Annotated in this window: 110 protein-coding genes and 1 pseudogene (2 of these 111 running past the window's edge); 25 read left to right on the forward strand and 86 right to left on the reverse strand. The window is 68.4% G+C overall.

The window, feature by feature from the left end; genetic code table 11:
* The 11 genes and pseudogenes from EDF39_RS00590 to rpoB form a co-directional block, all read right to left on the reverse strand.
* Nucleotides 1-1,251, reverse strand: partial view of a pilus assembly PilX N-terminal domain-containing protein gene (locus EDF39_RS00590; protein ID WP_233572917.1) — the 5' portion only. It extends 519 nt beyond the left edge of the window; 1,251 of the gene's 1,770 nt are visible here — the first part of the coding sequence; the start codon lies at nt 1,249-1,251; the stop codon falls past the left edge of the window.
* Nucleotides 1,248-1,937, reverse strand: a complete 690-nt coding sequence (locus EDF39_RS00595) for a prepilin-type N-terminal cleavage/methylation domain-containing protein (RefSeq protein WP_123939609.1) — start codon at nt 1,935-1,937, stop codon at nt 1,248-1,250. The genes EDF39_RS00590 and EDF39_RS00595 overlap by 4 nt, the downstream gene beginning before the upstream one ends.
* Entirely contained in the window at nt 1,937-3,202 is a 1,266-nt protein-coding gene (locus tag EDF39_RS00600; RefSeq protein ID WP_233572918.1) for a hypothetical protein, read from the reverse strand. The genes EDF39_RS00595 and EDF39_RS00600 overlap by 1 nt, the downstream gene beginning before the upstream one ends.
* 30 nt (nt 3,203-3,232) lie before the next feature.
* Nucleotides 3,233-3,343: pseudogene (locus EDF39_RS17855) on the reverse strand (prepilin-type N-terminal cleavage/methylation domain-containing protein); the annotation flags it as partial.
* A gap of 108 nt (nt 3,344-3,451) precedes the next feature.
* Entirely contained in the window at nt 3,452-3,928 is a 477-nt protein-coding gene (locus tag EDF39_RS17860; protein ID WP_123939613.1) for a prepilin-type N-terminal cleavage/methylation domain-containing protein, read from the reverse strand.
* A 278-nt stretch (nt 3,929-4,206) separates the two neighbouring features.
* Complete coding sequence (locus EDF39_RS00610; protein ID WP_158613102.1) at nt 4,207-5,433, reverse strand: type II secretion system F family protein; 1,227 nt, start codon at nt 5,431-5,433, stop codon at nt 4,207-4,209.
* Complete coding sequence (locus EDF39_RS00615) at nt 5,433-7,046, reverse strand: type IV pilus twitching motility protein PilT (RefSeq protein WP_304999867.1); 1,614 nt, start codon at nt 7,044-7,046, stop codon at nt 5,433-5,435. Before EDF39_RS00615 ends, EDF39_RS00610 begins: the two co-directional genes overlap by 1 nt.
* A gap of 92 nt (nt 7,047-7,138) precedes the next feature.
* On the reverse strand, nt 7,139-8,806 hold the full coding sequence (locus EDF39_RS00620; RefSeq protein ID WP_123939615.1) for a GspE/PulE family protein: 1,668 nt from the start codon (nt 8,804-8,806) through the stop codon (nt 7,139-7,141).
* Between the two features lie 185 nt (nt 8,807-8,991).
* Nucleotides 8,992-10,029, reverse strand: coding sequence for a GNAT family N-acetyltransferase (locus EDF39_RS00625; RefSeq protein ID WP_123939617.1), 1,038 nt, complete (start codon nt 10,027-10,029; stop codon nt 8,992-8,994).
* Between the two features lie 237 nt (nt 10,030-10,266).
* Complete coding sequence (locus tag EDF39_RS00630) at nt 10,267-14,148, reverse strand: DNA-directed RNA polymerase subunit beta' (RefSeq protein ID WP_123939619.1); 3,882 nt, start codon at nt 14,146-14,148, stop codon at nt 10,267-10,269.
* Nucleotides 14,149-14,190: 42 nt separating this feature from the next.
* Nucleotides 14,191-17,682 (reverse strand): DNA-directed RNA polymerase subunit beta, encoded by a 3,492-nt coding sequence (rpoB, locus tag EDF39_RS00635; RefSeq protein ID WP_055964899.1) that lies wholly within the window; start codon nt 17,680-17,682, stop codon nt 14,191-14,193.
* Between the two features lie 551 nt (nt 17,683-18,233).
* On the opposite strand from rpoB, the gene EDF39_RS00640 reads away from it, so the two are divergent.
* Nucleotides 18,234-19,097: a type IV toxin-antitoxin system AbiEi family antitoxin domain-containing protein gene (locus tag EDF39_RS00640; protein ID WP_123939621.1), complete on the forward strand. Its 864-nt coding sequence runs from the start codon at nt 18,234-18,236 to the stop codon at nt 19,095-19,097.
* A 188-nt stretch (nt 19,098-19,285) separates the two neighbouring features.
* On the opposite strand, the gene EDF39_RS00645 is transcribed toward EDF39_RS00640, so the two are convergent.
* On the reverse strand, nt 19,286-19,912 hold the full coding sequence (locus tag EDF39_RS00645) for a LysE/ArgO family amino acid transporter (protein ID WP_123939623.1): 627 nt from the start codon (nt 19,910-19,912) through the stop codon (nt 19,286-19,288).
* 69 nt (nt 19,913-19,981) lie between these two features.
* Between EDF39_RS00645 and EDF39_RS00650 the strand changes: the two genes are divergently transcribed.
* The gene (locus EDF39_RS00650) at nt 19,982-20,905 is read left to right on the forward strand and encodes a LysR family transcriptional regulator ArgP (protein ID WP_123939625.1); all 924 of its coding nucleotides are present in this window, start codon (nt 19,982-19,984) and stop codon (nt 20,903-20,905) included.
* A 43-nt stretch (nt 20,906-20,948) separates the two neighbouring features.
* On the opposite strand, the gene EDF39_RS00655 is transcribed toward EDF39_RS00650, so the two are convergent.
* The 5 genes from EDF39_RS00655 to EDF39_RS00675 all read right to left on the reverse strand — a co-directional run bounded on the left by EDF39_RS00655 (nt 20,949) and on the right by EDF39_RS00675 (nt 25,817).
* Complete coding sequence (locus EDF39_RS00655) at nt 20,949-21,776, reverse strand: SDR family oxidoreductase (protein ID WP_123939627.1); 828 nt, start codon at nt 21,774-21,776, stop codon at nt 20,949-20,951.
* Nucleotides 21,777-21,932: 156 nt separating this feature from the next.
* Nucleotides 21,933-23,219, reverse strand: coding sequence for a sensor histidine kinase (locus EDF39_RS00660; RefSeq protein ID WP_123939629.1), 1,287 nt, complete (start codon nt 23,217-23,219; stop codon nt 21,933-21,935).
* A gap of 216 nt (nt 23,220-23,435) precedes the next feature.
* The gene (locus EDF39_RS00665) at nt 23,436-24,125 is read right to left on the reverse strand and encodes a response regulator transcription factor (RefSeq protein ID WP_123939632.1); all 690 of its coding nucleotides are present in this window, start codon (nt 24,123-24,125) and stop codon (nt 23,436-23,438) included.
* Nucleotides 24,122-25,312 carry a sensor histidine kinase gene (locus tag EDF39_RS00670; protein WP_123939634.1) on the reverse strand — a complete coding sequence of 397 codons (1,191 nt, stop codon included), beginning with the start codon at nt 25,310-25,312 and terminating at the stop codon, nt 24,122-24,124. The genes EDF39_RS00665 and EDF39_RS00670 overlap by 4 nt, the downstream gene beginning before the upstream one ends.
* 7 nt (nt 25,313-25,319) lie before the next feature.
* On the reverse strand, nt 25,320-25,817 hold the full coding sequence (locus EDF39_RS00675) for a hypothetical protein (protein WP_123939636.1): 498 nt from the start codon (nt 25,815-25,817) through the stop codon (nt 25,320-25,322).
* A 132-nt stretch (nt 25,818-25,949) separates the two neighbouring features.
* Between EDF39_RS00675 and EDF39_RS00680 the strand changes: the two genes are divergently transcribed.
* On the forward strand, nt 25,950-26,816 hold the full coding sequence (locus tag EDF39_RS00680) for a spermidine synthase (RefSeq protein ID WP_123939637.1): 867 nt from the start codon (nt 25,950-25,952) through the stop codon (nt 26,814-26,816).
* A gap of 111 nt (nt 26,817-26,927) precedes the next feature.
* Here the strand turns inward: EDF39_RS00680 and csrA are convergent, their stop codons facing one another.
* From csrA to EDF39_RS00805, 25 genes are all read right to left on the reverse strand, one after another.
* On the reverse strand, nt 26,928-27,194 hold the full coding sequence (gene csrA / locus EDF39_RS00685; RefSeq protein ID WP_123939639.1) for a carbon storage regulator CsrA: 267 nt from the start codon (nt 27,192-27,194) through the stop codon (nt 26,928-26,930).
* A 128-nt stretch (nt 27,195-27,322) separates the two neighbouring features.
* Nucleotides 27,323-28,381: a hypothetical protein gene (locus EDF39_RS00690; RefSeq protein ID WP_123939641.1), complete on the reverse strand. Its 1,059-nt coding sequence runs from the start codon at nt 28,379-28,381 to the stop codon at nt 27,323-27,325.
* A 44-nt stretch (nt 28,382-28,425) separates the two neighbouring features.
* The gene (locus EDF39_RS00695; protein WP_233573023.1) at nt 28,426-30,420 is read right to left on the reverse strand and encodes a flagellar biosynthesis protein FlhA; all 1,995 of its coding nucleotides are present in this window, start codon (nt 30,418-30,420) and stop codon (nt 28,426-28,428) included.
* A gap of 47 nt (nt 30,421-30,467) precedes the next feature.
* Entirely contained in the window at nt 30,468-31,613 is a 1,146-nt protein-coding gene (locus tag EDF39_RS00700) for a flagellar biosynthesis protein FlhB (protein WP_055964874.1), read from the reverse strand.
* On the reverse strand, nt 31,613-32,374 hold the full coding sequence (locus tag EDF39_RS00705) for a flagellar biosynthetic protein FliR (protein ID WP_123939643.1): 762 nt from the start codon (nt 32,372-32,374) through the stop codon (nt 31,613-31,615). Before EDF39_RS00705 ends, EDF39_RS00700 begins: the two co-directional genes overlap by 1 nt.
* Nucleotides 32,374-32,649: a flagellar biosynthesis protein FliQ gene (fliQ, locus tag EDF39_RS00710; RefSeq protein WP_055964871.1), complete on the reverse strand. Its 276-nt coding sequence runs from the start codon at nt 32,647-32,649 to the stop codon at nt 32,374-32,376. Before fliQ ends, EDF39_RS00705 begins: the two co-directional genes overlap by 1 nt.
* A complete protein-coding gene (gene fliP, locus EDF39_RS00715) occupies nt 32,649-33,647 on the reverse strand; it encodes a flagellar type III secretion system pore protein FliP (protein WP_228513890.1) in 999 nt (332 codons plus the stop codon). The genes fliQ and fliP overlap by 1 nt, the downstream gene beginning before the upstream one ends.
* Nucleotides 33,644-34,144, reverse strand: coding sequence for a flagellar biosynthetic protein FliO (locus EDF39_RS00720; protein WP_055964869.1), 501 nt, complete (start codon nt 34,142-34,144; stop codon nt 33,644-33,646). The genes fliP and EDF39_RS00720 overlap by 4 nt, the downstream gene beginning before the upstream one ends.
* Before the next feature lie 3 nt (nt 34,145-34,147).
* Nucleotides 34,148-34,846 carry a flagellar motor switch protein FliN gene (fliN, locus tag EDF39_RS00725; RefSeq protein ID WP_123939645.1) on the reverse strand — a complete coding sequence of 233 codons (699 nt, stop codon included), beginning with the start codon at nt 34,844-34,846 and terminating at the stop codon, nt 34,148-34,150.
* Complete coding sequence (locus EDF39_RS00730; protein WP_233572919.1) at nt 34,843-35,775, reverse strand: flagellar motor switch protein FliM; 933 nt, start codon at nt 35,773-35,775, stop codon at nt 34,843-34,845. Before EDF39_RS00730 ends, fliN begins: the two co-directional genes overlap by 4 nt.
* A gap of 66 nt (nt 35,776-35,841) precedes the next feature.
* A complete protein-coding gene (locus EDF39_RS00735) occupies nt 35,842-36,867 on the reverse strand; it encodes a flagellar motor protein MotB (RefSeq protein ID WP_123939647.1) in 1,026 nt (341 codons plus the stop codon).
* Nucleotides 36,864-37,676 (reverse strand): motility protein A, encoded by an 813-nt coding sequence (locus EDF39_RS00740; RefSeq protein ID WP_123939649.1) that lies wholly within the window; start codon nt 37,674-37,676, stop codon nt 36,864-36,866. Before EDF39_RS00740 ends, EDF39_RS00735 begins: the two co-directional genes overlap by 4 nt.
* 1 nt (nt 37,677) lies before the next feature.
* A complete protein-coding gene (locus EDF39_RS00745) occupies nt 37,678-38,019 on the reverse strand; it encodes a flagellar FlbD family protein (protein ID WP_123939650.1) in 342 nt (113 codons plus the stop codon).
* A gap of 211 nt (nt 38,020-38,230) precedes the next feature.
* A complete protein-coding gene (locus EDF39_RS00750) occupies nt 38,231-39,403 on the reverse strand; it encodes a flagellar hook protein FlgE (protein ID WP_055964861.1) in 1,173 nt (390 codons plus the stop codon).
* 182 nt (nt 39,404-39,585) lie between these two features.
* Nucleotides 39,586-40,032, reverse strand: a complete 447-nt coding sequence (locus EDF39_RS00755; RefSeq protein WP_055964859.1) for a flagellar hook assembly protein FlgD — start codon at nt 40,030-40,032, stop codon at nt 39,586-39,588.
* Nucleotides 40,033-40,045: 13 nt separating this feature from the next.
* The gene (locus tag EDF39_RS00760) at nt 40,046-41,716 is read right to left on the reverse strand and encodes a flagellar hook-length control protein FliK (RefSeq protein ID WP_123939652.1); all 1,671 of its coding nucleotides are present in this window, start codon (nt 41,714-41,716) and stop codon (nt 40,046-40,048) included.
* Nucleotides 41,713-42,456: a C40 family peptidase gene (locus tag EDF39_RS17825; protein WP_123939654.1), complete on the reverse strand. Its 744-nt coding sequence runs from the start codon at nt 42,454-42,456 to the stop codon at nt 41,713-41,715. Before EDF39_RS17825 ends, EDF39_RS00760 begins: the two co-directional genes overlap by 4 nt.
* Nucleotides 42,453-42,905, reverse strand: a complete 453-nt coding sequence (locus EDF39_RS00770) for a flagellar FliJ family protein (protein WP_158613103.1) — start codon at nt 42,903-42,905, stop codon at nt 42,453-42,455. The genes EDF39_RS17825 and EDF39_RS00770 overlap by 4 nt, the downstream gene beginning before the upstream one ends.
* On the reverse strand, nt 42,902-44,275 hold the full coding sequence (locus EDF39_RS00775; RefSeq protein ID WP_370275140.1) for a FliI/YscN family ATPase: 1,374 nt from the start codon (nt 44,273-44,275) through the stop codon (nt 42,902-42,904). Before EDF39_RS00775 ends, EDF39_RS00770 begins: the two co-directional genes overlap by 4 nt.
* Nucleotides 44,272-44,880: a FliH/SctL family protein gene (locus EDF39_RS00780; protein ID WP_123939658.1), complete on the reverse strand. Its 609-nt coding sequence runs from the start codon at nt 44,878-44,880 to the stop codon at nt 44,272-44,274. Before EDF39_RS00780 ends, EDF39_RS00775 begins: the two co-directional genes overlap by 4 nt.
* Complete coding sequence (gene fliG / locus EDF39_RS00785) at nt 44,873-45,898, reverse strand: flagellar motor switch protein FliG (RefSeq protein WP_123939660.1); 1,026 nt, start codon at nt 45,896-45,898, stop codon at nt 44,873-44,875. The genes EDF39_RS00780 and fliG overlap by 8 nt, the downstream gene beginning before the upstream one ends.
* The gene (fliF, locus tag EDF39_RS00790; protein ID WP_123939662.1) at nt 45,895-47,559 is read right to left on the reverse strand and encodes a flagellar basal-body MS-ring/collar protein FliF; all 1,665 of its coding nucleotides are present in this window, start codon (nt 47,557-47,559) and stop codon (nt 45,895-45,897) included. Before fliF ends, fliG begins: the two co-directional genes overlap by 4 nt.
* Entirely contained in the window at nt 47,559-47,897 is a 339-nt protein-coding gene (fliE, locus tag EDF39_RS00795) for a flagellar hook-basal body complex protein FliE (protein ID WP_055964842.1), read from the reverse strand. Before fliE ends, fliF begins: the two co-directional genes overlap by 1 nt.
* A complete protein-coding gene (locus tag EDF39_RS00800) occupies nt 47,897-48,292 on the reverse strand; it encodes a flagellar basal body rod protein FlgC (protein ID WP_123939664.1) in 396 nt (131 codons plus the stop codon). The genes fliE and EDF39_RS00800 overlap by 1 nt, the downstream gene beginning before the upstream one ends.
* Complete coding sequence (locus EDF39_RS00805) at nt 48,292-48,633, reverse strand: flagellar basal body protein (protein WP_055964838.1); 342 nt, start codon at nt 48,631-48,633, stop codon at nt 48,292-48,294. Before EDF39_RS00805 ends, EDF39_RS00800 begins: the two co-directional genes overlap by 1 nt.
* A 259-nt stretch (nt 48,634-48,892) precedes the next feature.
* Here EDF39_RS00805 and EDF39_RS00810 point away from each other — a divergent pair, with 259 nt between their 5' ends.
* Together EDF39_RS00810 and EDF39_RS00815 are read left to right on the forward strand one after the other, a co-directional pair.
* The gene (locus EDF39_RS00810) at nt 48,893-49,279 is read left to right on the forward strand and encodes a hypothetical protein (protein WP_055964834.1); all 387 of its coding nucleotides are present in this window, start codon (nt 48,893-48,895) and stop codon (nt 49,277-49,279) included.
* A 312-nt stretch (nt 49,280-49,591) separates the two neighbouring features.
* On the forward strand, nt 49,592-50,071 hold the full coding sequence (locus EDF39_RS00815; RefSeq protein WP_123939666.1) for a hypothetical protein: 480 nt from the start codon (nt 49,592-49,594) through the stop codon (nt 50,069-50,071).
* Between the two features lie 45 nt (nt 50,072-50,116).
* On the opposite strand, the gene EDF39_RS00820 is transcribed toward EDF39_RS00815, so the two are convergent.
* The 6 genes from EDF39_RS00820 to EDF39_RS00845 all read right to left on the reverse strand — a co-directional run bounded on the left by EDF39_RS00820 (nt 50,117) and on the right by EDF39_RS00845 (nt 54,671).
* Complete coding sequence (locus EDF39_RS00820) at nt 50,117-50,332, reverse strand: hypothetical protein (protein ID WP_199726113.1); 216 nt, start codon at nt 50,330-50,332, stop codon at nt 50,117-50,119.
* Between the two features lie 295 nt (nt 50,333-50,627).
* The gene (locus tag EDF39_RS00825; protein WP_123939668.1) at nt 50,628-50,933 is read right to left on the reverse strand and encodes a hypothetical protein; all 306 of its coding nucleotides are present in this window, start codon (nt 50,931-50,933) and stop codon (nt 50,628-50,630) included.
* Nucleotides 50,926-51,354, reverse strand: a complete 429-nt coding sequence (fliS, locus tag EDF39_RS00830; RefSeq protein WP_055964824.1) for a flagellar export chaperone FliS — start codon at nt 51,352-51,354, stop codon at nt 50,926-50,928. The genes EDF39_RS00825 and fliS overlap by 8 nt, the downstream gene beginning before the upstream one ends.
* Before the next feature lie 7 nt (nt 51,355-51,361).
* Complete coding sequence (gene fliD, locus EDF39_RS00835; RefSeq protein ID WP_123939670.1) at nt 51,362-52,744, reverse strand: flagellar filament capping protein FliD; 1,383 nt, start codon at nt 52,742-52,744, stop codon at nt 51,362-51,364.
* A gap of 128 nt (nt 52,745-52,872) precedes the next feature.
* Nucleotides 52,873-53,721, reverse strand: coding sequence for a flagellin (locus tag EDF39_RS00840; RefSeq protein WP_055964817.1), 849 nt, complete (start codon nt 53,719-53,721; stop codon nt 52,873-52,875).
* A gap of 116 nt (nt 53,722-53,837) precedes the next feature.
* Nucleotides 53,838-54,671: a sigma-70 family RNA polymerase sigma factor gene (locus EDF39_RS00845; RefSeq protein ID WP_123939671.1), complete on the reverse strand. Its 834-nt coding sequence runs from the start codon at nt 54,669-54,671 to the stop codon at nt 53,838-53,840.
* A 539-nt stretch (nt 54,672-55,210) separates the two neighbouring features.
* Between EDF39_RS00845 and EDF39_RS00850 the strand changes: the two genes are divergently transcribed.
* The 7 genes from EDF39_RS00850 to EDF39_RS00880 all read left to right on the forward strand — a co-directional run bounded on the left by EDF39_RS00850 (nt 55,211) and on the right by EDF39_RS00880 (nt 60,830).
* Nucleotides 55,211-55,699, forward strand: a complete 489-nt coding sequence (locus EDF39_RS00850) for a flagellar protein FlgN (protein ID WP_123939673.1) — start codon at nt 55,211-55,213, stop codon at nt 55,697-55,699.
* Complete coding sequence (gene flgK, locus EDF39_RS00855; RefSeq protein WP_123939675.1) at nt 55,699-57,117, forward strand: flagellar hook-associated protein FlgK; 1,419 nt, start codon at nt 55,699-55,701, stop codon at nt 57,115-57,117. Before EDF39_RS00850 ends, flgK begins: the two co-directional genes overlap by 1 nt.
* Nucleotides 57,117-58,007, forward strand: a complete 891-nt coding sequence (flgL, locus tag EDF39_RS00860) for a flagellar hook-associated protein FlgL (protein ID WP_055964804.1) — start codon at nt 57,117-57,119, stop codon at nt 58,005-58,007. The genes flgK and flgL overlap by 1 nt, the downstream gene beginning before the upstream one ends.
* Nucleotides 58,004-58,435 carry a flagellar assembly protein FliW gene (locus EDF39_RS00865; RefSeq protein WP_123939677.1) on the forward strand — a complete coding sequence of 144 codons (432 nt, stop codon included), beginning with the start codon at nt 58,004-58,006 and terminating at the stop codon, nt 58,433-58,435. Before flgL ends, EDF39_RS00865 begins: the two co-directional genes overlap by 4 nt.
* Before the next feature lie 61 nt (nt 58,436-58,496).
* A complete protein-coding gene (locus EDF39_RS00870) occupies nt 58,497-59,672 on the forward strand; it encodes a tetratricopeptide repeat protein (RefSeq protein WP_123939679.1) in 1,176 nt (391 codons plus the stop codon).
* 3 nt (nt 59,673-59,675) lie between these two features.
* The gene (locus EDF39_RS00875) at nt 59,676-60,131 is read left to right on the forward strand and encodes a SprT-like domain-containing protein (RefSeq protein ID WP_123939681.1); all 456 of its coding nucleotides are present in this window, start codon (nt 59,676-59,678) and stop codon (nt 60,129-60,131) included.
* A gap of 45 nt (nt 60,132-60,176) precedes the next feature.
* Nucleotides 60,177-60,830, forward strand: coding sequence for a CGNR zinc finger domain-containing protein (locus EDF39_RS00880; RefSeq protein WP_123939683.1), 654 nt, complete (start codon nt 60,177-60,179; stop codon nt 60,828-60,830).
* Nucleotides 60,831-60,892: 62 nt separating this feature from the next.
* On the opposite strand, the gene EDF39_RS00885 is transcribed toward EDF39_RS00880, so the two are convergent.
* The 4 genes from EDF39_RS00885 to EDF39_RS00900 all read right to left on the reverse strand — a co-directional run bounded on the left by EDF39_RS00885 (nt 60,893) and on the right by EDF39_RS00900 (nt 63,052).
* A complete protein-coding gene (locus EDF39_RS00885) occupies nt 60,893-61,186 on the reverse strand; it encodes a DUF427 domain-containing protein (RefSeq protein ID WP_123939685.1) in 294 nt (97 codons plus the stop codon).
* A 38-nt stretch (nt 61,187-61,224) separates the two neighbouring features.
* The gene (locus tag EDF39_RS00890; protein WP_123939687.1) at nt 61,225-61,770 is read right to left on the reverse strand and encodes a hypothetical protein; all 546 of its coding nucleotides are present in this window, start codon (nt 61,768-61,770) and stop codon (nt 61,225-61,227) included.
* A 110-nt stretch (nt 61,771-61,880) separates the two neighbouring features.
* Complete coding sequence (locus EDF39_RS00895) at nt 61,881-62,528, reverse strand: DUF1684 domain-containing protein (RefSeq protein WP_123939689.1); 648 nt, start codon at nt 62,526-62,528, stop codon at nt 61,881-61,883.
* The gene (locus EDF39_RS00900; RefSeq protein WP_123939691.1) at nt 62,525-63,052 is read right to left on the reverse strand and encodes a hypothetical protein; all 528 of its coding nucleotides are present in this window, start codon (nt 63,050-63,052) and stop codon (nt 62,525-62,527) included. The genes EDF39_RS00895 and EDF39_RS00900 overlap by 4 nt, the downstream gene beginning before the upstream one ends.
* 332 nt (nt 63,053-63,384) lie before the next feature.
* Here EDF39_RS00900 and EDF39_RS00905 point away from each other — a divergent pair, with 332 nt between their 5' ends.
* The gene (locus tag EDF39_RS00905) at nt 63,385-65,217 is read left to right on the forward strand and encodes a DEAD/DEAH box helicase (protein WP_370275146.1); all 1,833 of its coding nucleotides are present in this window, start codon (nt 63,385-63,387) and stop codon (nt 65,215-65,217) included.
* 176 nt (nt 65,218-65,393) lie between these two features.
* Entirely contained in the window at nt 65,394-66,332 is a 939-nt protein-coding gene (locus EDF39_RS00910; protein ID WP_123939695.1) for an alpha/beta fold hydrolase, read from the forward strand.
* Between the two features lie 143 nt (nt 66,333-66,475).
* On the opposite strand, the gene EDF39_RS00915 is transcribed toward EDF39_RS00910, so the two are convergent.
* Complete coding sequence (locus EDF39_RS00915) at nt 66,476-67,237, reverse strand: GDSL-type esterase/lipase family protein (protein ID WP_123939697.1); 762 nt, start codon at nt 67,235-67,237, stop codon at nt 66,476-66,478.
* A gap of 264 nt (nt 67,238-67,501) precedes the next feature.
* Here EDF39_RS00915 and EDF39_RS00920 point away from each other — a divergent pair, with 264 nt between their 5' ends.
* Nucleotides 67,502-67,684 (forward strand): hypothetical protein, encoded by a 183-nt coding sequence (locus EDF39_RS00920; RefSeq protein WP_123939699.1) that lies wholly within the window; start codon nt 67,502-67,504, stop codon nt 67,682-67,684.
* A 30-nt stretch (nt 67,685-67,714) separates the two neighbouring features.
* Here EDF39_RS00920 and EDF39_RS00925 read toward each other — a convergent pair whose 3' ends face one another.
* Nucleotides 67,715-68,362, reverse strand: coding sequence for a TetR/AcrR family transcriptional regulator (locus EDF39_RS00925; protein ID WP_158613104.1), 648 nt, complete (start codon nt 68,360-68,362; stop codon nt 67,715-67,717).
* A gap of 73 nt (nt 68,363-68,435) precedes the next feature.
* Here EDF39_RS00925 and EDF39_RS00930 point away from each other — a divergent pair, with 73 nt between their 5' ends.
* Nucleotides 68,436-68,621 carry a multidrug transporter gene (locus tag EDF39_RS00930; protein WP_123939703.1) on the forward strand — a complete coding sequence of 62 codons (186 nt, stop codon included), beginning with the start codon at nt 68,436-68,438 and terminating at the stop codon, nt 68,619-68,621.
* Nucleotides 68,622-68,751: 130 nt separating this feature from the next.
* On the opposite strand, the gene EDF39_RS00935 is transcribed toward EDF39_RS00930, so the two are convergent.
* The 4 genes from EDF39_RS00935 to EDF39_RS00950 form a co-directional block, all read right to left on the reverse strand.
* Nucleotides 68,752-70,674: a hypothetical protein gene (locus tag EDF39_RS00935; RefSeq protein WP_123939705.1), complete on the reverse strand. Its 1,923-nt coding sequence runs from the start codon at nt 70,672-70,674 to the stop codon at nt 68,752-68,754.
* A gap of 211 nt (nt 70,675-70,885) precedes the next feature.
* Nucleotides 70,886-72,436 (reverse strand): GMC family oxidoreductase, encoded by a 1,551-nt coding sequence (locus EDF39_RS00940; RefSeq protein ID WP_123939707.1) that lies wholly within the window; start codon nt 72,434-72,436, stop codon nt 70,886-70,888.
* The gene (locus EDF39_RS00945; protein ID WP_158613105.1) at nt 72,433-73,893 is read right to left on the reverse strand and encodes an alpha/beta hydrolase; all 1,461 of its coding nucleotides are present in this window, start codon (nt 73,891-73,893) and stop codon (nt 72,433-72,435) included. The genes EDF39_RS00940 and EDF39_RS00945 overlap by 4 nt, the downstream gene beginning before the upstream one ends.
* Before the next feature lie 226 nt (nt 73,894-74,119).
* On the reverse strand, nt 74,120-74,662 hold the full coding sequence (locus EDF39_RS00950) for an NUDIX hydrolase family protein (protein ID WP_055964762.1): 543 nt from the start codon (nt 74,660-74,662) through the stop codon (nt 74,120-74,122).
* A 145-nt stretch (nt 74,663-74,807) separates the two neighbouring features.
* Between EDF39_RS00950 and EDF39_RS00955 the strand changes: the two genes are divergently transcribed.
* Both EDF39_RS00955 and EDF39_RS00960 read left to right on the forward strand, forming a co-directional pair.
* Nucleotides 74,808-75,461, forward strand: a complete 654-nt coding sequence (locus EDF39_RS00955) for an alpha/beta hydrolase (RefSeq protein WP_055964759.1) — start codon at nt 74,808-74,810, stop codon at nt 75,459-75,461.
* Between the two features lie 63 nt (nt 75,462-75,524).
* A complete protein-coding gene (locus tag EDF39_RS00960) occupies nt 75,525-76,190 on the forward strand; it encodes an SIMPL domain-containing protein (RefSeq protein WP_123939713.1) in 666 nt (221 codons plus the stop codon).
* Nucleotides 76,191-76,303: 113 nt separating this feature from the next.
* Here the strand turns inward: EDF39_RS00960 and EDF39_RS00965 are convergent, their stop codons facing one another.
* From EDF39_RS00965 to EDF39_RS00985, 5 genes are all read right to left on the reverse strand, one after another.
* Complete coding sequence (locus EDF39_RS00965) at nt 76,304-77,224, reverse strand: NADP-dependent oxidoreductase (protein ID WP_123939715.1); 921 nt, start codon at nt 77,222-77,224, stop codon at nt 76,304-76,306.
* 48 nt (nt 77,225-77,272) lie between these two features.
* Nucleotides 77,273-77,803, reverse strand: coding sequence for a gluconokinase (locus EDF39_RS00970; protein ID WP_123939717.1), 531 nt, complete (start codon nt 77,801-77,803; stop codon nt 77,273-77,275).
* Between the two features lie 153 nt (nt 77,804-77,956).
* Nucleotides 77,957-79,231 (reverse strand): MFS transporter, encoded by a 1,275-nt coding sequence (locus EDF39_RS00975; protein ID WP_158613106.1) that lies wholly within the window; start codon nt 79,229-79,231, stop codon nt 77,957-77,959.
* Complete coding sequence (locus EDF39_RS00980; RefSeq protein ID WP_123939723.1) at nt 79,228-80,211, reverse strand: aldo/keto reductase; 984 nt, start codon at nt 80,209-80,211, stop codon at nt 79,228-79,230. Before EDF39_RS00980 ends, EDF39_RS00975 begins: the two co-directional genes overlap by 4 nt.
* Nucleotides 80,212-80,277: 66 nt before the next feature.
* Nucleotides 80,278-80,922: an FMN-dependent NADH-azoreductase gene (locus EDF39_RS00985; RefSeq protein WP_158613107.1), complete on the reverse strand. Its 645-nt coding sequence runs from the start codon at nt 80,920-80,922 to the stop codon at nt 80,278-80,280.
* Between the two features lie 157 nt (nt 80,923-81,079).
* On the opposite strand from EDF39_RS00985, the gene EDF39_RS00990 reads away from it, so the two are divergent.
* Both EDF39_RS00990 and EDF39_RS00995 read left to right on the forward strand, forming a co-directional pair.
* Nucleotides 81,080-85,873: a DEAD/DEAH box helicase gene (locus EDF39_RS00990; RefSeq protein WP_123939725.1), complete on the forward strand. Its 4,794-nt coding sequence runs from the start codon at nt 81,080-81,082 to the stop codon at nt 85,871-85,873.
* Nucleotides 85,874-86,038: 165 nt separating this feature from the next.
* A complete protein-coding gene (locus EDF39_RS00995) occupies nt 86,039-86,815 on the forward strand; it encodes an Fpg/Nei family DNA glycosylase (RefSeq protein ID WP_123939726.1) in 777 nt (258 codons plus the stop codon).
* 119 nt (nt 86,816-86,934) lie between these two features.
* On the opposite strand, the gene EDF39_RS01000 is transcribed toward EDF39_RS00995, so the two are convergent.
* From EDF39_RS01000 to EDF39_RS01045, 11 genes are all read right to left on the reverse strand, one after another.
* Nucleotides 86,935-88,974, reverse strand: a complete 2,040-nt coding sequence (locus EDF39_RS01000) for a glycosyl hydrolase (protein ID WP_123939727.1) — start codon at nt 88,972-88,974, stop codon at nt 86,935-86,937.
* 62 nt (nt 88,975-89,036) lie between these two features.
* Nucleotides 89,037-89,768, reverse strand: a complete 732-nt coding sequence (locus EDF39_RS01005; protein WP_123939728.1) for an HlyD family efflux transporter periplasmic adaptor subunit — start codon at nt 89,766-89,768, stop codon at nt 89,037-89,039.
* Nucleotides 89,769-89,817: 49 nt separating this feature from the next.
* Nucleotides 89,818-89,994 carry a hypothetical protein gene (locus tag EDF39_RS17395; protein WP_158613108.1) on the reverse strand — a complete coding sequence of 59 codons (177 nt, stop codon included), beginning with the start codon at nt 89,992-89,994 and terminating at the stop codon, nt 89,818-89,820.
* 1 nt (nt 89,995) lies between these two features.
* On the reverse strand, nt 89,996-90,727 hold the full coding sequence (locus EDF39_RS01010) for an HlyD family secretion protein (protein ID WP_123939730.1): 732 nt from the start codon (nt 90,725-90,727) through the stop codon (nt 89,996-89,998).
* Complete coding sequence (locus EDF39_RS01015) at nt 90,724-92,583, reverse strand: glycosyltransferase (protein WP_123939732.1); 1,860 nt, start codon at nt 92,581-92,583, stop codon at nt 90,724-90,726. Before EDF39_RS01015 ends, EDF39_RS01010 begins: the two co-directional genes overlap by 4 nt.
* A 331-nt stretch (nt 92,584-92,914) precedes the next feature.
* Nucleotides 92,915-93,799, reverse strand: coding sequence for a hypothetical protein (locus tag EDF39_RS01020; protein ID WP_123939734.1), 885 nt, complete (start codon nt 93,797-93,799; stop codon nt 92,915-92,917).
* A gap of 24 nt (nt 93,800-93,823) precedes the next feature.
* A complete protein-coding gene (locus EDF39_RS01025) occupies nt 93,824-94,126 on the reverse strand; it encodes a hypothetical protein (protein ID WP_055964728.1) in 303 nt (100 codons plus the stop codon).
* A 188-nt stretch (nt 94,127-94,314) separates the two neighbouring features.
* Nucleotides 94,315-94,638, reverse strand: coding sequence for a hypothetical protein (locus EDF39_RS01030; RefSeq protein ID WP_123939736.1), 324 nt, complete (start codon nt 94,636-94,638; stop codon nt 94,315-94,317).
* Nucleotides 94,639-94,774: 136 nt separating this feature from the next.
* Nucleotides 94,775-95,884 (reverse strand): DUF2510 domain-containing protein, encoded by a 1,110-nt coding sequence (locus EDF39_RS01035; RefSeq protein WP_123939738.1) that lies wholly within the window; start codon nt 95,882-95,884, stop codon nt 94,775-94,777.
* A 137-nt stretch (nt 95,885-96,021) separates the two neighbouring features.
* Nucleotides 96,022-96,873 carry a helix-turn-helix transcriptional regulator gene (locus EDF39_RS01040; RefSeq protein ID WP_055965427.1) on the reverse strand — a complete coding sequence of 284 codons (852 nt, stop codon included), beginning with the start codon at nt 96,871-96,873 and terminating at the stop codon, nt 96,022-96,024.
* 203 nt (nt 96,874-97,076) lie between these two features.
* Complete coding sequence (locus tag EDF39_RS01045) at nt 97,077-97,916, reverse strand: glycosyltransferase family 2 protein (RefSeq protein WP_123939740.1); 840 nt, start codon at nt 97,914-97,916, stop codon at nt 97,077-97,079.
* 519 nt (nt 97,917-98,435) lie between these two features.
* On the opposite strand from EDF39_RS01045, the gene EDF39_RS01050 reads away from it, so the two are divergent.
* A complete protein-coding gene (locus tag EDF39_RS01050) occupies nt 98,436-99,461 on the forward strand; it encodes a glycosyl hydrolase family 18 protein (protein WP_123939742.1) in 1,026 nt (341 codons plus the stop codon).
* Between the two features lie 112 nt (nt 99,462-99,573).
* Nucleotides 99,574-99,864 carry a hypothetical protein gene (locus EDF39_RS01055; protein ID WP_123939743.1) on the forward strand — a complete coding sequence of 97 codons (291 nt, stop codon included), beginning with the start codon at nt 99,574-99,576 and terminating at the stop codon, nt 99,862-99,864.
* A 145-nt stretch (nt 99,865-100,009) separates the two neighbouring features.
* On the opposite strand, the gene EDF39_RS01060 is transcribed toward EDF39_RS01055, so the two are convergent.
* The 3 genes from EDF39_RS01060 to EDF39_RS01070 all read right to left on the reverse strand — a co-directional run bounded on the left by EDF39_RS01060 (nt 100,010) and on the right by EDF39_RS01070 (nt 101,848).
* On the reverse strand, nt 100,010-100,306 hold the full coding sequence (locus tag EDF39_RS01060; protein ID WP_123939745.1) for a hypothetical protein: 297 nt from the start codon (nt 100,304-100,306) through the stop codon (nt 100,010-100,012).
* Nucleotides 100,306-100,902 (reverse strand): GNAT family N-acetyltransferase, encoded by a 597-nt coding sequence (locus tag EDF39_RS01065; protein ID WP_123939747.1) that lies wholly within the window; start codon nt 100,900-100,902, stop codon nt 100,306-100,308. Before EDF39_RS01065 ends, EDF39_RS01060 begins: the two co-directional genes overlap by 1 nt.
* Before the next feature lie 241 nt (nt 100,903-101,143).
* A complete protein-coding gene (locus EDF39_RS01070; protein ID WP_158613109.1) occupies nt 101,144-101,848 on the reverse strand; it encodes a ScbR family autoregulator-binding transcription factor in 705 nt (234 codons plus the stop codon).
* 479 nt (nt 101,849-102,327) lie between these two features.
* Between EDF39_RS01070 and EDF39_RS01075 the strand changes: the two genes are divergently transcribed.
* Nucleotides 102,328-103,431, forward strand: coding sequence for a glycerate kinase (locus EDF39_RS01075; RefSeq protein WP_123939751.1), 1,104 nt, complete (start codon nt 102,328-102,330; stop codon nt 103,429-103,431).
* A gap of 92 nt (nt 103,432-103,523) precedes the next feature.
* On the opposite strand, the gene EDF39_RS01080 is transcribed toward EDF39_RS01075, so the two are convergent.
* Together EDF39_RS01080 and EDF39_RS01085 are read right to left on the reverse strand one after the other, a co-directional pair.
* Entirely contained in the window at nt 103,524-104,609 is a 1,086-nt protein-coding gene (locus tag EDF39_RS01080; protein ID WP_123939753.1) for an alkene reductase, read from the reverse strand.
* 30 nt (nt 104,610-104,639) lie between these two features.
* Entirely contained in the window at nt 104,640-105,629 is a 990-nt protein-coding gene (locus tag EDF39_RS01085) for an MBL fold metallo-hydrolase (protein WP_233572920.1), read from the reverse strand.
* A gap of 157 nt (nt 105,630-105,786) precedes the next feature.
* On the opposite strand from EDF39_RS01085, the gene EDF39_RS01090 reads away from it, so the two are divergent.
* Nucleotides 105,787-106,680, forward strand: a complete 894-nt coding sequence (locus EDF39_RS01090; protein WP_055964699.1) for a glucose 1-dehydrogenase — start codon at nt 105,787-105,789, stop codon at nt 106,678-106,680.
* Between the two features lie 39 nt (nt 106,681-106,719).
* Here the strand turns inward: EDF39_RS01090 and EDF39_RS01095 are convergent, their stop codons facing one another.
* The 3 genes from EDF39_RS01095 to EDF39_RS17400 all read right to left on the reverse strand — a co-directional run bounded on the left by EDF39_RS01095 (nt 106,720) and on the right by EDF39_RS17400 (nt 109,113).
* The gene (locus tag EDF39_RS01095) at nt 106,720-107,934 is read right to left on the reverse strand and encodes a GAF domain-containing protein (RefSeq protein ID WP_123939755.1); all 1,215 of its coding nucleotides are present in this window, start codon (nt 107,932-107,934) and stop codon (nt 106,720-106,722) included.
* 76 nt (nt 107,935-108,010) lie between these two features.
* Nucleotides 108,011-108,925 carry a GH25 family lysozyme gene (locus EDF39_RS01100; RefSeq protein WP_158613110.1) on the reverse strand — a complete coding sequence of 305 codons (915 nt, stop codon included), beginning with the start codon at nt 108,923-108,925 and terminating at the stop codon, nt 108,011-108,013.
* Nucleotides 108,926-108,927: 2 nt separating this feature from the next.
* Nucleotides 108,928-109,113, reverse strand: a complete 186-nt coding sequence (locus tag EDF39_RS17400; RefSeq protein ID WP_055964692.1) for a PspC domain-containing protein — start codon at nt 109,111-109,113, stop codon at nt 108,928-108,930.
* Between the two features lie 80 nt (nt 109,114-109,193).
* Between EDF39_RS17400 and EDF39_RS01105 the strand changes: the two genes are divergently transcribed.
* On the forward strand, nt 109,194-109,691 hold the full coding sequence (locus EDF39_RS01105; RefSeq protein ID WP_123939759.1) for an SRPBCC family protein: 498 nt from the start codon (nt 109,194-109,196) through the stop codon (nt 109,689-109,691).
* Between the two features lie 193 nt (nt 109,692-109,884).
* On the opposite strand, the gene EDF39_RS01110 is transcribed toward EDF39_RS01105, so the two are convergent.
* The 4 genes from EDF39_RS01110 to EDF39_RS01125 all read right to left on the reverse strand — a co-directional run.
* Nucleotides 109,885-110,391, reverse strand: a complete 507-nt coding sequence (locus EDF39_RS01110; protein ID WP_233572921.1) for a hypothetical protein — start codon at nt 110,389-110,391, stop codon at nt 109,885-109,887.
* Nucleotides 110,392-110,523: 132 nt separating this feature from the next.
* Nucleotides 110,524-111,060 (reverse strand): hypothetical protein, encoded by a 537-nt coding sequence (locus EDF39_RS01115; protein ID WP_123939761.1) that lies wholly within the window; start codon nt 111,058-111,060, stop codon nt 110,524-110,526.
* Nucleotides 111,061-111,174: 114 nt separating this feature from the next.
* Nucleotides 111,175-112,455, reverse strand: coding sequence for a type II toxin-antitoxin system HipA family toxin (locus EDF39_RS01120; RefSeq protein WP_123939763.1), 1,281 nt, complete (start codon nt 112,453-112,455; stop codon nt 111,175-111,177).
* Nucleotides 112,452-112,636 carry the 3' portion of a helix-turn-helix domain-containing protein gene (locus tag EDF39_RS01125; protein ID WP_158613111.1) on the reverse strand. 112 nt of this gene lie beyond the right edge of the window, so only the last 185 of its 297 coding nucleotides appear in the window; its start codon lies off the right edge, out of view; it ends in the stop codon at nt 112,452-112,454. Before EDF39_RS01125 ends, EDF39_RS01120 begins: the two co-directional genes overlap by 4 nt.

The raw sequence follows: 112,636 nt of genomic DNA on the forward strand, positions 1-112,636 counted from the left end.
CCGATAGCCGCCCGTATCAGTGGGCACGGCTTCGTTCGTCAGCGGGTACCCGACGTGGTTATTCGAGCAGCTCGTCGCGGTGAGGTCCCCTGTAGCGCTGGCTGTGTTGACGTTGCCGGAGGCAGTTGGGATGTTCTGCACGTAGATGAGGTTGTTGGCAGGAACCGGGAAGGTGGCACCGGCGGAGCTGCCGAGCTGACCAACACTCGTTCCAGGTATGCCGCAATCGGAAAGCTGGGTTCCCTTCGTTCCGTCTGCGTTCGTGCGAGTCATGACGGTGTACGGCGACTTGACAGTCATCGTGCCGCCACTGTTGAAAGTGATGTCGGTCGGGCCGGTGTAGAGGCACCCGGGTTCAGGAACATCGGAGGCTATGTCGTTCTGCGTCTCGCGCTTTGAGGCGGAGAGCGAACTGGGGATATCGATGCTTGATTGTTTGTCAGGCTGAACGGTCGGCACGGGAAAGTTTTGCCCGGTGCAGACGTTGCCGAGAGAATCTCTGGGCAAGTAGCGCAGACCTGATGTTCCTGGATCTGCCGTCGTGACCTTCTTCGTGAAGGTGGCATCGCACACGCGCATGGTGTCATTCGAGTGAGCCGGTCCCGCAACCTTGTCCCCGCCTGCAAAAGCAATGTCGCCGCATCCCGACGGCCTCCCCTGGTAGGCGTACTTCAAGCAACTCGACGCACCTGAGGTCGGCTTGCCCGTCTGCTGTGGATCCTGGAATTCATAATTCGTGAAATAGAGGTAGTTGATGAATCCCTCCTGACGCAGATCGGCGACGACGGAACGCGTCGAGGCACCCACGCGGCCGGTGGAACGAATGCGGAGGGTTCCACTCTCGAGATATTTCGAGCTGTCTACCTCGTACCGGAAGGTCGCTGTCCCTCCGCTTCCTGCGACGGTCGCCCACGTGCCCGCGCCTATGCCGAAGGCGGGGTTGGTCTGCGACCCGGTAGGCAGTGTCAAGGAGCTTGTACGACTAAACGGGGCATCTTTGTTGCCGTAGTTCTGGTAGGTGTTGTCATTCGACAGACGAGACTGGTACTCCTCAATGCCCGCATAGGCTGCTGCCAGTGCGCCATTCCAGTCTTGGTCTCCATCGGCCTTGCGGAGCCCCCCGGTAGCGACGGTCAGCGCCGAGGCCGCCATCAGCATGATCACCATGCCGAAGATCAAAGCTATGGCTAGGGCCATACCCTTTTCGTCGGCGGACCGGTCAAGCGTGAGGATCCGACGCATTCGCTTCATGAGACAGGTCCTGTCGCGGTGATGTTGGGGAGACCAACGGTGTTGACCAGGGTTACTCCGTTGTCATAGGCCGAGGTGCTCTTGACTGAGAGGGTCACAGTGACCGAAGCGATCTGCGCGAGCTGGGTAGCCGCCAGCTTTCCGGTGGCACCGGGCGCGATGAGAGCGCCACTAGAGTCGGCGTACTGAAACAGAACGGGCACCTTGGCGGACGCGTTAGATACCGGACCAGTCAAAGTCCGAGTCGTCACGGCCCCGGTGAACGCCCAGTACGTCGACTGAATCGGAACAGAGGCCGTTTTGTTCTCCACGAGACTGCGGTCGGCCGCAAGAGAGAACCGGACGAGTTGTGGTTGATTCGTCGAGCCGGTCTGGTTGACCGCCGTTGTGAAAGTGACGCCCTCTGTCGAGGCCTCAATGAAGGCGGGGGCATTCGTCGTGACACCCGGCACCGGCACAATTACCGCGCTACGAATTTGGCGAGTCACCTCGTTCATCCCGTTGGAGGCGGTTCGAACGTTGGAATCGGTCCGGTTAGCGAGTGACGTGGTGCGCGTCAGCGAGACGAATGTGCCCGTAACGACCGTCAGGACGATTCCGAAAATCATGATGGTTACGAGGAGCTCCGCAAGGGACAGTCCTTGATCGTCGCGATGGCCACCTCGGAGGCGTGCGCGGATGCTCATTAGTTGACCCGCGGATCGAGCGTGACAACGCTCGACGTCGATGCACCCGGGCTCAGGACGCCGAGAATGCTCCCGATGAGCGATCCGATTGATACGGTCGAGAGGGAAGTCGATGAGGATCCGCTCTTGATCGACCAGGTGCCGTAGGGGAGCGCGATGGTCGCTGTCGTGGCGCCGGCGACGCGGGTGAAGTTGTAGGTCATGCCTGCCGCGCAGCCCGGGTCCCCACCGGCAGCCGTTGTGGTGGTCGCCTGAATCACAGTGTCACCAGCTTTCACGTTGATCGTCGCAACTCCCATGGGCACCTGCGCGGCAGCTCGTTTCGAGGTCACATCGGCCGACACAGGAGTGGGACGCTTGCCCTTCTTGTTGGTCGTTGTCTTGGGCCACGACTCTGGGTCGGGAGACAGGCAACTCGCCATCGTGCCTCCGGCCGGAACAAAAGCGCCCGCCAAGAAGGTGTAGCCGGACGCGCTCGGATAGAGAAACTGATCAAGGGCCGGAGTAGAAGCCGTGTATTGACGTCCAGTGCTAAGAACAGTCGTTTTCAAGTCAGTCGGCACGAGGGCGTTGCCGGTGTAGTTGGATGCGAAGTTCGCATAGGTCATGGAGAAGTCGTCGCCAGCGTCGTAACTGAACGAGACACCAGTCGAATCGCCCGCAGCGACGGTCACCGGTTTCGTAGGTGTGGGATCTTGATCAGGATCGACGTCATTTTTTCCGGCGGCCGTGCCAAGGGTGACGGCGTAGGTGCCTGGCACGACCTTGACGGCGACCGCGCAGCCGTCGGTGTTGGTGACTTTGGGCTGGGCTTCAGCTTTGGGCGTCACAGCCGTGTTGCCAGCCACGGTGGTGTCTTTATCGACCGATGCAGTCACATTGGGAGTTCCGAGGCCTGTAGCCCCCGTCACTGCGATCAGGATCGTCCCTGTCGCGGGGTCATTGATCTTGCTCGAGGGGGCGATGATCGTGTCGGCGCGAACGGCCTGCGTCGTGGATTTCTGGGCAGACCATGTCACTGTCACGTTCACGTGCTTGTAGAGCAGTGCACCATTGCCCTTGGTCGCTGGTGATGTGCACAGGGAGTCAACGCCCGTGTCCGTGAGCCAACTCACCTTCTGAGTCACCGTGTAGGTTGCGCCGCCTACCGGTGTTGTGGTGGTCGTGTTTGCAAGATCAAAGATGTCGTCCTCGGACCGGACGGCGTCGATCGCCTGCGAGGCCAGGTTGGTTGCGACCTCACGGCTGCGGTTGTCGCGGGTCATCACGAGTACCGTGCCGACGGAGGTGATTGCCCCAACAGTGATGATCGAGAAGATGACCAGAGCGATGATCACTTCGACCAGAGTGAGGCCAGTATCGCCAGCGACGCGAGTGCGTCGTAGTCGTTCGAGCAACTGGATCATGGTGGTCACCTCCTGGAAGTCGTGAGCGCGCGTGTGATGGGGCGATGGTCGAGCGTGCAGGAGCGGGGCGGCACGGATCAGGCCGTGACGCCCCAGCTCATTTGATGCCTACTTGCAGAACTTTGCGTCGCCTTTGGGGAGAGCTGCAGAGCTAACCCCGTTGGTCTCGGTGACCCAGTAGAACTTGTTGGGGTCGCTCTTGGCCGCGGCATAGAGGCAGAAGGCCGCCGAACTGGCAGTGAGAGCAGTGTTGGTGTTGATGGTCCCGGCCGACGCGAGCGTGAGACCGTAGTCCCGATTGTTGAGAGTCGAAGCGGTCAACGCATCGCCAGCGGCCATGGTCGGGAACCCGGCGTTGTCGGTCTGGTAGGCGGTGAGAGCGGTTTTCGCGTTGCCGAGGTCCGACTTGACGCCGGCGTCCTTCGAAGAGTTCTGCACACCCAGGTACACCGGGATAGCGATCGCGGCGAGGATGCCGATGATGATGACGACGACGAGGAGCTCGATGAGCGTGAAGCCCTTGTCGCCATCCTGCGTGAGGTTCTTGCGGCGAGCGTTGAGCTTGCCCATGAGCACTGCGTACATGTGATCTTCCGTTTCAAAGGTGAAGGAATTGGGAGGGTTCGGAGGCAAGCTCTGCCTGCCAAGAGAGACGTTATGCGTCTCAGAAGGGGTACAGAATCCCTTGTCCGGGGGGTTTGGCCCTTATTCGTGACCCCAGTCCGGGGAGAGGACGACGTCTCTTATCCCCTGGTCAGGGGCCATATCAACGCGGGAGCCGCGCACCCCCGGACGGGTACGCGAAAGCCCACCGGACGGGTGGCCGGTGGGCGACGCGCGATGCGTGGGATCCTGCGGTGGCGCTACTTGATCAGCGACGTGATCTGGAAGATCGGCAAGTAGAGGGCGACGATCATGCCGCCGACCACGACGCCGAGGAAGGCGATCAGGAGCGGCTCGATGAGGGAGGTGAGCGCCTCGGTGGTCGCCTGCACTTCGGCGTCGTAGAAGAGCGCGATCTTCTCGAGCATGGTTTCGAGGGATCCTGCGTCTTCTCCGACCGAGATCATCTGCGTGACCATGGCTGGGAACACCCCGGCCTCCGACAGCGGCACGGCGATCGACTCGCCCTGGCGCACCGACTCGGCGACCGTGACGAGGGCCTTCTGCAGCACGTAGTTGCCCGAGACCTCCCCCACGATGCGGAGGGCGGTCAGGATCGGCACACCGGCGCCGATCATGTTCGAGAAGTTGCGGCTGAAACGTGCGATGGCAATCTTGCGGATTAGAGGACCGAAGACCGGCAGCTTGAGCTTGAGCGGGTCGACGACACTGCGGACCTTCTCGGTGTTCTTGTTGACGCGCCACCAGGCCGAGAAGGCGAGGAGAACGACAGCCCCGATGGGAACGACGTAGACCATCGCGTGCGAGGCGTAGACGAGCAGCTGAGTCGGCAGGGGAAGTTTGCCCCCGAGCGACGCGAACATGCTGCTGAAGATCGGCACGATGAACGTCAGCATGACGATGACGGCGATGATCGACATCGCCAGCACGACGACCGGGTAGGTCATCGCCGACTTGATGGTGCCGGTCAGCTTGACCTCCTTCTCGAAGTTCGTCGCGAGCGAGTCGAGGGCCGAGTCGAGGAACCCGCCCGTCTCACCGGCGCGGACCATGTTGATCATGATCGGCGGGAGGTACTGCGCGTGCTTGCCGATGGCGTCGGAGAACGACACACCGGTCTCGACGTCCTCGCGTACCTCGGTGAGGATCTTGGCGAGCTTCTCGTTCTCGGTCTGCTCGGAGAGGATTGAGAGGGTGCGCAGCAGCGACAGACCCGACGAGATCATTGTCGACATCTGGCGGCTCATGATCGCGAGGTCTTTGAGCTTGACGCCCTTCGAGAAGCCGGGGATCGAGATCTCGCGCTGGAGACCCGTGCTGCTCGACTCCGAGATCGCGATCGGCGCGACGCCCATGGTGCGGAGGCGCGAGACGACCGCGCCCTCGCTCGAGGCCTCGACCTTCCCCTTGACGACCTTGCCGGCGGAATCGCGCCCCCGGTAGGCGTAGGTCAGACTGGCGGCCATCAGTGCTCACTCCTCGAGAAGGCGTCACCGAAATCGATGCCGCCGGCGTCCATGCCCGTGCCGGCGCCGGTGTCGGTGCGCGTGACGAGGCGGTGGAAGCCCTCTTCGTCGTGCACCTTCTCCATGGCCGCCTTGAGCGTGATCTTTCCGGTGTTGACCAGGTCGGCGAGATCCTGGTCCATGGTGTGCATTCCGAGTTCGCGGCCGGCCTGCATCGACGACGAGATCTGGTACGTCTTGCCCTCGCGGATGAGGTTGCCGACGGCCGGGGTCATCATCATGATCTCGGTCGCCACGATGCGCCCGCGACCCGTGGCACGCGGAACGAGCGTCTGGCAGACGACACCGCGCAGGGTGGCGGCGAGCTGCGTGCGCACCTGATCCTGCTGGTGCGGCGGGAACACGTCGATGACACGGTCGATGGTCTGCGCGGCATCCTGCGTGTGCAGGGTCGCGAAGACGAGGTGGCCGGTCTCGGCGGCGGTCAACGCGACCGAGATGGTCTCGAGGTCGCGGAGCTCGCCGATGAGGATGACATCAGGATCCTGGCGCAGCACGTGCTTGAGCGCATTGGCGAAACTGTGCGTATCTGCGCCCACCTCCCGCTGATTGACCAGGGCCTTCTTGTGGGTGTGCATGAATTCGATCGGGTCTTCGACGGTGACGATGTGGTCGGCACGCGTCTCGTTGACCAGGTCGATCAGGGCCGCGAGAGTCGTCGACTTTCCGGATCCGGTCGGTCCGGTCACGAGGACGAGCCCTCGGGGCAGACCGGCGAACTTGCCGATCACCGGGTCCATGCCGAGCTGGTCGAGCGTCTTGATCTCGGTGGGGATGAGACGGAACACGGCGCCGAGCACGCCGCGCTGCTGGTAGAAGTTCACGCGGAACCGCGACTCGGGCGAGAGCGTGTAGGCGAAGTCGAGCTCGAGCTCGGTGTCGAATTGATCCTGACGGTCGGCCGTCAGGAGGCTGGCCAGAGCCTGCTGCACTTTCACGCGATCCCACGGCTCCGGCGACATGGCCGGCTGGAGGTGCCCGTCGACCCGGATGGTGGGAGCGGCGTCGACCGTGATGTGGAGGTCGGACGCGCCCTGGTGCACGACCTGGCAGAGAGCCTCGATGAGCTCCTTGTCGGCGTCGGTGCGAGCGTGGTGGCTGAGCTCGATGCCGGCGGTAGCGCCCAGGGGGTCGAATGCTGCGGTGGCTGGCGCGGATCCTGCGCTCTCGATGCGGTGGACCGGAGCGGCGGGAGCCGGGGTGAACGGCGTCGTCGCGGGGACGGCCGCCGGCGCCGGGAACGACGACGTGGGCCACACCGGAGCGTCGGTGGGAGCGGGGAGGTCGAACACCCGGGGCGAGTCGGGCGCCGGCGGGAGGCCGGCGGAGCGGGAGTCGAGCATCGCGGCGGACGCCGGAACGACCAGGTCGGGGAACGCAGTCACGCCCGGCGACAGCGGCGACGACGGCTGCTCGCGAGCCCAGCGCCGGCTGCCGACGGGGGCGGGCGTCCAGCCACCGGCGGGAGTCGTATCGGCGGCGTCGTCGAGGGAGTACACGGGACGCGAAGTGCCGTTCGGCGGCGTCTGCGGATCGTAGAGCGAGTCACTCATCGTGGGTGTCCGTTCGTGGGGGTGATCGTGATCGTGCGTGGCCCAGCGCCACGTCGGGGTCGCCCTGGCTCGCGCCACGGCGGTGTCGGGGTCTAGGCCACGACGCGGAGGATCTCTTCGACGCTGGTGAGGCCCTGCTTGGCCTTCTCCCAGCCGTCCTGGCGGAGCGTGAGCATGCCCTGCTCCTGAGCGAGTCGCGCGATTTCGGCGCTGGAGGCGCGTTTGACGGCGAGGCGCTCGATGTCTTCGGAGACCGCCATGACCTCGTGAAGGGCGACGCGGCCGCGGTAGCCGGTGTTGGAGCACGACTGGCAGCCGACGGGCTCGAACACGACCGGCGGCGCGAGATCGGGGTCGATGTGGAACTTGAGCGCGTTCAGGTGCATCGGCGTGTACTCGGCGGGGCGCTTGCACCGGTCGCAGAGCCGACGCGCGAGTCGCTGGGCGACTACGCAGTCGAGTGCGGAGCCGACGAGGAACGGCTCGATGTCCATCTCAGTCAATCGGACGATAGCGCTCGGGGCGTCGTTCGTGTGAAGCGTGGAGAGCACGAGGTGACCGGTGAGCGACGCCTCGATGGCGATCTGCGCCGTCTCGTGATCACGGATCTCGCCGAGGAGGACGACGTCGGGGTCGGAGCGGAGAATGCTGCGCAGTGCACTTGCGAACGTGAGGCCGGCCTTCGGGTTGACCTGCACCTGGTTGATTCCGGGCATGCGGTACTCGACCGGGTCTTCGACCGTGATCACATTGATCTCGGGCCGCGCGACCGCGTTCAGCGTCGTGTACAGCGTCGTCGACTTGCCCGAGCCGGTCGGGCCGGTCACGAGGATCATGCCGTACGGCTTCGAATACGACTCGGCGAAGACATCGAAGTTGCGCTCGAGCATGTTGAGGTCGCGCAGGCTCATCGACGTGTTCGAGTTGTCGAGGATTCGCATGACGACCTTCTCGCCCCACACCGTGGGGAGGGTCGCCACGCGGAGGTCGATCTGCCGGTTGCCGTGGCGAACCGACATGCGGCCGTCCTGCGGGCGGCGACGCTCGGCGATGTCGATCTCGCTCATGATCTTGAGGCGCGAGATGACGCCGTTCTGGATGCTCTTGGGGGCCGGCTGCATCTCGTGGAGCACGCCGTCGATGCGGTAGCGGACCCGCACCTCGTTCTCGCCGGGCTCGATGTGGATGTCGGAGGCCTGGTCGGTGATCGCCTGGCTGACCAGCAGGTTGACGAACCGGACGATCGGCACGTCGTCGTCGGGACTGCCCGCGATGTCCATCGCGCTCTGATCCTGGACGGTGTTCTCCTCCTCCAGCGTGGAGGTGAGGTCGTTCAGCTCGTCGTCGGCACGGATGTAGCGGTCGATGGCGGTCTTGAGATCGCCCTTCTCCGCCATCACCCATTCGATGGGCATCCGCGAGGCGGCGCGCACGTCGTCGAGGGCGAAGACGTTGCCGGCATCGCTGACGGCGACGAGCAGTAGCCCGCCCTGGATGGAGATCGGCAGCGCGCCGTGGCGCCGGGCGATCGCGGCGGAGACCATCGTGACGGCGTTGCGGTCGACCGGGTAGTCGACGAGCTCGACGAACGACATGCCCGCCGCCTGAGCGCGCGCCTTCGCGATCTGCAGCTCGGAGACGACACCACGCGCCAGGAGGTCGCGAACGCTCGCCTCTTCGTCGGCCGGATTGCTCATCAGGTCGAGCTGCTCGATCGGCAGAAGACCGTGCAAGATCAGGATCTCGGTCATCGACGCCATGCGGAACCTCCTAGGACAGGGGGCCGCGAACGGTGCACGCGACCGAGCCCGCCATGGGGAGCGGACCAGGCAAGTGTCACCCGATCGCCGTGCGGGGTACACGTCCCAATCGGAGTGGCACCCGTTGGGGGCGCGTGCTGTTTTCGGTGTCTGGACGGCGGATCCTGGGGTGGTTCGCCCCGCTGCTAGAGCTCTTTGAGCAGAGTGACCGATCGGTTGGTGGGCGTAAACCCGAGGCCGGCGTAGAGCCCTGTCGCACCGGTCGGGCTCTCGGAATCGACGTCGAGGGTCGCGTGCGAGAGCCCGGCGCCGCGAAAGGAGCGCATCGTGTGGTTGAGCAGCGCCTGCGCGACCTTGCGGCCTCGCCACCCGCGGCGCACCCCCACGTAGTCGATGTAGCCGAAGGAGTGCCCGGCTGCGGCCCACTCCTCCTCGTTGACGCTCGACAGCACGAATGCCACGACCTCGTCGGTTGCCGGGTCGACGGCGACGAACGAGAGATCGGGTCGGGCGGTCGGCAATGCCCGAGCGACCTCCCAGTCAGCCGCCGGCGTGGCCTGCGACCCCCAGTGATCGCGGAAGACGTCGTTGCGAGCGAGGCGCGTGCGCTCCGACAGCGCGGCGGTGAAAGGCTCGAGACGAAGCGCAGGATCCAGCGGCACGTCACCGATCTCGTCGTCGAGGGCGCGGGTCAGCTCGAACCACCACCGCCGCAGCTCGTAGCCCCACTGCTCATGCAGGCCGATCTTGTCCGTCGCCGCCTCGTCGGCGAAGGTGATGAGCCAGCCGGGGTGTGCCCCCTCGACACTCGCGAGCTGCTGACGCCCCCGCGCCTCGTGCCACCGCATCAGTGCCTGCCCGATACCCTCGCCGCGTCGGTCGAGACGGACGCTCCCATCGACCACGACTTTGACGACCCCTGTCACCTCGTCGAATGGGAGGAGGGTCGAGAGCGCGTATGCGACGAGCGCGCCGTTTTCATCGAGCCCGACGAGAGAATCGCGGTCGAGGTCGACCCCATCGCGCGTGAGATCGTGCTGCATTTCTTCCAGCGTCACGACGTAGCGGGGGTGGTCGACGGCACCGGCCTCGCGCTCGAGGGCGGTGATCGCCGCGGCGTCGTGGGCCGTAGCCGGTCGCCAGGCGACGCTCGGCGTGTGCGGCCGGTCGACGGTGGCGGGGGCAGCTGCCCGATCGCGGAGGGATTTCGGTGCCTGATCCATGCCGTCCATCCTGCCGCGTGAGGGGCGCCCACCCGAATTCGAAGGAGAAACCGGGGAGCGACCCCGCCGGATCCTGATGTTCTCGTTGCCGGGCGGGGGTTTTTCCTTCGAATTTGCATCAGGGGCGCAGAGCATCAGGGCGCGGGGCGGAGGGAGCCCGGCGGGGGACGCGGAAAGGCCCCGCCGCACCGAAGTGCAGCGGGGCCGTGCCTGGATCCTTGGACCCGATGTTCGGATTTAGTTGTAAGTACCCGGCGTGAAGTCGTCGCTCGAGAACGAGTCGAAGTCGACGAAGCTGAGGTCAGCCTCGTTGAACGACGCGTCGTCGGTGAAGACACGGTTCGGGTAGCGCTCGGCCTTTGCCTCTTCGGTGGCCTCGACGGCCACGTCGCGGTAGCGGCTGAGGCCGGTACCGGCCGGGATCAGCTTTCCGATGATGACGTTCTCTTTCAAGCCCATCAGCGGGTCGGACTTGCCCTCCATGGCGGCCTGCGTGAGCACACGCGTGGTCTCCTGGAAGGAAGCGGCCGACAGCCACGACTCGGTCGCGAGCGAGGCCTTGGTGATTCCGAGGACCTCCTGACGAGCCGAAGCCGTCTTCTTGCCCTCGGTCAGAGCCGCACGGTTGATCTCGTTGTAGCGCATCCGGTCGACGAGCTCACCGGGGAGCAGGTCGGTGTCGGCGTGGTCGACGACGGTGACCTTGCGGAGCATCTGACGAACGATGACCTCGATGTGCTTGTCGTGGATCGGCACACCCTGCGAACGGTAGACGTCTTGGACGCCACCGACGAGGTGCTGCTGAACCGCACGGACGCCCTTGACTCGCAGGACCTCCTTCGGGTCGACCGCACCGGCGATGATCTGCTGACCGAGCTCGACGTGCTGACCGTCTTCGATGAGGAGGGTCGAACGCTTGAGCACCGGGTAGATCACCGGCTCGTCGCCGTTGTCGGGCGTGAGGATCACGCGACGTGCACGATCGGTGTCTTCGATCTGCACACGGCCAGCGCTGTCGGCGATCGGCGACGCACCCTTGGGGGTACGGGCCTCGAAGAGCTCCGTCACGCGGGGAAGACCCTGCGTGATGTCGTCAGCCGAAGCCGAACCACCGGTGTGGAAGGTACGCATGGTCAGCTGCGTGCCGGGCTCACCGATCGACTGGGCCGCGATGATGCCGACGGCCTCTCCGATGTCGACGAGGTTGCCGGTGGCGAGCGAACGGCCGTAGCACTTCGCGCAGACACCGACGGCCGACTCACATGTGAGGACCGAGCGCACCTTGATGGTCTCGACACCCGCGGCGACCAGCTGGTCGATCAGGACGTCTCCGACATCGGCGCCAGCCTCGGCGACGACCGTGCCCTTGGGGTCGACCGCGTCGGCCGACAGGGTGCGGGCGTAGACGGTGTTCTCGACCGTTGCATCGCGGACCAGGACACCGTCGGCGCCAGGAGCAGCGATGGGCATCTCGAGACCGCGCGAGGTACCACAGTCGTCTTCACGGATGATGACGTCCTGCGACACGTCGACGAGACGACGAGTCAGGTAACCCGAGTCGGCCGTACGGAGAGCCGTGTCGGCCAGACCCTTACGAGCACCGTGCGTCGCGATGAAGTACTCGGCGACCGACAAGCCCTCGCGGTACGAGGAGATGATCGGACGAGGGATGATGTCACCCTTCGGGTTGTTCACCAGACCACGCATACCCGCGATGTTGCGGACCTGCAGCCAGTTACCACGAGCACCCGACGTCACCATGCGGTTGATGGTGTTGTTCTTCGGGAAGTTCGCGCGCATCGCAGCGGCGACCTCGTTGGTCGCCTCCGTCCAGATCTTGATCAGGTCGGCGCGACGCTCGGCATCGGAGATGAGGCCCTTGTCGAACTCGCCCTGCACAGCCGCAGCCTGCTTCTCGTAACCCGCGACGATCTCCGGCTTGCCGGGAGGCGTGAGGATGTCGGAGAGAGCAACGGTGACACCGGAACGCGAGGCCCAGTAGAAGCCCGCGTCTTTGATGTTGTCGAGAGCTGCCGCGACGGCGACCTTCGGGTACCGCTCGGCGAGGTCGTTGACGATCGTCGAGAGGACGCCCTTGTCGGTGACCTCCTGGACGAACGGGTAGTCCTCGGGGAGAGCCTCGTTGAAGATGGCGCGACCCAGAGTGGTCTCGACCAGGGTGGTGTCACCCTCGACGTAACCGGCGGGAGCGTCGCCCTCCGCGAAGGTCAGACCCGGGATGCGGATCTTCACGACGGCGTTGAGGTCGAGCGAGTGCTGATCCTTGGCCAGGATGGCCTCGGAGACGGACGAGAACGCGCGGCCCTCACCCGTGGCACCCTCGGTGACCGTCGTCAGGTGGTGCAGACCGATGATCATGTCCTGTGCGGGCAGGGTCACCGGACGACCGTCGGACGGCTTCAGGATGTTGTTCGACGCCAGCATCAGGATGCGGGCCTCGGCCTGGGCCTCGACGCTCAGCGGGAGGTGGACAGCCATCTGGTCGCCGTCGAAGTCGGCGTTGAACGCCGCGCAGACGAGCGGGTGCAGCTGGATGGCCTTGCCCTCGACGAGGAGAGGCTCGAAGGCCTGGATGCCGAGACGGTGCAGCGTGGGCGCGCGGTTCAGCAGAACCGGACGCTCGCGGATGATCTCTTCGAGGACATCCCACACCTGCGGGCGCGAACGCTCGACCATGCGCTTGGCGCTCTTGATGTTCTGAGCGTGGCTGAGGTCGATGAGGCGCTTGATGACGAACGGCTTGAAGAGCTCGAGAGCCATCTGCTTGGGCAGACCGCACTGGTGCAGCTTCAGCGTCGGTCCGACGATGATGACGGAACGACCCGAGTAGTCGACGCGCTTTCCGAGGAGGTTCTGGCGGAAACGACCCTGCTTTCCCTTGAGCATGTCGCTCAGGGACTTCAGGGCGCGGTTGCCAGTACCCGTGACGGGGCGACCACGGCGACCGTTGTCGAACAGTGCGTCGACGGCCTCCTGCAGCATCCGCTTCTCGTTGTTGACGATGATCTCGGGGGCACCGAGGTCGAGCAGACGACGAAGACGGTTGTTGCGGTTGATCACACGACGGTAGAGGTCGTTGAGGTCGGAGGTCGCGAAACGGCCACCGTCGAGCTGCACCATGGGACGGAGCTCGGGCGGGATGACCGGGACGACCTCGAGAACCATGGCGGCCGGCGAGTTGCCGGTCGACAGGAACGACGACACGACACGGAGACGCTTGATGGCGCGGATCTTCTTCTGACCCTTGCCGTTCGCGATCTGGTCGTGGAGGATCTCGGCCTCGGCCTCGAGATCGAACGACTGGAGACGCTTCTGGATCGCCTCGGCGCCCATGTGGGCCTCGAAGTAGATGCCGAAGCGGTCCTGGAGCTCGTGGAAGACAGCGTCTTCCGGCTTCAGGTCGCCTACCTTGAGGGTGCGGAAGTCTTCCCAGACGCGCTCGAGACGGTTGATGTCTTCGTCGAACGCCTTGCGCGTCTGCGACATCTCCTTCTCGGCACCGTCTTTTGCACGACGCTTCTGGTCGCTCTTGGCGCCTTCCGCCTCCAGGGCGGCCAGGTCGTCTTCGAGCTTCTTCAGACGGTCGGCGATGCGGGTGTCGCGCTGCGACTCGAGCTGCTTGATCTCGAGACGGAGCTCGTTCTCAAGACCCGGCATGTCAGCGTGACGACCCTCGTCGTCGATCGAGATGACCATGTAGGCGGCGAAGTAGATGACCTTCTCGAGGTCTTTCGGCGCCATGTCGAGCAGGTAGCCGAGACGCGACGGAACACCCTTGAAGTACCAGATGTGCGTGACGGGTGCGGCGAGCTCGATGTGGCCCATGCGCTCGCGTCGGACCGAGGACTTGGTGACCTCGACGCCGCAGCGCTCGCAGACGATTCCTTTGAATCGGACTCGCTTGTACTTACCGCAGGCGCACTCCCAGTCGCGGCTGGGCCCGAAGATCTGCTCTCCGAAGAGGCCGTCTTTCTCGGGCTTGAGCGTGCGGTAGTTGATGGTTTCCGGCTTCTTGACCTCACCGTGCGACCAGGCGCGGATGTTCTCAGCCGTAGCGAGACCGATCCGCAGCTCATCGAAAGTTGTTGCTTCGAGCAATGTTTATCCCTTTTTCGAAAAGTGTCTTTGAGAGGGTGAGGCTTAGATCTCGTCGATGTTCGACGATTCGAAGCGAGAAGAGATGTTGATGCCGAGCTCTTCCGCAGCGCGGAACACCTCGTCGTCGTTGTCGCGCAGGCTGACCGTCTGACCGTCGGCCGAGAGGACCTCGACGTTCAGGCAGAGCGACTGCATCTCTTTGATGAGGACCTTGAAGCTCTCGGGGATGCCGGGCTCCTGGATGTTCTCACCCTTGACGATTGCCTCGTAGACCTTGACGCGGCCGAGGATGTCGTCGGACTTGATGGTCAGGAGCTCCTGGAGCGCGTAGGCGGCTCCATAGGCCTCGAGGGCCCAGACCTCCATCTCACCGAATCGCTGACCACCGAACTGCGCCTTACCACCCAGCGGCTGCTGCGTGATCATCGAGTACGGACCGGTCGAACGAGCGTGGATCTTGTCGTCGACCAGGTGGTGCAGCTTCAGGATGTACATGTAGCCGACCGAGACGGGCTCGGGGAAGGGCTCGCCGGAACGGCCGTCGAACAGCTGGGCCTTGCCGGACGAGCCGATGAGGCGCTCGCCGTCGCGGTTGACCAGCGTGGAGTCGAGCAGACCGGCGATCTCGTCTTCGGATGCACCGTCGAACACCGGGGTGGCGACCTTCGTGCCGGGCGCCGCCTGGAGGGCGTGCTCGGGAAGGTTGTTGGCCCACTCCTGGATTCCGTCGACGTTCCAGCCCTGCTTGGCGATCCACCCGAGGTGGATCTCGAGCACCTGGCCGAAGTTCATTCGACCGGGAACACCCAGCGGGTTGAGGACGATGTCGACGGGGGTTCCGTCGGCGAGGAACGGCATGTCTTCGATCGGGAGGATCGTGGAGATGACGCCCTTGTTGCCGTGACGACCCGCGAGCTTGTCGCCCGCGGTGATCTTGCGCTTCTGGGCGATGAAGACGACAACGCGCTGGTTGACGCCCGAGCCGAGCTCGTCGTCGCCATCCTGCGAGTCGAAGACCTTGACGCCGATGATCGTGCCCTGCTCGCCGTGAGGCACCTTCAAGGACGTGTCGCGGACCTCGCGGCTCTTCTCGTTGAAGATTGCACGGAGCAGGCGCTCCTCGGCGCTGAGCTCGGTCTCGCCCTTCGGCGTGACCTTGCCGACGAGGATGTCGCCGGGGCGAACCTCGGCACCGATGCGGATGATGCCACGCTCGTCGAGGTCGGCCAGCAGATCCGGGCTGACGTTGGGGAGGTCACGGGTGATCTCCTCCTTGCCGAGCTTGGTGTCGCGGGCGTCGACCTCGTACTCCTCGATGTGGATCGAGGAGAGCGTGTCGTCTTTCACCAGGTTCTGGCTCAAGATCATCGCGTCTTCGTAGTTGTAGCCCTCCCACGGCATGAACGCCACGAGGAGGTTCTTGCCGAGTGCGAGCTCGCCGTTCTCGGTCGCGGGACCATCGGCGAGGACTTCGCCGACCTCGACACGCTGGCCGGCTTCGACGATGACGCGGTGGTTGTACGACGCGCCCTGGTTGGAGCGGTCGAACTTACGCAGGTAGTAATCCTGCGTGCCACCCTCGTCGAGCTGCACGGTGACGACGTCGGCCGAGACCTCGAGGACCACACCGGCCTTGTCGGTCGTGACCACGTCGCCGGCGTCGATGGCGGTGTAGCCCTCCATGCCGGTACCGACGAGCGGCGACTCGCTGCGGACGAGCGGGACAGCCTGACGCTGCATGTTGGCACCCATGAGGGCGCGGTTCGCGTCGTCGTGCTCGAGGAACGGGATGAGCGACGTAGCGACCGACACCATCTGGCGCGGCGAGACGTCCATGTAGTCGACCTCGTCTTTGTCGACGAGCTCGACCTCGCCGCCCTTTTTACGGACGAGCACCTTGTCGTCGACGAAGTCGAACTTGTCGTTGAGGGGTGCGTTCGCCTGGGCGACGACGTAGTCGTCTTCTTCGCTGGCGGTCAGGTAGTCGATCGTCGTGGTGACGTTGCCCTTGCTGACACGACGGTACGGCGTCTCGATGAAGCCGAACGAGTTGATGCGGGCGAAGGACGCCAGCGAGCCGATCAGACCGATGTTCGGGCCTTCCGGGGTCTCGATGGGGCACATGCGGCCGTAGTGCGACGGGTGGACGTCGCGAACCTCGACACCGGCGCGCTCACGGCTCAGACCACCGGGGCCGAGAGCCGAAAGACGACGCTTGTGGGTCAGACCCGAGAGCGGGTTGTTCTGGTCCATGAACTGCGACAGCTGCGAGGTTCCGAAGAACTCCTTGATCGCGGCGACGACGGGGCGCACGTTGATCAGGGTCTGCGGGGTGATCGCTTCGATGTCTTGCGTGGTCATGCGCTCGCGGACGACGCGCTCCATGCGGGAGAGGCCGGTGCGGACCTGGTTCTGGATGAGCTCGCCTACGGCGCGGATACGACGGTTGCCGAAGTGGTCGATGTCGTCGATGTCGAGACGGATCTCGACCGGGTTGCCGTCGCGGGTGCCGCTGATCGTCTTCTGCTCGGCGTGGAGCGAGACCAGGTACTTGATCGTGGCGACGATGTCGTCGACGGTCAGCACCGAGTCGGTCAGCGGGGCGTCCATGCCCAGCTTGCGGTTGATCTTGTAACGACCCACCTTGGCCAGGTCGTAGCGCTTCGGGTTGAAGTAGAAGTTGTCGAGGAGCGCACGCGCGGCCTCGGCAGCGACCTGCTCGCCCGGGCGGAGCTTGCGGTAGATGTCTTTGAGGGCCTCTTCTTTGGTGAGGACCGTGTCTTTTTCGAGAGTGGCCTCGATCGAGGCGAAGCCCTTGAACTGCTCGGCGATGTCTTCGCTCGTGAGGCCGAGGGCCTTGAGGAACACGGTGACGCTCTGCTTGCGCTTGCGGTCGATGCGGACGCCGACCTGGTCGCGCTTGTCGATCTCGAACTCGAGCCAGGCACCGCGGCTCGGGATGATGCGCGACGAGTAGACGTCTTTATCGGAGGTCTTCTCGGGGGTGCGGTCGAAGTAGACGCCGGGCGAACGGACGAGTTGCGACACGACGACACGCTCGGTGCCGTTGATGATGAAGGTGCCTCGCTCGGTCATGAGCGGGAAGTCGCCCATGAACACGGTCTGCGTCTTGATCTCACCGGTGAGGTGGTTCATGAACTCGGCGTTGACGTAGAGAGGAGCCGCGTAGGTCTTGCCGCGCTCCTTGCACTCGTCGATGGAGTACTTGGGCTCTTCGAGCTCGGGAGCCGTGAACGAGAGCTGCATCGTCTCGCCGAGGTCTTCGATCGGCGAGATCTCTTCGAAGATCTCTTCAAGGCCGGAGTTGACGGCGAGGTCGGTGCGGCCGGCAGCCTGGCCATCGGCCAGTCGCCCCTTCCACACGTCGTTGCCGACCAGCCAGTCGAAGCTCTCCGTCTGAAGCGCCAGCAGGTCGGGGACCGTGAGCGTGTCGGTGATCTTCGCGAACGAAAGCCGTGATGCGGCGCGGCCGTTCTTGGGTGAGTTGGTTTGTGCGTTGGGCGCAGCAGCCAAGGAAACTACCTCCGTGGACCCAAAGGGCCCTGTCGTCTGTTGGGACGTGTCGTCTGTTGGGACAGTACGTTGTGGTTGTGTGGAGTGGAGCTCGCCAGGTGTCGGGAGGCCGAGACCTCAGACAAAACATCCACCTCGGTGGCGGCGTGAACCGACACAGCGACCGTGTCAGCTAACACAGTCTCGAAGCACCTCAGTCGACCGCAATATGACGTCTGAAAGCATGGGGAGCGCAAAGGTCAACTATATGTGGGTGTGACGCGCCCTGTCCAGTGGGGTCGTTGACCTTTTTCTCATCGACCGGTATAAGCGTCGCGCGGTGGGGTGGTCTGGGGGCCGGGGTGTCGGATCCTTGGGTGGTTCTTTCTCCGAATTTGAAGGAGAAACCGGCGGGCGCGGGCGGAAACATCAGGATCCGGCGGGGTCGGGTTGCGGTTTCTCCTTCGAATTTGCAAGTGCGCCTGGTCTGCACAGGGCGGGCGTGGCACCGCTGACGGGCCGACCTGTGGAGACGGCCGACGCGGTCTGCGGCGACTCCGCATGCTCGATGCATGGACGAACGACTCGCGCACGCACTCTCGACACTCTCCGGTCTGGCCACCCGGGCCGAGCTGCTGGTGGCGGGCCATCCTGAGTCGCTTGCTCCCGCGTGGGCAGACGGCGAGATCATCCGGGTTCGGCACGGCCTCTATGCGCTGCCCGGCCTTCCCGACGACGTCATGCGTGCCGCTCGGGTCGGCGGGGTGCTCGCCTCGCTGTCGGCGATACCGCTGCTGGGGCTGTGGCAGCCGCCGAATAACGTTTTGCACGTGAGTGTCCGGGGCAACTCGAAGGGGCTCCGCGATCCCGACTATCCGACGGTTCCGCTCGACCGGCAGAGACCCGACCTGCGACTCCTTCACGACGGGCACCGGCTCGGGCGGCGAGAGCGTCTTCACGTCAACGTCGCAAACTGCCTGCGGCAGACGCTTCGCCAGGTGACTCCGCGACTCGGACTCGCCGTACTCGACTCCACCCTGCGGCGATTCGGACCACGGGCAGTCCCGCTGGACTGGCTTCGAGAACAGCTCCCCGCTCGCTGCGCACCTGTGCTCGTGGCCGGGGATCCGCGGGCTGAGGCGGGCTCTGAATCCGTCATGCGGTGGGAGTTGATCCGCCTCCGCATTCCCTTCGAGCCGCAAAAAGAGCTCGCGGGCGGAATCCGGGTCGATTTTTTGGTCGCGGGCCGGCTCGTCGTCGAATGCGTCAGCTACCAGTTCCATTCGTCGCCGGCCGACTACGCCAAAGACCGCAAACGGATAGCCGCGATAGCCAGGCAGGGGTACCGCGTTCTGGAGTTCACGAGCAACCAGGTGCTCCGCGAGTGGGAGATGGTGGAAGCGACGATCGCGGCATCGCTGGCGCAGGTGGCCTGACGCGCGGGCTATGGCGGATGCGGGCTGTTGCGGATGCGGGCTGCCACCCATGCAAGCTGTTGCGGATGCGGGCTGCAAAACGAAGGAGAAACGCTCGTGGGCGAACGAGGATATGCGGATGCCGCCGGGTCGAGGTGCAGTTTTTCCTTCAAATTCGGAGAGGCGGCCGGGCCGAGCGGGCCTAGGCGTCAGGCGCCGAGGGCCAGCCGCAGACCCAGCGCGATCATGACGACGGCGATCAGGGCGTCGAGCACCCGCCAGGCCGACGGGCGGGCGAAGACGGGGCGAAGGATCCGCGCACCGAACCCGAGCCCGGCGAACCAGAGGCAGCTCGCCAGTACTGCTCCCGCGGCCCACCACCAGCGCTCGTCGGGGCCCTGGCGATTGGCGACCGACCCCAGAAACACGATCGTGTCGAGGTACACGTGCGGGTTTAGCCAGGTGAGCGCGAGGGCGGTCAGCACGGCCCGTCGCGCCGACAGCCCGGTCGATGCGTCGGACGCGTCGGACGCCAGGAGGACAGCCGGGCGGAACACTCGCCGCGCGGCGAGGAGCCCGTAGCCGAGGAGGAAGGCCGCCCCGACAACTCGGATCACGACCAGTGCGACCGGCGCAGCCTCGACGAGCGCGCCGACCCCGACGACGCCCGCGACGATGAGCACCGCATCCGACACGGCGCAGATCACGACGACCGGGGCGACGACGCCGAACCGACCATCGATGCCGACGCGCAGCACGAACGCGTTCTGCGCGCCGATGGCCACGATGAGTGAGAGACCGGTGAGGAGTCCGAAGAGCGCGGGAAGGAGGTGCACGGAGTCACCGTAGAGCCGATCGGGGAATGCAGGCCAGCTAAAGTTTCTTAGGATCCTTAAGCTTGCCTTATGCAGAGGGATCAACTCGAGACACTCGCCGCGCTGATCGACAGCGGCACGTTCGAGGCCGCGGCGAGCCGGCTGCACATCAGCGCCTCGGCGGTCTCGCAACGGGTGAAGGCGATGGAGAAGGGTGCCGGCCAGATCTTCGTGCGCCGGACGACACCCGTAACGCTGACCGAGGCCGGCACGGTGGTGCTGCGGTATGCGCGCCAGGTCGAACTCCTCGAGACGGAGACCGCCGCGGCTCTCGCCCGCATCTCGGGCTCCCCCGGCAGCAGCGGAGCGACGCTCATCCCCCTGGCCGTCAACGCCGACAGCCTCGCTACCTGGTTCCTCGAAGCGCTCGCAGGGCTCGACCGCCACCTCACGTTCGACCTCCACCGCGAAGACCAGCAGCTCACCACCGACCTGCTGCGCGCCGGAACCGTGATGGCGGCGGTGACCTCGACGAGAGACGCCGTCCAGGGCTGCACCACCGAGGCGCTGGGCGCGATGAGGTACCGAGCGGTGTGCTCGCCGGCATTCGCTGAGCGGTGGGGCGTTGCGCCGGATCCTTCGGTTCTGGACGGGACCCAGGATCCTTCGGGTCGACGACTCGAGACGGCCCCGGTCGTTCACTTCGACCGGAACGACGATCTGCAGCTCGCCTTTCTCCGGCGGCTCGGGCTCCGGACGGATGCCGGGCCGCGACACTACATTCCGACGTCGGACGACTTCGCGCGGGCGGTGACGCTCGGATTCGGGTGGGGTGTGCTGCCGGAGCAGCAATGCACCGGGCCGCTGGCCGACGGAATGCTCGTGGAACTCGCGCCGACGCAGCCAGTCGACGTACCGCTCTACTGGCAGCGGTGGAACCTGACCTCGGTGACGCTCGATGCGGTGTCGGAAGCAGTGCGGGTGGCGGCGCGGGCGGCATTGCGGCAAGCGTGAGCCGGAAGCCGACGGGGCGGCGCTTCAGGAGAACGCTCTCGGGCTAGGAGCGGGAGCCCACCGTCTTCGCCGCAGCCCAGAGCGCGACCCGCTTCGGCAGGAAGCGCACGCCGACCCGGGCGAGGAGAGCGTTGTAGGTGCCGTCGACGACGCTCGGCCGGCCGTCGGCCAGAGCGCGCTTGGCGGTGTCGATCAGCTGGGCGGTGGTGCGCTTGGTGCGGGCGAAATCCTCTCCCGCGATAGCGAAGAAGGGTGTCTCGGTCGGCCCCGGGCAGAGCGCGAGTACTCGGACCCCGGTGCTCTGCGTCTCGTGCCAGAGCGCCTCGGTGAACGAGAGCACATAGGCCTTCGTCGCTCCGTACACGGCCATCTGCGGCAACGGCTGGAACGCCGCGTTGCTCGCGACGTTGACGATGGTGCCGCGGCGGCGAGACGTCATGCCGGGCAGGAAGCGCTGGCTGAGCTCGGTCAGCACCTCGCAGTTGAGGCGGATCTCGTCGCTCAGCCGGTCGGGGTCGGCCAGGGCGACCGGTCCGTGGGTGCCGAATCCGGCGTTGTTGAGCAGGAAGTCGACCTCGATGCCGAGCGCGTCGACCTCGTCGATAAGGGAGGCGGCGGCTCCCGGCCGACCCAGGTCGCGGGCGAGAACGGTGACGTGACGCCCCGAGTCTGCGCGGATGGATTCGGCGAGCGCCTCCAGTTTGTCGGCACTGCGAGCGACGAGCACCAGGTCGAGGCCGTCGCTCGCGAGACGGCGCGCGAAGTCGGCGCCGATGCCGGTGGAAGCGCCGGTGACAAGGGCCGTGCGGGCGGTCGTCAGGCGGCGGGCCGCGCTGGGGCGATCGGCAGAAGAGCTGCGGTGGGAGGCCATTCGCCGATGGTACCGAGTCGGGCGGCTCGGGGGTGCGTTCCCGAATTCGAAGGAGAAACGGCCGCGTGACCCCGTCGGATCCTTGAGTTTTCGTTGCCGACCGCGCGTTTTTCCTTCAAATTCGGACGTGACGGGGCAGGGCGGGCAGGGACGGGGTCAGGACGGGAGGGCGCCCGCCGGCACCGGAAAGCGGAGCGTCACGCGGGTGCCCGAGCCGGGAGCGCTGCGGATCGAGGCCTCGGCCCCGACGTTGCGCGCGCGCTCCAGGATGGAGACCCGGACGCCGAGCCGCTCCGACGGGATCGAGGTGTCGAATCCCACTCCATCGTCGATGACCGTGATCTGCGCCGCACCGTTCATCACCCGGATGTCGACGAGCCGGGACGCCCCGGGGCCTGCGTGCTGGCAGCTGTTGACGAGGGCCTGGCTCGCCGCGTCGGCGAGGGTCTCGACGACATCGGCCGGAAGCAGCACGGCGGGGATCTCGTCGACGGGCGTGAGCTCCGCCGTCGGGTCGAGCGTCATCAGTGTGGCGGCGAGGCGATTGCGCACCTCGGCGAGGAGGACGGGCCGATCCCCGGTGGGCGTCTCGGCGGTGAGCGACGTCAGCCGGGCCATGCTCGCTCGCGCCATCGAGGCAGCGAGCCCGCGCGCGGCGGTCGTGTCGGCCTTGGCCGCGGACAGCAGCGTCGTGAGCACCCCGTCGTGCACGATCGCGTCGACCTCGACGCGCTCCACCTCGGTCGCATGCTGCCGGACGGCATCGCCGTATCGGAGAACGGCCGCGGACTGGGCGGAATCGACGGCAGCCGCTGCACGCCGGAGCAGGGTGACGAGGATCAGGATGGCCGCACCGAGCAGGAACGCATAGAAGCTCTCGAGGAGGGCGTGGTTGGCGGCGCCGTTGCCCCCCGACGGCGTCTGCCGCACGACGAAGAAGATGGCCGGCACCACGACCACATAGACCGCGGCGATCCACGTCACGAATGCCGACACAGCGGCGGCCATGACCAGGTTGCAGACGTACCAGAGCCATGGCACGGAACTCTGCACCACGTTGTGATCGAGAGTCGCGAACGGCCAGGTGATGAGAGCGGCGAGATAGGCGAGCGACACGAAGGTCGAGGCGAGGACGATGCTCCGGCCCAGAAGTCCGATCACGGCCATCACGGCGAACGAACCGTACAGCGCGACGACGAGCACGATCGTCCACACCGGTTCGAGCTCGTCTCGCTGCTCAAGCACGAAGGGGATCGCCTGCCCACCGAACACGAGACAGAAGATCGCGAGGCTGCGACTCAGGATGCGCTCGATCAGCAGGCCCGTAACAGGCTTGGGTCCGCGGCGCGCGGACGGGCGCTCGAGCGTCGGCTCGCCGAGCGCAAGCGCGGTCGGAGGCGCGGTCGGCGGCGCAGTCACAGGCGCGGACACGGGGACGGTCATGCGGTTCTCACGGGAATCGGTGGCGGGGAGCGGGTCGAGCTGACTGGCCGGTCAGATTACCGGACGGTTCGAACACTAATCGGCGAGAGGTCTGGTGAGGAGCCCGAGGCGCAAAACGCACGTCTATTGGGGGTACGTGGGGCGTGTCGTCTCGGCGATCGGCGCGCAGGCGAGCGCGATCACAAGCACGAACACGAACACGAACACGAACGACCCTCAGGCGAGAGCGAGCGCGATCGCCTGTGCCCGGGTCGAGACGCCGAGCTTCGCGAAGATCGTGTTGACGTGGGCCTTCACGGTGGCGACGCTCACGAACAGGCGTGTCGCGATCTCTGGATTCGAGGCTCCCTCGGCGATCAGGGCGAAGACCTCTGCCTCTCGGGCGGTGAGAGCAGGGTGCCGGGTGCGGAGCGCGTCGGCAGAAGCACGCGGGGTCGCTGCGGGCGCCGAGGCGGCGACCGGGGTGGGCGCGTCGGATCCTCGAGTCAGCTTCTCGACCAGAAGAGCCCCGACCGACGCGTCGAACGTCGCCTGCCCGGCCGCGACCGCGCGAATCGCACTGCTGAGCTCGACTCGACCCGCGTCTTTCGTGAGGTAGCCGCGGGCACCGGCGCGGAGGGCTCCGACGATCGACTCGTCGTCGGCGAAGGTCGTGAGCACGAGCACGGCGATCTCGGGGTGGGAGCGCACGATGAGCGCGGTGGCCTCGGCACCCGAGAGTCCGGGCATGCGGAGGTCCATCAGCAGGACGTCGGGGCGCACCGTGTCGGCGAGGCCGACCGCCGCAGACCCGTCGGCGGCCTCCCCCACGATCTCGAAGCCCTCGACGAGCGACAGCAGCGTGACGAGGCCGTCGCGGACGATTGCCTGGTCGTCGGCGACGAGGATCCGGATGGCGGCGCTCACCGACCGACCCCCGCGGGCAGTTCGGCCACGACGACGAACGAGTCGCCCTGTCGGCCCGCCTCGAGGTGAGAGCCGTCGCCCAGCTCGGCGAGGCGGGAGCGCATGCCGGGGAGTCCGGCACCGCCACCCGGGCTCGCGGAGGCGCCGTGGCTCCCGTCCACGGTGTTCTCGATAACCGCGCGCAGGATCCCACCGCCTGCCTCGACCGAGAACGTCACCTGCACGGCGCGACCCGGCGCATGCCGACGCGCATTGCTGAGGGCCTCCCGCAGCACCCCGGCCAGCGCCCTCCGGTGGGTCTCGTCGAGGAGGTCGAGGTGGCCCTCCCCCGCGACGGCAATGTGGCCACCGAGCTCGACATGGATTTCGAGCAGTCGATCGATCGCCTTCGGATCGGCGGCGGCGGCCGCGGCACCCGCGTCGGTGGCGCCCCCGTCGGCGCCGGGGTCGCGCAGGGTGGCGACGGCGCGACGGGCCTCTCCGAGCCCTTCCGCCGCGAGAGTGCGGGCGGCTGCGACCCGGGTTGCGGCCTCGTCGGTGCGGCCCTTCTCGAGGAGCGCCTCGACGGCGTCGAGCTGGATGACGAGGCCGCCGAGGCTGTGCGCCAGGAGATCGTGGATGTCACGGGCGATGGTGGCCCGATCGGTGAGGAGTGCCGACCGGTTCCGCTGGCGTTCGAGTTCGAGCTCGCGCTCGGCCAGGGCGCGGTCTCGATCGACCGCGAGAGCGTTCTGGCGACGGCTCACGCCCACGACGACGCCGAGGGCGTACCCGGCCAGGATGCCGAGAAAAAAGGAGAGCGGTCGTTCGGCGGTGAGCCCCGCCACGACGGCGATCGTGAAGCCCGCCGCCCCGAGCAGCGGACCGGTGACGAACCGGTGCCTCGTCGTCGCCGTGACGCCGGCGATCGCGACGATCGCCGGCGTGATGAGGAGCGCATCCGTCGGCTGGACCATCGCCGAGCCCCCGGCGACCATGACCAGCGATGCGACGTCGGCGACGACCTCGGACCGGGTGATCGCCCGAACCAGCCAGGCCACGACAGCGAGGAGGCTGACCCCGAGCACCACGGGCGAAGCGGACGCGTCGAGCGTCACGACCCAGAAGCCGACGACGACAGCCCCGACGCAGTTGAGCGCGGGGCTGAATCCCCGGGCACCGGGGTGGATCGGCGGGGCAGTCGTCACGCTGCCATCATGCCCTGCTGGCGACGGCGCGCGGCAGGCGGGCGTCGACCACGAAGGCGGCGGCGGCGCGGTTGGCCGCGACCGTGAGAAGGATCACGCCGGTGGCGGTGAGCAGGTGCGCGCCCAGCAGTCCGCCGACGACGTCGAGACCGATGCGGAAAGCGATGAGTCCGATCCACAGGGCCATTCCCGCGCCGCCGGTCTTGGCCTCGATCGTGGTGCCCTTCGCGTCGGGTGCCGCAGCGCGGAACGTCGTGATGCGCCCCATGACGAGGCCGACCGCGACCGCGAGGACGAGCTCGACTGCGATGAGCGCCACGTCGACCGGACCGGCCGCCAGCGTCGTGGCCGCCGACGACAGATTGACGAGGCCGAGGATCCCGAGGATCGCCGGCAGACGCCAGACGCTCGTCCGGTCGACCCGGCGCCAGCGGAGCTGCTTCGAGCCGACATAGACGACGAGCGCGATTCCGAGGAGGACGTTGGTGAGCAGGTGAAGCGACATGGGGAGCCTTTCTGACGGGGCCGGTGGGGAGGTGATTCCAGCCTCGCCGCGTCGGGCCGTCGACCCCACCACCCCAGGGTGGACACACCGGTGACCAGGGTGGAGATTCGCACCGCGTGGCAGGCTAGGCACATGGCCTCCCCCTCCTCGCCCGACTCCGACGCGCCCTCCGAGATCACGATCGGTGCGGGCCAGGCGAGGATCGACCCCGACAAGTACAGCCCCGGCTCGTTCACGCTGATAGTCGACGGAACGCCGCAGTCGCACGTCGACCTCGAGGATCCCACCCACCTCGTCTTCGAATACGTCCGCCGCATCGGTCACGCCATCGATACGCTGCCGGACGGCCCGATCACCGCCCTCCATCTCGGCGGCGGCGCTCTCACGCTGCCGCGCTACGTGGAGGCGATGCGGCCGGGCTCCCGCCAGCAGGTGATCGAGCTCGAGCAGGATCTCATCGACCTGGTGCGCGCCGAGCTGCCCTTTCCGCGCGGAGCGTCGATCCGGGTCCGGTACGGCGACGCCCGGGCCGTGATGGAGAAGCTTCCGGCAGGCCTGCGCGGCACCGTCGACCTGCTCGTGGTCGACGTCTTCGGCGGATCGAGGATCCCCGCCCACGTCACCTCGCTCGAGTTCTACACGGCGGCTGCGGCTTTTCTGTCTCCGCGTGGGATCCTCGTGGTCAATTCGGCCGACGGAGCCGGCCTCGCGTTCGCGCGTGGCCAGGCGTCGACGCTCGCGACGGTGTTCGAGCACGTCGCGGCCGTCGCCGATCCGGGCACGCTCAAGGGGCGCCGTTTCGGCAACGTCGTACTCATCGGGTCGCTCGCCGAACTGCCGCTGGGCGAGATGCCGCGGGTGTACTCGGCGGATCCGCTGCCAGCGAAGGTCGTGGCCGGGCGCGAGCTGCGCGACTTCATCGCGGGGGCGCCGGTTGTGACGGATGCGACCGCCGTGCCGTCGCCGGAGCCGTCGCGGTCGGTGTTCGGAGGGCGCTAGCGGCGGGGGCCGATGCAAATTCGAAGGAAAAACGCGCGCCTGCGGGCTCGGATCCGCGAGGGTTCGTCGGCCGAGCGAGGTTTCTCCTTCAAATTCGAAGGAGAGGCGGGGCTACTTCGAGTCGGGCGCGGGCGAAGCGTCGGGGGCCGGCTTGTCGCCCAGCAGGTCGAGCAGGCGCGCCTCGGCGTCGTCGGAAGCGGCGGCCGCCTCGGCGTTGGCCTCGGTCACCGCCCGGACGACCTCTTCGCGCTGCACCTTGATGCCGCGAGGGGCGTCGATGCCGACGCGGATGCCGTCGCCTCGGGAATCGAGGATGGTGAGGACGATGTCGTCACCGATGAGGATCCTCTCCCCGACCTTGCGCGTAAGCACCAGCATCCCGCAAGACTACCGGCGCGGGGCGCTGCCGCAAGACGCCGTGCGGACGGAGCGACGTGCCGCGGCACGAGCGGCAGTCCGTACGACGCCGTGCGGCAGAGCGACCAGGCAATGGAGCCCGGCAGCGGCTACGCGTCGGCCCACCCGACCGGCAGGCCGAGCGCGCGCACCGTGTCGGGGCTCGACGTCTCGGCGATCCCCGTCACGGCGAGACCGTCGGCATCGATCACGGCCGTGACCGCGGCGACGAACCGCTCGGTGTCGGCGTGTTTGCGGGCGGCGTCGACGACGACCCAGATCTGATCGGGCGCCAGATCGCGGACGATGTCGGCAGCGCGGGAATCCCACCCCACCGCGACGAGGGTGGCCCGGTCGAGCTCGACCCCGGAGGCGCGCGCGTCGAGGGCACCCCGACGATCCGAGACGGCGACGAATCGGCCGTCGGCGCAGGTGCCGGCCACTCGCACCGCCGCCCGGGTACGGCTCGACCCCTCGGCCATGGCCTGGACGGTGGCGGACGTGTCGGGGCGCTCGCCGACGACGACCACGAGGTCGCCCGGGCCCTCGAGCAGCGACGGGGCGAGCGGGCCCGCGGCAGCAGCGGCGGCACGACGACCGCGGCCGGTCGGCGCAGGCCTGATCGGAACGGCGAACAGAGGATCCGACGGGGCCGGCCCGGCAGGAGCGCTCGGCTCCGTGATCGCGGGGGCGACGCCGTTGAAGGCGAGATCGTCCATGAGGTCGGCGAATGCTCCCGACCGGGTCGAGACCGCGGGCTCGGGCTCGGGAGCGGCGAATGCGGGCGACCCGGCAGCGGCGGGTGCGCCCGTGCCCGCCGACGAGCCCGACGCGGACTCCTGCGCGAAACCCTCCTCGGCCTCTTCGGCGTCGGCGAGCAGAGCGGCGAGCCCGACGCGCTGGGCCGGGGTCGGCGTGAAAGCGCGCTCGGCGTCGGGGCCGGTGAGGGGTCGGGCTGGATCCTTCGTCGGTGCCGCCCGGCGGCCACGCTCGGGAAGCTCGACCGTCGCCTCGACGTAGCGCTTCGAGAACAGCCCGGCGATGCCGAGACCGCCCGAGGTGACCCGTTCGGCCGCGACGATCCGGGCCCTCGGACCGTGCTCGCTGCGGACGCGAGCGGCGATCTCGTCGAGGGTCTTGCCCTTCAGGACGATGCGCTGGCCGGTCATGGAGTCAGCCTCTCACGACCTCCGCGACCCCGGAAGCCCACGGGTCAGGCCGCGAGCGAGTCGGCGCCGCGCACGACGCCGACGGTCTCGATCGTTACGTGGCCGGCCGTGGCCTCCTGGTACGACAGCACCGGCAGACCGCCGGTCTGGGCCGAGACGAGACGGCGGATCGCGGGGCGGAGGGCCGGCGCGCAGACCAGCACGGCCGAGAGCCCCGAGGCCTCGACGTTCTGCACCTGAGCCTTGAGCGACCCGAGGATCATCTCGATGCGGTTCGCGTCGAGGAGGATCTGGGTGCCGTTCTCGGACGGACGCAGCCCCTCGAGCAGCGACTGCTCGAGCACGGGGTCGATCATGATGACGCGGAGGATGGCGCCGTCAAGGTACTGGGCGGCGAGCGCCGGGCCGAGCGCCGCACGAGCCGCCTCGATCAGACCCTCGGGGTCGCTCGACACCTTGGCGCGGAGGGTCAGCGCCTCACAGATGCGGCCGAGGTCGTTGATGGGGATCTGCTCCTGCAGGAGGCCCTGGAGCACGCGCTGCAGTTCGGCCATGCTCAGCATCGACGGGATGAGCTCGTCGACTGCCGGCGCGTTGACCGTCTTCACACCCTCGACCAGCACGCGCACGTCTTCGCGGCTGAGCAGGCGGGCCGCGTTGTCGGAGATCATCGACGACAGGTGGGTGACGAGCACCGAGACGCGGTCGATCACGGTCGCGCCGGTCATCTCGGCGGAGTGGCGCATCTCGGCGGGGATCCACTTGCCGGCGAGGCCGAAGACCGGCTCGACGGTCGAGACGCCGGGGAGCGCGTCGAGGTAGTCGCCGAGAGCGAGCACCTTGCCGGCGGGGGCGATGCCGCGGCCCGCCTCGACACCGGCGATCCGGATCGCGTAGGTCGACGGCGGCAGCTCGACGCTGTCGCGGGTGCGCACCGGCGGCACGACCACTCCGAGCTCCATCGCGATCTTGCGGCGCAGCGCCTTGACGCGGCCGAGGAGGTCGTCGGAGGCGCCCGAGACCATGTCGACGAGGTCGGGGGCGAGCTGGATCTCGAGGGCGTGCACGCGCATCTGCTCGAGCAGGTCGTCGGTCGTCTCGGCGGGCGCGATCGCCGCGGTCTGCGCGGCGAGCTCGGCGCTGGCCTGCTCGGCGGCGGTGCGGGCCTTGATGCGCTGACCGATGACGAGCAGCATGACGCCGACGATGATGAAGGGGATCTTCGGCATGCCGGGGATGAACGCCATGGCGAGGGCTGCGACGCCGGCGATGGTGATCGCGACGCGCGACTGGGTGAGCTGGGTCGACGCCGTCGAGCCGAGGTCCGACTCGGCGTTCGAGCGGGTGACGATCATGCCGGTCGAGACGGCCATCAGCAGCGCGGGGATCTGAGTGACGAGACCGTCGCCGATGGTGAGGATGCCGTACTTCTGAACTGCGTCGCCGATGGCGAGACCGCCCGTGGTGACGCCCATCGCGATGCCGCCGATGAGGTTGATGATGATGATCAGGATCCCGGCGATCGCGTCGCCCTTCACGAACTTCGAGGCGCCGTCCATCGCGCCGTAGAAGTCGGCCTCGCCGGCGACCTCGGCCCGGCGCTGCTTGGCGATCTCGTCGGTGATGAGGCCGGCGTTGAGGTCGGCGTCGATCGCCATCTGCTTGCCGGGCATCGCGTCGAGGGTGAAGCGCGCGCCGACCTCGGCGACGCGCTCGGCGCCCTTCGTGACCACGACGAACTGGATGACCACGAGGATCAGGAAGATGACGGCGCCGATGATGACGCTGCCGGCGACGGCGACGTGGCCGAACGCCTGGATGACGTCGCCGGCGAAGCCCTGGCTGAGCACGAGGCGCGTCGACGCGACGTTGAGGCCGAGACGGAAGAGCGTCGCGATGAGCAGCAGCGACGGGAACACCGAGAAGTCCATCGGCTTCTTCACGAACATCGTCGTGAGCAGGATCACCAGCGCGAGCAGGATGTTCACGATGATCAGCACGTCGAGCAGGATGCTCGGCACCGGGACGACGAGCAGCATCACGATGCCGACGACGCCGACCGGGACTGCGAGTTTCGGCAAATTCTTCACGAGGTGGCTCCAACGAGGGTGGTGGGTGCTGCTGCGGGAGGTTCGGGTGCGGCGGCGATGGTGCCGCCCGGCATGGTGTGGACGCCGTGCGCTGCGCGGGATCCTCGTGCCTTGAGGGCCATGACGAAAGTGAGGACGCGGGCGACGGGTGAGTAGAGGTCGACCGGGATCTCGTCGTTCAGCTCGCAGGCGGCGTGGAGGGCCCGGGCGAGCGGGATGTCTTTGACCATGGGCACGCCCTCGGCCTCGGCCTTCTCGCGGATGCGGCGGGCGACCTCGCCGGAGCCCTTTGCCACGACGCGAGGAGCGGATCGGCCCGGCTCGTACTTCAGGGCGACGGCGACGTGGGTCGGGTTGATCATGACGACGTCGGCGTCGGCGATGGTCGACATCATCCGGTTGCGGCTCATTGCGAGGGCCCGCGAGCGACGCTGCTGCTTGATCAGCGGGTCGCCGTCCTGCGACTTGCTCTCGTCTTTGATCTCTTTCTTGGTCATGCGCGTCTTCTTCCGGTTGCGACGCATGACCACGATCATGTCGAGGCCGCCGAGTGCGAGACCCGCGACGACCGCGGCGACGACGAGCGACGACACTCCCCCGCCGGCGGCCGACATCAGCGACGCCAGCGGAAGGTTGGCCGTCATGAGCACGGGCATGAGGTTCTGGATGACCATCCAGAGCACGAGCGCGACGACGCCGGTCTTGAGGAGCACCTTGGCTCCCTGCCAGAGCGCCTGCAGGCCGAACATGTTCTTGATGCCGGCGAGCAGGTTGAAGTGCTCGAACTTCATTATCGACTTCTTGAAGTGGATGCCGCCCTGGACGACGGCGGTGACGAGCACCGCGATGCCGACGATGGCGAGCATCGGGGCGACGATCCCGCCGATCGACGAGAACGCGTCCATCATGGCGGCGGTGGCGCGCGCAGGCGTCGGGTCGTCGATGACGTCCTGCAGGGTCATGAGCTGGTGGAGGCCCGCGACGGTCGAGCGGTCGATCGCGCCGGGGATGGCGATGACGGCTGCGCCGACGCCGACCCACGCGCTCAGGTCGGTGGATTTGGAGAGTTGGCCCTTGTCGTGGACCTCCTTCATCCGCTTCTCGGTGGCGTCCTCTGTCTTTTCGCCGCTGTCGTCGGCCATCAGCTCACCGCCCCCATCATCGCGTCGACGGCCTGCTTCGAGAGGCTGTTGACGATCTGCGGAAGAGCGACGAAGACCATGCCGGCGAGGCCGAGCGTGATCATGATCTTGAGCGGGTAGCCGAGCTGGAACGCGTTCAGGGCCGGGGCCACGCGAGTGAGCAGGCCGAGGCCGGCATCGGCGAGGAAGAGCACCACGATGAGCGGCCCCGCGATCTGCAGGGTGGAGAGGAACATCTGCGTGGTGGTCGACACCAGCAGCTGCACGGGGTGGGCGAGATCGAGGCCGACGCCGACGGGGATGGCGTCGAAGGTGCGGGTGAGGCCGCCGATGATCAGCTGGTAGCCGCCCGAGGTGAACATCAGCACGAGGGCGGTCATCTGGAAGAGCCGGGTGAACTGGGCGCCGTTGACCTGCGAGCCGGGGTCGTAGCCCATGGCGAGCTGGAACCCGCCGAAGAGGTCGACCGCGCTGCCGGCCGCCTGGATGGCCGCGAAGACGAGCCACACCAGGAAGCCGAGGACGGCCCCGGCGACGACCTCGAGCACCAGTGAGACGAAGAAGGATCCCGTCGTCTGCAGCTGGTAGCCGGGGACGACCGCCGGGGAGACCGCGATGGCGAGACCGACCGACAGCATCGCTTTCACGCGCGCCGGAATGGCCTTGTAGGAGAACGGCGGAGCGATGACGAGGAACGCCACCATGCGCACGCCGGCGAGCATGATCGCCTCGACCGCGCCCATCGAGAAGTCGAAGCCCATCAGCCACCGCCGAGCAGACCGGGGATCCGGTCGAACAGCGCCGTGGTGAAGCTCACCATGGTCGAGATCATCCAGTTGCCGCAGACGACGAGGGCGATGGCGACGGCGATGGCCTTCGGCACGAACGCGAGCGTCGGCTCCTGGATCTGGGTGATCGACTGCAGCAGCGAGATCGCGAATCCGACCACGAGCGCCGTGATGAGCACGGGCGCGGCGAGCTTGCCGGCGACGAGCAGGGCCTGCACGCCGATGTCGAGGACTCCGGTGGTGTTCATCAGTTGTAGCTCTCGATCAGGCTCTTGATGATGAGGCCCCAGCCGTCGACGAGCACGAACAGGAGGATCTTGAAGGGCAGCGAGATCATCACCGGCGGGAGCATCATCATGCCCATCGACATCAGGGCGGCCGACACGACGAGGTCGATCACGAGGAACGGCAGGAAGATCACGAAGCCAATGATGAAAGCGGCGCGGAGCTCCGAGATCATGAACGACGGGATGAGGGTGAGCATCGGCACCGACTGGATGTTCTCCGGGTTGGCCTTCTTGGCGGCCCGGGTCATCAGCGCGATGTCTTCTTCACGGGTGTGCGCCGTCATGAAGGTGCGGAGCGGCCCCTCGGCGAGCTCGATCGCCTTCTGGAAGTCGATCTTGCCGCTCAGGTAGGGCTGCAGCGCGAGGTCGTTGATGTGGATCAGCACCGGCCCCATGATGAACAGGCTGAGAAAGAGCGCGAGGCCCGCGATGACCTGGTTCGGCGGGATCGACTGGAGGCTGAGGGCGTTCCGCGTCATCGCGAGCACGACGAAGATCTTGGTGAAGCTCGTCATCATCAGCAGCAGCGCGGGGGCGACGCTGAGCAGCGTCAGGCCGAGCAGCGTGACGACGGCGGACGAGGGCGTGCCGTCGGGGCCGTTAATGTTGACCGACATGCCGCCGGTGCCGGTCGTCGCCGGGGCGGTCGGCGTGGTCGGGGTGACGGGCGCGGTCGGCTCGACCGGCGCGGCATGGCCCGCGTTCGCGGTGATCAGCAGGATGCCGACGACGAGGGCGAGGACGGCGATCACGATGGCGACGACGCGCAGCACGCGGGCGAGGCGCTCGCGGCGATCGCGGGCGGTGACGACACGGCTCGTGAGAGCGGCGGGCTTGGCTGCTCCGACCAGGCGGCCGGCGAGCGAGTGCTCGAAGCCGAGGCGGAGGGCGGTCATGGCGAATCCGGGCGCGGCCGAAGGAGCCGCAACCCACGAGCTGCGGCGGAGCGGGGCGGTCATGCCCTCTTCTGCGTTCGCATGGCTGCCGCCGCCTGCTTCCAGGTGCTGGCGGAGAGAATCGAACCGGCGATCGGCGAGGCAGCGACCGGCGTTGCGGCGGCGGCCCGGGCGGCCCGCCGCGGACTCAGAACAACGGGCTCAGGATCCGGCTGCACCGCGATCGGCGCCGGCGTCTGCTCGAGCACCGCAGCGAATGCACTCCCCGCGGCCGGAGCCGCCGAGATCGCCGTGACCGTCGCGTCGACCGGCGCCACGGTCGACCCGATGACGCTGACCGACTGCTCGGTCACGCCCAGGACGTAGCGGACACCCTCGACGTCGACGACCGCGACGGACGCCTTGCCCGAGATGCCCTGGCGGGCGACCACGGTGACGTGCTTGGCCTGCTTCGCGCCACGACCCGTCTTGGTGGCGACCTTTTTCTGGATAGCCCAGAGGAGGCCCAGCACCGCGGCGAGGGAGATGACGACCCGAAGGGCCAGGAAGAGGGTGTCCACGGGTCAGTTCTGCCCGTCCGCGAGGTCGAGGATCTGGGTGATGCGGACGGCGTAGTCCTGGTCGACGACGACGACCTCGCCGTGGGCGATGAGGCGGCCGTTGAGGAGCACGTCGGCCGGGGCGCCCGCGGAGCGGTCGAGCTCGATGACGGCGCCGGGCTCGAGGCCGAGCACGTCGCGGACCGACATGCGGGTGCGACCGATCTCGACGGTCAACGCCATCTCGACGTTGTTGATGCGGCCGAGCTTGTCGGCGACCGATCCCTGGAACGGGACCGCTGTGGATCCTTGCCCCGGGTTGACGGCGCCGAACTCGCGGATGCGCACGACGAACCAGCCGGCCGGCCGACCGGCGTCGGTGAGCTCGAAGAGGATGCTGTCGGGGTCGGCGGCGAGCGCCTGCGCGTCTTCCTGGCGGACGTCGCCGAGCACGCCGGCGCCGAGGGCGTTCGCGGCTCCCTCGAGGGCGGGACGGAGCAGGTCGCTGGCGTTCAAGCCGGCCGGGGCGATGCCCGAGGCGTCGGTGTGGACGAGGGCGAAGTCGGCCGACACGTCGCCGACGAACGTCGCGGTGACGGCCTCGGCGAGGGCGCCGTAGGGGGCGGACTGGACGATCTGCGTCGTGAGCGGAACGCTCGAGGGCAGGAGGCCGGCGAGGGCCTTCGCCGCGCTGGCGTGCAGGGCGGTGACGGTCGGGGTCATGCGAGTCTCTCTTCGGTGGTGACGATGATGCCGGCGAGGCGCGAGCCGTTGGCGCCGACGGCCGCGCGACCGACGGAGATGCCGCCGACGGTCATGTCGAGCGGGCGGTGCGCGGGGTGCGGCAGGGAGATGAGGTCGCCGACCGCGAGGTCGAGGACGGCGGTCGGGCGCATCTGCGCCGGGAGGAACTGCAGGGCGACGTCGACCGGCACGGAAGCCAGCTGGGCGTCGATGAGCTCGCTGGAGTTCTGCGCCGTGGAGGTCGGGTTCGTCTCGCCGAGCTGCGGGAGGAGGATCTCGGCGGGCAGTGCGAGGGTGGCCGGGGTGGCGAGCTCGCCGACGCGGATCTCGAACGAGGCGACGATCATGAGGTCGCTCTTGGCGGCGGCCTGGGCGAACTGCGAGTTGTACTGGAATCCGCCGACCGAGATCGGGGTGACGAGGAGGGATCCGAGCGAGTAGCGGAGGTCTTCGAGCGCGTCGTCCATCAGGCGGCGCACGAGGGCCTGCTCGATGGGCGTGAATTTGCGCTCGGGCAGCACGGTCGAGGCGTGCGTGTTGCCGCCCAGCATGTGGGTGACCCAGCCGAGGGCGGCCGCCGACGAGAACTGGATGACGGCTTTCGCACTGACGCCCTCGAGGGGGCAGAGCACCATCGCCGTGGTCGCCGGCAGCGACGCGGCGAAGTCGTCGTAGGTCGTCATCTCGACCTGGTCGCAGGTGACCTGCGAGAGCACGCGCACCTTGGCGGTGAGCTGCGTGCCCCACTGGCGGGCGAACGTCTCGAAGCCGAGCTCGAGCACGCGCGAGTGCTCACGGGCCAGCGTCGTCGGTCGACGGAAGTCGTACACCTCGATCGAGCGGGCGGAGCCGGTGCGCGTGGGCGCAGGCTTGAGCACGCTCGGGGCGGTCTGATCGAGGAGGGTCACGTAAACCCTTATCGGCCGGACCGCGCCGGGCGTTAGCCACGATTGTGAATTATCTCGCCGAGTGAGCTAATGACCACCCTCGGCCTCGGTGGACGTCGCCTTCTCCTCGGTGGTCGACTCCGTCGTCTTCGACGCCGTGGGCGCGGCTCCCGTGGCCGCCGCCTCGGCCGCTGCGATCTTCGGGATCAGCGCGTTGACCTCGTCTTTCTGGTTCGAGAGGACCACGATGTCGACGCGCCGGTTCTTCGCCAGGTCGGCGTCCGAGTCACCCTTCGCGAGGGGCCTCGAGGATCCGAAGCCGACCGACTGGATCCTCTCGCCCGGCATCCCCCCGCGCTCGACGAGGTCGCGCAGCACCGCGGTGGCCCGTGACGCCGAGAGCTCCCAGTTGGTGGCATACGGCGCCGTCGACGCTCGCGAGTCAGCGTGACCCTCGACCGAGACACTGTGGCTCGCGGTCTTCAAGACCGGTGCGATCGCGTCCATCACCCGCTTGGCGGTGCCCGAGAGGTCGGCCGAGTTCGAGCCGAAGAACGTCTCTGAGCCGACCAGCCGGACGGTGAGGCCACGCGAGGTGATCGCGAACTCGACGTCTTTCGACAGGCCCTTCTGCGCGAGCTTTGCGGCGATCGCTTTCTTGATCGCCGTCAGGTCGTCGACCTCGGCGGTGGCGGCTTTCGTGTTGGCCTTCTGCTGAGCTTTGGTCTGAGGGACCGCGGCGGCGGCCTTTGCGGCGGCCTGGCCGGATCCTGCGGCATCGCTGTTCGTGGAGTCGGTGCCGCTCGCCGCCGTCGCCGTCTTAGCGTCGGTCTTGGAGGCGGAGTAGCCCTCGCCCTCCTTGGTGGCGTCGGCGGCCTTCACGATCGTGCCGGAGGCGGTGTCGACCGTCTCGGACTTGGTCTGGCCGAAGCCGGTGGCGAGCGACTCCTTGAGCGCGGCGAACTTGTTGGCGTCGACGCTCGACATCGCGAACAGCACGATGAACAGGCACATGAGCACGGTGATCATGTCCATGTACGAGGCCATCCAGCGCTCGTCGGGATGATCGTCGCCGTGCTCCTCAGCGTGAGCCTTCTTGCGGCGGGCACTCATGCCGCGATGTCTTCCTTGTCGCCGACCTTGGTCGACTTGACGGTCTTGCCCTCGGCGGGCAGGTCGACCTTCGGCACCATCGCGCGGAGACGGGCACCGAGGAGGCGGGGCTGCGTGCCCTCCTGGATGGCGAGCACGCCCTCCATGAGCAGGGTCATGCGGGTGACCTCGAGCTCCATCATGCGCTTGACGCGGCCGGCCAGAGGCAGCCACATCAGGTTGGCGCTGATGAGGCCCCACAGGGTCGCGATGAACGCCGAGGCGATCAGCGGGCCGAGTTCATCGGGCGAGGAGAGGTTCTCGAGCACGTGGGTGAGCGAGACGACCGTACCGATGATTCCGACGGTGGGGGCGTAGCCGCCCATGCTCATGAAGAACTTCGCACCCTGGCGAGCCTGAGCCGTACGGCCCTGGATCTCGTCTTCGAGCAGCTCGCGCAGCTCGTCGGCGTCGGTGCCGTCGGCCACGCTCTGCAGCGCGCCCTTGAGGAACGGGTCGTCGACGCCCTCCGCCTCCTGCTCGAGGGCGAGGAGGCCGTTGGCCCGGGCCTTCTCCGAGATGGAGACGAGCTCGTCGATCGACTTCGCCGGGTTCGCCTTCTTGGCGAGAATCGACGGGAGGATGATCTTGAACGAGTTGATGGCGTCTTTCAGGGCGCCCGAGGCGATGCCGACGCCGAGCGTCGTGCCGAAGACCAGCAGCAGCGGGCCCGGCAAGAAGATCGACATGATCGAGACGTGCTCGATCGTCATCATGCCGACGAGGGCGCCGAACGCGAGAACCGCGCCGATGAGGAGTGCGGGATCCATGTCAACGACCGCCGTTCTGCTCGAACGCGCCGGCGGTCACGAGGCCGAGGGCGGGGCGGGTGGCGGAGCTCCTGGTGGCTGCGGCCTGTGCGACCGGGCGGGCGACAGGCTGCGCGGCTTGGCGGGCGACAGGTTGCGCGACGGGCTGGTCGTCGTAGGCGAGTGCGACGATGCGCGAGCGGTACCGGGCGACCAGGTCGATGACCTCGGCCATCGTCTCGGTCACGATGAACTTCGCGCCGTCCACCATCACGAGTGTGGTGTCGGGGGTTTCGTGGATTCGCTCGATCAAGTCGGGATTGATCGCGAACTGACTGTCATTGAGTCGTGTGACGACGATCATCGGCCCGTCCTAGGTCTGTGTCTCCCGGCGCATCCGTGCTCCGGGGAGCGCACGTCCTGTGCTGCTCACTACCCACTATCGGCCGGGGGCGGGGGTGCGTTAGGTGGTCGTGCACCGAATTCTTCGGAACGCAAAAACACCGGTTTCAGGCGAAGACACCACCGAAGGGCGGTGTCGACGACTGAAACCGGTGTCAGGCCGAGCGGAGCGGCTAGCGCTTGAGGTTCGTGAGCTCCTGGAGCACCTCGTCGGAGGTGGTGATGATGCGGGCGTTCGCCTGGAAGCCGCGCTGGGCGACGATCAGGTTGGTGAACTCCTGCGACAGGTCGACGTTCGACATCTCGAGGGTGCCGCCGGCGAGCGCGCCGCGGCCCGGCTGCCCGGGGGCGCCGAGGGTGCGTGCTCCCGAGTTCGACGACACGACGTAGCCGGAGTTGCCGACCTTCTCGAGGCCGGCGGGGTTGGTGAACGTCGCGAGGGCGAGCTGGCCGAGCTTCGAGGTGGTGCCATTCGAGAAGGATCCGATGAGGGTTCCGTCGGCCGAGATGGTGTAACCGTTCAGCGTTCCGGCCTGGCGACCATCGACGTCGGAGATCGCGGCGGTCGAGAGGGTGGCGAAGCCGGTAAGGCTCGACATGTCGGCGGTGATGTCGCCGACGGTCAGCGAGCCGGAGGTGGTCTGCTTGCCGTTGACGAAGGCGAGGTTCGTGGTGCCGGTGTTGCCCTGGCCGTCGGTTCCGGCGACGCTCCACCCGGCCGTGGTCTTCGTGTAGTCGAGCGTCAGCGTGTGCTTCGTGCCCTTCTTGTCGTAGATGTCGACGTCGCGGGTGATCACGGTGCCGTTGGCCGCGTCGCCCGGGAGGTTACCAGCGACCTTCGCGGTGGTCGTCTCCTGAGCGGCCGACGTCGCGCCGACCGGGAGCATGATGTCGGCGAGACCGCCGTTGGTGTTGACGACGCCGTCGGTCGCCGGGTAACCCTGGACGATCTTGCCGTCGGTGGTGGTGAGGCGGCCCTGGCTGTCGAAGTCGAACGAGCCGGCGCGGGTGTAGACGCTCTCGTTGCCATTGCGGGTGACGAAGAATCCGTCGCCCGAGATCATCAGGTCGGTCGCCTTGCCGGTGGCCTGGGCCGAACCCTGCGAGAAGTTGGTGGTGATGCCGGCGACCTGCACGCCGAGGCCCACCTGCGCCGGGTTCGTGCCGCCGAGGCCCTCCTGGGCGCCGCCGGCGCCGTGGGTGATCTGCGAGAGGGTGTCTTGGAACACCGTCGATGACGCCTTGAAGCCGACCGTGTTGACGTTGGCGATGTTGTTGCCGGTGACGTCGAGCATGGTCTGGTGTGCGCGGAGGCCGGCGATGCCGGAGTAGAGCGAGCGGAGCATGGCGGATGCCTTTCGAGAAGAAAGAGGGAGGAAGGAAGTGTGAAGTGGTGCGGCCTTCCGTGGCCGTGAAGCCGGTCGCCATCCGTGGCAGCCGTCGTGTTCGGTGTCTGTGGCGCCGGGGCCCTGAGGCCGCCGGTCGCGCGTCGCTGGTCGAGGTCGTCGTTCGCGACTGAGAAGGGGGTCTACGGCGTGGTGGCCGCCGCGGAGGTCTTGTCGACGATGCCCGAGATCGAGTCGAGCGGGATGTCTTTGCCGCCGACGCTGACAGTCGGAACCGTGCCCGTGAACGAGACCGACGAGGCCGTGCCCGACACCTGCGTGCCGGTCCCGTCGTCGTAGGTGACCTGCTTGCCGACGAGGTTCGCCGCCGAGATGCGCATCTGCAGCGAGAAGTTCTCGTTGCCGGTGGTCGTGTTGTTGGTGACCTGCTCCATCATCGCCAGCTGAGTGGTCTGGCTGATCATGGCGTTGGTGTCCATCGGGCTGGAGGGATCCTGGTTCTTCAGCTGCGAGACCAGCAGCTGCAGGAACATCTCGCTGTCCATCGACTGCTTGGGCGCACGGGACGTCGCGGTGGTGGAGGCGGGCACGCTTGTCGTAACCGTGCCGGTGATGCCTTCGAGTGCCATTCGTTCAGTCCTTTCAGGCCATCACGTCGATGGAGGTGGCGGAGGTCGAGTGCACACGAGGTGCGCTCGACGGAGATTCTTCGTTCTCACTATCGGCAGGTGTCGCCGATCCGTCAGTGCGCGGGCCGCGGCCGGCCTGGCTCTGACCCTGCCCCTGCCCGAGGGCGCTCTGACCCTGCTGCGGCTGGTTCTGGCTCGACAGGTCGACGGTCGACGAGACACCGGCGGACTGCAGGTCGCGGCGAAGGTCTCCGAGGATCCCGCGGACCGCCTCTCGACCGGCGTCCGACTGCGCGAACAGCTCGACCCTCATCCCCTCCGCACCCACGTGGGCTCGGACGGTGACCGGCCCGAGGGCGTCGGGGCTGACCTGAACGGTCACGACGTGCTCGCCGTGACCCGCGGCCGCGAGCGTGAAGACCGGCCGGGCGAGCTGGGTGTGCAGAGGGGTCGCGGGTTGGGCCGGGGCTGCGGCGACCGCGGTGGCGGTCGTGGTCGCGGCCGGGGCGGGGGCCTGCGGCGCCTGGACAGCAGCGAAGGCCGCGGCGGTGTCGGGGACGGTCGGCTGCGCCGCGGTCGCGGTAGCACCGGACGGTGCGGCGGCAGGAGCCTCGGTGCCGAGCGCGGGTGCGGCGACGGTGCGAACGATCGGCGTGGTGGCCGCCGTCGGAGCATTCGCCGCGCCCGATGTCGCTGCGACGGATGACGCGAGGGCCGGGGAGACGGCCTGAGTCGCAGCCGGCTGGACGGCGGCTGCCGGGCCGGTGGTCGTCGCTGCGGTGGTCGGGACTGCAGTAGTCGGCGCAGCGGTGGTCGCGCCCGCCGCGAGCCCGGTGGCCGAGCTGGACTTCGCGTTACCGCTGGCGGCCGCGGTCGTCGACTCCGATTTGGGGCGCATGCTCGAGCCAGGAGGCGTCGTGCCGGCGACCAGCGCGGCTGGCAGCTGCGACGCCGTGGGCAGTGCCGTAGCGGGCGCGGCCGGGTCGACCGGCGCCGCGGCGATGGCAGCCGGGGCGAGGTCGGCAGTCGGTGCTACTGCTGGTGGGGCTCCCGGAGCGGACGCCGCCGACGAGGTGGCCGTCGGCGTCGGTGCGACCGGGGATGGCGAGACGGCCACGACGGAGGCGGGTTCGGCCAGCGCGCCGCCGAGCGGTACTGCAGCAGAGGCAGTGGCAGTGGCAGTAGCGAGCGAGGACTGAGCTGCCAGGGCGGCAGGCAGCGTTGCGCCCGGCGCGGTCGCAGCCGACGCGGTCGCAGACGGCGTGGTCGCAGACGGCGTGGTCGCGCCAGAAGAGGGCACGGCCGACGGCTGAAGTGCCGCGACGAGCGAAAGCGCCGAAAGGGGCAGGCCAGACAGGGGTACCGCAGACACGGGCGAGGCCGGGGCCGCCGAGGCATCCCCCACCGGAGCGGCGTCGGCGGCAGCGGCAGGGCTCGCAGGGTCGGCAGGCGTCGTGTCGGAACCGGAGCCGCCCTGCGACGACGGGTCGCGGGTGTCGCGCTGCGGCGAACGCGCGGCAGCGGTGCGGGGCGCGACGGGCTCGCGGGCGGGAGTCGAGGGATCCTGCGCGTGCATCGCGTCGCCGAAAGCGGACGCCGAGGCGGGCGAACCGGACGACCGCGAGGGCATGGACGGCGACGAGGCGGGGCGCGCTCCGAGCAGGTCGGCGACAGCGGGGCTCACGCGGAGGCTCCGGACGCCATGAGCTGCTGGAGGGCCGCCGTGACGAGGTCGGACTGCGAACCGGTCGCCTTCGCGGTCGACGCCGCCGACACCGACGCCGATGCGGTCGACGGCACGATGCGCCGGATCTCGCCGATGTCGCTGTCTTTGAGGTAGTTGTCGATGATGCGGACGTCCTTGCCGGGTCGGGGCGCGTGCAGGATCTTGCCGTCGCCGAGATAGATGACGATGTGGCCGCCGTCTTTGGTGCTGATGAGGTCGCCGGCCTTGGCGTGAGCGAGATCGGGGATCTTGACGCCCATCTCGGCCTGGTCGGGCACCACGCGCGGCATGGTGATTCCGAGGTCTTTGAAGACGGTCTGGACGAGGCCCGAGCAGTCCATGCCGGAGGTCGTGGTGCCGCCGAAGACGTAGGGCACGCCGAGGTACTTCTTGGCGTCGGCGACGATGTCGTCGCCGGTGACGCCGTTGTCGACGAGGCCGCCGGTCGGGCTGGCAGGGGTCGCCTTCGTGCCGGCTGTCGAATCGAGGCCGGTCGTGGAGGCCGCGGACGTCGCTGCTGCCGCTCCAGTTGCACCCGTCGTGCCGGTGGTGGCGTTGGCCGACGCCAGCGCCGACGCGAACGTCGACGCGCTGTCGGTCGACGACGTGCTCGACGAGGTGGAGAACTCCCCCGACTGGATCTGGGCGATGGTGCTCTGGATCTGCGAGATCCGGGTCATCACGTCCGTGACGCTCATGACTGCTCCCCCTCACGGGCGGTGAACTGGCTGGGACGGTGGTTGTTCGAGGCGATCTCGTCGAGGGCGAGCTGCTCGTCGCGGAGCTCCTCGGCGAGGGCGAGCGCGGTGTGTCGCTCCTCGAGCTTCTCCAGGGCGATCGACCGGGCCCGGGCCCCGTTGAACTCGGACTGCGCCTCGGCCGCCTCGATCCGGTGCGCGTCGGCCACGGCGTCGAGCTCGGCGATCATGCTGCGGGTCGAGGCGCGTGCTGCGGCCACCGCGATGAGGGTGGCCGCATCGGTGACGATGGATTTGGAGCCGGCGGCGTCGACGAGAGTGCGCTCCACACGGGCACGGCGTTCGGCGACGTCGCGGATCCTTCGGTTCGCCTCCGACAGCTCGGCGAGCGCCTTCTGCTGCTGGGCGTGACGGACGCGGAGCAGCCCGGCGAGAGAGAACTGCTTCACAGGGCACCGCCGAGGATCCGAGCGAGCCGTTCCAGCCTCGCCCACGCGTCTGCCGCGGGCGTCTGGTCGTCCATGCTCTGCTGCAGGAACGCGTCGATCTCGCCCTGGTGGGCCACCGCCGCGTCGACGAGCGGGTTGGTGCCCGGCTGGTACGCGCCGACGTCGATGAGATCCTGCGCCGACTTGCGAGCGGCCATGACGGTGCGAAGGTGCTTGGCGGCGGCGGACTGCTCGCGCGAGATGACCTTCGACGCGACGCGCGAGATCGAGCCGAGCACATCGATCGACGGGAAGTGCCCGGTGACGGCGAGCTTCCGGTCGAGCACGACGTGGCCGTCGAGGATCGAGCGGGCGGCATCGGCGATGGGCTCGTTGTGGTCGTCGCCATCGACGAGCACCGTGTAGAGGCCGGTGACCGAGCCGGTGACGTCCGTGCCGGCGCGCTCCAGGAGGTTCGCGAGCGTCGAGAACGTCGACGGCGGGTAGCCCCGGGTGGCGGGAGGTTCGCCGACGGAGAGTCCGATCTCGCGCTGAGCCATGGCGACGCGGGTCAGCGAGTCCATCATCAGAACGACGTCGGAGCCGCCGTCGCGGAACGACTCGGCGATGCGGGTGGCGGCGAACGCGGCGCGAAGGCGCATGAGGGCGGGCTCGTCGGAGGTCGACACGACGACGACGGAGCGGGCGAGCCCCTCGGGGCCGAGGTCGTCCTCGAGGAACTCGCGCACCTCGCGGCCGCGCTCGCCGATGAGGGCGATGACGCTGACCTCGGCGTCGGTGCCACGGGCGATCATCGACAGCAGCGACGACTTGCCGACGCCAGAGCCCGCGAAGAGGCCGAGACGCTGTCCGCGGCCGGCCGTGGTGAGGGTGTCGAGAGCACGGACGCCGAGCTGGAGGGGCGTGTCGATGCGGGCGCGCTGCATCGAGTTCGGGGTCGCGTGGTCGATCGAGACGAGCTCGTCGAAGTCAAGCGGGCCCTTGCCGTCGAGGGGACGGCCGAGTCCGTCGATCACGCGACCGAAGAGGCCGCGGCCGGTGGGGACGAGGATCGGGCGGCCCGTCGGGCGCACGGCCATTCCGGCGCGAACACCCGTGAGCGGACCGAGCGGCATGCAGCGCACCCCGTCGGCCGTCGCTGCGACGACCTCGGCCAGGCGCTCGACACGCTGGCCGGACGCATCGACGAACGGTTCGCCCACCGCGACGACCTCACCGAGAGCCGAGTCGAGGCCCGTCACGCCGAGCCCCAGGCCGACGACGCTCGACACGACGCCGACGCGCAGCGGGCGCGCCGCACGCGAGGCCGCACGCACCTGGGCGGCGACGTCGAGCGAGGGGGCGAGGAGGGTCGACGCGGCGAAGGTCACGCGGCGCCCCCGAGCAGTTCGTGGCGGGCACGGTCGAGCGCCGAGCTGAGCGTGGCGTCGATGAACCCGGCGGTGAGGTCGGCGCGGGCGTCGCCGCGGGCGAGGGAGGCGTCGGCCACGAGGTGCACGCCCAGCGCATCGCCCTGGCCGTCGAGCAGCGAGAGGTCGGCGGGGTTGAGGCGCACCGAGACGACGTCGGCGGGATCGACCTCGGCGAGCGCGCGGGTGAGCGCGGCGACGACGGTCGACTCGGGGTTCGTGTCGAGCTCGTAGCCGATCACGGCGGTGGCGAGCTGGAGGGAGGTGGCGAGGAGGGTCTGCTGCACCTCGGTGCGGAGGGCCGCCTGACGGGCGTCGATGGCGGCGGTGGCTGCGTGGAGCACGGCGATGGCGGCATCGGCGCGGGCGTTCGCGTGGGCGATCACGGCGGCCTGCTCGGCGGCGAGGGCCTCGCGGAGGGCGGCGGTCTCGGCCGCGGCGGCACGGAGCCCCGCCGCGTACCCGGCGGCCTCGCCGCGCTGAGCGGCCTCGTCTTCGCGCGCCGCCGAGAGCGGGTTGCGGAGCACAGGGAACGCGACGCGGGTGAACAGGGTGTCGCTACTCAACGAGGGCCTCCTCGTCGCCGCGCTGCACAGTGATCGCGCCCTGGGCCTCGAGTTCGCGGATCGCGCTGACCACCGAGGCGCGGGCCTCTTCGACCTGCGACAGACGGACGGGGCCGGCGGCGCGGATCTCGTCGTCGAGCAGCTCCCGGTTGCGCTCCGAGACGTTGCCGCGGATGACCTCGGTGACGGCCTCGGGCGCGCCCTTCATGGCGATCGCGAGCACGGCCGCGTCGATGCCGCGCAGCACCTGCTGGACGTCGCGTGGGTCGAGCTTGACGATGTCGACGAAGGTGAGCATGCGCGAGCGCACCTCTTCGGCGAGCGCAGGATCCCGCGCCTCCAGACCCTCGAGGAGGATCCGTTCGGTCGCGGCGTCGGAGCGGTTGATGATCTCGACCAGCGGCTGGATGCCTCCGACGGCCTCGACCTGCTCGCGGGGCGCGACGACGGCGCCGGCCCGCACCTTCAGCGTCTGGGCGACGATGCCGACGGCCTCGGGGGTCGCGGTGCCCATGGTGGCGATGGCCTGGGCGACGTCGGTACGGAGCGAGACGTCGAGCCCGACGAGCACCGCGGAGGCCTGGTCGGCCTTCAGGTGCGCGAGCACGAGCGCGATGGTCTGCGGCAGCTCGCTGTCGAGCAGGGTCAGCAGCTGACCGGAGTCGGCGGCGTCGAGGAATTCGAACGACTTGCCGGCCATCGACGAGGCGAGACGCTCCATGACGCCGGCGGCACGCTCCGATCCGAACGAGGCCTCGAGCAGCCCGACCGCGAAGTCGCGGCCGCCACGGCGAGTGACCCGGCCCTGTGTCGACAGCTCGTGGAACTCGCCCACGGCCGTGTCGGCCACGCTGGACTCGACGCGACGCATCTTGACCAGCTCGGCGGTGATCTCGTCGGCCTCGGTCTCGTTGAACTTCTGCATGACCGTGGCGGCACGCGCCTGATCCATCTGCATGAGGATGACGGCGACCTTCTGCGCCCCGGTCAGCTCGACCGGCTTGACTGCGGTGCTCATACGGTCTGCTTGTCTTCGAGCATGCCGCGGAGGAGCTCGGCCGTGCGGTCGGGGTCGCTGGCCGCGAGGGCGTCGATCTCGGCGCGCTTGCGCTCCATCGTGGCTCCCTCGGGGGCGAGTGAGGGCAGCTGCACGGTCGGGGCGTTGCTCGCCGAGAGGGCTTCGAGACGGCGGCGCTCGGCGTCGGCGAGAGCCATCGACTGGGTCTCGGCCTCGCCCGGCCAGGTGCCGGCGACCGACGAGATCTCGCCGAGGTCGATGTCTTCGCGCTCCTGCTTGCGGCCCTTGCGGGTCAGCAGGAACAGCGCGATCAGCAGCGGGATCGCGATGGCGGCGATCGTTCCGACGGTGCGGATGGTCGCCCACATGCTGTCGCTGGCGGCCTGCGCGTCGGCGGCCTTCAGCGCGGCGGCGGCGGCCTTCGCGCCCGAGGTGTCGAACGACACGGCCTGCACGCTGACCGAGTCGCCGCGCTTGGTGTCGACGCCCGCGGCCTTCGACACGAGGTCCGAGATAGCGGTGAGGTTTTGCGAGCCGGCGATCGAGCTGTTCAGGGCGACCGAGATGGTCTGCTTGTTCAGCTGACCGGCGGGGATGTTCGTGGTCTCGGTGGTCTTGTCGACGGCGTTGTTCTTGGTGGCCGACTCGTTGACGTAGCCGTTGCCGCTGGCCGACGAGGTTCCCGAGGTGGCCGACCCGCTCGGGACGGCGATGTTGTCGGGTCCGAGCACACCGGTCGTCCCCGAGGATCCGGCAGCGCCGTCTCCCGCATACGACTCCTTGGTGCTCGACTCGCTGAGGGGCTGCGCCCCGCCCGTCGGGTCGGCGTACGACTCCGACACCTTCGTGCCCGAAGACTGGTTCATGTCGGCCGCGACGACGACCGTCGAGTTGCCGGCGCCCAGCACCTTGTCGAGCATCGCCTGGACGCTCGCCTGCACGCGGCTCTCATAGTCGCTCGACTGCTGCGACGAGTTGCCGGTCGTGCCCGTGCCGACCGCCGAGAGGACGACGCCCTTCGAGTCGACGACCGAGACGTCGGTCGGCTTCATGCCCTCGATGGAGGCACTCGTCAGGTGCACGATCGCGTCGACCTGGTCGGTCGACAGGGTGACGCCCGACTTGGCCTGGACGAAGACGGAAGCGGTGGGATCCTTGGTGTTCTCCGCGAAGACGGTCTCCTGCGGGATCGCGAGCTGCACGCTCGCCGCCTGGACGCCGTCCATGGCGCCGATCGTCTTGGCGAGCTCGCCCTCGATCGCGCGCTTGTAGGTGACGTTCTGCTGGAACTCCGACGAGGTGACGCCCATGGTGTCGAGCAGCGAGTAACCGCCGGTGTTGTCGGCGGGGAGGCCTGCCGACGCGGCCTTGAGGCGCTCCGAGTAGACCTGCGACTGCGGCACGAGGATCGTGGATCCGCCGTCGGTGAGCTGGTACGGAACGCCGTCGGTGGTGAGCTGGTCGACCACGGCCGAGGCGTCGGTCGCGGCGAGGCCGGTGAACAGCGGCGTGTACGACGGCTTCGTGAGGAACGACGTGAGGGCGACGGAGCCGAGCACGAGCACGGCCACGCCGATGATCGCGAGCGTGCGCTGGGCGACGGTGAACGCCTTGATCCGGTCGGAGAGGCCGGTGAGCATGGAGCGGAGAGCGGGGGGCATCAGGCCTGCATCCTCATGATCTCGTTGAACGCGTCGACGCCCTTGTTACGGACGGCCGCGACGAGTTCCATCGTGACCTGGGCACGCGTGGCGGCGATCGTGGCGGTGTGGACGTCGTCGAGCGACCCGGTGACGGCCTTGACCGCGAGATCCTGCGACTGACCCTGCAGCGACTGCAGGCCGTCGATGACGTTGCCGAAGCTCGAGGCGCCCGTGGTGGGGGTGGCGTCGAGGCCGTTGATCGCCGAGGCGTCCTGCGTGGCGCCGACGGAGCCGACACCGGAGTTCAGGGCGGTCGAGCCGGTCGGGAAAGTCCCGGAGACGGGGTAGATGGGCATTAGTTGCGTCCGATCTGGAGAGCTGCTTCGTAGCTCGTCTTGGCGCGGTCGACGACCGCTGCATTCGCTTGGTAGCCGCGCTGGGCCATGATCAGGTCGGCCATCTGCGTGCCGAGGTCGATGTCGGGCATGCGCACATAACCGTTTTTGTCCGCCTGCGGGTCGTCGGGCGAGTACGTGACCCGACCCTCGGCCGAACCGAACGCGGCCGCCTTGACGTAGACGCCCGAGACGCCCTCGCCCTCCTGCACCTCGACGTAGCGCGCCTGGAAAGCGGCGCCCGACATCGGCTTGACGGTGTTGACGTTGGCGATGTTGTCGGAGATGGCGTCCATAAACTTGCGGTGGACGGTGAGGCCGGTGCTCGCGATACCGATCGCGTCGAACATGCCCATCAGCTGGTCCTCAGGGCGGCGCGAACGCTGGTGATGACGTTGTTCTCGGCCTGCGCGGCGAACTGGTACTGCAGCACGGTGGTCGTGTTGCTGAGGGTCTCGGTGTCGAGATTGACGTTGTTGCCGTTCTCGTTGGTGGGCTCGAGCGAGCGGGCCATCGTGGCGGTCGTCGCTCCGTTGCCCTTCTCGACGCTGGCCTTCAACGCGTCCTCGAACGACACCCGCTCGGCCGTGTAGCCGGGGGTGTTGATGTTGGCGATGTTGTTCGAGATCGCCTTCTGGCGCATCGAAAGGCCGTCGAGGGCGCTTTCGAGAGCTCGGGAGGTCACGGATTCCAGCACGTCTGCTCGCTTCGCAAGTAGCAGGGAGAGGCGGCCGATCCGTGGCCTGAGGAGTGAGCGATCCGTGCTCACGTTGCTCTATCGACTCGGGCCGGGGTGGCGTTAGGAGGTCTGCGGATTCAGGCGCCCCCGTCTTCGGGGGTCAGGGGGGCGGGGGCCGGGTTGGCCGGGGCTGGATGGCCGGGGGCTAGATGGCCGGGGCTGGGCTGGCAGCGGGCGGTTTGCCAGGCATCGCGTGGTGTGCGGCAGAATTATCTGCATGTCTGTTCCCCGCACCCTCGCCCGCCTTGCCCTCGGTGGCGCCCTCGTCTTCGCCGGCACCACCCACCTCACTTCGGCGCGCGAGGCGTTCCGCGCCCAGGTGCCCACCTGGCTCACCGCCAAGACGCCCCTCACCGAAGACCAGGTCGTGCTGGCCTCCGGCGTCGTCGAGATCGCACTCGGCGCGGCGCTCGTCTCCGGCGTCAAGCGCCACGCCGTCGGCAACCTCGCGGCGACCTTCTTCACCGCGATCTTCCCCGGCAATATCTCGCAGCTCGTCACGCGCACCGACGCGTTCGGGCTCGACACCGACCGCAAGCGCGCCGTGCGCCTCGTCTTCCAGCCCGTGCTGGTGGCCGTGTCGCTCTGGTCGACGCGCCGCTAGTTGGCGCTCGGGCCTGGCCTCCTGGGTCGCTCGCCTGCCGCCCCCGGCCGCCAATTTGAGAGCGATCCGGCCGCTCAGTCACAGCCGTTGCCGCGATTGCGGGCGCGTCGCCGCACATCACTCGCAAATTTGCAGGCGGAGACCAACCGGCTCGTCACTGACCAAGTATTGACATTTTAAACATCTGCGTTCTAGGGTTGCCGTGCCTGCCCAGACGGGGAAGGCGACGCCGATAGCGATCTCGGTGAGATTCCCTGAGCGACGGAGCTAGCCCCAGTGACACCCAGCGAGCCCTCATCCTGGCCGCCAGAAATGCACTTCACGGTCGAGGCGGCCGACCCCGATTTCTCAGCCCTCCTGTTCACGAAGCTGATCGAGGGTGAGGCGGCTCGAACACCCCAGTGGCAAGAAGCGTGGACCAGACGCCTGTCGTCGATCTGCTTCTTCGACGATCGCGATCTGAAACTCGACGGTAAAGAAGGTCTCGCTGCCGCGTATGCGGATCACGTCGCCAGAACCCCCGCGCCCTGGAGCGATCGCTTCAGCCCCGACGAGCTGACGTCATTCCACGAATGGATGGACGGGATCGAAGCCGCCGTTGACTATAACCTCTCCAAGACCCCCTCAGCGGCTCTGATCGAAGCCTGGCGCCGAGGGCTAATTCACTTCGTCGTCACACCGGTCGACGAACACGTCGTCCACAAGCTAGGCGCACACAGAATACTCGTGTCACACGCGGTCTGGAGTGACCCGGCGGCATTCGATGCAGCAGTCACCGGCTGGTCGGGATGATGGGCAAGCGGGCGCAGGATCCGGCACGACCATGCACACCCGAAGTCACCTAGCCGACTTCGACCAGCCCGCCCGCAGCGCCTGAAAATAGCTCTGCCGTGGGCGCGGCCACACCAGAATGAGCACGGTCGCCAGCAGCCCCAGCGGGAATGACACGAAGAACCAGACGATGCCGGAGCGGCCCTTACTGCGGGCGAGCTGCGAGTTGATGAGGGCGATCGCGAGCGACACGATCTGCATCCACAGCGTCGTCCAGTCCATGCGTCCATCCTATTCGTCGAGTCGCCCCGCCAATTTGAGAGCGATCCGGCCTCTCAGTCACACCCGTTGCACGCAGATATAGCGGCCCGCCTCGGATCGCTCTCAAATTTGCCGGCCGGGTCGCCACAGAGCCAGGCGCGGCGCGGGTCGCAAAGCCGGACGGCCGGAGCTTGTCGCAGGCCCGGCTTCGCGACCCGCGTCGCGCCAGAAAGGTCGGCGTGGCGCGGGTCGCAAAGCCGGACGGCCGGAGCTTGTCGCAGGCCCGGCTCTGCGACCCGCGTCGCGCCAAAAGGGGCTAGCCGGTCGCGTCGAGGTAGACAGCCCGATCGGTCTCGCGCGCGGGCGGAACCGACCTCAGCGCCGCCAGATGCTTCGACACCGATCGGCGGGCCTCGAGCACGCGCTCGATGGCCGACTTCTGCGCCCGCTGCACCTCGCGGGCACGGTCGGCGAGCTCAGCCGGGAGGGGTCCGAGGTCGGCGACGGGCCGGGCCAGAGTGCGAGGGGGCACGAAGGTGCCGTCACCCGAAGCGCCGGCGACGGCTTCCATCTCGGCGAGCGCCTCGAGCCAGGCGGCGCGGGTCTCGTCTGACCTAGGCAACTCCGAGGCTCCCGCCGAATGCGGCCGGTGCGGCGGGAACGAGCGCGGCGGCTTCGTGCCAGGCCTGCCGGAGCGGCTCGAGCAGCACGATGCTCTCACGAGTGAGCGCGACGTCGCGGTGCACGTTGGCATTGACGAGGGCGACCGAGACGTAGGTGTAGAGCGCCTGGAGCTCGACGCCGCCCTCCCACAGCTCGACGCGGAGCGACGTGGTGAGCTCGGAGACGATGGCCTGGGCGTGGACGAGGTTTTCAGAGGCGGTGGCCCAGGATCCTTGGTTCTGTGCCGCTTCGGCACGACCGAGGTCGAGCAGGAGGCGGTCGTACAGCATCGTGAGGAGCCGGATGGGCGTGGCCGAGAGGACTGCCTCGCGGCCGTAAGCGTTGCGCTGCTTGGCTGCGGCGCCGAAGGTCATAGTCATGGCGTGCCTAGCTGTAGGTCGGCAGGTTCGCAAGCGACGACGTGAGCGACGACGACTGCGACTGGAGGTTGGAGAGCTGCACCTCGAGAGCGGAGTAGAGCTTCTCGAGCGAGGCGCGGCGGTCGGTGAGGCGGAGATCCCACTCGTCGACCTGTTTGCTCATCGAGGTGACGAGCGACTGCTGGCCGGTGATCACGCTGGTCAGCTGGCCGTTGTATTTGTCGGAGACCTGGTTCGCAGCCGTGGCGACACGGGCGGTCAACGTCGAGAACATCGCCTGGGTGCCGGCGGGGTCGGCGGCCATGGCTGCGGCGAACTTGTCGGCGTCGAACTCGAGCGTGCCCGAGCGGGTGATGCTGATGCCGATCTGCGACGGCGATTTTCCGTCGATCGGCAGGGAGGCGGCGTCCATGAGCGACTGGTTGGCGCTCCGGATCGTGCTGTTGCCGGTGAACGGTCCGCCCGACACGATGGCCTTGCCGGCCGAGTCGGTGCTGTTGACGATGGCGCTCTTGGTCGAGATGAGGCCGAAGACGCCGTTGAGACCGTCGACGAGGCTCGAGGCCACTTTCGACGCGGCGGCGGTGTCTTGCCCGATCGTGATCGTGACCGGATCGGCGAAGGTCTTGCTGACCGTGACGGCGACCCCGGGAAGCAGGTCGCTGAAGGTGTTGGTGCTCGACGTGACCGTCTGCTCGGCGCTGGTGCCGGCCCAGAGGGTGACGCTGGCGTCCTGCGCGGGCTTGGTGACGGCGGCGCCCGGCGCAGTGAGCAGGTTGGTGGCCGTGCCCGACGCGACGTCGGTGGCGGTGCCCTGGTAGACGTCGAATCCGCCCGAGACACCGGTGGTCTGCGACGTGAACTGGAGGCGATATTGCGCGGTGCCGTCGGCGGCGGTGCCCGACAAGACCTTGACGGCCTTGACTCCCGCGCCCGAACCGTTGACGGCGGTGACGACGTCGTCGAGCGATGTCGACGCGGCCGAGATGTCGAACGACTTGCCCGAGGCCGAGACGATGGTGAGCTTCGCAGGATCCGCGGGCCACGTCGAGAGGGCCGCCGTGACCCCCGTCTTCGCCTGCGCCACGGACCCGACCGTGAACTCGATCGAACCGGCGGCCGCGGACGTTCCGGCTGTTGCCGTCGCGGCGGTCGACGAGCTCGTCGCCGTGAAGAGGGAGAGCGAGGTGGCCGACTTGGCCGACGTCGCGGCGGTCGCGAGTGCCGCCACCTGAGAGTTGAGACCCTGGAGCGCCGTGATGGTGCTCTGGGTGGAAGTGACCTTGGCTTTGAGGAGGGTCTGGGGCTGCGACTCGGCGGTCATCAGCGAGTTGATGAGCGACGTCGTGTCGAGGCCGGAGACGAGGCCGTCGACGGCGAGTCCTGCCATGACCTGCTCCTAGGCGATGAGGGCGAAAAGGGGTGGTCCGCGGCGGGGGTGGGGAGAAGACCCGAACTTCCTCTCCTCACCGCCTGCCGCGGATGGGTGGTGCTGTGGTGCTACCGGCTCGCTAGGGACTAGCGGAGGAGGCTCAGCACACCCTGCGTGCTCTGGTTCGCCTGAGCGAGCATCGCGGTGCCGGCCTGGCTGAGGATGTTGGCTCGTGTGTACTTGACCATCTCCTGTGCCATGTCGGTGTCGGTGATGCGCGAGGAGGCGGCCGTGAGGTTCTCCTTGGCGACGTTGGTGTTGTTGATGGCGTGCTCGAAGCGGTTCTGGACCGCACCGAGGCTGGCGCGAGCGGTCGAGATCTTGGTGATCTCGTCGTCGATCGTCTTGATCGCAGCCGACGATCCGGCAGCGGTCGAGAGGTCGATTGCTCCGACAGCGGTCGCGGTCTTCGACACGTCGGCCGGCGCGAGGTCGACGGTGATCGTGTTCGAGGCCGCGTCCGAACCAGCACCGACCTGGAAGCTCAGCTTGCCGTCGCCGCCGGTGCCGCCCTTGCCGTCCAGCAGCTGGATGCCGTTGAAGTTGGTGGAGGCGGAGATGCGAGTGAGCTCCGTCGTGAGGGAGTCGGTCTCGGTCTTGATCGCAGCACGCGAGGTCGCGTTGTTCGAGTCGTTACCGGACTGAACAGCGAGGTCGCGCATGCGCTGGAGGATCGACTGCGTTTCGGTCAGTCCACCTTCAGCCGTCTGGACGACAGAGATGCCGTCCTGAGCGTTGCGAGCGGCGACCGTGAGGCCACCGACCTGCGACTTGAGGCCCTCGGAGATGGCGAGACCCGCAGCATCGTCAGCGGCACGGTTGATGCGGAGACCCGACGAGAGCTTCTCGAGGGACTTCGACAGGTCGCCCTGCGTGCTGTTGAGGTTGCGGTAGGTGTTGTTCGCCGCGAGGTTGTTGTTGATCTGGAAACCCATGATGGTTCTCTCTTCCGTGATTTATGGGGTGTGGTGCTGCCGCCCATCCGTGGGCTGACATGGATAGCTATCGGCGGGGGTGTCCGGTCCGTTAGCGGAATGGTGAAAAAGTTTTTTTACGAGGCTGCCGCGGTCTGCTGCACAGGAACGCTCTCGCGCATGGCGGTACCGATACCGACGACCGCGTTGCTGGCCACGCGGGCCAGGTAGGCGGCGCGGCGGGCGGGAGCGGTACGCGACTCGTACGACACCTCGGCGGTCTCGTCGGCGGCTGCGCCGGCATAGTGCGTGTTGAGGCCGTCGCGGAGGAGGCGGATGGCCTCGGTGCGCTGCTGCGACACCGCGGAGTGGGTGATGCCGAGCTCGTCGGCGACCTCGGTGACGCTGCGGTCGCCGAAGTAGACGTTGTCGATGATGAAGCGCATCTTCTCGGGCAGAGCGTCGACCGCGGCACGCAGGTAGCGGGTGCGCTCCTGCTCGAGCAGCGTCTCTTCGGGAAGGATGATGTCGGCGGCGAGCTGGTCGGCGACGGTCTCGTCGATGGCCGTAACGGTGCGGGCGGCATCGGTCAGAGCGTCGGTCGCCGTCTTGCGGTCGACGCCGAGCGACGAGGCGATCTCGTCGACGTTGGGGGTGCGGCCGAGGGCGGCGGTCAGGGTCTCCTGCGTGGCGAGCGTCTCTTTGATGCGCTTGCGAGTGCCGCGGCTGGCCCAGTCGCTCGAACGCATGTCGTCAGCGAAGGCACCCATGATGCGCGTGCGGGCGTAGGCGCCGAACGGCACACCCTGGGTGGGATCGAAGGCGTCGGCCGCCTGGACGAGAGCGAGGGCACCGGCCGAGGCCAGGTCGTCGCGGCTGAGGTGCGTCGCCTTGGCGCACACCTCCGAGACGAGGTAGCCCACGAGCGGGAGGTTCTGAACCACCATCGCGTTGCGCTCTGTCTTGTTCATCGCGGTAACCCTGTCGTTGTCGGCCGAGTGGAAATCGGCATGGCGAAGCACCCCGGCATGACGGCGCGCCGGAGTGAATCGGAAGAAGTGATGGGCTGACCGCGGAGCCGATGGCCCTGTCGGTCGGTGCCGCCGGTGATCTCGGCGACACCCTCAACGCTAGTGAGAGCAGGGGGCCGAAAACTAGGCGTAAAAGACCCCACTCCGGGGGTTTGGGGTGTCATCATTTCGGGGGACAGCCAGCGTTTTTCGTGAATTTTCACCCCCGGACGGGGTGTTGTGAGCCCCTCGCCAACCACCTGGTTCGGTCCCCTTTGCAAATTCGAAGGAGAAACTCGCGCAGGCCCGCCCTGATCCGCATGAATCCGTGAGGCCCGGCGCGTTTCTCCTTCAAATTCGGAGAAAACAGGGCGAAGGATCCCGGTGCTCACCTAACGACGCCGGGCCACCGGCCGATAGTGGCCGGTGAGAGCAAAACAGCTCCCTGCGGCGGCCACTCGAAAAGGCGGCCGGCACCGCAGCCGACACTTGGAGGGACCGTGGGCGTGAACGAATTGTCCGCCGTGCTGTGGCGTGAGAGGGAGCTCCTCGAGCTGCTCACGTTCAAGCTGGAAGAGGAGCAGCTGCTCCTCACCGCCGGAAAATCCCGGTGGATCGAGCACGCCACTCGCGAGGTCGAGCAGGTCCTCGACCGCCTCCGCACCGCCGGCCTCGAGCGGACCGTCGAGGTCGCCGTCGTCGCCGAGGAGTGGGGCACCTCGTCCGAGGCACCTCTGCGCGAGCTCGTCGACCACGCTCCCGAGGGCCCCTGGGCCGATATCTTCTCGTCGCACCTGCGAGCGATGACCGAGCTCACGCGTCAGATCAAGCAGCTTCGCGACGAGAACGAGCAGTTCTTGCGGGCGGCCGCGCGCTCGACGCAAGAGACTCTCGCGACGGTGTCGTCGGATCCTTCGCTCTATGACTCGCACGGCGCCGGCCGCACCGCGACGGTCTCGTCGAGCCACCTCTTCGACGGGCGGCTGTAGTGAGCACGTTCTCCGGGCTGAACACCGCGTACCGGGGCCTCACTGCCGCGCGCGCCGGCCTCGACGTCGTCGGCCAGAACATCGCCAACGCCACGACCGAGGGCTACACCCGACAGCGCGTGACGACGTCGTCGATCTCGGCGGTGCAGCCGGGCCTCTTCTCGACGGGCACGGCCATCGGCCAGGGCGTGTCGATCGACGGCTATTCGCGCATCGGCGACGCCACCCTCGACGCGCAGGTGCGCGGCACCGCCTCGTCGGCCGGATACGGCTCGGTCCGCGCCGGTGTGCTCTCGACTCTCGAGACCTCTCTCAACGAGCCCGGCAAGAACGGCCTCTCGACGCAGCTCTCGAACTTCTGGGCCGGCTGGGGCGACGTCTCGAACGATCCGACCGACACCTCGGCGGCGGCGAACCTGCTCGGCCAGGCGCAGGGCATCGCCAGCACGATCGCCACCGGCTACCAGGGTGTCAGCAACCAGTGGAGCGCCGCGCGCAGCAGCGTGGCGACCATGGCCAGCGACCTCAACGCGGCCGCCAAGCAGGTCGCCGACCTGAACGGGCAGATCCAGCAGGGTCTGACCACCGGCGGCAGCGTCAACGAGCTCGTCGACCAGCGGAACCTCCTGACCGAGAAGATCTCGTCGCTCGCCGGCGGCTCGGTCCACGCCAACTCCGACGGCACGGTCGACGTGCTCATCGGAGGTAATGCGATCGTCAGCGGCACGACCGCGCGCACCGTCCAGGTCTCGGGGTCGTCGACTCTCGAGGGTGCCGCAGCAGCTCCCGTGACGCTCGAATGGACGCACCGACCGGGTGCCTCCGTCGGCCTCGACGGCGGGCAGTTGGCCGGTACGCTCTCGGTTCTCGCCCCCGCCGACGGCTCGGGCTCGGGTGGCGTCCTCGCCGAGGCGGCCGCCAGTTACAACGCCTTCGCGACCAAGCTCGCGACGAGTGTCAACGCGGTGTACTCCGGTGGATCCTCGCCGAGCGGCACGACCGGCGCCGACTTCTTCTCCGTCTCGTCGACCGGCCCCGCCGCCCTCGGCCTCGGCGTGGTTCCGACCTCCGCCTCGAGCATCCAGGCGAGCGCACCCGACTCGGGTAACACCGGTGGGGTCGCCGACAAGCTCTCCACCCTCGGCGTCGGAGCAGCTTCCCCCGACCGCGTCTGGGCCTCGTTCGTCACGTCCACCGGGGCTGCGGCGAAGTCCGAGATCGCCTCGTCCGACCGCGCGACGCTGGCCGCCACCGCCGCCAAGACGCAGCAGACCTCGACCGCCGGTGTCGACCTCGACGAGGAGAACGTCAACATGCTGACGTTCCAGCACGCCTACCAGGGCGCCGCCCGCGTCATGACGGCCATCGACGAAATGCTCGACACCCTGATCAACCGCACCGGACGGGTGGGCCTGTAATGCTCGGACGCGTCACCAACCAGACCGCCGCCCTCGCGTCATCGCGGATGCTGCAGGCCAACGCTGCTCGACTCGCGCAGCTGCAGGGCCAGGCCTCGTCGCTCAAGGCGATCTCGGTGCCGTCGGACGACCCGACCGCCACCGGTCAGTCGCTGCTGGTCCGTGGTCAGCAGGCCGCCAACGCGCAGTACTCCCGCAACGCCGACAACGGCGTGGGCTGGCTCGCGACGACCGACTCCGCCCTCAGCGACACCAAGAACATCCTCGATCGGGTGCGGTTCCTCACCGTGCAGGGAGCCAACGACGGAGCCATGTCGGCCACCGCCAAAGAAGCGATCGCGACCGAGCTCGACGGCCTCAAGACCGACCTGCTGGCGACCGCGAACACGTCGTTCCAGGGCCGATCCGTCTTCGCCGGTTCGTCCGACGCGGGCGCCGCCTTCACCCCGGGCACGCCGCCGGCATTCACCGGAATCGCCGGCAGCTCGGTGCAGCGTCGGATCGCCGACGGCACGACAGTCCAGGTCGACACCGACGGTGCAGCGGTCTTCGGCACGGGAGCCGACTCGGTCTTCTCGATGATCGACTCGATCTCGGCCGATCTGCGAGCCGGCGTCAACATCGGCGGCAAGCTCGCCGACATCGACACCCGCCTCACCGCCGTTCGTGGAGCCTGGGGCGACGTCGGAACCCGCCAGGCGCAGCTCGAGCGCGCCCAGGACACCCTGAAGAACACCTCCGTCTCGCTCGAGAACCAGCGATCCGGAATCGAGGATCTCGACCTCGCCAAGGTCGCCCTCGACCTCCAGACCCAGCAAGTCACCTACCAAGCCGCCCTCGCTGTCACCGCCAAGGTGATCCAGCCGACCCTGATGGACTTCCTCCGATGAGCGCTTCTCTCTCCTTCGTCACTCCTCCGCCCGGGCTCGACCCCGTCGTCGACTTCTCCCTCGACGAGGTCAAGGGCGCCAACGGCCTGTATGCCCTGCACGCGGTCGCCGAGCCGTCGACGCGCATGTTCGTCGTGGACGCCGCGATCCACCTCCCCGACTACGCCCCCGAGATCAGCGACGAACAGGGCGAGGCCCTCGGCCTCTCCGGCCCCGAGAACGCGCTGCTCCTCGTCGTCGCGAACCCGGCCGCGACGGGCACCACCGTCAACCTCATGGCGCCGATCGTCGTCAACTCGGTCTCGGGTGCCGCCGCGCAGGTGATCCTCGAGAACCAGGACTTCCCGCTGCGGGCCGCTCTCATGCCGGTGTCGGCCGCTCCGGTCGCCCAGCCCGTCGCTCCGGCCCGCGTAGCTGTTCCGGCCTAGCTCGGGCTCGTTCGCGCGCCGATCAGGCCAAAAGCCCCGCGCTCGACTACCCTCGACACCGATGACCGAGCACGACCGTACCGACGACGCCCAGGGCGGCACCACGAGCCACCCTGTGCCCTCGAGCCTGACCGCACCGATCGTGCCGACGGGCCCTTCGGGCACCTCGCACTTCGATCCCGTCAGCCTGCGACCCGCCATCGACGCCTCGGCGCTCGAAGACCGCCTGGCTGAGCTCGGGGCGAGCCGCAGCACCGCCGCCCTCGGCGAACGCGCCGACCTGCTGCGCATGCTGGGACGCCTCGACGAGGCCCTCGCGATCAGCGAGGAGGCCTTCAGGCTCGCGCACTTCACCGGCGACCGGGCCGACTCGACTGCCGCGCGCATCCGCCGCGCCTACGTCTTCAAAGAGCAGGGCCGCCTCGAGCGTGCTCTGAGCGACCTCCACACCAGCCGCCTCAGCGCCTCGACCGAAGAGTGGCACGAGCTCGAGGCCGCCGCCGCCGAGCTCGAGGGCTACACGCTCTACGACCTGCAGCGCTACGAAGAGGCCCGTCAGTCTCTGGCCGCTGCGCTCGAGGCCTACGAGAAGGCCGGTGCTCCCGCCGAGCGCACCAACGGCCTCCGCGTCGCCATCGAGGGCGTCATGCGCGCCGTGCTGCAAGGGTCCGCTCCCGCCGCACCCGAGCCGATCGTCGAAACCGAGCCCGAGCCCGCCGCCGAGCCGATGGTCTCGACCGTCGTCGTCGACGCTCCCGTCTTCGCTGACGAGGTGGCCGGAGAGACCACTGCCGTGGCACCCCAAGACGACACCGACGCTCGCGGCACCGACGCTCGCGGCACCGATGACCGCGACGACGCTGACGCCGCCGGCGACACCAACCCGGCCCCGCTCTTCCGCACCACCGGCTCCCCCGCGTTCCTCGTCTCGCCGTCCGAGCAGGGCTCCCCCGCCCGACTCGACCCGTCGTCCCCGCGCCTCGACCCGTCGGCTCCGACCTCCGAGTCGATCACCGATGCCGCGTCGATCGGAGTCGAAACTCAGGCAATCGCGATCCCGCACGCCACGGCTCCCGGTCGCACCCGCCGCGACATCGACGACGAAGACCGCAACGAAGACGACGAGCCTGCCAACGGCTTCGACGCCGAGGTGAATCGCGCCCGCAAGGCCGCGCGCAGCATCTGGGGCGCCTTCGACGCCTCGCAGTCGAAGACGCCGCCGAGCGACCGCTCCTAGCGGGTGGCCGATCTGGCCAAGGTCCGCCACTGGGCCTCGTCTCTGATCGCGCTCCACCTCGACCCCGAGGTCTGGACGTTCGACTTCGACCGCGCGACCACCCGCGCCGGGCTCTGCAACTACACGAAGCATCGCATCACGGTCTCGCGTCACCTGGCCGAACGCTACGACGACGATGAGATCCACCAGGTGCTGCTGCACGAGGTCGCGCACGCGATCGCAGGATCCGCAGCGGGTCACGGCCCCAAATGGCGCACCGTCGCGGAGGGCCTCGGCTATGCCGGGGGCCGCCTGCACGACGGCGCCATCGCCTCCGAGCTCGCCCCCTGGGTGGGGCTCTGCCCGCAGGGCCACGAGCACTTCCGCTACCGCGCGCCGCGGAAGCCGCTCGCGTGCGGCCGGTGCGCGCGCCGCTTCGATCTCGCGAACCTCATCGTCTGGCAGAAGCGCGAGGTCTGAGCACCAGCGAGGCCGACCTCTCTCGTCACCGGCTACGCTGGTTACATGACGGTCGAGACGTGGTTCCGCTCCGATGCCGGAGTCCGCTGGCAGTTCGAGACCGGCGCCCTGTGCCTCGACTTCGCCTACCTCGGCGGGTTTCCCGAGGGCGCGTTCGGCCCCGCCTCCGGCCTCCCCGGAGCCACCGCCGCTCACGGCTCACCCCGGTGGGACGGCCTGCTCGTGCCCGCCGACCTCGGCGACTGGCTCGGCGAGCGCTACCCGGGCCTCGGTCAGACGCCGAGTGATCGCGAGCTGCACGACGCCCGCTCGTTCCGTGACGCCGTCGCCCGCCTGGCGCTCTGCGCCGCCGACGGCCACACCCCCGACGCCGACGACATCGACGTCGTCAACCTCTTCGCGGCGCTCCCCGATGTTCCTCCGTCGCTCGCGGGTGGTCGCCGTCAGGCGGGTGCGGGTCGGCTGCGCACGGGGCAGGCGCTGGCCTCGGTGGCGCGGGATGCAGTGACGCTGTTCGCGGGGGTGGGGTTTGTCGGGGAGCCGGGCCGCCGGATCCTTCGGTGTTCCGCGGACGACTGCGGGCTCGTGTTCTACGACGATTCCCGTGCCGGAACGCGCCGCTGGTGCTCGATGCCGAAGTGCGGCAATCGCTCGAAGGTGCGTGCCCACCGCGCTCGCGCAGCGGCCGCACAGGCCTGACACTTCAAAAACGACCGCTGATCTCGGGGATCAGCGGTCGTTTCTGAGGTCTCGCAAGGTGTCTACTCGACGACCTTGACCTCTTTCCAGAACGCGACGTAGTTCGAGAAATCTTTGCCGACGCGGTCGAACGCGGTCGGGAACGGCGTCGGGTAGCTGAACGCGCGGTCCGGCAGGCCGTTCACCGAAAAGTACTGGCACTCGCCCTTCCACGGGCAGGTGTAGGGGGTGTCGGTCTTCTCGAGCAGCGCGTCGTTGACGCTGGCCGGCGGGAAGTACCAGTTGCCCTCGATCTTGATGAGGTCGGATTCGGGGGCCTCGGCCACCACTGTTCCGTCGTCGAGTACTGCCTTCATGTTGTCCTCCAGGGGATCGGGATCTACTGGACCGAACGCTACGCGCGCGAGGTGAATTCCCGCAGGACGACCGCCGACGCGGGGCGCGACTCGCGCTGGGCGATCGGATCGTCCGCTCCCCCGAGGGTCGCCGACACCGACGCGGTCAGCAGGTGCGCCGTCGCCCTCTGCAGCCCCTGCCAGGCAGCGCAGGCGGCGGCCGCCTCGGGAGACGAGGAGTCGAGGCCTCGGGCGGCGAGCGCGTCGATCACGGCCCCTGCAGCAAGGTGGTCTTCGACGGCGGTGCGAAACCCGTCGGGGTCGAGTGAGCCCGCGCCGATCACTGCGACGACAGCCCGGTCACCGAGCTGCGCTTGAAGGCGAAGGATCCACTCGGCCGCGTCACCGGCACTGGCCTCGGTGACGCAGAGAACGGCCGGGCCACGGGGGCACGCCTCGGCGATGGCTGCGACGAGCTGCGCTCCCGATGCCTCGCCGTGTCCGTCGAGCTCATCCGCGACGACGATGACGTGCGCTCCCGGCGCGATACGCCGGGCGCCCGCCTCGCCCCACTCGAACCGGACCTGGTAGCGCTGCTGATGCATTGATCCAGGGTAGCGGCGGCTCGACCGTTCAGAACTCTGGCAGAACCGGCCGTAGCCGGCGCATCCGGGCACCTGCAGCTCACTTTTGCCAGAGTTCTGAACCGCCGGCGTCAGTGCGCGCCCGAGTACCGCTCCCCCACCGGGATGTCGACGGCGACCGTGTTGCCCGGCTGAGCCAGCGGGCACGCCCAGGCCGGGTCGTAGGCACAGCTCGGGTTGTAGGCGAAGTTGAAGTCGAGCACGAGCGAGGTCGGCGCGGATCCTGGGCCGAGGTCGGCACCCTTGACCGTATCGAGCAGGTAGCGCCCCCCGCCGTAGGTGCCACCGGGCTTGCCCGCGAGCGCGTCTTTCACGGGCACGAAGATGCCACCGCCGTAGGTCGCGAGTCGCCACACGTCGAGCGAGCCGACGCCGGGCACGTCGACGAGGCCGACCCGGTCGAAGAGTACGTCGCCGTCAGTGCCGGTGGGCACGACCATGCGGTACTCGTCGGCCGGCTGGATCTCGACCTCGAAGCGCCAGTCACGGTCGTACGGCTTGGTCGGGAGGCCGGTGAAGTCGGGGCGATCCTCGGGCAGCAGCGGCGTCGAGGGGTGGTTCGCGAACAGGTCGTCGCGGGTGCGGCGCCACAGGTCGTGCGCCGCCTCGAGGTCGGTCGCCTCGCGGATCGCGCGATACGTGACGTGGATCGTGCGCCGCCACGACGCGATGTCGAGGGCGTACTGGGCCTGCTGGGCGGTGGTGCGGGTGTCGGTCATTTCGACTCTCCTGTCGCAGCGGCGGGAGCGGTCGCCGAGTCGGCGGGCGCACTCCACGTCGGGGCGAGCTGCCGCATCCGCCAGCCTCGCCACTGCCAGACCACCCACAGTCCGGGCCACAGCACCGGGGTGAGCAGTCCCGCGTCGAACTCGAGCCGGTCGCGCAAGAGTGTGCCGCGGGCCAGACCGCTCGAGTGCGGTGCGCGCGAGATCGCCATGCGGTGCCTGATCGTCAAGCGGGAGAACTGCCCCGTGACCCCGCGGCCTGTGTCTTCTTGGATTCGTGCACCCTCGACCTCATACCAGCGCAGGTCGACGTGGGTGGTGCCCAACGACACGAGCCCAAGGATCCGGGCGCTCACCCGCCTCGGCACGTCGTCCCAGCGCCTCGGGAACCCGCTCGCCTCCTCCGACCGATAGACCACCAGTGGCTTGGTGACCGCGACCATGACCTCGGGGTTGGCGAGAGCGTCGGCTGCGGCTTCGGGCGAGCAGGCGAGGAGGAGTTTGAGCTGCACGTGCATGAGGCCAGTCTGCTCGGGCTGGTGAACCCTCGGCCTGCGAATTCGAATCGTTCACCACAGAATCGGGCACATTCAGCCGAATTTGCAGGGTGAAGGCCCGCAAAACCACCCAAAATGCGCATGCTGTACGCTTGAACCACTTGCGAGTCGACCCGATCGGCTCCCTGCGTCGTAGTACGCCCCTCCCACACCCCGGCCAGACCGGGGTTCGCGAAGCTCACTCTGCGGCGAAACGATCGAGCAAAACTGCTCCGTCGCCACATCTCGAGTCCAGCTACGCCATCGACAGGCGTATGCCGAAGGGGCTCGAAACCGATGCCCGAAAGGCACCAGTGACTGACACCCTCACCACCCCCGACGTCGTCATCACCGACGACGAGAACCTCACCACGTTCGCCGAGCTCGGCGTTCCGGCCCCGATCGTCAAGGCGCTTCTCGCCGACGGCAAGTCCACCGCGTTCCCGATCCAGGTCGACACGCTCCCCGACACCCTCTCGGGCCGCGACGTCCTCGGCCGCGGAAAGACCGGCTCCGGCAAGACCCTCGCGTTCTCCATCCCGATGGCTGCTCGCCTCGGCGGCAAGCTCGCCGGTGGCAAGCGCCGCCCGGGCCGCCCGCTCGGCCTCGTGCTCGCCCCGACCCGCGAGCTCGCCACCCAGATCGACGCCGTCCTCGCGCCGATGGCCGCGGCCTACGGCATGAACACCACCACGATCTTCGGCGGCGTCTCGCAGAACCGCCAGGTCCAGGCGCTGAAGCAGGGCGTCGACATCGTCGTGGCCTGCCCCGGCCGCCTCGAAGACCTGATGAAGCAGGGCTTCATCAAGCTGGACGCGATCGAGATGACCGTGCTCGACGAAGCCGATCACATGGCCGACCTCGGGTTCCTGCCCGGCGTGACCCGGATCCTGAAGTCGACCCCCGAGAACGGCCAGCGCCTCCTGTTCAGCGCGACGCTCGACAACGGCGTTGACAAGCTGGTCAAGCAGTTCCTCCACAACGAGGTTCTGCACTCGGTCGACGAGGCGAACTCGCCCGTTGCGAAGATGACCCACCACGTGTTCGAGACCGAGTCGGTCGAGACCAAGAAGGCCCTGATCAACACGCTCGCCTCGGGCAAGGGTCGCCGCATCCTGTTCATGCGCACCAAGCACCACGCCAAGAAGCTCGCGAAGCAGTTGACCGAGTCGGGCATCCCCGCGGTCGACCTGCACGGCAACCTGTCGCAGCCGCAGCGTGACCGCAACCTGGCCGCGTTCCAAGACGGAACCGCCCGTGTGCTCGTTGCCACCGACGTCGCCGCCCGCGGTGTGCACGTCGACGACATCGAGCTCGTGATCCACGTCGACCCGCCGACCGAGCACAAGGCGTACCTGCACCGTTCGGGCCGTACGGCTCGTGCCGGCGCCGAGGGCGACGTCGTCACCCTGATCATCCCGAGCCAGCGTCGCGACGTCGCTCAGATGATGAAGAAGGCCGACATCAAGGCCACCCCGGTCGCCGTGAAGCCCGACTCGAAAGAGGTCAAGGCTCTCGTCGGCGAGGTCGCCGCGTACGTGAAGCCCGCCCCGAAGTCGGAGCGCGTGCACGAGCAGCAGGGCGGCGGTCGTTCGCAGGGCGCCAACGCTCAGCGCAAGCGCGCTGCTCGCCAGACGTCTGACGGCTCGCCGATCGCTCGCAAAGACCGCTCGGGTCGCCCCGCGTCCGACAACTCCGCAGGATCCGACGGCTCGGCTCGTCGCCAGGGTGCCGGCTCCGGTCGCGGCCAGTCCGCTGGCGGGCGCTCGGCGCAGGGTGGGCGCAACGGTGGCCGTGACGGCCGTCGCGACGACGCTCCCCGCAGCGGCAGCAAGAGCTTCTACTCGACCGAGTCCGGCTCCGGCTCGACCTCGGCGGCCCCGGCTCGCGACGAGCGTCGCGATGAGCGTCAGCCCCGCCGCGCTCAGAGCGACGGCGGCTCCAGCCGCACCAACGGCGTGCGCAACGACCAGGCGGCGTTCGCGGCCGAGCAGTCGGGTGGCGCCCCCCGCGGCGGTTCCGACCGCAACGGTGGCGGCTCGCGTCGTGCCTCGTCGGCCGGCGGTCGCCCCGCTTCGCTGAAGGTCGGCTCGCTCGTGCGCGGATCCTCGCCCCGTGGCGGCTCGGCCGGTGGCCGCGGCCGCTGACCCACCCGCACCTCAACGAACCCCCGTCGCTCACTGCGGCGGGGGTTCGTCGTGTGCGATGCCACTTCACGGCGTCGAGACCGGTTTTCGGCGAAACCGCCGCCGAAAGACGGTGCCTTTGCCGCAAAGCCGTGCCGAGCCGAACCGAACGACGGCAAACGTGGTGACCTAGAGGCATGGCTGACAGACAATTCGTGCTCGAATCAGGCCGTGGCATCGGCATCTCGGCGGCGGGCGACCCCGGTGCCCGGCGACTCGTGGTGCTCTGCCACCCCACCCCGGGGGCGGGCGGGCTGGATCCTGATCCCCTCGTCACCGGCCCGTGGGGCGTGCACCTGCTCTCGCTCGATCGCCCCGGCTACGGTGTCTCCGACCCGCTGAGCAGCGACTCCGAGGCGACGTTCGAGCATCGCGCCGACGACATCGCCGAATACGTGAGCCGCTCCGAAGACCAGGCGCACGAGACGCAGCGCGTCGACTTCGGCGCCGTCGGAGTCGTCGGCTGGGGCACCGGCGGTCGCGTCGCGCTGGCGTTCGCCGCCCGGCACCCCGATCTCGTCGACAGGGTCACCGTGGTCGGCACGTCGTCGCCCAAGCGGTCGAAACCCGAGAGCCGAGGATCCCACCCCCTCGAGTTCCTCCCCGTCAAATCGAACGCATCGATCGAGACTCTCTCGGCCGCCGTCGCAGACCGCTCGACCGCGGGTGGTCGCGCGGTCGACCGCGACTCGGCCGGGCAGACACTGTGGCGCCTTGCCGACCTCGGCATCGCCGACGACGACCCCACGCTCGCGGGCCTCGAAGGCTACGAGGCGCAGGGGCTCCGGTCGCGCCTGGAGCTGATGCTCGAGGAGGCCGTGCTGCAGGGCGATATCGGCGTGGCCACCGACCTCGCTGCGATCCACGACGACTCGTGGACGAAGTCGCTCGGGTCGATCACCGCATCGGTGCAGCTCGTCTACGGCGACGACGACCCCGTGGCGACCGTCGACGACGGGCACTGGTACGCGAGCCGGATCCCCGACGCCACGACGATCCGCGTGCAGGGCGCCGGCCGTCTGGCGTTGGTCGCGTCGTGGCGGAACATCCTGTCGCACGTCGCGCCCCAGGCCTGACTCATCTGTCGCCCCCGGGCGGCTCTTCTGTCACCCGGGGTCGGTGAGTGTCCACGATCTGCTGGTCTGACGCACGCTGCATCAGCAGATCGTGGACACTCACCGGCCTGGGGCGAGGCTTAGAGACTTAGAGACTCAGAGGCTCAGACGAGCGGCGCTGGTGCGGCGGGACGCGCGGGGCTGGCGGCCCGAACCATGGCCGGGGACAGCGCCTGAGCCCACATGCGGTGCATGGTGCGGAACGAGAAGACCTGCTCGTGGAGCATCTCGCTGACGCGCCACGACGGGAAGGGAACGAACTCGGCGCCCAGCGCACTCGCCACCCGCTCCGATTCGCGGTTGAGACGGGCGATCTGGGCGACGATGACGGCGCGTCCGGCGGGGGCGATCGGCCGGAAATCCTGCATGGGTGGGATGCCGGCCAGAACGACGCGGGTGTCGGCGCCATAGCGTGAGCGGATCGCGGCGACGAGTCGTTCGAGGTCGTCACCCCAGTCGGTGCTGCGCGTGATGAGCAGAACATCGGGGATGCCGAGCATGACGACGGCGACGTCGAAGGCGTCGAGTTGCGGGAGGAGCCGTTGGGCCCGGACCGCCCGGAGACTCGGCGTGCCCACCGCGTGCCAGGAGGCACCCCGCGTGGTCTCGGAGGCGAAGTAGGCCGCTGCCTGTGCCGGAACGGCCATCCCGTCGTGCAGAACTCCGAACCCGCTGACCGCGATGTCGCCGACGAAGAGGAAGCGGACCGGGTCGGGCCCGGGTCGAGCCGGTGCAGGATCGCCGTCGGGGAAGATCCCTTTGCTTACCGTGTGCGAGTAGATCACGAAGTGGATGAACAGCAGCGGACGGGCCGCCAGGTAGAGAGCCTGGAGGATCCAAGCGGGGAGGTGCGGTGCGCGGGTCATGGGAGGTTCAAGCGATCATGTCGAGTGACGAGACGGTTCTGCCCGGGGATGGGGGCCGAGCCGTGGTGCGGGTGTGACACCAGAGTGGCAGAAATGAGGACACCGTGCTGTCCCCCAATCCGGGTGTCGAGAGCGGCCGACTCTCAGACGACAACGGGTGTCGCCGAGTCGCCCGCCTGGAACGGGGTACGACCTGGGTCGACCACGATCGCGTCGGCCTACCGTTGTGCTCCAACCCGCTTTAACGGATCAGGACGGATCATCGTGACTTACCGAGCGACCATGCTCTACGAGGGCGACATCGGCGGCGTCCACCACGCCGAGGGCACGGCTGGCACGCGCGCGGGGGCATTGACCGTCGCCGAACGCGAAGTTCCCGCCGGCACGCGCGTCGTGGGCGTCGTCGTGGCCGACGACGACTCGCGGTTCGAGACCCGACTCGACTGAAACGACCCGGCTGACGCGACTGGGCCTTCGTCAGGAGTCGAGGTTCCAGACCGGTGCCTCGTAGGCGCGCTTCCACCCGTGGCGGAGTCGAGTGACGGCACGATCGTAGGCGTCGAGCAGATCCATGCGGGGTCGCACCATCGACTGCAACTGGAGCCCCTCGTAGAGCGCGATGAGCTGTTCGGCTCCGCGCGTAGGATCCATCGTCTCCGGTTCGCGACCCATCTCGACGTCGCGGGCCAGGCTCGCCTGCACCATGCTGTGGAAGCGGTGCCAGTCCTGATGGAGTAGCGGCGCCATCGGATGCCCGGGAGTTGCGGCAATGCCGAGGAGTGACGTGAGAAGCCGCATCAGCGCGGGGTCGTCGATGTTGGCCTGAACGATGCCGCGGAGGAATGCGACCGTCCCGTGCGAAGCCGAGACGCCCCGTAGCGGCGCCATCCGTTCGGCGTTCCAGCGGTCGACTGTCGACAGCACGAGGCTGTCCCAGGTCGGAAACTGCGACTGGACCCTCTCGAGCGGCAACCCCGCGGCCTCCGCGACGACCTCGAGGGAGGCTTCGTGGAACGTGGTGACCCGGAAGACCTCCATCGCAGCGTGGATGATCGCGATGCGCAGTTCGGTGGCGGCGTTGAGGGGGTCGACGAAGGCGGGCGAAGGGGTGGAGAGTTCTGGCACGAGAACCAGATAACCAGGGCCGGGGTTCCGGCGATATGCCCCGTTCTGGGGCACCGCGGCGTAACGTCGAGGCATGACTTCCGACGACGAGATGACCTTCGACGAGAAGCGTCACGACCAGCTGACGCGGGCGCCCAAATCCGATGAGAGCGATGCCGCGCCGCGCATCACGAAATCGGAGGCCCCCGACGGCACGACTCGCATCGACGTGGCCGACACGGCGAAGGTCGTCCCCGGCAAGGCGCCGCGCGCGAACTGACGCGGCGCCGATCGTTGCCGGACGCGGTCCGGGGCTGCGCCCCGCCGCCACCGACCGCAAAAACGTCACCGGACCGCGTTTATTCGCGGTCGGGTGACGTTTTTGCGGTCGGGCTCCGGGAACCGCCGACTCAGCGGAGTGAGCGACCCCGGCGACGAACCGACGCGGTGAGCATCGCGGCAACGCCACCGCCGAGCAACGCAAGCGCCGCCCAGAGCGAGCCCTCGACGTCGGAGCCGGTGAACGCCAGCTGCGTGCCGGCCGCGGCCGCCGCAACAGCCACAGCGGGCGTGCCGGTCAGGTTGATCGCGATGAGGTCTCCGGCAGCCGAGTACCGCAACGCGGCCGGATCGGCCTTGTCGACAGCGAACGCCGTCACGAAGTACGCACCCTTGGCGAGTGCGAGCGTCGTCGACCACTTCCCGTCGGCACCGACCGTCACGCTGCCGTCATAGGCCGGAACGGTTGACTCGGGCACGTTCGGCAGCAGGAAGCTCTGCGCGAAGTAGTCGGGGTAGAGACCCTGGAAGTACGGGTAGGCCACCGACGGCTTCGCGGCGTAGAGCTGGATGCCCTGGCCAGCGGTTCCGGTGCCCGACACGGTCACCAGCAGCTTGCCCGGCTCGGTGGGGTCGGGCTGGCCCTTGACCTGAATGCCACTGCCGGCGACGATCTGGTCGAACTCGTCGAGGAAGAGCTTCGCCTGCGCCGGGGTGAGGACGACGCCGGGGCCGGGGTAGGTCAGTTCGTCTCCGGCGGCGGGCACTTCAGCAGCAGGCGCTTCGGCAGCGGGCGCTTCGGCAGCAGCGTCACCGTCGCCCGAGGCGGTGGGAGCGTCGGCCGTCGCATCTCCGGCAGCAGCCGCAGCGGAGGCAACCGCCGAGGCCTCGACGGGGACGGCTGCATCAGCGGCGAGAGACTCCGCCGAGACGGTGATGCCGCGGGCTGCCGCCGCGGCCTTGACCCGACCCAGAGTGTCGGCTGCGGTGGCGGCCGTGGCGGATCCTTCGGTCGTTGTCGACGATCCGGACTGCGTCTCGAGAAGCGGGGCGACTGCGGCCGATTCGACGGGGACGGACGATCCCGAGTAGGTCACCTCGCCCTCAGACGACGAGAAGAGCGAATCGGGATCGGACGGGCTCGTTATGCGCGGTGCGGCGATGAAACCGGCCGGCGTGGTGAGGTCGACGGAGACCGTGGCCGAGGGATCGGACGGGTAGGTGATTCCCTGACCGTCGACATCGAAGGCCTGGGCACCCGCGGTGAACGCCTTCGTGCCGTAAGGCGAGAGGATCGACTGCGACCAGGTGCCGTCTTTCTTCACGAGCACCGGGAACGTGAAGGACTCGTCGGCGTCGCCGTCGACCGGTGTCACGGAGACGTAGTCGCCGGGGGTGGCCGTTCCGGTGAAGGTCACGAGCGCGCCCTCATTGAACGGCGCCGGGGCTACGGCCAGGCTCTCGCCGTCTGCGGGCGAGGTGATCACGGGAGTGACGCTCGAGGCAGCGGGCAGGTTGAGGTTCGCGAAGTACGACGTGAGCGCGCCGCCCCTGCGCGACGTGCCATCGATGAAGACGTACTGGTTGTAGGCGAGGTCATCGGCGTAGGTGACCGAGTCCGTCCAGTCGCCCGCCGAGTCACTGACGGCGGTGCCGAGGTCGTTGTCGTCGATATCGGTGATGGCGATTTTCGCGCCGACGGGGGCCTTGCCGGCAAAGACGACGGTGCGGCTGTCGACGACGATGGCGTCGTCGGAGTCGTAGTCGTCCGAGATGCCCGCGGGCGACGTCACCGTGAGGTCGGTGGGGAGCTTGGTGGCCGGGGTGGGCACGGCGGAGGCCATCGGGGTGGCGGTCGCGGTCGGTGCTGGCGCTGCGGCTGGCGTCGGGGCGGCGGTCGCAGGCGCCGATGTCGCCGCGGCGGTCGCAGGCGCCGTCGTGTTCGTGCCTGCAGCCAGGGCGGGCCCGCTGACCAGCAGGCCGCCTCCCAGGCTGATCAGGACGACGGCCGGAACAGCGACCGCCTTAAGGGCGAGAGCCTGGGATTTCTTCATCGGTCGGGTCGTCTTTCGGCGTGGGCCTGGCTGTGTTCGCGCCGCTCAGACCCACCCCCGAGCGACGGGTCGACGCTCGTGATCGGAGGCGTCGACCGAAGATACCAGGATCCGGGGCTCCGCCCCGCCGCCACCGCTCAGGCCCACGATGCAGACTCGGCACCACAGACGAGCGTGGTGCGGAGTCCGCATCGTGGGCGGTGACGGGCGGTTACGCCCCCGCAGCGACGAAGCGATCGGCCGTCCGCAGCGCCAAGGCCATGATCGCCAGCGCCGGGTTCGCGATGACGGCGCTCGGGAACACCGAGTTGTCGGCGATCCACAGGTTCGGAATGTCGAAGCTGCGCCCGTCGGCGTCGACCACGGCGCTGTCGGCCGACGTGCCCATGCGCGCGGTGCCGATCGTGTGGGCGGTGCGCGCCAGCACGGTCGTCGACGTGGCGCCGGCCGCTTCGACGATCGAGGTCATGGTGCGGATAGCGTGCTTCTCGATCGCATCTTCGTTGTCGTGCGCGGTGAACGAGATACGCGCCTTCGGAATGCCGAAGTCGTCGAGCTCGTCGGCGAGAGTGAGCCGGTTGTCTTCGTGCGGCAGGCACTCGGCGTTGATGCCCACGCCTGCCATGTACCGGTAGGAGTCCATCATGTCGACCATGTCGCGGCCCCACAGTCCGCCGCCACGCGCGAGGGTCGTCGAGAGGGTCAGCGGTACGACGCCGAGGCTCTGAATGAGGTAGCCCCCGGCGAAGTCGGCGTCGGCCGGCCTCACGGTGTCTTCGGTGATGATCGACGACGGGTAACCGCGGTGGCTGCGCATCTCGGTGGGGAACTTGCCCCACACCTGCGTCGCGCCGTGCGCCATGTAGTTGCGGCCGACCTGGTCGCTCGAGTTGGCGAGGCCGGTGTGCAGCAGCAGTCGAGGCGTCTCAACCCCTCCGGCACAGAGGAAGAGCGCCTTCGTACGCTGGCGGTGCTCGATGCCATTGCGCGTGTAGACCACGGCGGACACGCGCCCGGACGCATCGAGCTCGATCCCGTGCACCATCGAATCGGCGCGGATCTCGGCGCCCTTCGCGACGGCGAGCGGCAGATACGTGGTATCCATGCTGACTTTGGCGCCCGAGCGGCAGCCCTGGTGACAGCTTCCGCAGTTGGCGCAGGCGGGTCGCACACCGTGTTCGGGCTGATGCCAGTCGCGTGTGACGAGGGCGGCGGGCCCGTCGGTGGCGGTGATGCCGACGGCCTCGCAACCGCGGATCATCATGTCGGACGACGCGTTCCGCGCGACCGGCGGCAGGTCGTAGCGGCGGGTGGGATCCCACGGATAGTGCGCGGGGCCGGCGACACCGACGAACTTCTCGACCTTCTCGATGTAGCCGGTCAGCTCGTCGGGATCGATCGGCCAGTCTTCGCCCAGGCCGGAGTCGGTCTTGAGCTTGAGATCGCGGGCGTCGGGCCGGGGCGTGAACGCTCCCCAGTGCAACGTAGAGCCGCCGACGCCCTTGCCGCTGTTGTTCTGCCCGAACGCGGTCGGGTTCTCGCCGTCGCTGAGTCGCTCCTCCATCCAGTTGATGGCGACCGCCTCGGTCTCATCGGAGGTGTACTTCGACGCGTCGAAGTTGGCGCCCGCCTCGAGGGCGACGACTCGCAGCCCGCGCGACGCGAGCGAAGCGAGGATCGGCGCCCCGCCGGCACCGGTGCCGATCACGACGGCGTCGACGATCTCGGAGTCGTCGTAGGTGCGCATTCCGTCGAGCCTCATCGAACGGTCTCCTTCTCGGTGTCGGTGATGCCGGTGTCGGTGGTGTCGGTGGTCTCGGTGGTGCTGGCCCCGGTGTCGCGGGCGGAGGGGCCCGGCATCGTCGGCTCCCAGGCCTCGTGACGATCAGCGCCCAGCTCGGTGAATCCCTGGATGCGAATCACGTCGCCTCCGTTGGCAAATCCGTCGAAACCGATGCGCTCCATCGTGGCCGGGTGGGCCAGCCAGGTGCGGGTGAGGTCGACGCGGCAGTCTTCGAACCAGAGCGTCATCTGCTCGGCGGTGAGGGTGCCGGCCCGAGGGGCGTACTGCTGATCGACGATGGCCTGGATCCTCGAGTCTTTTGCCTCGTCGTCGAGGGTCGCGAAATCGTCGAGTGCGTCGAGCCCCAGCCGGTAGGCCTCCTGGTCGGGCGGCAGGGCGGCATTGCGCCACCCGTCGCTCACGCCTCGAGCGAGCCCGGCGTCGACGCGACCGGCGATATCGAAGGGCGCGGGGCCCTGCGGCACGACCCGCTCGGCAACCAGGCGCAGCGTCGCGAGCTGCGCGGCGTCGAGCACCTGCGGGGCGTAGTCGGGGTCGTCGGGCAGGGCCCGTCCGGCCAGGATCGAGCGCGTCTGCGAGCTCGTGCGGCCCGACCCGATGACGCGGCCGAATCCTGGTGAGACCAACGGCCCCGAGCCCACGCGTTCGCGCCAGAACACGCGGATCAGGTCGGCCAACTCGTCGGGTCGTTCGAGCGGCAGCAGGTGGCCCGCACCGGCTAGCACCTCAAGCGTTGCCCGCGGGTACACCGGCAGGTTGTGCTCGCGCTGGCCGGCCTCGCCGAGGGGCCCGTCAGACCCGCCGGCAACGATCAGGGCAGGAACATCGAGGATCCCGACCTCCGCCGCTCGGCCTTCCAGGCTGCCGCGTTCGAACCAGGCCAGCCACGCCTCCGCCGCCGAGCGCAGCACATCGCTGAGGGCGCGGTCGTCGTTTTCGGGGCTCAGCGGTGCGCCGACATTGTCGTCGATGAACGTGCGAGCGTCGGCGCTCGCGAGGTGGCCGTCGCCCGCGATGCCCGCCCGGGCCCACGAGAGCATCTGCGCGCGGGCGTCGTCGCCCATCGGCTCGGGCGAGGGCGGTGAGCCCGCGAGGAGCACGACACCGGCGAGGCCAAAGAGCCCCGAGCTGCCGTCGAGAGTGCGCGCGGCGACGAGGCTCGCGATCTTGCCGCCCATGCTGTGCCCGACGAGCAGGAAGCGCGTGGAGCCGTGGCGCCGGATCTTGCGGACGACGTGGCCGACCATCTCGTCGACGCTCGTGCCGGTGGCGGCCGACGCCTCGCCGAAGCCGGGCAGGTCGATGCCGACGACGTCGAAGTCGTCGGCGAGCAGCTCTCGCAGAGCGTCGAATTCACGAGCGCTGGAGCCGAGCGCGTGGAGGCAGAAGAGTGTGGGGCGGTCGTCGTGGGGCACGCCTTGGACAGTACGCCGAGCCGCCGACACCGAACCGGCGCGGGGTACGGGCGGTGGGCGGGTGCTGCCCGTGAGTCGGCGGGTGTTATGCGGAGTGGGCGGGCGCTGCCCGTGAGTCGGAGGGTGTTATGCGGAATGGGCGGGTGCTCCAGCACCCGCCCACTCTCGAAAACACCCGCCGACTCGGAGACACGGCCCGAGCGGGCACACGCCGCAGGAGCGCGAGCTACGTCAGCGCACCGACCGACGCGAGCGCAGTCCGCAGCAGAGCACCGCGCCCACCCTCCATCTCGGCGGCCACCTCGGCACTCGCGGCGGTCTGGGGGCTCATCCAGGTGATCTCGAGGGCGTCCTGGCGCGGTTCGCAGGTGCCGGTGACGGGCACGACGTAGGCAAGCGACACGGCGTGCTGGCGCTCGTCGGTGTAGACCGAGGCCCCTGGGAACGGGAAGTACTCGGCGACGGAGAACGGCACCGGCGACGGCGGGAGCTGCGGAAAAGCCATCGGCCCGAGGTCTTTCTCGAGGTGGCGGAACAGTGCGGTGCGGAGCGACTCGCCGTACATGACGCGCCCGGAGACGAGCATCCGCGTCATCGTGCCCTCGCTGTCGGCACGCAGCAGCACGCCCACCTCGGTGACGACCCCCTGCCCGTCGATGCGAACGGGTACCGCCTCGACGTACAGGATCGGGAGGCGCTGCCGGATCTGGAACAGCTCCTCCTCGGAGAGCCAGCCGGAGTTGGGGTCGGGAGTCTGAACGGAAGCCATGCGCCATTCTTACCGGTCGGGCCTGGCTATTCGGGGCTAGTACCCCTTCGTGTTGCGGTTCGGCTGCGCGCTGCCGAAGCCGAGGATGGCGGCGCGAGGCACGACCGATCGCACCAGGGTAACGGGGCGTCACTACGCTGGAGCAATGGTCTCGATCGATCCCTCCGCCGTTCAGTGGTCCCTCCCAGAAGAGGAGCGCCGCGGCAAGCCGCTCGTGCTGCTTCTGCACGGAGTCGGCTCGCACGAGGGCGACCTGATCGGCCTTGCACCGCACCTTTCGCCCGAATTCGTCTACGCGTCTCTGCGCGCGCCGCTCCCGTGGCCCCAGGGCCCGGCCGGTGGTGCCTGGTCGTGGTACCCGCTGTCGCTGCCGGGCGCACCCGACCCGGCACCGGTCGATGCCGCTGCCGACGCCGTGCTGGCCTACGTCGACTCGTTGGCCGACGCGCATCCGACGGTCGGTCTCCTCGGCTTCTCGCAGGGCGGCTCGCTCTCGCTGCAGCTTCTCCGCCGCCGCCCCGGCTTCTTCGACTTCGCGGTGGTGCTGGCGGGGTTCGTGGTGCCCGGCGCCGATACGGCGGTCGATGCAGCGGTGGCCGCCTCGGATCCTCGGGTCTTCTACGGTCGGGGCGATGCCGACCCGATCATTCCGGCTGATGCCGTGGAGCGCACTGAGCAGTGGCTCCAGACGAACGTGCCGGGTGCGACGCTCTCGGTGTACCCGGGCCTCACGCACGGCATTTCGCAGGAGGAGCTCGGCGACGTGAACGCGTTCCTCGCCGAGGTGCACCCCGCCTGACCGGGGCGTTGGCCGGCCCGCCGCATCGGGTCACATCTGGATCGTGAGGGGCAGGATGACCCTATGAGCACTTTTGTCGTAGCCGGAAATGCCACCCGCAGCCATCCCGCCGAGCGCGGCACCGTTCATGTCAGCATCAGTTTCACCTCGGCGGACCGCACGACCGCTCGCTCTCGCGCCATCGAGACCCATAACGCGGTGGTCTCGGAGGCGAAGGAGCACCAGCTTTCGGGCGCCGCCACCTGGTGGAACTCCGACCGCGTCGTCGTCGACACCCTCCGCGAGTTCGTCAAGAACAGCGATACCACCATCTCAACGGTGGTCAGCTATCGCTCTCGCTCGAGCATCGATGTGAGGTTCAGCGACTTCACCGCCCTTGCCGAGTGGGTAGGGAGTCTCGGCGACTACGAAGGGGTCGGCATTGACGGCATCGATTGGGCCCTCACCGTCGCGTTACGCGCCGAGCTCGACCGTGAGGTGAGGATCGCCGCCGTGCAAGACGCCATCACGAAAGCGGGCGACTACGCTGCCGCGCTCGGCATGGCGGGTCCGTCACTCGAGGCCGTCTACGAGGAAGGCCTACGGCCCGGCCTGTCAGAATCCGGCGGCCGCTGGCAGGTGCAGTCGGCTCGCATCGTGAGGGCGGTCGACTACGAAGGCGGCTCGTTCGAGCTCAAGCCCTCCGACATCGACGTGATCGCGTCGATCAGCGCCGACTTCACGATGTAGCTGCTGAGCCTGGCCCGCCGCACGACGTATCGCGGTCAAGCCAACGCGCCGCGGCACGTCTGCCTGTCCGCACGACGTATCGCGGTCAGGCCCATGCGCCCGCGGCAGGCGCCCTAGGGGACGAGCGCGAGCTTGCCGCCCGGGTGGCCCGTCGCGAGCAGCTCCAGCGCGGCCGGCGCCTCGGCGAACGGGAACGTCTTCGCGACCGGCACCACAAGGTCGCCCTTGCCGGCGAGCGCCACCAGCGACGACCGGATCTCGTCGCGATACCGCGCACTCTCGGGCATCGCTCCGCCGATGACGCGGTAGCCGTCACGCTCTGCCCGCCCGAACGCCGCGATGCTGACGATGCGCCCGCGATCCTCGACCAGTGCGATTGACACGTCAATCGCCTCGTCGGTGCCGACGCAGTCGAGTGCGGCCGCGATGCCGTCGGGGGCGAGCGACCGAACGCGCTCCTCGAGCCCGCCGCCATAGACGACGCCGGTCGCACCGAACTCCTCGACGACGCCGAAAGTGCGCTCGGACGCCGTGCCGATGCAGCGGATGCCCCAGAGTGCCGCCTGCTGCAGCACGCTCACGCCGACGGCTCCCGACGCACCGTGCACGAGGATCGTCTCGCCCGCCTTCGCACCGGTGACGTGCAGCATCTCGGCGGCGGTCGCCCCGGCGAGCAGCAGGTTCGCGGCCTCCGGCCAGCCGAGCGACTCGGGCTTGGCGAAGACGTCTTTTGCAGGCACCGTGAGCTCGGTGGCATACCCGCCGGTCACCCGAAACGCGATGACCTCGTCACCCGGTGCGAACGGGGCGTCGGCCCCGGCGGCGGTGATGATTCCCGCGACTTCGTAGCCGAGGGGCGTCATGAGCGAACCGGGATCCTCGGCGGTCAGGACGGTCTTGACGTCGACGGGGTTCATGCCCACGGCCTTGACCTGGATGGTGACCTCGTCCGCTTTCGGTGCGGGCGGGTCGACGACGATGAGCTCGAGGCCGTCGAGAGAGCCGAAGGTCGAGACGATCCATTTCTGTGCCATGGAGACAGATAACTCCCCCACACCTGAAGGGATCGAAGGCGTGGGGGACTACTCCTGCGCGACGGGCGAGAGACCGAGCTTGCGGATGATGTCGGCCACCTCGACCGCCGGCTCGCGGCCCGCGTCGACGACGATGTGCCGCTCGTCGTCGCCGAGGGGCTCGAGGGTTGCGAGCTGCGAGGCGAGCAGAGTTGACGGCATGAAGTGGCCGGTGCGATGCGAGATGCGCTCACCGATCAGCTCGGCCTCGCCCCGCAGATGAACGAAGACCACGTCGGGCCCCCGCAGCACGTCGCGATAGGCGTGCTTGAGCGCCGAGCACGTGACGATGCCCGGGCGACCGTGTTCGGTGTGCCCGCGGATCCACGCCGCGACCTTCTCGAGCCACGGCCACCGATCGTCGTCGTCGAGGGGGATGCCGGCCGCCATCTTGTCGACGTTCGACTGCGGGTGCATCGCGTCGCCCTCGGCGAAGTCCCAGCCGAGCTCTGTGGATAGTGCCTCGGCGACCGTCGACTTACCGGAGCCGGAGACCCCCATGATCACGAGGATGGGCTGCTGCATCGCTGAATCGGTCATCAGAGGAACACTCCCAGGAGAGGGGCGCCCCGCGCAACCCGGCCGAGCCCCACGACGCCATGGTCGCCGCCTCACACACCGGATCCGGCTCGCGAGACCTCACTATCGACCACTTGTGAGCGGATTCGGTGGTCGATTGTGAGGTCTCACAGCTCAGGATCCGCCTACCGGCAGCCCCTCGACCCGGCGCCGCCGGTGCCACCGGACGCCCGCGACAAGCGCCACCACGACCGGCAACGGCGACAGGGCTGCAACGACCCCGAATCCGGCATCGGGCAGCCCGGCTTCGTCGACGACCCCGCCGATGAACGATCCGAACGCCATGGCCCCGACGACGAACGCCGACACCCACGCCAGCGCCTCGGTGAAGACCGTCGGAGACACCGCGTCGTGCACCACTCGATTGGTCGAGATGGTGAACGGCGTGATGGTGGCACCGGCGAAGAGGCCGATGGGAAACAGCCAGTAGGGGTTCGGTGCAAGCGAGAGCGCACCCCAGAAGACCCCGAGCGCGAGCGACGAGACGACGAAGAGGCGGTAGGCCGGGATCCTGCCCGGAACGAGCCCCATCAAGAAGCCGCCGGTTACGCTGCCGATCGAGTAGGCGGTGAGCACCAGCCCGGCGATCTGGGGTGCCCCGATGCTCGTCGTCCACGAGACGACCGTGACGTCGTTGACGCCGAAGATGACGCCGACGGCGGCATTGGCGAGCAGAACGCCGACGAGACGGCGCGAACGCCAGGGCCGGAAGGTGTGCCGAGGGCCACTTGTAGGAGGCGGGATGACGGCCACGTCGGCACCGCGCAGCAGCCAGATCGCACCGGCCGTTCCGAACAGGGCTGACAGCACGAGGCCGGCCGACGGGCTGATGGTGCCGGCGACGAGGGCGGCGAGAGCGGGGCCGAAGACCCAGACGAGCTCGTCGGCGATGGCCTCGAGCGAGAACGCGACCTGCAGGAGCGGGGTGACGCCGAGCTGCCCCGACCAGCGCGCCCGCATGAAGGCGCCGACCGGTGCGATGGAGCCGCCGACGCACACCACGACGACGCAGACGAGCGCGGTGGGCGCCCGCCAGGCGCCGAGGCAGATGAGGAGCGCCACCATCACGGGGTGAGCGACCGCGGCCACGATGAGTGCCCCGCGCTGACCGCGCCGATCGGCGATTCGCCCGAAGAGCGGGCTGACGACGGCCATCGCCGCTATCGCGAGCCCGGACGCGAACCCCGCCGTGGCGAACGAACCCGAATACGCCTGCACGAAGAACAGCACGCTGTAGCCGACGATCGCCAGGGGCACACGCGCGACCACGCCGGCGGCGAACAGGGCACGGCGGTCGACGGGCCCGAGCAGTTCGCGGTAGCCGGCGAGACCCGACGAAGGATCCGGCCCACCGCCCGTCTCACCCGGCTTGGAGGGCGCCTCGCTCACCAGCGGTGGTGCACGGCCGCCCGGAAGTACCGGTCGTAGAGCCGCTCGGCGCGATCGTGGAACTCTTCGCCGAGGTCGAAGACCTGACCGGCTTCGGCGTTGGAGCGCGCCTGCTCGACGTTGCGGGCCCCGGGAATGACGGTGGTAACTCCGGGCTGCTCGATGATCCATTTGAGGGCCGCCTGCGCGGTGGTGACGCCCTCGGGCACGAATTCGGCGAACGCGAGCGCGGCCTCGACGCCGGTCTCGAAGTCGACGCCGGAGAAGGTCTCGCCCTGGTCGAACGCCTCGCCGTGCCGGTTGAACGAACGGTGGTCGTTCGGCGCGAATTGCGTCTCGGCGGTGTATTTGCCGCTCAGCAGACCACTGGCGAGAGGCACTCGGGCGATGATACCCACGCCGGTTTCGACGGCAGCCGGCAACACCTCGTCGAGCGGCTTGAGCCGGAACGCGTTCAGGATGATCTGCACCGTGGCGAGGTGCGGCCTCTCGATCGCTTTGAGCGCCTGCGCGGTCTCTTCGACGCTGACGCCGTAGGCCGCGATCATCTGCCGCTCGACCAGCTCGTCGAGGGTGTCGTAGACGGCGTCGCTCGAGAAGACGGGGGTAGGCGGGCAGTGCAGCTGGACGAGATCGAGGGTGTCCATGCCCAGGTTGCGGCGTGACCGGTCGACCCAGGCGATGAAGTTCGTGCGGTTGTAGTTCGCGGCCTCCTGCGCTTCGCGCCGCCCCATCTTGGTGGCGATGGTGAGCGGGGCGTCTTCGTTGCTGCGCCGCCACTTGGCGATCGTCTGTTCGCTGCGGCCGTCGCCATAGACGTCGGCTGTGTCAAAGAAGGTCACGCCCGCCTCGCTCGACGCGTCGAGCACCGCGAACGCATCGCTCTCGGGCACGTCGCCCCAGTCGCCGCCGAGCTGCCAGGTGCCGAGGCCGACGACGCTGACGTCGCGGCCGGTTCGTCCGAGTGTGCGCTGTTCCATGTCGGTCACACTACGGGCCGCGACCGACATCGGGAACGCGGACCGCAGGATCCTGCGCGACCCGCCTCAGCCCAGCCGCTTGGCCGCGGCCACGGCCCGCTCGTGCCCCGCCGCCATCTCGGCGTCCTGCTTCTCGACCTCGCCGCTCGGACCCCCGAACCGCTCGGTCAGCGTGCGCGTGGCGACGATCGTCTCCACCGTCATACCGAGGGCCGCGCCGAGCACGATCGAGAGCGCCGGAACCGCGTGGTCGTCGTATTCGCTCGGAGTGCCCGCGTCGTAGGCGCCACCCCGCGTCGACATGAGTACGACGGTCTTGCCCATCATCGGCTGGGTCGGGTCGTCGCCGAACGGCGCCGTGACGGTCGGCACGTGGATGTGGTCGACCCACGCCTTGAGGGTCGAGGGCATCGAGTAGTTGTAGAGGGGTACGCCGATCACGACGACGTCGGCGGCGAGCAGCTCGGCGATGACCCCGGCCTGGAGCGACTCGGCGGCAGGATCGACGTGCGATCCCGCCGGGCGGAGCGCCTTCGGAAAGTGCAGGTCGGCGTCGGCCAGGTGCGGCAGCGGCTCGCGGTGCAGATCGCGGTGGACGACCACGTGATCTTCGCCGAGGGCGGTCCAGGCGTCGGCGAAGGTCGCCGTGAGGGCACGAGAGCGCGACGTGGTGAGGTCGGCGGACGAGTCGAGCTGCAGGAGTGTGGGCATGCGTTCACGGTAGCCCTCGGGCCGGCGGAGGTTTCGAGTGGGCGGGTGTTCTGAGGAGTGGGCGGGTGCTGCAGCGCCCGCCCACTCTCGACAACACCCGCCGACTCCGAGAGTGAACGAGCCCGATGTCAGTGGGTGGGGGCAGGATGGCCTGACCATGACAGACGTCCTCGACCGCTTCTCGCCCGCCACCGCCACGTGGTTCCGCGGGGCGTTCGCGCGTCCGACTCACGCCCAGGAGGGGGCGTGGGAGGCCATCTCGGGCGGGCAGAACGCACTCGTCATCGCGCCCACCGGCTCCGGCAAGACCCTCGCGAGTTTTCTCTGGTCGATCGATAAGCTGGCGTCGTCTCCGCCGCCCGAAGAGAAGCAGCATCGCACGAGGGTCCTCTACATCTCCCCCCTCAAGGCGCTCGGCGTCGATGTCGAGCGCAACCTCCGCTCCCCACTGGTCGGCGTCACGCAGACTGCACGCCGCCTCGGCACCGAGGCCCCCGAGATCACGGTCGGCGTGCGGTCCGGCGACACCACGTCGTCCGATCGTCGGCTGCTCCAGCGCACACCCCCCGACATCCTCATCACGACGCCCGAGTCGCTCTACCTCATGCTCACGTCGGCCGCCCGCGAAAACCTCAAGGGCGTCGAGACGGTCATCATCGACGAGGTCCACGCCGTCGCCTCCACCAAGCGGGGCTCCCACCTCGCCGTCTCCCTCGAACGTCTCGACGCCCTGCTCGACAAGCCGGCGCAACGGATCGGGCTGTCCGCGACAGTCCGCCCACCCGAAGAGGTCGCGAGGTTCCTGGGTGGCTCGAGCCCGGTCACGATCGTGGCTCCCCCATCCGAGAAGAAGTTCGACCTGCGGGTCGTCGTGCCCGTCGACGACATGACCGAGCTCGGCACGGCCACTCCGCTCGAGGGCTCCGCGGCCGGCGCGGCACCCCAGGGGTCGATCTGGCCCCACGTCGAAGAGGGCATCGTCGATCTCATCCTCGAGCACCGGTCGACGATCGTCTTCGCAAACTCCCGCCGCCTCGCCGAGCGCCTGACCGCCCGCCTCAACGACATCTACGTCGAGCGCACCTTCGGCGAGACAGCCGAGGCCGGCGAGCAGGCCGAGACCGAGCTCGTCGAGGTCGGTTCGCACACGCAGACATCCCAGACGATCGAGGGCGCAGGATCCCGCCCGACCCCGCTCACACCCGCCCCGGCAGGCTCCTCGCCCACTCAGGCACTGCCCGCGCAAGCTGTGCCGGCTCAAGCTGTGCCCGCCCAAATCATGGGCGGCTCCGGCCAGACGACGGGAGCCGAGCCCCTCCTCGCCCGGGCCCATCACGGCTCCGTCAGCAAAGACCAGCGCGCCCTGATCGAAGACGACCTCAAGAGTGGTCGTCTGCGATGCGTCGTCGCGACGAGCTCGCTCGAGCTCGGCATCGACATGGGCGCCGTCGACCTCGTGGTGCAGGTCGAGTCTCCGCCCTCGGTCGCGAGCGGGCTGCAGCGGGTCGGCCGCGCCGGCCACCAGGTCGGCGAGGTATCGCGCGGCGTGCTGTTCCCCAAGCACCGCGCCGACCTCATCCACTCGGCCGTCGCCGCCGAGCGCATGGTCTCCGGGCTGATCGAAGAGCTCCAGATGCCGGCGAACCCCCTCGACGTGCTCGCCCAGCAGACCGTGGCCGCGGTGGCCCTCGACGAGATCGACGCCGACGAGTGGTACGACACGGTCCGCCGCAGCGCGCCGTTCGCGAACCTGCCGCGTTCGGCCTACGACGCGACCCTCGACCTGCTGAGCGGCAAATACCCGTCCGACGAATTCGCCGAGCTGCGCCCCCGCATCGTCTGGGATCGCGTGCACGGCACGCTCTCCGGGCGCCCCGGCGCGCAGCGCCTCGCCGTCACGAGCGGCGGCACCATTCCCGACCGCGGCCTCTTCGGCGTCTTCATGGTGGGCGAGAAGGCCGCCCGCGTCGGCGAGCTCGACGAAGAGATGGTCTACGAATCCCGGGTCGGCGACGTCTTCGCTCTCGGTGCGACCAGCTGGCGCATCGAAGACATCACCCACGACCGGGTGCTCGTGTCTCCCGCCTACGGCCAGCCGGGCCGCGTCCCCTTCTGGAAGGGCGACGGTATCGGGCGTCCGGCCGAGCTCGGCCGCGCGATCGGCGCCTACATGCGTGAGCTCTCCAATTCGAGCCTCGCCGACGCGACGGCGCGCGTGGTCGCTGGCGGGCTCGACGAACGCGCCGCGAAGAACCTCCTCGCCTTCCTCACCGAACAGCGCGACGTCGCGGGGCACGTGCCGACCGATACGACGCTCGTGGTCGAGCGGTTCCGCGACGAACTGGGCGACTGGAGGCTCATCCTCCACTCGCCCTACGGCATGCGCGTGCACGCACCGTGGGCACTGGCGGTGAGCGCACGAATCCGCGACCAGCTCGGCATCGACGGCTCCGCGATGGCGGCTGACGACGGCATCGTGGTGCGCATCCCCGACACCGACGCCGAGCCTCCCGGAGCAGACCTCTTCACGTTCGAACGCGACGACCTCGACGCCATCGTCACCGAGGAGGTCGGCGGCTCCGCCCTGTTCTCGTCGCGGTTCCGCGAGTGCGCAGCGCGAGCTCTCCTGCTCCCTCGCTACAACCCGGGTCGCCGCTCCCCGCTCTGGCAACAGCGCCAGCGGGCGTCGCAGCTGCTCGACGTCGCCCGCAAATACCCGCAGTTTCCGATCGTGCTCGAGGCGGTCCGCGAGGTTCTGCAAGACGTCTACGACCTCCCGGCGCTGATGAGTCTCACCGATGCCCTCGCCCGGCGAGAGATCCGAGTCGTCGAAACCGAGACGCAGATGCCGTCGCCCTTCGCCCGGTCGCTGCTCTTCGGCTACGTCGCGGCGTTCCTCTACGAGGGCGACTCCCCCCTCGCCGAACGGCGAGCCGCAGCCCTCTCGCTCGACTCGTCACTGCTGGCCGAGCTCCTCGGCCGCGCCGAACTCCGCGAGCTGCTCGACGCCGACGTCATCGACCAGCACGAGCGAGAGCTGCAGAAGCTCGTGCCCGAGCGGCGCGCCCGCGACATCGAGGGCGTCGTCGACCTGCTGCGGCTGCTGGGGCCCCTCGCCACCGACGAGATCGTGGAGCGAAGCTGGCTGGCCGAGGGCGCGGCCGCCGCACCCGACGCACTCGATGCGGCTCGACGCGAGCTCGACACGGCGTTGGGTGAGCTGGTGCGGTCGTCTCGGATCCTGCGCTTTACCCACGCGGGCGTGGAGCGCTGGGCAGGCATCGAAGACGCCAGCCGCCTGCGCGATGCGCTCGGCGTGAACCTGCCTATCGGCGTGCCCTCGGCATTCGTCGAACCCGTCGAGGACCCGCTCGGCGACCTCGTGGGCCGATTCGCGCGGACGCACGCGCCGTTCGGGCCCGTCGAGGTGGCACAGCGACTGGGGCTCGGCACGGCCGTGGTGCTCGAGACACTCCGACGCCTCGGCACTCAGCGTCGGGTGATGGAGGGCGAGTTCCGGCCCGACCGTCAGGGCAGCGAGTGGTGCGACGCCGAAGTGCTGCGCCGCCTCCGCAGTCGTTCACTGGCTGCGCTGCGCCACGAGGTCGAGCCGGTGTCGCACGACACGCTCGGCCGCTTCCTGCCCGCGTGGCAGCACGTCGCCACCGGCGTCAAAGGGTCGGGGCTGCGCGGCATCGACGGGGTCGTCCAGGTGATCGACCAGCTCAGCGGCGTCGCACTTCCGGCCTCGTCGTGGGAGACGCTCATTCTGCCCTCGCGGGTCACCGACTACTCGACCGGCATGCTCGACGAGCTGACGGCGACGGGCGAGGTCATCTGGTCGGGTGCCGGTTCGCTGGCGGGCAACGACGGCTGGGTCAGCCTGCACCTCGCCGACGGGGCCCAGGTCACGCTGGCGGAGCCCTCCGGCGACGAGACCACCGAGCTGCAACGCGAGATCCTCAGCGCACTGGCCGGAGGTGGCGCCTACTTCTTCCGGCAGCTGAGCGACTCGGTGGGCGCGACTGCATCATCGCCCCTGCTCGACACCGACCTCGTCACCGCCATCTGGGATCTCGTCTGGCAGGGCCAGATCACCAACGACACCTTCGCGCCGCTGCGTACCCAGGTCAGCGGCAAGGCGCCGCGCACCCGGACGCCGACCACTCGCTCTCGCGCCTCCTATCGCGGACGGGTGCCGCGCTCGGCAATGCCGCGCCAGGCCGGGCCTCCGACCGTGGGTGGGCGTTGGTCGCTGCTGCCCCTCGCCGAACCCGACGCCACCGTCCGCGCCGCCGCTCAGGCCGAGATGCTGCTCGAACGTCACGGAGTGGTCACGCGCGGGGCTGTGATGAACGAGGGAGTGCGCGGTGGATTCTCCACGGTCTACAAAGTCCTCTCGACGTTCGAAGAGACCGGCCGGGCTCGTCGCGGCTACTTCGTCGAGGGCCTCGGTGCCGCGCAATTCGCCACCGGCCCCACCGTCGACCGTCTTCGCGCGTTCGTTCGCGACGACGACCGCGAAGGCTCGGAGGCACTCGCCTCCGCGGGTCGAGGCGACGCCGTTCCCGTCGTCACCCTGGCCGCGACCGACCCCGCCAACCCGTACGGCGCCGCGCTGCCGTGGCCGACCGCACCCGACGACGCGGCCGAGGGCGCGCCCCGGGGCCACCGCCCCGGCCGCAAAGCCGGGGCGCTCGTCGTTCTCGTCGACGGGCGGCTCGTCGTCTACGTCGAGCGCGGCGGCAAGACCGTGCTGACCTTCGGCGATCCGACCGAGCGCGATCTCGCCGTCGCCGCTGCGTCGCTGGCCGGTGTCGTCCGGGCGAGGCTCGGCAAGCTCGCGGTCGAGCGGGTTGACGGGGAATTCGTGCTCGGCAGCCGGTTCGGCGACGCACTGCGGGAGGCCGGGTTCGCGCCGACCCCGAGCGGTGTGCGGTTGCGGTCGTGACGGGCACTGCGGTAGTGACGGGCCCTGCGGTCGTGACAGGCGCTGCAATCCGACGCGGATCGGCCAATCCGACCCGGCGCGCCACGTCGTCATGGCCGAATCGCGTCGCTTCGGTCGCCGGCTCCACGACGCCGACCGCGCCGGCCACCCCGACCGGAGCCCACCGTGCCTGAGGGCGACACCGTCTACCGCGCCGCCAAGAACCTCGATGCGGTGCTGCGCGGGCAACGGCTCACGAAATCCGACTTCCGGGTGCCCGAGTTCGCCACAATCGACCTCGCCGGCGAGGTCGTCGACGACGTCATCAGCCGCGGCAAGCACCTGCTGCACCACATCGGCGACGTGACCTTGCACACCCACCTCAAGATGGAAGGATCCTGGCACGTGTACCGGCACGGCACCAAGTGGCGCCGCCCCGCGTACCAGGCCCGAGTCGTGCTCGAGACGGAGGAGTGGGTCGCTGTGGGCTTCGACCTCGGAATCGTCGAGCTCGTTCCCCGCGACGACGACGACAGCGTCGTCGCCTATCTCGGCCCCGATCTGCTCGGCCCCGACTGGGATGCCGAGATCGCGCTCGCCAACATCGAACGCGACCCCGCCCGCGAGATCGGACTTGCCTTGCTCGACCAGCGCGTCCTCGCCGGCGTCGGCAACGTCTACCGCAACGAGCTCTGCTTTTTGCGGGGCGTGCTCCCCACCCGGCCGGTCGGCGAGGTGCCTCAGCTGCCCAAGATGGTCGACCTCGCGCATCGGCTGATCCAGGCCAACAAAGACCGGGTGGAGCGCACCACGACCGGCACCCTCCGCGGCACGACCGACTGGGTCTACGGCCGAGCCGGCAAGCCGTGCCTCCGGTGCGGAACGAAGATCAAGCGGGGCGAGCTCGGCGAATCCGAGCTGGAGCTGCGCGAGACGTACTGGTGCCCCCACTGCCAGACCTGAAACCCCCCGCCTGACGCCGACCCGCACCAGCGAGGTGACGCGAATCGGCCGACGTCGCGCGCCGCGGCGCTGTGACATCGGCCGATTCGCGCGAGGTCACGCCTGGGCCGAACGCCCGGCTACGCCCCGGCCTCCTGCGCCATGATGTACGCCAGCAGGTACGTGCGCGAGTTGCCATTGTCGATCGCGGTCGACGGCAGCTTCTTCGCCGCCGCGAGTGCCGAGGCCGCCGCATCCTTACCGGCGAGCGACTCGTACATGAGCACGTAGTCGATCAGCGTCTCGTCTGCGCCCCCGGTCAGAGCTGCCGCGACCAGCTTCTTGATGTGCGAGGCGCCGCCGCCCGCCGCCGACCCGAGGTACGTCGACACCGGGCTCATCGGGATCAACTGAATACCGATGATCGCGCTGGGCGCCGCCGAGAACCAGGTCGCGTAGTCGCGCTTGCCACCCCAGTTGAGCGACACGAGGTCATGCGAGAAACCGTCGAACTGCGGCTCGTCGAGCGACGGGTTCACGTAGTAGGCGAGCGCCGACGCGGTCTCGCCGCTGAGCAGCCAGTTCGCCTCGCCCTCGAGGGCCGTGTCTCCGGAGGCTTTGGCCCAGAGGGCGAGCCCCGTCCACGCGTTGACGGCTTCGGACGACGACTCCTGGTTGTTCCCGTCGGCGAAGGGCGAGTAGCCGGACGCCCAGCTGTGCGAGAAGTACGGGTCGTAGACGCGGGTGTCGGGAAAATATTTGCCCGAGCCGTCGCCGGTGTTCGTGGCAATGTCGGCGGCGAGCAGGTTCATCACCGGTGCCCACTTGGCGGCGAACGACGGCGTCGACTGGGCGACCACGCCGGCCGCGTAGAGGAAGTACCCGTAGTGGAAGTGGTGGTCGTTGTCTTCCTCCGAGCCGAACGAGTTCGCGAGCCCCACGATGGTCTTGAGTTTTGCGTCGTAGACGAAGCACTCCTGTGCGCGCGTCGTGCAGCCGCCGGGTTCCATCCACTTGTCGATCTGGGTGGTCAGAGCGGTTGTCAGTGTCTTCTCGGAGGCGTCGTCGCCGAGCTCGCGGGCGAGCTGCAACAGCATGGCGGCGCGGTAGAGCGATTTTCCGCCGTAGTAGGTGTCGGTGGCAAAGGTCGGCAGCAGCTTGACGTCGACCTCGAGCTGCGACTTCAGCGCGGCCTTGTTTGACGACGAGACCTTCGCCAGGTCGAGGCTCGACGTGGCCGCGATCGTCGGCGTGGTGAACGACAGGCCCGACGAGATGCAGAGCGGCGTCGTGCCGTAAAGGCCGGCATACGAGGCGGAGGTGCAGCCGGCGGAAGCGTCTGCGCCCTGGTGCGGCAGCGGCACGACGAGAGTGCTGCCGGGGGCTTTAGTCGTGCTCGCCGCGGTCCGGTAGGCGAGCTTCGTCTTCTGCCCGGCCGACGTCGACGCGTAGGTCGTCGTCACGCCGGTCAGTGGCGAGGCCGCGGCCTTCTGCAGGGCGGTGAGATCGGTCGCGGAAGTCCCCTCGGGCACGGGGAACAGGGTCAGCGAGCCGCCCTTCTGCAGCGTGACCTCGGGGCCCGCGATGGTGGCATCACTCGTCGCCACCGACCACTTCTGGCCCGAGACCGTGAGCGTGCCGTCGGATCCTGAGGTGTCGATCGACCCGTTCAAGGTCACCGAACCGGCACGCGCCGCGGTGTACGAGACGAGCGGCGAGCCCTCGGCGATGGTGACATGGCCGAGGATCCGACTGCCCGACAGATACTCGATCGTCACCGACACGGAGTCGTACGCGCTGACGATCGCACTGTCGGCGCCGAGGTCGGCCGAGACCTGGGTGACCGACTGGGCGAGCAGGGTGTTGGCGGTGCCCGTGACGGCAGGCAGGCCGGCGTCGAAACCCGTCGTCGTCTGCTGGAACGACAGCGGATAGGGGAAGACGGCGGTCGGGGCATCGCCGAAGACGAGACCGGAGAACCACTTGTTGGTCGGCGGCAGGAGACCCTTCGCGAGACGCATGCTCGGGGTGGTGGCCACCGAGCGGTTCACGATGTCTGTGATCAGCGGACCGACCGTGTCGTCACCGAGGACGGTCGACCCCGATGAGACATTCGGCGCGTCCTGCGTGGTCGGGCCGGACGAGGTGCAGCCGGTGATCACTAGGGCAATCGTCGCCATGAGAGCAGCGACACCGACAAGACGGGCGCGAACGGAGGAGCCATGTCGAACACCGTGAATGATCAGAGCCCGATCTTCGTGACGAAGGCGGCCATGGTTTCTTGTGCGCCGGTCAGCATGCCGTCGTCGCGAAGGCTCAGAGTCGCTGTGACGGGAGTGCCCGGAGTCACGAGGCCGTTCGCCGCGCCCTGAACGAGCTCGGGACTCGAGATGACGACGTGGGTCAGCGCCTGGTTATGGCTCGTCGTGGCCGAGAACGACACGACACGCCCCGACAGGGTGCTCTTGTTCGGGAGCATGAGGCGCACGTCGGCGCCCTTCTGAACCCGGTCGTAATCGGCGGCCGACACGGAGTAGTCACCGGCGACAAAGAGGCTGTCGGCCTCGTCGACGGTGGCGAGTCTCGCACCGGCCTGCACAAACTCGCCGTCTTTCGAGGCGATATCGGAGACGATGCCGGCGACCGTGGAGACGAACACCATGGCACCCGTCTTCGAGACGCTGTAGCCCTCGCCGGAGTAAGGCAGCATGCCAGTGCCGACACTCTGGACCGCGGAGGCGCTCTGCACCTCGAAGAGCTTCTGGCCCTTTGTGACCGTATCGCCGACCTCGACGTACGACCTCGTGATGTTGCCCGAGTAATCGGTGCCGACGGTGAACTCCTCGGCGGCGATAGCGGCGCTGCCGGCGGTCACTTGTGTAGCTTTCTGGTTCACGACGACGGTGATCGCCGCGAGAAGCGCGATGATCACGAGGGCCACGGCGGCGAGCTTAAAGCGGGTTGTCCAGGTCATGAGGCGTCTTTCGCGAGGAAGGCGGAACGGGCGTGGGCAGGATTCACGGTCATCCGGTGAGACCGCCGAAGATCACGGTCACTCCCCAGCCAATGAAGATGACGCCTCCGAGGAGGGTGAACCAGAGGACGACGTTCCCGAAGAGTGCAGTGAGTTTGTTGCCCGGCCGGGTCACGTCGTGCGGCAGCTCGTCATATGGTTCCTCGATGCGTTTCGAACTCTGCATGTCAGAGTCCGATCTTCGCGAATGCGGCCACCACGGCGGTCTGCATCGAGGCAAGGGTGCCGTCCTGACGGAGCTGCAGTGTTGCCGTGACGGGGGTTCCTGCGGTAACGAGTCCGTCGTGGCTGCCCTGCGTGAGGCCTGCGCTGTCGACCTCGATCTCGGTCTCCGCCACACCATCGAGCGTCTGGACGGAGATCTTCTTGACAGTTCCCGTGACCGTTGACTTATCGGGAAGAGTCAGGTCGACCTGCGCCCCGTCCTCGATACGTTGGTAGTCACGCGGCGTGATCGAGTAGTCGCCCACAACGAACAGGCTGCCCGTCTTGTCGACTGTGGCGAGGAGGTTGCCGCCCTCCACGAATGAGCCGAGGGTCGCGTCCACCTTCGACACGGTGCCATCGACCGGCGCGGTGAAGGTGATCGTGCCGTCGTCTGCGACGGTGTAGCTCGATGCATTCTTGGCTCGGTTCGCGGAGTGGGCGAAGTCGCGCACGGACAGACTCTTTACCGAGAACAGGGGATCGCCCTCGTCGACGCGGTCGCCCGCTTTCACGAACTGCTCGGTCACGTAGCCGGAGTAGTCCGTGCCGACGTTGTACTTCTCCGCGGCGATCGACGCGCTGGTCGACGTCACGTGCGACTGGCGGGCGAGAAACACCGCGGTGAAGGCCGCAACGAGCACAACGACGAACACGACCCCGCCGAAGAGCTTGAATCGGCTGGCCCAGGTCACGACGAGACCTCGGTTCGCGAGGAGCGCCGGCCGGCGCCCGAACGGCGGCTGAGCACGAGTTCGCCCGGATCCTGCGGTTCTACGGAGTCGCTGAGCACGGGACCGGCGAAGACGTGGGGGCTCGCCGGTGCGTTCCGGGGCACAAGAAGCTCGTCGAACGAGCGCGGCTCCGGGCGCGCGATGAACGTGCGGCTCGACACGGGCGCAGCTACGACTCTCGTCTCGACGACCGCCGGGATGAGGCCGTGTCGACCGGCCCGGTTCTCGGCCCGGATGCGCTTGGCCTCGCGGGCCGCCACGACCATGAACGAGAAGAGGATGAGCGTGTTCAGCGCATTCCACACCGTGGCGAGAGTCAGCACGCCGTTGGAGGCGTCTCGGTATATCGCCACTACGGTCGTGAGCGACAAGAAGACGAAGAAGAGGATCTGCGGAATGATGAAGTTAAACGGCGACTTCTGCTCGTTCTTGCCGCCGGTGACGTGCCAGCCCTCGTCTTTGCCGGTAATGACGTTCCACAGGGCCTTGACGTAGATCGGGAACGACACCGTCGCCAGCATCAAGACCTCGTACCGGAACGATCCGAGCGTGTAGAACGCCAGGACGATCTGCATGAGGTAGAAGCCGCAATAGAAGAGCAGCCACTGGAGAATCGAGATGTGCAGGTTCATCGGGCGGAGGTCGAAGAAGATCTCCATCGGCGGGACCATCAGCAGCAGGAGTGGGGCGATGCCGGTGAGATAGTGCGTCGCCGTGACCATGTACTGCAGGCGCTGGTCCATAGTCAGACGGCGGTTAGCGCTCAGCGGGTTGTGCTGGAACAGGATCTCGAATCCGCCGGTCGCCCAGCGCAGTTGCTGCTTCGAGTACGCCTCGATGGTCTCGGGGGCGTCACCGATGGCCAGGGTCATCGGGATGAAGATCGAACGCCAGCCGCGCTCGTGCATGTGTAGCGAGGTCCAGACGTCTTCCGATTTGGAATCGGTGACCATGCCGCCGATGTCGTCGATGGCGGCACGGTTGAAGATTACGTTCGTGCCCACGCAGAACGCGGCATTGAAGCGGTTTCGACCGGGCTGGATGAAACGGTAGAACACCGACTGCATGTAGGCGGCACCGCGGGAGACCAACGAGTGCAGATTGCCGTAGGTCTGGGGGGTCTGCACGAAGCCCACGCGCTCGTCGATGAAGAACGGCAGGGTCTCGTGCAGGAACATCTCCTGAGGCACGAAGTCGGCGTCGAAGATGGCGTAGTAGTCGCCCTTGGCAATCGACAGGGCATAGTTGACGTTGCCCGCCTTGGCCCCGTGGTTGGTGAGTCGACGAATGTACCGGGCCTCGTGGCGGGCAGCGAGATCACGGACCTCATCGCTCTTTCCATCATCCAGGATCCAGGTGCGGTGCTCGCCTCGGAGCGCTAGCGCGGCAACCAGCGTCGCTTCGATCTTCGCCAATTCTTCGCCGTAGACCGTGATGAACACGTCAACGACCTTGCTCTGGCCATCGATGACGATGGGCCAGAGGTGCGGCTGCTCGCGCACCCCGCGACGGTCTATCTCGGGCTCGTCGTACAGGGTGTCCTGCGTCAGATGGAAATCGAAGTCGCGCGGGTCACCACCCCCGGAGAGGATGGTCCACATCGACAGGAGAGCCTGGATCACGAGAATCGCCTCGGCCACGATCACCATGACGTAGGGCAGGAGGTCGCCGCGGTTGGCCGGGTTGAGGAGAAACTGCCCATAGAGCAGGATGCCGAGGGTCGACACGAGTACGAGCAGCACCATAACGGGCGAGTGGGCACGACCCTGGGAGCGATTGGTGACGGTGAGGTTCTCCGTCGTGTGGCGTTGTGACATGCGGACGATCTCCTGTTTCGGGTTCAGGGAGACGCACGAAACGAGGAGGTAGCGGGCAAGCCCTCGAGTCGGGCGATGTCGGCTACGGCGACGACGGTAGGGGCGACGACGATGCGTCCTGTGGGGGCAGAGGCCGTCGGGTGGGGTGAGCCTGACGCCTTGTGTGGAAAGACTAACCGGGGGTCCCCCTTTTGGAGGGCCCCCATTTGGGGTTCACGGGTTCACGAGGTGGCCGACCCCGCCTAATCATTGAGCTCTCACCCGCCCGGACCACCCGTTTGGAGCCCGCACCCATCCGGACGCCCAAGCAGCGACCCTTTTAGAAATGCCGTCAGGAGACCTGCGTCAGCCACTCCGCCAGGAATTCCGCGCCGGCCCCGTCGTGGATCGCCCCGGTCGCGCTGGTGCGGATCGGGTAGGCCTTCTCCGGCACGCCGTCGCCCGGCCGGACGTCGACATGCTCGACCTCGTACCCACCGGCGTGCAGCCAGTCGGCCATGGCGTAGTCGCTGCGGGAGTCGCCGACCGTGCGCCATGCGAGTGGCAGCTCGCCGTCCAGGGCGAGGAGTTCGAGTGCTCGACGAGCACCGAGGTCTTTGCCGAGCAGTACCGATTCGATGTCGGTCGAGATGATCGTGGGGTCGATTCGCCACTGCACGTCGCCGTGAGCGTCGGGCCGCACGTCGTCGAGACGGCGCACGCCGAAGCCGCGCCGCGCGAGCGCCTCCCGGGCGACTTCGTCGAAGAGCGGCTGCATGGCGACATAGGTGGAGTTCTCGATCGAGGTGAGCTGCTCGACCGACACCATCGCCCGCTTGGTGCGATCGAAGAAGACCCGGTCGGCGAATCGCTCGGCGACCACGGCCTCCATCTCGGCCGCGAAGTCGGCAGGCATGGCGAGCGACTCGTCGATCTCGAGCTCACCCATGCCCCCGTCGAACCGCGGCCCGATCGAGAACCACACGGCGCCCTTCTCGCAGACTCCGTGCACCCTGGCATGATCGGGCAGGCCCGCTGCGATGAGCGGCCCGACGACCTCTTCGCGGATGAACGCGTCGGAACGCCCGGTGTTGAAGACCAGGGGGATTCCCGCGTCGGCGAGCGCGACCAGATCGCGCGTGATGGCCGGGAGGTCGATGGTGCGGGTGATCGGGCTGGCGATGGGGCCGTCGACGTCGAGGAGCAGGCCGAGGGCGGGGGCAGAGGTCGAGGGCATGCCCTCGATCATTCCAGGTCTTTGCTACGCGTCGACGAGCTCGTCGACAGGCACGACCGACTGCGAGAAGAGGAGCTCTTGGTAGGCGAGCTCTTCGGCTTGCTTCTGCGCCTTGCGCAGGCGCAGGTCGCGGCGACGGGCCGGCTCGTTCACGGGGGCGTCACCGGCGAAGAGCGGTCGCAACTCGTCGACCCGACGGGCGATCCGATCACCCAGCTCGCCGAAGAATTCGTCACGGCCCGGCATGTCGAGGAAGCGACGCTCATCGGCCGCTCGCCAGAGATCGCTGGCGAGCTCGCCATACGCGTTCATCTGCCCCTGCTTCATAACCGAGCCCCCGCTCCGTCAGTCGTTCCGTGTGACTAGTCCACAGCACCCGCCGAGAAGGTGCATCAGCCTCAAGACTGATCCTTCGAACTATCGGTCGGCACGCAGGTACCACTGAACTTCGTGAGAGACCGAACACCAGGATCCCACCACCCGCCAGACGACGCCGCCAGCGGTCGAGATCGACTCTAGGCCGAGCGCCCGTTTCCGTCGTGGGCATGCTCGAGCACGGCGCGCGCCGCGACCTGCAACACGTCGTGTGCATCGCAGCGGCGTTGCTCGGCGACCGCACCGCTCAGGCCGGTCGTCATCGCGGCACTCGCCACTGCCAGGGCGCTCACGACCTCGGCTTGACGTGCCGAGAGCGGCTCGTCGCTCAGCGTGTTCACGAGCTCGATCAGCCCGCGTTCGCTGGACTGCTGAGCATCGTCGCCACCGTCGAGGGAGGCCGTGGCCACCGCGACGAGCGCCAGCGCCAGCGTGGCTGCCTCGCGTTCGGTCAAGTGGTCCATGCCGTGCACGGTACCCCGCCCGGCCGTGCGGGGCCGGAGGCGTCTCCCAGGTCGAGGGCCCTGACACCGCAAATCGGGCCGAACTCCATCCTTCGACGGTGTCCGGCCCGATTTGTGGTGTCGCGCTCGAAAGGCGCTAGAGCGACGATCCGATCGCCGAGAAGACGCCGACGATCAGGGCCGTGAAGGCGATGATGTTGATGACGACGATCGCGATGCTGATCCACAGCGGCAGCAGGCCACGGCCCGAGCGACGGTGCACGACGACCGAACGGCCGATGATGTACACCAGCGGCGTGAAGAGTGCGAAGAACGACCAGGCCCAGTGGAACGGCCTGACGACACCCTGGCGCTGCAGGGCCTTCCAGTCGAAGTAGGCGAGCACCACCGTGGCGGCCGCGATGAGGAGCCCGAGGATCGAGGTGAGCCCGGAGCTGGCAGTCGTCGTTCCGAAGCCCTGCGCCGAGTTCGGGTTCGCCTCGATCTGGCGGATGGCGTCTTCGAGGACCGGCTGCAGGCTCGCGAACGACAGGAGGCTGATGATGAGCGAGATGATCGGCAGGCCGACGATGACCCAGATGAAGATGTTGGTGACCTTGGCGTCTTTCGACGCCTTCGGGATCTGCTGGCCGTAGCCATACTGCTGCTGACCGTACTGGTTCTGGCCGTACTGGTTCTGCTGCCCGTAGGGCTGCTGGCCGTTCTGCTGCTGACCGTACTGGTTCGGGGCGTACTGGTTCTGGCCGTACTGGTTTTGCTGGCCGTAGGGCTGCTGTCCGTACTGTGCGGGCGCCTGGCCCTGCTGACCCTGCTGTCCATACGGCTGCTGCTGGCCCTGCTGGCCATACTGACCCTGCTGGCCCTGGCCCTGCTGACCGTACGGCTGCTGCTGACCGTACTGCCCCTGCGAACCGGCCGGGCTCTGCTCGGGCGCCGACCCGGGCGTCTGGTACCCGGGGATCCGCTCGCCATAGGCGGGCCGATCGCGGTCGTCTCGAGCGGCGGGCGCCTGAGGTTCGGGCTCGACGGCCGAGCTGGGTGCGGCTACCGAAGCGGCCTCCGCCTGCGGTTCGGGCCGAGCGGCCTGCTGCGGCGGCGCGTCGTGCTGGTGCAGCGGAGCCTGAGGTTCGGGGCCACGAACGTGCTCCGTCCAGGCGCGGCCGTCCCACCAGCGGTAGCCGGGATCACCGGACGGGTTCGGATACCAGCCGGGCTGCGGCAGTGCATTTCCGGTCGAGTCGGTCACGAGGGTTCCTTTGCAGTAGTGACGCAGCTGCAGTAGTGACGCAGCGTGGCGTCGTCGTCAGGTCGACAACGGGGTCGTTCGTCGCCCAGCCTAGGTCGAGGATCCTTGCAGCGACCAGAGAATGAACCCTCAGACATCTAAGCGGCCCCGCCGGCGAACGACTGCCGTCCGACGACGGCGAGCAGATCGAGCTTCTCGGCCGACTCGCTCCCCGGCACGGCGGTGAAGACGAGAAGTCGTTGCGAGTCGTCGTTCGGTGTCAGGATCTGGCAGTCGACCGCAATCACCCCGAGCTCCGGGTGGACGATGCGCTTCTCTTCGCCGCGCCGCTCGGCCACGTCGTGTTTCTGCCACAGGAGCCGGAACTCGGGGCTCCGCTCGAGGAGGCTGTCGACGATCGCGTGGGCGCGCGGATCCTTGGCTCCCCGTCGTGTCACCGAGACACGCAAATCGGCCACCTGCACCCGACTCTGGTGGTCGTGGTCTTCGGCCGGGTAGACGTCGCGGCCCTCGGGGTGCGTGAACCAGCGGTGCACCTGGCTGCGGTCGAGCCCCTCGTAGCGGAAGTCGTCGCCGAGGAGCGCCTGCGCCGCGGGATTCTGCGCGAGGGTCGTTCCGAGGTCATCGATCACCTGGGCGGGGGTGTCGTGGAGCCGGTCCAGGATCCGAAGGAGCGTCGGGTGCACATGCTCGCTCAGCGCCTGCCGCTGCGGCGGGTTGTGGCCGGCGAGGCGGTGCAGGTGATCCCGCTCGTCCACCGTCAGCCGGAGCGCCCGCGTGATCGCCCCGAGGATCTGCTCGGACGGCTGGGTGGCGCGCTGCTGCTCGAGGCGGCTGACGTAGTCGACGCTCATACCGGCGAGCATTGCGACCTCTTCGCGGCGGAGGCCCGGCGTGCGGCGGCGGGCTCCGGCGCCGAGCCCGACGTCGGCCGGGCTGAGCGCCTCGCGGCGGCGGCGCAGGAAGTCGGCGAGCTGGGCGCGGTCCATGTCCATGCGTCGATTCTCCGCCCGTGCGGGGTGCCGAGCCAGGGATCGCCGCTCCCCCGCCCTGCTCGAGCCCCCCGCCTTCGCTAATTTGCGAGCGATCGGAAGACAGGGCCCGAAGTCACGCGTGACGGGAGTGACTCGAGATCGGTTTCGCTCGCAAAATTGCGGGGCCCGACGGTCGGGGCAGGCGGGTCAGCGACGGGTCAGCGCCGGGCGAATCGCTGTTCGACCTCGACGCGGAAGGGGGCGACGATCGGGGCGGCCACGACGATCGGCTCGCGACGGACGTGAGCGAGAGCGGCGTTCTCGCGGCGCCTCTCGTCGAAGATCGTCTTCAGCACGCGGATGCCGTCGCCGATGGCGTCGAGATTCGACTCGCTGTGGACGCGGTGCTTCTCGAACGACGGCACCTCGACGACGCGCAGCTTCGCGGCCGCGAAACGGCAGGTGAGGATCGTGTCGATCTCGAAGCCGTCGCCCCAGAGCATCGCGCCGTCGGAGGGAGCCTCGACCGCCGAGTCGACCAGCTCGAGGGCGGGGAGCACATCGCTCCAGAACGCGTTGTAGCCGTAGCAGAGGTCGGAGTAGCGGGTGCCGAGCAGCACGTTGCAGATCAGGTTCAGGCCGAGATCCCGACCGGAGCGGAAGAGGTTCAGGTCGGCGGAGCCGCCACCCCTGCGAAAGCGCGAGCCCTTGGCGACGTCGGCGCCCTTGACGAGCGTGTCGACCAGGGCGGGGATGTCTGCGGGGTCGGACGACCCGTCGGCGTCGAACACGACGATGATGTCGCCGGTCGCGGCCTCGAAGCCGCAGGCGAGAGCATTGCCCTTGCCCGTGCGGGTCTGGTGGACGACCTTGATCCCGGGGAGGACGCGGAGGGCGGTCTCGACGGTGCCGTCCACCGAGTCGCCGTCGACCAGGATGACCTCGTACGCGTCGGGGAGCTGAGGCAGGATCACCTCGAGGTTCGCGGCCTCGTTGCGAGCGGGAACGATGATCGAGATCGTCGGGTTCGATGGGCGCGGGGCAGTGCGGAACGTCATGTCGGGGAGCCCATTCGGGTAGGCGGTGCGTTCGGGAGTGGTGCAGACGCTTCTCGGCCTGGGTAAGACCTCGATGCGCCGTCGGGTACCGCACAAGCTAGCTTCGAACGCTCGCCTGCGCGAACCCCCCGCTTGGGGGGTCCGCACGCGAACGGCACCCCTGCGAGACCCCGTCCGGGCGTCTTTTTGTCACCCGATGGAGGGGGTGATGGCGAACCGGAGTCCTCGACGAGGAGGACACGCCTGTACCCCGAGCTGCGCCACGTCTCCATCGATAGTCCTCCATTGTGCGGACACGCACGAACCCTGTACCCCTCGACCCACGAGACGACCGCACCGAGGATCCACCGCCCACGCCTCTCGAACTGGCGCTTCTGACCCCTTTTCAGCCGCACCCACCCCTCCCCCGGCCTCGTGTTCGAAGTGCCTCTGTCACCCGAACTGGGGGCACGTTTTCGTCTCGTGCAGCAGCGGCCGATTACGCAGGTCGACCACTGGGCATCCCACTACCCTCGACCCATGACCTCACGATCGCCGCTCCGACTCCTGATCGCCTCGGCGGGAGTGGCGGCGCTCCTCGCCCTCGCCGGCTGCTCGAGCGCGGGCGGCCCGGCGAACACGGCGGAGATCCCGACCGGGGTGGCATTCGAGGGCTACGCCGTCGCCGGCGATTCCGCCCTGAAAGCTCTCGCGAGCGACTCCGGTGCCCTCGACACGGTCGCCATCTCGGGCGTGAGCCTCACATCGGAGGGCGGCGGAGTGGCGGCATCGTCGAGCGACGCGCTCGCCCTGCTCGCGAAGGCGCACTCCGCAAAGAAGAAGGCCGAGCTCGTCGTCGACAACATCGACGTGAGCAAGGGCGTCTACAGCCAGGCGATCGCGACCAAGATGCTCTCGAGCGAGTCGAACCGGCAGTTCGTCATCGCCGGCCTCGCCGGAGAAGTGGAGCACGGCGGCTACGACGGCGTGCAGCTCGACTTCGAGAGCCTCGCGGCGTCGAACTCCGAGGACCTCGTCTCGTTCGCGAGCGAACTCCGCGAGACGCTTCCGGCGAAGGCCACGATCTCGATGGCGCTGACCGCGCAGACATCGGCGAGCGGCTACCTCGCCGCCGGCTACGACCTGGCGAAGCTCACGGCGTCGATCGACCGCTTCGTGCTGCTCGCCTACGGCGAGCACGGCAGCTCGTTCAGCGAAGCCGGGCCGGTCGGCGGGCTCCCCTGGGCACAGCAGGCGCTGGCGGCGCTCCTCACTCTCGTTCCGGCGAAGTCGGTCGATCTCGCGGTGGCGGGCTACGGCTCGACCTGGCCGACCACTGGCAAGGGTGGCGTGATCTCGCCCGCCGAGGCCCGCGATCAGGCCGGAAGCCGCGCCAACTGGGTCTCCGCCCAGGGGGAATGGACGGCCAAACTCGCCGACGGCACCGTGCTCTGGTGGTCTGACGCGAGGTCGCTCACGGTGCGCGCGAATGCCGCGAAGTCGGCCGGCCTGCACGGCGTCGCGCTGTGGCAGATCGCGACGGCCGACCCCGTCGCTAGAGGGTAGCGACGGGCTGGCGGATCCTCGTCCTCGAAATCCGGTTGGCGAGTCGTCGCTCGACGACGTAGAGTCCCGGTAATCGAACGTACGTTCGAATGAGAGGGGCGAGGTGGACGTCATGACCCGGGTCGACGAGGAGGTGTCTGTGTGGGTGTCCGAGGAGGGCATCCCGCAGCGGATCGTGTGGAAGGCCGAGCGATTTCGGGTGAGCGATACCCCGACGCGGCTGAATCCCACGTATCCCGGCTGGCAGACCGAGGCGGCATTCGACCCCGCCTTCACGCACCCGCCCGAGCCGCGCGAATCATGGCGGTTCCAGGCCACCGCCGAGAGCGGGCAGACCATGGTCTTCGACGTGAGCCGCGAACCGTACAACTCGCGCTGGCGGCTGCTGCGCACCTACGACTGAGCGGGTCGGTCTGGCCTGGCGCCTGCCGCCTGCACCGAATTTGAAGGAAAAACCCTGGCCGGGGGCCCGACGATCCGCTTGTCTTCGTCGAGCGGCGGCGGTTTCTCCTTCGAATTTGCAAGAGCTACGAGCTGCGAGCTGCGAGCTACGCGTACGGCAGCCGCGTCCAGGTGCCGCCGTCGCGCCGTGTCAGCGCCACCCGCTGCACCTCGGCGAGCGCCGTCGTCGCCGTCGCGACGAGGTCGGCCACGCGAGCGGCTTGGCGGTCGGTATCCGCCGTGAAGCGGACCACCAGCCGGGCCTCGCCCCGCACGACCGCGACATCGCGCGCCTCGACGGTGACCTCGGCCGCCGCCGCCTCGGCTGCGCGGGGCAGAACGGCGTCGGGAGCGACCCCGGGCGCCAGACGTCCGACGGTGAGGGTCACTCGATACGAGGCCATCAGGCGTGCCCGGCGAGACGCTGAGTCAGCGATTGCCGCACGGTCGGCCATTCGCCGTCGATGATCGAGAAGACGACGGTGTCGCGGATCGTCCCGTCCGGCCACACCCGGTGATTGCGCAGCACTCCGTCTTGCTTGGCGCCGAGGCGTGCCACCGCGGCCCGCGACTGCTGGTTGTGCCAGTGCACGCGGAATTCGACGGCGATGCAGCCGAGGCTCTCGAACGCGTGCCCGAGCAGCAGCAGTTTCGCCTCGGTGTTGATGCCGGTGCGCTGCGCCTCACGGCCGAGCCAGGTAGAGCCGATTTCTAGCCGGCGGTGTTCCGGCTCCAGGTTGAGCAGCGTGGTGATGCCGACGGCGCGACCGCTGCGGGTGTCGATCACCGCCCACGGCACCTGCGTTCCGGCCCGGTGCAGTGCGAGCCGCGCTCGGATGTCGTCCGCCATGTCGTCGGGCGCCGCGATGTGTGTGGCGTACCAGGTGCGCCAGAGGTCTCCGACGGCGACGGCCTCGGCGAGATCGGCGGCGTGGCTCTCGGCCAGCGGCTCGAGCCGGACCCGGTCGCCGACGAGGGTGGGAAGCGCGGTGAACTCCATGCGTCGACCCTATTGGCGTCGCCGTGTCACTGCGGTGTGGTGTCACTGCGGTGTGGCGGCACTGCGGTGTGGCGGCCGCCGAATTCGAAGGAGAAACCGCACCCGGGGGCCCGCCGATCCGCATCACTTCGTCGAGCACCTCGCGTTTTTCCTTCAAATTCGAAGGGACCGCCAAATTCGGAGGGACCGCAGGATCCGGCACGCCGACCCCACCTCAGACCCGCTGCGCCACACAACCCCGCTACGGCCGGATCAGCGCCGGCAGCAGCTGCGACGCCTCCATATACTCGGGCGCCGCGATCCCCGAGATCAGGACCTCCCACATCTCGCGGACCCTCACGAACAGATCGGGCCCGTGCCCGAGTGAATTCGAGACCAGATTGACCCCGACGAAGGCTCCGACGACGAATCGCGAGAGCTTCTCCGGGTCGAGGCCGGCCCGGAGTTCGCCGTTCTCAACGCCGCGCCGGAGGAGGTCGACGGTCAGGTCGGTCCACAGGTCGTAGGGCGCGCTGATGTCGAGCTGGGCGACGAGCTCCTCCGTCGTCAGCTTGACGCCGGCCGCGACGACGGCATCGTCGACGATCTGCGCGGCGAGGTTGCGGTGGAGCCGGATCATGGTCTCGATCACGGAGTAATCCGCATCGAGGGTTTCTTGCGCCCGAAGCGCGGTCAGCCGCGTCTCTTCGGCGATCAGGGCATTTGCGAGGTCACGCTTCGACGAGAAGTGGAAGTAGAGAGCACCCTTGGTCACGCCCGCCTCGACGGCCACCACGTCAAGGGTCGTCCGGGCGTACCCGCGCTCGGCGAAGACGGTCGCCGCCGCCTGGATGATGGCGCTCTGAGTCGCCTGCGCACGCTCCTGGCGCGGCTTGGGAAGAGCCGGGGGCGTTGGTCGGTCGCCGTGCCCCTGCTCGTTGTTCGTGACGCCATCGTCATCACTCACGATGTCACCGCCGTCTTTTCTCATTGGCAGTCTTCACACGGCCTGACCCGTGCGTGCTCATGCTAGACCGCGACCGAGCGGTCTACGGCGCTGGGCTCGAGATGGCGTTTTCGGGATATGCGTTGGGGGAGGCGGGACGGCGAGGCTGGGGCAGGGCGGGGCGACGAGCGGACCGGCACCAGCGTCCGGGACGCGCCTCGTCCGGGCCGGGAGAGGACCCTAGTCAGAGGCGTTTTGCGCCCGATCAAATTTGACGCGGATCAAAACAGCCGCCCCGGAAAATGACAGGTGCTCACCTACATCGCTCCATTGTGATCAGCGTCAAATTTGACGCCGCGCAAAACACCTCCACGACGAGGCCGCCTCCCGCGAGCCGACGCGAGCAGGCCACCGACACACCAGGGCACGGCCACCGGGCCAGGCCACCGAGACACCCGGGCGCCGGGACACCGCACCCCTCCCGACCGTAGGGTCAACCCATGAGGATCGTCATCGCCTGCGACTCGTTCAAGGGCTCGGCCACCGCCGCCGAGGCGTGCGCCGCCCTCGGCCGTGGCTGGCAGCGGGTGCGACCGGCCGACGACATCGTCGTGCGCCCCATGGCCGACGGGGGCGAAGGCACGCTCGACGCCTTCGAGGCCGGCGTTTCCGGTGCGGTCCGGCATCCGATCCGGGTGGCTGGACCTCTCGGCGATATCCATGAAGCATCGTTCCTCACGCTGCCCGACGGCACCGCGGTCGTCGAGCTCGCCTCGACCAGCGGCATCACACTGGTGCCGGAGGGTGGGCTCCGGCCGCTCGACGCGACCACGACGGGATTTGGGCAGGCGGTCGCGAGTGCCCTTGGGGCGGGGGCCGTCCGTGTGCTGCTCGCCGTCGGATCCTCGTGTTCGACCGACGGCGGCGCCGGCGCCCTGACCGCCCTGGGTGCACGGTTCTCGAAAACCGACGGCACACCGATCGCCAGTGGGGCCCGAGGCCTCGCCGACCTCGCCTCGGTCGATCTCGACGGGCTCCCGCCACTGCCCGCGGGAGGAGCGGTCGTGCTGTCGGACGTGACGAACCCGCTGACCGGGCCGACCGGGGCCGCCGCGGTCTTCGGTCCGCAGAAGGGAGCGACCGCCGACGACGTCGCGCTCCTCGACCGCTGGCTCACCCACTATGCCGAGCTTTTGCCGGGCGACCCGGGGTCAGCGACCGCGCCGGGTGCCGGTGCGGCCGGTGGCACCGGGTTCGGGCTCCTCGCCTGGGGAGCAACGATCCGAAGCGGCGCCGGCTTCGTCGCCGACCTGCTCGACCTGCCCGGAGCGATCGGGGAGACCGACGTCGTCATCACGGGCGAGGGCCGTTTCGACGACCAGTCGGCCGCGGGCAAGGCTCCGTCGGTCGTGCTCGACCTCGCAGAACGGGCCGACGTGCCCGCGCTGCTCGTCGCAGGGTCGATCACCGCCGATACGACGCGATTCGCCGCAACCGTGTCGCTCAGCGAACTGGCGGGCGAGACGGCGAGTGCGCTTCAGGATCCGACGCGCTGGCTCGAGCGGGCGGGCGAGACTCTCGCTATGGCCCAGCCGGCGACCTGACGCGAATCGGCCGACATCACAGCGCCGCGGCGTGCGATGTCGGCCGACTCGAGCGAGGTCACGCCCGAGCACCTCGTGACGCGGGCGACGCTCTACGCGTCGGCTCGCACCTGCAGGCTCGGGTAGTCCGTGTAGCCCTCGGCGCCCGCGCCATAGAACGTGCCGGGGTTCGGCTCGTTCTCGTCGGCCTCGGCCTGCCAGCGCTCGACCAGGTCGGGGTTCGCGATCGCGAGGCGGCCGATGGCGATGGCGTCGGCGTGGGCCGACTCGATGAGCTCGGTGGCTTCGGCGCGGGTGGTGACCTGCCCGAAGCCGGAGTTGACGACGAACGCGCCGCCGAACCGCTCGTGCAGGTCGGTGACGAGCGCCCCCTCGAGGTCGGCCTGCAGAATGCTCACGTAGGCGAGGTCGAGCGGTGCGAGAGCGTCGATCAGGATGCCGTAGGTCTCGTGCACGTCGGCGGGATCGGTCTCGGCGATGCCCTGGATGTTGTGCGCCGGCGAGATGCGGATGCCGGTGCGGCCGGCACCGATCGCCTCGCGGACGGCCTTGACGACCTCGATGACGAAGCGGGCGCGGTTCTCCGGGCTGCCGCCGTACTGGTCGTCGCGCTCGTTTCCGCCGGGTGCCAGGAACTCGTGCAGCAGGTAGCCGTTGGCCGAGTGGATCTCGACGCCGTCGAAACCGGCGCGGATCGCGTTGCGGGCTCCGACCACCAGCTGCTCCTTGACGTCGGCGAGCTCGTCGATCGTCAGGGCGTGCGGCACGGGGAAAGCGACCTTGCCCTCGGCGGTGTGGGTCTCGCCCTCGATCGCGATCGCCGACGGGGCGACGATGCGGTCGGTGCCGGTGATGTCGGTGTGCGAGACGCGGCCGCCGTGCATCAGCTGCAGCACGATGGTGCCGCCGCGGGCGTGGACGGCGCTGGTGACGACCTGCCAGGCCTCGACCTGCTCGTCGGTCTCGATGCCGGGCTGGCCCGGGTAGGCCTTGCCCTCTTGCACGGGCCAGACGCCCTCGCTGACGATCATGCCGAACGAGGCGCGCTGCGCGTAGTACTCGACGACGAGGTCGCCGGGTACGCCGCTCTCGCTGGAGCGGAGGCGCGTAAGAGGCGCCATAGTGACTCGGTTGTCGAGTCGGAGGTCGCCGAAGACGGCGGGTGTAAAGAGGTCCATTCCGCCGAGTTTAGGCCCGACAACAGGCAACTACCGTCGCCCGCCGACGTATTCACGGTGCAGCGCGGTCTGCGATAGCGCCGACCACAACTGAAACCCGGTGAGATTGTCGAAACCCGCAGTCCAGGTGAGCTTCGAGGCGATCTCCCAGATCGAAAGCGAAGGATCCGCGGCCACCGCAGCCCGCACCTCCGCCGTCCGCCGGAGGTGATGCTCTGCCGTCTCCGCCGCCCGCTCGGCCACCCCCGTGAACCGGAAGCCGTGCCCCGGCAGCACCTCGACATCACCCGGTCGCGAGATGCGCTCCAGCCCCTGCAGGTAGTCGGCGAGCGCGTTGGTCGTGGACGCTCCACCGAGACCGAGGCCGCTGAACACGGTCGGCAGCAGGTGATCGCCGCTGAACAGGAGGCCTCGGCCGGTGTCGCGCAGACAGAGGTGACCGGGCGTGTGACCGGGTGTGTGCACGACGTCGAGCGCGAAGCCGGGCACATCGAGGCGGTCGCCGTCGGAGAGCAGCAGGTCGATCGCGGGGACGATCACGGGCGGCATGGCGTCGGCGACCGCAACGAGCTCGGCTGAGCGCTCGGCGGGGACTCCCCACTCGCGCGCCTGCTGAGCGGTGCCCTCGCGGGTCGGCGGGTGCTCGGCCAGGGTCTGCAGGGCCGCCGCCTCGGCATGGTGCAGGGCAAGCGTGGCGCCGGAGGCGTGCTGGATCCTCGTCGCCATTCCGAGGTGATCGGCGTGCAGGTGCGTGACGGTGACGGAACGGATCGCGTCGGGTCGGGCGTCGAGCGAGGCCAGCGCGTCGACGAGGCGGCCCCAGTTGTCGTCGCCGTCGGTGCCGGGGTCGATCACGTGGAATCCGCCCGACGAGTCACGGAGGAGATAGAGGAGCGACGCCGGCAGATGCTCGCCCGGCATCGGCTGGCCGAGAGCCCAGACCTCGTCGCGCACCTGTTCGAGGCCTGGCACACCGAACGCCGCGCTCGCGTCGAACTGGGCTGCGCTGGTCGACTCCATGCGGTCAGCCTACGAGCGTCGCGCACGGCCAGGCACGAGCGCGAAGGAGCGCGCGACCGGCACGGCCGAACCCCCTGTACCCCGCTTCGCTCACCGGACTACCGTCGGGCCCGGATACCCGTGCTCCGGTATCTCCCGCGACAGCGAAAGGCACTCCATGGCTCCCGATCAGTACGCATTCGAAGATCCCAGCAAGAAGTACGAGATGACCCCGCCCGAGCAGTATCTCGAGGGCGCCGGCAAAGACGAAGATCTCGCGATCCCCGCCGACCACGGCGAAGAGACCTACCGCGGCAGCGGCCGGCTCGAGGGGCGCAAGGCGCTCATCACCGGCGGCGACTCCGGCATCGGCGCGGCCGTCGCCATCGCGTACGCCCGCGAGGGCGCGGACGTCGCGATCAGCTACCTCCCCGAAGAGCAGGAGGACGCCGACAACATCGTCGCCCTCATCGAGAAGGCCGGGCGTAAGGCTGTCGCCATCCCCGGTGACATCAAAGACGAAGCCTTCTGCGAGCAGCTCGTGAAGACGGCGGTCGACGGTCTCGGCGGCCTGGACATCCTCGTGAACAACGCGGGCAAGCAGCAGCACGTCGAAGACCTCCTCGAGCTCACGACCAAGAACTTCGACGACACGTTCAAGACCAACGTCTACGCCATGTTCTGGATCACGAAGGCGGCGCTCCCCCACCTCACGCCCGGCTCGAGCATCATCAACACGACCTCGATCCAGGCGTACAGCCCGGCCGAGTTCCTGGTCGACTACGCGTCGACGAAGGCCGCGATCAACACCTTCTCGAAGGCGCTCTCGCAGCAGCTCGCCCCCAAGGGCATCCGGGTCAACGCGGTCGCTCCCGGCCCGATCTGGACTCCGCTGCAGCCCGCCGGCGGCCAGCCCGCCGATGCCCTGCCCGAGGTGGGCGACGAGACGCCGCTCGGTCGCTGGGGTCAGCCGGCCGAGCTCGCTCCCGCCTACGTCTTCTTGGCGTCGGGCGAGTCGAGCTACGTTATCGGCGAGACGCTGCACGTCAACGGCGGTATGCCCACGCCGTAATCCGGCGCTGCCCTTGGCGCCTTGCGCCCGTCGTCCCGCTCAGGCGGTGACGGCGGGCACAGTCCCGAGGGCGACTTCGCGCTGCACCGCGAGAGCGAGTTCGCGAAGCAGCACGAGGTCGACACTGTCGGCCGGACGCGGCCGCGAGTCGATCACGCAGAGCGCACCGATCCGGATTCCGCCGGGCCCCTCGATCGGATAGCCGGCGTAGAAGCGCGCGGCGGGGTGCGTGACGAACCGGTCGTCGGCCCAGAGGTCGGGCACGATGAACGGCCCTGACCCCTTGATGGTCTCGGCGCACATCGCTCCGCGCAGCGGAATCTCGCTGGCGTAGGCACCGGCGATCGCCTTGTTCCACACGCGGTCGGGCCCCACGATCGAAAACGCCGCGCCGGTGGCAGCCAGAAGGATCCGCGCCCGCTCGACGATGTCGTCGAACCGTCGCTCGCGCTGCGAGTCGAGGATCCCGAGGTCGTAGATGACGCCGAGCCGTTCGGACTCCGTCTGGGGCGAATCCCGGAGCGGGCAGATCTCTCGCCCCGCCGCGAACTGCTCGTCGAGGGGTGCCCGGAGGCGCGCCGCAAGCATGTCGGCCACGGCGCGATAGACGTCCGACGACTTCGTGGGTGCGGCATGTGCGTCCGAAACCTGCCCGTGGGGAAGGGCGACGAAACGTACTCCCGGCAACTCGTCGCAGAGGTCGGCGGCCTCCGCGTTGAGTCGATCGGCGTGCTCGTCGAGGATGCTGCCCGGTGTGATGTCGAAGAGGCTCAGCGTCGAGGGTCGATCGATCTCGAGCACGACGATCTCGGCACCGTCATGGCGGTGCGCAATCGCCCGGGCGAGCACGGCCGCCAGCGACTCGCGGTAACGCGCGACCGACGTCATGCGCAGGGCATCGCTCAGCCCGAGCACCACGACGATCGCGTCGTACGCGCCGAGACGGCCCAGAGGCAGCGCGGCCGCCGCGGAGGCGATGGTCATCGTCGGGTCGGCCAGAACGTCGACGTCGGTGCCACGCCCGGTTCGCAGGCTGACGCTCCGGGCGAGATGGCCCGGCAGCGCCAGGTCGTGACTCCGTACGCCCCAGCCCACGGCCTCGCCGTTGCCGAAGATCAGAATGCGGTCGGGATCGATTCCCGGAGCGTGGGCCCAGGGGGCGTCGTCCGGGCGAGGCAGCGTCAGCCGAGCGCCAAGGCCGGCGAAGCGCCCGCGGAAGAACGGGAGGGCAAGCGAATGCGGCAGAGAGGGCACGGTGGTTCCGATCGGCTTGCGGGTGAGGCGCTGACACAGGTGACTGTTGACTATCACCCGTGCGTCACCCCCGAGGCTAGTCCCCAGATGCGGGGGTGATCCGATCGGTCTGTGGTTCTGGGAGCGCTTCGAACCGCGATTCGGCGAGCGCCACGAGGTCGTCGAACGACCCCGCGAAGAGGTTTTCGTCGGACGCCGCGACGTCGCCCTTGGTGCGGTTCGTGATGCCCTTGTAGCGCGACCCCGTGCTCGTGTACTGCCAGATGGTCCAGCCCGGCCAGCCGTTCGGGAGGTCGATCGACCCGCCGCTGACGTCGTCGACGTACCGGGCCAGGAACAGCGGGTACGACGTGAAGTCGGTCGACCCTCCGGTGCAGGTCTTCCACCAGTTCGCGTTCGTGTAGATGGCCGGCACGCGCCCGGAGAGCCCGGTCACGGTGTCGAGATAGGCCGACACCCACCGCTGCATCTGCTTCGGCGTGAGGCCCCAGCAGGAGTTCGTGCCGTCCGACGCGGCGTAAGGGTTGAACTCGAGGTCGAGAAGCGGTGGCAGCGTCCAGCCGCCGTCGATGCGGCCTCCGCCGAGCTCGGCGAGCGAGGCCACGAAGTATTCGGCCTGCTTCACCGCGGTCGAGGTGTTCGGTTTCGCGAAGTGATAGGCCCCGCGGATGAGACCGGCTGCCTTCGCGGTCGTGTACTGGTTGGCGAGACGCGCACTCGTGTAGGTGTCGCCCTCGGTCGCCTTGATGTAGACGAACCGTGCGCCCCGGGCATAGGCCTTTCTGAAGCTGACGCCGTGCTGGTAGGCGCTGACGTCGAGGCCCGGGACGGTCTGGTCGGGCAACGCCGTGCCCAAGGAGGTGGAGGGCGCGGCGGCGGCCACGGGCGGTGACCCCGCTCGCGACGGGCCTGGATCCTGAAGCACCGTCGAACCGGCCACGCCGAGCACGATCAGACCCGCGATCAGCGCCGCCGCTCGGCCGTGGGGCACGCCTACTTCTGCTTGGGGATCAGGATCCAGAGCGCCAGGTAGAGCAGGAACTGCGGCCCGGGCAGGATGATCGACACGACGAACAACAGCCGCACGACGAAGCGGCTCCAGTGGAAGCGGTCGGCGATGGCCGCGCAGACACCCGCGATGACGGTGCCGCGCTTGGGTCGGACGAGGTGATGAGCCATGCCACGAGTGTGCCCGACCTGCCTGATCCCACCATGAGTGCGGGCCAACCCGGGTCGCGTGTCGGCTCCGAACCCCTGTAATGAGCACAACGTCGTCGTCGACCGCCTCCGCCCACGGTGTGGCCCGCTCGGGTCTCGAGGCCACGTGGGACGCCAGCACGCCCCTCACCCCCGTCGGCTTCTACCCCCGCTCCGGCCTGCTGCCCGCCGTCGTCGAAGTGCGCGATCAGACCGGCGGGTGGGATGCCCCGGGCCAGACCCGCCAGCTGATGCTGTCCGACGGCGGAAGCGTGGTCGAGCACACCGTTCTCGTCGATCGCCCCGGCAAGTTCGTGTACGAGCTCAGCGACTTCCAGAAGCTCTTCGGGGTGCTCGTGTCGGGCGCCCGCGCCGAGTGGGAGTACAGCGAGGTGCCCGGCGGCACTCGAATCGACTGGACCTACACGTTCTTCGCGAGGCCGCGCGCCGGGCTCGTGCTTCGCGGCATCGTGTCGCTGCTCTGGGGCCCCTACATGCGCCGGGTGCTGCCCGGGATCATCGCCGAGGTCGAACGGCAGGATCCGGCCCACCGCCGCTGAGGCCGGCGTCGCTCGCGCTCTGCGGTGCCCGCTCCGCTCGGCCCCGCGCTCGCTGGGCTCCGCTCGGCTCCGCTCGGAGTCGGCGGGTGTAGTTAGGTGTCGGCGGGTGCTGGAGCACCCGCCGACTCCTCATAACACCCGCCGACCTCTCGCGGGGCCTTGCACGGGCCTCGCCCAGGCGGAGGGGCCGCCGTCAGCCGTGCGCGAGCAGTTCGAGCCCGATCACCGCGAGGCCGAGCACGACTTCGGCGAGCAGCACGACGGCCTTCTGCCAGAACGGCAGGGTGATCCGGCGGACGGCGAGGAATCCCACGAAGGCCAGCGTCGCGATGAGCACCACGACCGCCGCCTGGATCGCAGCCTCGATCGACCACACGTCGAGCTGCGCGAGCAGCAGAAACACCATCGGCAGCACGACGACGCCGATCGAGCCGATGCTCACCGCGATCATGTGCCGGAGCTCCGGCGCGGTCGGCAGCTTCGCATGCACGGTCAGGTGGCTCAGCAGATCGGCCACGAAGACGGCGAGCAGGGTGCCGACAACAGCAATGAGCAGCGTGATCGCCGCCTGACCCGGAGTGGTCTCGGAGGCGTGCGATTGGAGCGTGAGCACCACGGCGAGGCTCGTGAAGGTGACGTAGATGCGCTCCTTCAGGCTCTCGGCGCGCGCTTCGGCGTCGGGTGCGGGTCGGGTGCTCACCGGCTCAGCCTAGGCCGCGGGTGTCGTTCACTGTGCTGCGCGTCACTCACCGTTTCACGCATCACTCACCGTTTATTCGGTGCGCGATGCGTGAAACGGTTAGCGATGCTCTCCGACGCCTGGTAGACCGCGTCAGCCTTCCTGCACTGGCCGTGGTTCGGTGCCCCGGTCGCCAGACGAGCGAGCGCTAGTGAGCACGGCACGGTCGTCGGTGCTCCACTCCACACCGACGTTATCGCGGAAGCGGACCTCGTGGACGCGATAGTCGTCGGTCTTCATATACGGGCGAAGGGTCCCCGCTATTTCGCCGACGTCACAGGGAAAATGCCAGGTGTATTCCTCTTCATTGCCAGCAAACTCCACGAAAAAATCGCCGGGAGGCACGATCGTCATATCGATCGGTCGACGGGCTTTCTTCTTGTGCATCGTCGCCTTGATGTGCACATCGTGGAAAGTCGAACCCGACGTGTTCAACACACGGACTCCATACCGCCGAGGCTTTTCGGGAGTGGAGACAGCCCAGACGGTGAACTGCGTGGCCTGTGCCCTCGCCTCGCGTTCCGCTTCTTCCCGCCGCCGAGCTCGTTCTCCAAAGTATTGAACGGCGGCGAAGAGGACGGCCACAGTCGTGACCCAGGTCGGCAAATCGCCCCAGAATTCTCTCGGCATGTATTCCCCCCAGCATTGAGATACGAAGCTAGTGCAGATTCACTCGTCAGCCAACGACCGGTGCCGCCCAAGAGGGCGCCGCGGAACAGTCGCAACCACCCTGGGCCTATCTGGTCACTCTCCCGACGAAAGCGCCAACGCCCAGGAGAGTTGCGCGCCATCGAAGGCGACACCGAGCGCTTCACGCTCGGCGGAGCCCACTCCGAACCGTGCGGCCGTGGCGTCCCACCCCGATACCGACTTAGCCACCCGGCGCAGGATCGCCCTCGCTGCGGGGGGCCGCAGACGAAACGCATCGGCGATCGCCAGGAGGTGCACTAGCTGGCGATCGGACGGGTCATCCGAAGCGCTTATCGCTCGCGAATCAATGACTCCCCGTTGGCGACTCGGGTTCACATCGAACATCGGGGCCAGACGCCAGCCTTCTCGCGTGTGCAGAAACCCGTGGTTTCTCCAATGGTCGTCGACGTTGTTCACCAGCACTGACAGCGCAATTCTGCCGAACATCTCGTGGAGATCCTCCGTTTTGGCGATGCTCCACGCATCGATCGTGTCAGCAAAATCCTCGTAGGTCATCCGCGATCCGTCGTCGTGCGTGCCAAGCCCGAGGGCCGTCCGGCCTGACATGTATCCGAGTCGGAACCCCTCATCATCTCGATCGAATCGCTCGGTGATCAAGACGGATCGACCATGCTGTGGTGCCTCGATCCGCCACGTCGGCGTCCTAAGACCTGCTTCTCTGGCTATCTCAAGGGTGATCGCTTCCCACCGCTCCACGTCGAAGCGGCCGTCCTTGGAATGCGGCAGCTTTGCGATCGCCAGGCGCCCCTCGGCAGTGACGACGTTGGCTTTCGGTCGCGCACCTCCGGGAGACGTGGCGACGTCACCGAGGTAGGCGATGTCTTCGTCGGTGGCTTCCTCCTGCTCGTAACGCTGAGCCGCGTCGATGATGCGCTGGAGGTCGTAGAGGTTGGCAACCCCCTCATCACTCGACAGCCACGGCCCGTCGAGACTCGATCGAAACCGCAGTGCACCCATGCGAGTGTGATCGGCAACTCCCAGGAGGTAGTCGAAGTCGCCGAATCGAGTGGGCAGAGAGGGCTCAGCCCTCCGACGACGCGCTGCATCAGCCCGAATGAGCCTTTGGCCCCAGTCGTCGGGGGCCGCGTCTTCAAAGGATCCCGGCAAGATACTGTTCTCTGCCGTGTAGGTACGCCCGGGCCGCAGCGGCAGATCCGGTGAGATCTGCCAGCCGTCGACGAGGAACGCCGCGTCGTACTCGAAGGACGACGACGCGAGAGTTCTGCCACCCGTGAACGACGGGCGGAGGGTACCGACTCGCTGGTCTCCGCCTGCGGACGTCGTCCAGACCTCGACGTCGTTCTGATCGATCACAGCGTGCCACCGTGTCGAAGCAGGTCGTCGATGCGCGCCCGAGCAGCATCGCTCTTGTACGGATCGATACCCGATACGGCGGTGTCCGCAATGCCCAGAGCGCCCAGCACGGCGAATAAGGAATCGATGCGACCACCCGTGCCCGTTTCGATCAACTTGAGCGTCTCGCGAGAGACGGACG

Origin of the sequence: Frondihabitans sp. PhB161 (assembly GCF_003814635.1) — a bacterium.
Lineage (GTDB): Bacteria > Actinomycetota > Actinomycetes > Actinomycetales > Microbacteriaceae > Frondihabitans.

What these genes read in the sequence shown, in the direction of transcription:
- EDF39_RS00595 (WP_123939609.1), bottom strand. Translation starts at nt 1,937, where the DNA reads ATGAGCATCCGCGCACGCCTCCGAGGTGGCCATCGCGACGATCAAGGA.
- EDF39_RS00600 (WP_233572918.1), bottom strand. Translation starts at nt 3,202, where the DNA reads ATGACCCGCGACAACCGCAGCCGTGAGGTCGCAACCAACCTGGCCTCG.
- EDF39_RS17860 (WP_123939613.1), bottom strand. Translation starts at nt 3,928, where the DNA reads ATGTACGCAGTGCTCATGGGCAAGCTCAACGCTCGCCGCAAGAACCTC.
- EDF39_RS00610 (WP_158613102.1), bottom strand. Translation starts at nt 5,433, where the DNA reads ATGGCCGCCAGTCTGACCTACGCCTACCGGGGGCGCGATTCCGCCGGC.
- EDF39_RS00615 (WP_304999867.1), bottom strand. Translation starts at nt 7,046, where the DNA reads ATGAGTGACTCGCTCTACGATCCGCAGACGCCGCCGAACGGCACTTCG.
- EDF39_RS00620 (WP_123939615.1), bottom strand. Translation starts at nt 8,806, where the DNA reads ATGGCGTCGATGACCGAGATCCTGATCTTGCACGGTCTTCTGCCGATC.
- EDF39_RS00625 (WP_123939617.1), bottom strand. Translation starts at nt 10,029, where the DNA reads ATGGATCAGGCACCGAAATCCCTCCGCGATCGGGCAGCTGCCCCCGCC.
- EDF39_RS00640 (WP_123939621.1), top strand. Translation starts at nt 18,234, where the DNA reads ATGGACGAACGACTCGCGCACGCACTCTCGACACTCTCCGGTCTGGCC.
- EDF39_RS00650 (WP_123939625.1), top strand. Translation starts at nt 19,982, where the DNA reads ATGCAGAGGGATCAACTCGAGACACTCGCCGCGCTGATCGACAGCGGC.
- EDF39_RS00655 (WP_123939627.1), bottom strand. Translation starts at nt 21,776, where the DNA reads ATGGCCTCCCACCGCAGCTCTTCTGCCGATCGCCCCAGCGCGGCCCGC.
- EDF39_RS00660 (WP_123939629.1), bottom strand. Translation starts at nt 23,219, where the DNA reads ATGACCGTCCCCGTGTCCGCGCCTGTGACTGCGCCGCCGACCGCGCCT.
- EDF39_RS00675 (WP_123939636.1), bottom strand. Translation starts at nt 25,817, where the DNA reads ATGTCGCTTCACCTGCTCACCAACGTCCTCCTCGGAATCGCGCTCGTC.
- EDF39_RS00680 (WP_123939637.1), top strand. Translation starts at nt 25,950, where the DNA reads ATGGCCTCCCCCTCCTCGCCCGACTCCGACGCGCCCTCCGAGATCACG.
- csrA (WP_123939639.1), bottom strand. Translation starts at nt 27,194, where the DNA reads ATGCTGGTGCTTACGCGCAAGGTCGGGGAGAGGATCCTCATCGGTGAC.
- EDF39_RS00690 (WP_123939641.1), bottom strand. Translation starts at nt 28,381, where the DNA reads ATGACCGGCCAGCGCATCGTCCTGAAGGGCAAGACCCTCGACGAGATC.
- EDF39_RS00695 (WP_233573023.1), bottom strand. Translation starts at nt 30,420, where the DNA reads ATGCTGCTCGTCGTCCCGGTGCCGAGCATCCTGCTCGACGTGCTGATC.
- EDF39_RS00700 (WP_055964874.1), bottom strand. Translation starts at nt 31,613, where the DNA reads ATGGCCGACGACAGCGGCGAAAAGACAGAGGACGCCACCGAGAAGCGG.
- EDF39_RS00705 (WP_123939643.1), bottom strand. Translation starts at nt 32,374, where the DNA reads ATGGGCTTCGACTTCTCGATGGGCGCGGTCGAGGCGATCATGCTCGCC.
- fliQ (WP_055964871.1), bottom strand. Translation starts at nt 32,649, where the DNA reads ATGAACACCACCGGAGTCCTCGACATCGGCGTGCAGGCCCTGCTCGTC.
- fliP (WP_228513890.1), bottom strand. Translation starts at nt 33,647, where the DNA reads ATGACCGCCCCGCTCCGCCGCAGCTCGTGGGTTGCGGCTCCTTCGGCC.
- fliN (WP_123939645.1), bottom strand. Translation starts at nt 34,846, where the DNA reads ATGACCCCGACCGTCACCGCCCTGCACGCCAGCGCGGCGAAGGCCCTC.
- EDF39_RS00735 (WP_123939647.1), bottom strand. Translation starts at nt 36,867, where the DNA reads ATGAGTGCCCGCCGCAAGAAGGCTCACGCTGAGGAGCACGGCGACGAT.
- EDF39_RS00740 (WP_123939649.1), bottom strand. Translation starts at nt 37,676, where the DNA reads ATGGATCCCGCACTCCTCATCGGCGCGGTTCTCGCGTTCGGCGCCCTC.
- EDF39_RS00745 (WP_123939650.1), bottom strand. Translation starts at nt 38,019, where the DNA reads ATGATCGTCGTCACACGACTCAATGACAGTCAGTTCGCGATCAATCCC.
- EDF39_RS00750 (WP_055964861.1), bottom strand. Translation starts at nt 39,403, where the DNA reads ATGCTCCGCTCGCTCTACTCCGGCATCGCCGGCCTCCGCGCACACCAG.
- EDF39_RS00755 (WP_055964859.1), bottom strand. Translation starts at nt 40,032, where the DNA reads ATGGCACTCGAAGGCATCACCGGCACGGTTACGACAAGCGTGCCCGCC.
- EDF39_RS17825 (WP_123939654.1), bottom strand. Translation starts at nt 42,456, where the DNA reads ATGAGCGTCACGGACGTGATGACCCGGATCTCGCAGATCCAGAGCACC.
- fliG (WP_123939660.1), bottom strand. Translation starts at nt 45,898, where the DNA reads ATGAGCACCGCAGTCAAGCCGGTCGAGCTGACCGGGGCGCAGAAGGTC.
- fliF (WP_123939662.1), bottom strand. Translation starts at nt 47,559, where the DNA reads ATGCCCCCCGCTCTCCGCTCCATGCTCACCGGCCTCTCCGACCGGATC.
- fliE (WP_055964842.1), bottom strand. Translation starts at nt 47,897, where the DNA reads ATGCCCATCTACCCCGTCTCCGGGACTTTCCCGACCGGCTCGACCGCC.
- EDF39_RS00800 (WP_123939664.1), bottom strand. Translation starts at nt 48,292, where the DNA reads ATGGGCATGTTCGACGCGATCGGTATCGCGAGCACCGGCCTCACCGTC.
- EDF39_RS00810 (WP_055964834.1), top strand. Translation starts at nt 48,893, where the DNA reads ATGTCTGTTCCCCGCACCCTCGCCCGCCTTGCCCTCGGTGGCGCCCTC.
- EDF39_RS00815 (WP_123939666.1), top strand. Translation starts at nt 49,592, where the DNA reads ATGCACTTCACGGTCGAGGCGGCCGACCCCGATTTCTCAGCCCTCCTG.
- EDF39_RS00820 (WP_199726113.1), bottom strand. Translation starts at nt 50,332, where the DNA reads ATGGACTGGACGACGCTGTGGATGCAGATCGTGTCGCTCGCGATCGCC.
- fliS (WP_055964824.1), bottom strand. Translation starts at nt 51,354, where the DNA reads ATGACTATGACCTTCGGCGCCGCAGCCAAGCAGCGCAACGCTTACGGC.
- fliD (WP_123939670.1), bottom strand. Translation starts at nt 52,744, where the DNA reads ATGGCAGGACTCGCCGTCGACGGCCTCGTCTCCGGCCTCGACACGACG.
- EDF39_RS00840 (WP_055964817.1), bottom strand. Translation starts at nt 53,721, where the DNA reads ATGGGTTTCCAGATCAACAACAACCTCGCGGCGAACAACACCTACCGC.
- EDF39_RS00845 (WP_123939671.1), bottom strand. Translation starts at nt 54,671, where the DNA reads ATGAACAAGACAGAGCGCAACGCGATGGTGGTTCAGAACCTCCCGCTC.
- flgL (WP_055964804.1), top strand. Translation starts at nt 57,117, where the DNA reads ATGCTCGGACGCGTCACCAACCAGACCGCCGCCCTCGCGTCATCGCGG.
- EDF39_RS00865 (WP_123939677.1), top strand. Translation starts at nt 58,004, where the DNA reads ATGAGCGCTTCTCTCTCCTTCGTCACTCCTCCGCCCGGGCTCGACCCC.
- EDF39_RS00870 (WP_123939679.1), top strand. Translation starts at nt 58,497, where the DNA reads ATGACCGAGCACGACCGTACCGACGACGCCCAGGGCGGCACCACGAGC.
- EDF39_RS00880 (WP_123939683.1), top strand. Translation starts at nt 60,177, where the DNA reads ATGACGGTCGAGACGTGGTTCCGCTCCGATGCCGGAGTCCGCTGGCAG.
- EDF39_RS00885 (WP_123939685.1), bottom strand. Translation starts at nt 61,186, where the DNA reads ATGAAGGCAGTACTCGACGACGGAACAGTGGTGGCCGAGGCCCCCGAA.
- EDF39_RS00890 (WP_123939687.1), bottom strand. Translation starts at nt 61,770, where the DNA reads ATGCATCAGCAGCGCTACCAGGTCCGGTTCGAGTGGGGCGAGGCGGGC.
- EDF39_RS00895 (WP_123939689.1), bottom strand. Translation starts at nt 62,528, where the DNA reads ATGACCGACACCCGCACCACCGCCCAGCAGGCCCAGTACGCCCTCGAC.
- EDF39_RS00900 (WP_123939691.1), bottom strand. Translation starts at nt 63,052, where the DNA reads ATGCACGTGCAGCTCAAACTCCTCCTCGCCTGCTCGCCCGAAGCCGCA.
- EDF39_RS00910 (WP_123939695.1), top strand. Translation starts at nt 65,394, where the DNA reads ATGGCTGACAGACAATTCGTGCTCGAATCAGGCCGTGGCATCGGCATC.
- EDF39_RS00915 (WP_123939697.1), bottom strand. Translation starts at nt 67,237, where the DNA reads ATGACCCGCGCACCGCACCTCCCCGCTTGGATCCTCCAGGCTCTCTAC.
- EDF39_RS00930 (WP_123939703.1), top strand. Translation starts at nt 68,436, where the DNA reads ATGACTTCCGACGACGAGATGACCTTCGACGAGAAGCGTCACGACCAG.
- EDF39_RS00935 (WP_123939705.1), bottom strand. Translation starts at nt 70,674, where the DNA reads ATGAAGAAATCCCAGGCTCTCGCCCTTAAGGCGGTCGCTGTTCCGGCC.
- EDF39_RS00940 (WP_123939707.1), bottom strand. Translation starts at nt 72,436, where the DNA reads ATGAGGCTCGACGGAATGCGCACCTACGACGACTCCGAGATCGTCGAC.
- EDF39_RS00950 (WP_055964762.1), bottom strand. Translation starts at nt 74,662, where the DNA reads ATGGCTTCCGTTCAGACTCCCGACCCCAACTCCGGCTGGCTCTCCGAG.
- EDF39_RS00955 (WP_055964759.1), top strand. Translation starts at nt 74,808, where the DNA reads ATGGTCTCGATCGATCCCTCCGCCGTTCAGTGGTCCCTCCCAGAAGAG.
- EDF39_RS00960 (WP_123939713.1), top strand. Translation starts at nt 75,525, where the DNA reads ATGAGCACTTTTGTCGTAGCCGGAAATGCCACCCGCAGCCATCCCGCC.
- EDF39_RS00965 (WP_123939715.1), bottom strand. Translation starts at nt 77,224, where the DNA reads ATGGCACAGAAATGGATCGTCTCGACCTTCGGCTCTCTCGACGGCCTC.
- EDF39_RS00970 (WP_123939717.1), bottom strand. Translation starts at nt 77,803, where the DNA reads ATGACCGATTCAGCGATGCAGCAGCCCATCCTCGTGATCATGGGGGTC.
- EDF39_RS00980 (WP_123939723.1), bottom strand. Translation starts at nt 80,211, where the DNA reads ATGGAACAGCGCACACTCGGACGAACCGGCCGCGACGTCAGCGTCGTC.
- EDF39_RS00985 (WP_158613107.1), bottom strand. Translation starts at nt 80,922, where the DNA reads ATGCCCACACTCCTGCAGCTCGACTCGTCCGCCGACCTCACCACGTCG.
- EDF39_RS00990 (WP_123939725.1), top strand. Translation starts at nt 81,080, where the DNA reads ATGACAGACGTCCTCGACCGCTTCTCGCCCGCCACCGCCACGTGGTTC.
- EDF39_RS01000 (WP_123939727.1), bottom strand. Translation starts at nt 88,974, where the DNA reads ATGGCGACGATTGCCCTAGTGATCACCGGCTGCACCTCGTCCGGCCCG.
- EDF39_RS01005 (WP_123939728.1), bottom strand. Translation starts at nt 89,768, where the DNA reads ATGACCTGGACAACCCGCTTTAAGCTCGCCGCCGTGGCCCTCGTGATC.
- EDF39_RS17395 (WP_158613108.1), bottom strand. Translation starts at nt 89,994, where the DNA reads ATGCAGAGTTCGAAACGCATCGAGGAACCATATGACGAGCTGCCGCAC.
- EDF39_RS01015 (WP_123939732.1), bottom strand. Translation starts at nt 92,583, where the DNA reads ATGTCACAACGCCACACGACGGAGAACCTCACCGTCACCAATCGCTCC.
- EDF39_RS01020 (WP_123939734.1), bottom strand. Translation starts at nt 93,799, where the DNA reads ATGCCCTCGACCTCTGCCCCCGCCCTCGGCCTGCTCCTCGACGTCGAC.
- EDF39_RS01025 (WP_055964728.1), bottom strand. Translation starts at nt 94,126, where the DNA reads ATGAAGCAGGGGCAGATGAACGCGTATGGCGAGCTCGCCAGCGATCTC.
- EDF39_RS01030 (WP_123939736.1), bottom strand. Translation starts at nt 94,638, where the DNA reads ATGGACCACTTGACCGAACGCGAGGCAGCCACGCTGGCGCTGGCGCTC.
- EDF39_RS01040 (WP_055965427.1), bottom strand. Translation starts at nt 96,873, where the DNA reads ATGGACCGCGCCCAGCTCGCCGACTTCCTGCGCCGCCGCCGCGAGGCG.
- EDF39_RS01045 (WP_123939740.1), bottom strand. Translation starts at nt 97,916, where the DNA reads ATGACGTTCCGCACTGCCCCGCGCCCATCGAACCCGACGATCTCGATC.
- EDF39_RS01050 (WP_123939742.1), top strand. Translation starts at nt 98,436, where the DNA reads ATGACCTCACGATCGCCGCTCCGACTCCTGATCGCCTCGGCGGGAGTG.
- EDF39_RS01055 (WP_123939743.1), top strand. Translation starts at nt 99,574, where the DNA reads ATGACCCGGGTCGACGAGGAGGTGTCTGTGTGGGTGTCCGAGGAGGGC.
- EDF39_RS01060 (WP_123939745.1), bottom strand. Translation starts at nt 100,306, where the DNA reads ATGGCCTCGTATCGAGTGACCCTCACCGTCGGACGTCTGGCGCCCGGG.
- EDF39_RS01065 (WP_123939747.1), bottom strand. Translation starts at nt 100,902, where the DNA reads ATGGAGTTCACCGCGCTTCCCACCCTCGTCGGCGACCGGGTCCGGCTC.
- EDF39_RS01075 (WP_123939751.1), top strand. Translation starts at nt 102,328, where the DNA reads ATGAGGATCGTCATCGCCTGCGACTCGTTCAAGGGCTCGGCCACCGCC.
- EDF39_RS01080 (WP_123939753.1), bottom strand. Translation starts at nt 104,609, where the DNA reads ATGGACCTCTTTACACCCGCCGTCTTCGGCGACCTCCGACTCGACAAC.
- EDF39_RS01085 (WP_233572920.1), bottom strand. Translation starts at nt 105,629, where the DNA reads ATGGAGTCGACCAGCGCAGCCCAGTTCGACGCGAGCGCGGCGTTCGGT.
- EDF39_RS01090 (WP_055964699.1), top strand. Translation starts at nt 105,787, where the DNA reads ATGGCTCCCGATCAGTACGCATTCGAAGATCCCAGCAAGAAGTACGAG.
- EDF39_RS17400 (WP_055964692.1), bottom strand. Translation starts at nt 109,113, where the DNA reads ATGGCTCATCACCTCGTCCGACCCAAGCGCGGCACCGTCATCGCGGGT.
- EDF39_RS01105 (WP_123939759.1), top strand. Translation starts at nt 109,194, where the DNA reads ATGAGCACAACGTCGTCGTCGACCGCCTCCGCCCACGGTGTGGCCCGC.
- EDF39_RS01115 (WP_123939761.1), bottom strand. Translation starts at nt 111,060, where the DNA reads ATGCCGAGAGAATTCTGGGGCGATTTGCCGACCTGGGTCACGACTGTG.